The sequence below is a fragment of the Pseudomonas cannabina genome (assembly GCF_900100365.1).
In the GTDB taxonomy this organism is placed as follows: Bacteria; Pseudomonadota; Gammaproteobacteria; order Pseudomonadales; family Pseudomonadaceae; genus Aquipseudomonas; species Aquipseudomonas cannabina.
Genome location: NZ_FNKU01000001.1, coordinates 5,065,858 through 5,181,200 on the forward strand (window position 1 = coordinate 5,065,858; position 115,343 = coordinate 5,181,200).

General features: G+C 59.7%; 74 protein-coding genes, 3 pseudogenes and 1 riboswitch (2 of these 78 only partly in view). Of the genes and pseudogenes, 39 read left to right on the forward strand and 38 right to left on the reverse strand.

Annotation, left to right across the window (positions count from 1 at the left end; genetic code table 11):
• On the forward strand, nucleotides 1-631 hold the 3' portion of the coding sequence (locus tag BLT55_RS23945) for a type IV pilus twitching motility protein PilT (RefSeq protein WP_007252041.1). 404 nt of this gene lie to the left of the window's left edge; the window shows 631 of its 1,035 coding nt (coding positions 405-1,035); its start codon lies beyond the left edge, outside the window; the stop codon is at nucleotides 629-631.
• 79 nt (nucleotides 632-710) lie between these two features.
• On the opposite strand, the gene BLT55_RS23950 is transcribed toward BLT55_RS23945, so the two are convergent.
• The gene (locus tag BLT55_RS23950; protein ID WP_055000077.1) at nucleotides 711-1,385 is read right to left on the reverse strand and encodes a C40 family peptidase; all 675 of its coding nucleotides are present in this window, start codon (nucleotides 1,383-1,385) and stop codon (nucleotides 711-713) included.
• A gap of 250 nt (nucleotides 1,386-1,635) precedes the next feature.
• Between BLT55_RS23950 and BLT55_RS23955 the strand changes: the two genes are divergently transcribed.
• Nucleotides 1,636-2,040 (forward strand): NINE protein, encoded by a 405-nt coding sequence (locus BLT55_RS23955; protein ID WP_055000076.1) that lies wholly within the window; start codon nucleotides 1,636-1,638, stop codon nucleotides 2,038-2,040.
• 312 nt (nucleotides 2,041-2,352) lie between these two features.
• On the opposite strand, the gene BLT55_RS23960 is transcribed toward BLT55_RS23955, so the two are convergent.
• The 7 genes and pseudogenes from BLT55_RS23960 to gshB form a co-directional block, all read right to left on the reverse strand.
• On the reverse strand, nucleotides 2,353-3,624 hold the full coding sequence (locus BLT55_RS23960) for a dihydroorotase (protein WP_007252037.1): 1,272 nt from the start codon (nucleotides 3,622-3,624) through the stop codon (nucleotides 2,353-2,355).
• Nucleotides 3,621-4,625 carry an aspartate carbamoyltransferase catalytic subunit gene (locus tag BLT55_RS23965; RefSeq protein ID WP_055000075.1) on the reverse strand — a complete coding sequence of 335 codons (1,005 nt, stop codon included), beginning with the start codon at nucleotides 4,623-4,625 and terminating at the stop codon, nucleotides 3,621-3,623. The genes BLT55_RS23960 and BLT55_RS23965 overlap by 4 nt, the downstream gene beginning before the upstream one ends.
• 13 nt (nucleotides 4,626-4,638) lie before the next feature.
• The gene (gene pyrR / locus BLT55_RS23970; RefSeq protein WP_007252035.1) at nucleotides 4,639-5,151 is read right to left on the reverse strand and encodes a bifunctional pyr operon transcriptional regulator/uracil phosphoribosyltransferase PyrR; all 513 of its coding nucleotides are present in this window, start codon (nucleotides 5,149-5,151) and stop codon (nucleotides 4,639-4,641) included.
• A gap of 98 nt (nucleotides 5,152-5,249) precedes the next feature.
• Complete coding sequence (gene ruvX, locus BLT55_RS23975; RefSeq protein ID WP_007252034.1) at nucleotides 5,250-5,690, reverse strand: Holliday junction resolvase RuvX; 441 nt, start codon at nucleotides 5,688-5,690, stop codon at nucleotides 5,250-5,252.
• On the reverse strand, nucleotides 5,690-6,262 hold the full coding sequence (locus BLT55_RS23980) for a YqgE/AlgH family protein (protein ID WP_055000074.1): 573 nt from the start codon (nucleotides 6,260-6,262) through the stop codon (nucleotides 5,690-5,692). The genes ruvX and BLT55_RS23980 overlap by 1 nt, the downstream gene beginning before the upstream one ends.
• Before the next feature lie 75 nt (nucleotides 6,263-6,337).
• Nucleotides 6,338-7,239 (reverse strand): annotated as a pseudogene (locus BLT55_RS23985) (TonB family protein).
• 1,499 nt (nucleotides 7,240-8,738) lie between these two features.
• Entirely contained in the window at nucleotides 8,739-9,698 is a 960-nt protein-coding gene (gene gshB, locus BLT55_RS23990) for a glutathione synthase (RefSeq protein ID WP_055000174.1), read from the reverse strand.
• A 245-nt stretch (nucleotides 9,699-9,943) separates the two neighbouring features.
• Between gshB and pilG the strand changes: the two genes are divergently transcribed.
• The 6 genes from pilG to BLT55_RS24020 are packed head-to-tail and all read left to right on the forward strand — an operon-like array spanning nucleotide 9,944 to nucleotide 19,879.
• Entirely contained in the window at nucleotides 9,944-10,354 is a 411-nt protein-coding gene (gene pilG / locus BLT55_RS23995; protein WP_055000188.1) for a twitching motility response regulator PilG, read from the forward strand.
• Nucleotides 10,355-10,400: 46 nt separating this feature from the next.
• On the forward strand, nucleotides 10,401-10,766 hold the full coding sequence (gene pilH / locus BLT55_RS24000; protein WP_007252029.1) for a twitching motility response regulator PilH: 366 nt from the start codon (nucleotides 10,401-10,403) through the stop codon (nucleotides 10,764-10,766).
• 14 nt (nucleotides 10,767-10,780) lie between these two features.
• Nucleotides 10,781-11,320 (forward strand): chemotaxis protein CheW, encoded by a 540-nt coding sequence (locus BLT55_RS24005; protein WP_055000175.1) that lies wholly within the window; start codon nucleotides 10,781-10,783, stop codon nucleotides 11,318-11,320.
• A 45-nt stretch (nucleotides 11,321-11,365) separates the two neighbouring features.
• Nucleotides 11,366-13,408, forward strand: coding sequence for a methyl-accepting chemotaxis protein (locus BLT55_RS24010; protein WP_007252027.1), 2,043 nt, complete (start codon nucleotides 11,366-11,368; stop codon nucleotides 13,406-13,408).
• 47 nt (nucleotides 13,409-13,455) lie between these two features.
• Nucleotides 13,456-19,419, forward strand: a complete 5,964-nt coding sequence (locus tag BLT55_RS24015; RefSeq protein WP_055000176.1) for an Hpt domain-containing protein — start codon at nucleotides 13,456-13,458, stop codon at nucleotides 19,417-19,419.
• Nucleotides 19,412-19,879: a chemotaxis protein CheW gene (locus BLT55_RS24020; RefSeq protein ID WP_055000177.1), complete on the forward strand. Its 468-nt coding sequence runs from the start codon at nucleotides 19,412-19,414 to the stop codon at nucleotides 19,877-19,879. Before BLT55_RS24015 ends, BLT55_RS24020 begins: the two co-directional genes overlap by 8 nt.
• Nucleotides 19,880-20,097: 218 nt before the next feature.
• On the opposite strand, the gene selO is transcribed toward BLT55_RS24020, so the two are convergent.
• Together selO and BLT55_RS24030 are read right to left on the reverse strand one after the other, a co-directional pair.
• The gene (gene selO, locus BLT55_RS24025) at nucleotides 20,098-21,561 is read right to left on the reverse strand and encodes a protein adenylyltransferase SelO (RefSeq protein ID WP_055000178.1); all 1,464 of its coding nucleotides are present in this window, start codon (nucleotides 21,559-21,561) and stop codon (nucleotides 20,098-20,100) included.
• A 112-nt stretch (nucleotides 21,562-21,673) separates the two neighbouring features.
• Nucleotides 21,674-22,348 (reverse strand): GntR family transcriptional regulator, encoded by a 675-nt coding sequence (locus tag BLT55_RS24030; protein ID WP_074801006.1) that lies wholly within the window; start codon nucleotides 22,346-22,348, stop codon nucleotides 21,674-21,676.
• A gap of 200 nt (nucleotides 22,349-22,548) precedes the next feature.
• Between BLT55_RS24030 and BLT55_RS24035 the strand changes: the two are divergent.
• Nucleotides 22,549-24,036 (forward strand): annotated as a pseudogene (locus tag BLT55_RS24035) (5-oxoprolinase subunit B/C family protein); the annotation flags it as partial.
• Nucleotides 24,033-25,766 carry an ATP-binding protein gene (locus tag BLT55_RS24040; protein ID WP_055000181.1) on the forward strand — a complete coding sequence of 578 codons (1,734 nt, stop codon included), beginning with the start codon at nucleotides 24,033-24,035 and terminating at the stop codon, nucleotides 25,764-25,766. The pseudogene BLT55_RS24035 and the gene BLT55_RS24040, both read left to right, overlap by 4 nt.
• A gap of 69 nt (nucleotides 25,767-25,835) precedes the next feature.
• Here the strand turns inward: BLT55_RS24040 and mscK are convergent, their stop codons facing one another.
• Both mscK and BLT55_RS24050 read right to left on the reverse strand, forming a co-directional pair.
• Nucleotides 25,836-29,225 carry a mechanosensitive channel MscK gene (gene mscK, locus BLT55_RS24045; RefSeq protein WP_055000182.1) on the reverse strand — a complete coding sequence of 1,130 codons (3,390 nt, stop codon included), beginning with the start codon at nucleotides 29,223-29,225 and terminating at the stop codon, nucleotides 25,836-25,838.
• Between the two features lie 38 nt (nucleotides 29,226-29,263).
• Nucleotides 29,264-31,006, reverse strand: a complete 1,743-nt coding sequence (locus tag BLT55_RS24050; RefSeq protein WP_055000183.1) for a potassium/proton antiporter — start codon at nucleotides 31,004-31,006, stop codon at nucleotides 29,264-29,266.
• Between the two features lie 257 nt (nucleotides 31,007-31,263).
• Here BLT55_RS24050 and BLT55_RS24055 point away from each other — a divergent pair, with 257 nt between their 5' ends.
• Nucleotides 31,264-34,320: a dermonecrotic toxin domain-containing protein gene (locus tag BLT55_RS24055; RefSeq protein WP_055000184.1), complete on the forward strand. Its 3,057-nt coding sequence runs from the start codon at nucleotides 31,264-31,266 to the stop codon at nucleotides 34,318-34,320.
• A 144-nt stretch (nucleotides 34,321-34,464) separates the two neighbouring features.
• Complete coding sequence (locus BLT55_RS24060; protein WP_074801516.1) at nucleotides 34,465-37,113, forward strand: dermonecrotic toxin domain-containing protein; 2,649 nt, start codon at nucleotides 34,465-34,467, stop codon at nucleotides 37,111-37,113.
• 22 nt (nucleotides 37,114-37,135) lie between these two features.
• Here the strand turns inward: BLT55_RS24060 and BLT55_RS24065 are convergent, their stop codons facing one another.
• The 4 genes from BLT55_RS24065 to BLT55_RS34425 all read right to left on the reverse strand — a co-directional run bounded on the left by BLT55_RS24065 (nucleotide 37,136) and on the right by BLT55_RS34425 (nucleotide 45,026).
• A complete protein-coding gene (locus BLT55_RS24065) occupies nucleotides 37,136-38,938 on the reverse strand; it encodes an acyl-CoA dehydrogenase (protein ID WP_055000186.1) in 1,803 nt (600 codons plus the stop codon).
• Between the two features lie 241 nt (nucleotides 38,939-39,179).
• Entirely contained in the window at nucleotides 39,180-43,133 is a 3,954-nt protein-coding gene (gene putA, locus BLT55_RS24070; RefSeq protein ID WP_055000187.1) for a trifunctional transcriptional regulator/proline dehydrogenase/L-glutamate gamma-semialdehyde dehydrogenase, read from the reverse strand.
• A gap of 256 nt (nucleotides 43,134-43,389) precedes the next feature.
• Nucleotides 43,390-44,814, reverse strand: a complete 1,425-nt coding sequence (locus tag BLT55_RS24075) for an IS1182-like element ISPsy6 family transposase (RefSeq protein ID WP_055001182.1) — start codon at nucleotides 44,812-44,814, stop codon at nucleotides 43,390-43,392.
• An 80-nt stretch (nucleotides 44,815-44,894) separates the two neighbouring features.
• A complete protein-coding gene (locus BLT55_RS34425) occupies nucleotides 44,895-45,026 on the reverse strand; it encodes a hypothetical protein (protein ID WP_259638646.1) in 132 nt (43 codons plus the stop codon).
• A 146-nt stretch (nucleotides 45,027-45,172) separates the two neighbouring features.
• On the opposite strand from BLT55_RS34425, the gene putP reads away from it, so the two are divergent.
• The gene (gene putP, locus BLT55_RS24080; protein ID WP_054999189.1) at nucleotides 45,173-46,660 is read left to right on the forward strand and encodes a sodium/proline symporter PutP; all 1,488 of its coding nucleotides are present in this window, start codon (nucleotides 45,173-45,175) and stop codon (nucleotides 46,658-46,660) included.
• Between the two features lie 82 nt (nucleotides 46,661-46,742).
• Here putP and BLT55_RS24085 read toward each other — a convergent pair whose 3' ends face one another.
• Nucleotides 46,743-47,414 carry a polysaccharide lyase family 7 protein gene (locus BLT55_RS24085; RefSeq protein WP_054999188.1) on the reverse strand — a complete coding sequence of 224 codons (672 nt, stop codon included), beginning with the start codon at nucleotides 47,412-47,414 and terminating at the stop codon, nucleotides 46,743-46,745.
• A gap of 317 nt (nucleotides 47,415-47,731) precedes the next feature.
• On the opposite strand from BLT55_RS24085, the gene BLT55_RS24090 reads away from it, so the two are divergent.
• From BLT55_RS24090 to BLT55_RS24100, 3 genes and pseudogenes are all read left to right on the forward strand, one after another.
• Nucleotides 47,732-49,870: an EAL domain-containing protein gene (locus BLT55_RS24090; RefSeq protein ID WP_054999187.1), complete on the forward strand. Its 2,139-nt coding sequence runs from the start codon at nucleotides 47,732-47,734 to the stop codon at nucleotides 49,868-49,870.
• Between the two features lie 31 nt (nucleotides 49,871-49,901).
• A pseudogene (locus BLT55_RS24095) lies at nucleotides 49,902-50,416 on the forward strand (YgjP-like metallopeptidase domain-containing protein).
• Between the two features lie 56 nt (nucleotides 50,417-50,472).
• Nucleotides 50,473-50,769 carry a winged helix-turn-helix domain-containing protein gene (locus BLT55_RS24100; protein WP_054999186.1) on the forward strand — a complete coding sequence of 99 codons (297 nt, stop codon included), beginning with the start codon at nucleotides 50,473-50,475 and terminating at the stop codon, nucleotides 50,767-50,769.
• 48 nt (nucleotides 50,770-50,817) lie between these two features.
• On the opposite strand, the gene BLT55_RS24105 is transcribed toward BLT55_RS24100, so the two are convergent.
• Nucleotides 50,818-51,276 (reverse strand): GNAT family N-acetyltransferase, encoded by a 459-nt coding sequence (locus tag BLT55_RS24105; protein ID WP_007252006.1) that lies wholly within the window; start codon nucleotides 51,274-51,276, stop codon nucleotides 50,818-50,820.
• Between the two features lie 224 nt (nucleotides 51,277-51,500).
• On the opposite strand from BLT55_RS24105, the gene BLT55_RS24110 reads away from it, so the two are divergent.
• Complete coding sequence (locus BLT55_RS24110) at nucleotides 51,501-52,256, forward strand: substrate-binding periplasmic protein (RefSeq protein WP_054999185.1); 756 nt, start codon at nucleotides 51,501-51,503, stop codon at nucleotides 52,254-52,256.
• Here the strand turns inward: BLT55_RS24110 and yccS are convergent.
• From yccS to aceE, 5 genes are all read right to left on the reverse strand, one after another.
• On the reverse strand, nucleotides 52,219-54,417 hold the full coding sequence (gene yccS, locus BLT55_RS24115) for a YccS family putative transporter (RefSeq protein WP_054999184.1): 2,199 nt from the start codon (nucleotides 54,415-54,417) through the stop codon (nucleotides 52,219-52,221). The two genes, BLT55_RS24110 and yccS, sit on opposite strands and share 38 nt — an antisense overlap.
• Nucleotides 54,418-54,552: 135 nt before the next feature.
• The gene (locus BLT55_RS24120; protein ID WP_054999183.1) at nucleotides 54,553-55,731 is read right to left on the reverse strand and encodes a BaiN/RdsA family NAD(P)/FAD-dependent oxidoreductase; all 1,179 of its coding nucleotides are present in this window, start codon (nucleotides 55,729-55,731) and stop codon (nucleotides 54,553-54,555) included.
• Between the two features lie 250 nt (nucleotides 55,732-55,981).
• The gene (gene dbpA, locus BLT55_RS24125) at nucleotides 55,982-57,361 is read right to left on the reverse strand and encodes an ATP-dependent RNA helicase DbpA (protein WP_074801015.1); all 1,380 of its coding nucleotides are present in this window, start codon (nucleotides 57,359-57,361) and stop codon (nucleotides 55,982-55,984) included.
• 365 nt (nucleotides 57,362-57,726) lie between these two features.
• Nucleotides 57,727-59,376 carry a dihydrolipoyllysine-residue acetyltransferase gene (gene aceF / locus BLT55_RS24130; RefSeq protein ID WP_054999182.1) on the reverse strand — a complete coding sequence of 550 codons (1,650 nt, stop codon included), beginning with the start codon at nucleotides 59,374-59,376 and terminating at the stop codon, nucleotides 57,727-57,729.
• 142 nt (nucleotides 59,377-59,518) lie between these two features.
• Complete coding sequence (aceE, locus tag BLT55_RS24135) at nucleotides 59,519-62,164, reverse strand: pyruvate dehydrogenase (acetyl-transferring), homodimeric type (RefSeq protein WP_054999181.1); 2,646 nt, start codon at nucleotides 62,162-62,164, stop codon at nucleotides 59,519-59,521.
• A 384-nt stretch (nucleotides 62,165-62,548) separates the two neighbouring features.
• On the opposite strand from aceE, the gene glnE reads away from it, so the two are divergent.
• The 8 genes from glnE to BLT55_RS24175 all read left to right on the forward strand — a co-directional run bounded on the left by glnE (nucleotide 62,549) and on the right by BLT55_RS24175 (nucleotide 72,619).
• Nucleotides 62,549-65,506 (forward strand): bifunctional [glutamate--ammonia ligase]-adenylyl-L-tyrosine phosphorylase/[glutamate--ammonia-ligase] adenylyltransferase, encoded by a 2,958-nt coding sequence (gene glnE, locus BLT55_RS24140; RefSeq protein WP_054999180.1) that lies wholly within the window; start codon nucleotides 62,549-62,551, stop codon nucleotides 65,504-65,506.
• Nucleotides 65,507-65,635: 129 nt separating this feature from the next.
• Entirely contained in the window at nucleotides 65,636-66,670 is a 1,035-nt protein-coding gene (gene waaF / locus BLT55_RS24145; protein WP_054999179.1) for a lipopolysaccharide heptosyltransferase II, read from the forward strand.
• 2 nt (nucleotides 66,671-66,672) lie between these two features.
• The gene (gene waaC, locus BLT55_RS24150; protein WP_054999178.1) at nucleotides 66,673-67,737 is read left to right on the forward strand and encodes a lipopolysaccharide heptosyltransferase I; all 1,065 of its coding nucleotides are present in this window, start codon (nucleotides 66,673-66,675) and stop codon (nucleotides 67,735-67,737) included.
• Nucleotides 67,737-68,858: a glycosyltransferase family 4 protein gene (locus tag BLT55_RS24155; protein ID WP_054999177.1), complete on the forward strand. Its 1,122-nt coding sequence runs from the start codon at nucleotides 67,737-67,739 to the stop codon at nucleotides 68,856-68,858. Before waaC ends, BLT55_RS24155 begins: the two co-directional genes overlap by 1 nt.
• On the forward strand, nucleotides 68,858-69,664 hold the full coding sequence (gene rfaP, locus BLT55_RS24160) for a lipopolysaccharide core heptose(I) kinase RfaP (RefSeq protein ID WP_054999176.1): 807 nt from the start codon (nucleotides 68,858-68,860) through the stop codon (nucleotides 69,662-69,664). The genes BLT55_RS24155 and rfaP overlap by 1 nt, the downstream gene beginning before the upstream one ends.
• Complete coding sequence (locus BLT55_RS24165; protein WP_054999175.1) at nucleotides 69,664-70,398, forward strand: lipopolysaccharide kinase InaA family protein; 735 nt, start codon at nucleotides 69,664-69,666, stop codon at nucleotides 70,396-70,398. The genes rfaP and BLT55_RS24165 overlap by 1 nt, the downstream gene beginning before the upstream one ends.
• Nucleotides 70,395-71,174 (forward strand): lipopolysaccharide kinase InaA family protein, encoded by a 780-nt coding sequence (locus BLT55_RS24170; RefSeq protein ID WP_054999174.1) that lies wholly within the window; start codon nucleotides 70,395-70,397, stop codon nucleotides 71,172-71,174. Before BLT55_RS24165 ends, BLT55_RS24170 begins: the two co-directional genes overlap by 4 nt.
• The gene (locus tag BLT55_RS24175) at nucleotides 71,174-72,619 is read left to right on the forward strand and encodes a lipopolysaccharide kinase InaA family protein (protein WP_054999173.1); all 1,446 of its coding nucleotides are present in this window, start codon (nucleotides 71,174-71,176) and stop codon (nucleotides 72,617-72,619) included. Before BLT55_RS24170 ends, BLT55_RS24175 begins: the two co-directional genes overlap by 1 nt.
• Before the next feature lie 9 nt (nucleotides 72,620-72,628).
• Here BLT55_RS24175 and BLT55_RS24180 read toward each other — a convergent pair whose 3' ends face one another.
• Nucleotides 72,629-78,775, reverse strand: a complete 6,147-nt coding sequence (locus BLT55_RS24180) for a membrane-targeted effector domain-containing toxin (RefSeq protein ID WP_054999172.1) — start codon at nucleotides 78,773-78,775, stop codon at nucleotides 72,629-72,631.
• Nucleotides 78,776-79,076: 301 nt separating this feature from the next.
• Here BLT55_RS24180 and BLT55_RS24185 point away from each other — a divergent pair, with 301 nt between their 5' ends.
• The 3 genes from BLT55_RS24185 to BLT55_RS24195 are packed head-to-tail and all read left to right on the forward strand — an operon-like array spanning nucleotide 79,077 to nucleotide 83,044.
• Nucleotides 79,077-80,831 carry a carbamoyltransferase family protein gene (locus BLT55_RS24185; protein WP_054999171.1) on the forward strand — a complete coding sequence of 585 codons (1,755 nt, stop codon included), beginning with the start codon at nucleotides 79,077-79,079 and terminating at the stop codon, nucleotides 80,829-80,831.
• Nucleotides 80,824-81,729 carry a glycosyltransferase family 2 protein gene (locus tag BLT55_RS24190; protein WP_054999170.1) on the forward strand — a complete coding sequence of 302 codons (906 nt, stop codon included), beginning with the start codon at nucleotides 80,824-80,826 and terminating at the stop codon, nucleotides 81,727-81,729. Before BLT55_RS24185 ends, BLT55_RS24190 begins: the two co-directional genes overlap by 8 nt.
• A gap of 13 nt (nucleotides 81,730-81,742) precedes the next feature.
• Nucleotides 81,743-83,044: a glycosyltransferase family protein gene (locus BLT55_RS24195; protein ID WP_054999169.1), complete on the forward strand. Its 1,302-nt coding sequence runs from the start codon at nucleotides 81,743-81,745 to the stop codon at nucleotides 83,042-83,044.
• 17 nt (nucleotides 83,045-83,061) lie between these two features.
• Here the strand turns inward: BLT55_RS24195 and BLT55_RS24200 are convergent, their stop codons facing one another.
• The gene (locus BLT55_RS24200) at nucleotides 83,062-83,691 is read right to left on the reverse strand and encodes a BUD32 family EKC/KEOPS complex subunit (protein ID WP_054999168.1); all 630 of its coding nucleotides are present in this window, start codon (nucleotides 83,689-83,691) and stop codon (nucleotides 83,062-83,064) included.
• 307 nt (nucleotides 83,692-83,998) lie between these two features.
• On the opposite strand from BLT55_RS24200, the gene BLT55_RS24205 reads away from it, so the two are divergent.
• The 5 genes from BLT55_RS24205 (at nucleotide 83,999) to hldE (ending at nucleotide 90,940) form a co-directional block, all read left to right on the forward strand.
• Nucleotides 83,999-85,108 carry a capsular polysaccharide export protein, LipB/KpsS family gene (locus tag BLT55_RS24205; RefSeq protein ID WP_223862757.1) on the forward strand — a complete coding sequence of 370 codons (1,110 nt, stop codon included), beginning with the start codon at nucleotides 83,999-84,001 and terminating at the stop codon, nucleotides 85,106-85,108.
• Nucleotides 85,109-85,321: 213 nt separating this feature from the next.
• The gene (gene msbA / locus BLT55_RS24210) at nucleotides 85,322-87,118 is read left to right on the forward strand and encodes a lipid A export permease/ATP-binding protein MsbA (protein ID WP_054999166.1); all 1,797 of its coding nucleotides are present in this window, start codon (nucleotides 85,322-85,324) and stop codon (nucleotides 87,116-87,118) included.
• A complete protein-coding gene (locus tag BLT55_RS24215) occupies nucleotides 87,118-88,014 on the forward strand; it encodes a GNAT family N-acetyltransferase (protein ID WP_054999190.1) in 897 nt (298 codons plus the stop codon). Before msbA ends, BLT55_RS24215 begins: the two co-directional genes overlap by 1 nt.
• Before the next feature lie 16 nt (nucleotides 88,015-88,030).
• Nucleotides 88,031-89,443 (forward strand): PIG-L deacetylase family protein, encoded by a 1,413-nt coding sequence (locus tag BLT55_RS24220; RefSeq protein WP_054999165.1) that lies wholly within the window; start codon nucleotides 88,031-88,033, stop codon nucleotides 89,441-89,443.
• Nucleotides 89,444-89,518: 75 nt separating this feature from the next.
• A complete protein-coding gene (gene hldE, locus BLT55_RS24225; protein WP_074801020.1) occupies nucleotides 89,519-90,940 on the forward strand; it encodes a bifunctional D-glycero-beta-D-manno-heptose-7-phosphate kinase/D-glycero-beta-D-manno-heptose 1-phosphate adenylyltransferase HldE in 1,422 nt (473 codons plus the stop codon).
• A gap of 39 nt (nucleotides 90,941-90,979) precedes the next feature.
• Here the strand turns inward: hldE and BLT55_RS24230 are convergent, their stop codons facing one another.
• From BLT55_RS24230 to BLT55_RS24245, 4 genes are read right to left on the reverse strand one after another with little or no spacing between them, the layout of a single operon-like run.
• Entirely contained in the window at nucleotides 90,980-91,936 is a 957-nt protein-coding gene (locus BLT55_RS24230) for a metal ABC transporter ATPase (RefSeq protein ID WP_074801023.1), read from the reverse strand.
• A 36-nt stretch (nucleotides 91,937-91,972) separates the two neighbouring features.
• Nucleotides 91,973-92,788, reverse strand: coding sequence for an aldo/keto reductase (locus BLT55_RS24235; protein ID WP_055000350.1), 816 nt, complete (start codon nucleotides 92,786-92,788; stop codon nucleotides 91,973-91,975).
• Nucleotides 92,785-93,960 (reverse strand): NAD(P)/FAD-dependent oxidoreductase, encoded by a 1,176-nt coding sequence (locus BLT55_RS24240; RefSeq protein WP_055000351.1) that lies wholly within the window; start codon nucleotides 93,958-93,960, stop codon nucleotides 92,785-92,787. The genes BLT55_RS24235 and BLT55_RS24240 overlap by 4 nt, the downstream gene beginning before the upstream one ends.
• A gap of 48 nt (nucleotides 93,961-94,008) precedes the next feature.
• On the reverse strand, nucleotides 94,009-94,341 hold the full coding sequence (locus BLT55_RS24245; protein WP_007251975.1) for an SMR family transporter: 333 nt from the start codon (nucleotides 94,339-94,341) through the stop codon (nucleotides 94,009-94,011).
• A gap of 69 nt (nucleotides 94,342-94,410) precedes the next feature.
• Between BLT55_RS24245 and waaA the strand changes: the two genes are divergently transcribed.
• Nucleotides 94,411-95,691 carry a lipid IV(A) 3-deoxy-D-manno-octulosonic acid transferase gene (waaA, locus tag BLT55_RS24250; RefSeq protein ID WP_055000352.1) on the forward strand — a complete coding sequence of 427 codons (1,281 nt, stop codon included), beginning with the start codon at nucleotides 94,411-94,413 and terminating at the stop codon, nucleotides 95,689-95,691.
• Between the two features lie 323 nt (nucleotides 95,692-96,014).
• On the opposite strand, the gene BLT55_RS24255 is transcribed toward waaA, so the two are convergent.
• Nucleotides 96,015-97,454: a TolC family outer membrane protein gene (locus tag BLT55_RS24255; RefSeq protein WP_055000353.1), complete on the reverse strand. Its 1,440-nt coding sequence runs from the start codon at nucleotides 97,452-97,454 to the stop codon at nucleotides 96,015-96,017.
• Nucleotides 97,455-97,616: 162 nt separating this feature from the next.
• A riboswitch (TPP riboswitch) is annotated at nucleotides 97,617-97,721 on the forward strand.
• Between the two features lie 156 nt (nucleotides 97,722-97,877).
• Here BLT55_RS24255 and thiC point away from each other — a divergent pair.
• The gene (gene thiC, locus BLT55_RS24260) at nucleotides 97,878-99,767 is read left to right on the forward strand and encodes a phosphomethylpyrimidine synthase ThiC (RefSeq protein ID WP_055000354.1); all 1,890 of its coding nucleotides are present in this window, start codon (nucleotides 97,878-97,880) and stop codon (nucleotides 99,765-99,767) included.
• 497 nt (nucleotides 99,768-100,264) lie between these two features.
• Complete coding sequence (gene cytX, locus BLT55_RS24265) at nucleotides 100,265-101,554, forward strand: putative hydroxymethylpyrimidine transporter CytX (protein WP_055000355.1); 1,290 nt, start codon at nucleotides 100,265-100,267, stop codon at nucleotides 101,552-101,554.
• Here the strand turns inward: cytX and BLT55_RS24270 are convergent.
• Nucleotides 101,523-102,269: an RsiV family protein gene (locus tag BLT55_RS24270; RefSeq protein WP_055000356.1), complete on the reverse strand. Its 747-nt coding sequence runs from the start codon at nucleotides 102,267-102,269 to the stop codon at nucleotides 101,523-101,525. The genes cytX and BLT55_RS24270 overlap by 32 nt on opposite strands.
• A 208-nt stretch (nucleotides 102,270-102,477) precedes the next feature.
• Between BLT55_RS24270 and BLT55_RS24280 the strand changes: the two genes are divergently transcribed.
• Together BLT55_RS24280 and BLT55_RS24285 are read left to right on the forward strand one after the other, a co-directional pair.
• Nucleotides 102,478-103,095 carry an NUDIX domain-containing protein gene (locus BLT55_RS24280; protein ID WP_042913554.1) on the forward strand — a complete coding sequence of 206 codons (618 nt, stop codon included), beginning with the start codon at nucleotides 102,478-102,480 and terminating at the stop codon, nucleotides 103,093-103,095.
• Nucleotides 103,086-103,538 (forward strand): DUF1249 domain-containing protein, encoded by a 453-nt coding sequence (locus BLT55_RS24285; protein ID WP_002551796.1) that lies wholly within the window; start codon nucleotides 103,086-103,088, stop codon nucleotides 103,536-103,538. The genes BLT55_RS24280 and BLT55_RS24285 overlap by 10 nt, the downstream gene beginning before the upstream one ends.
• A 200-nt stretch (nucleotides 103,539-103,738) precedes the next feature.
• Here BLT55_RS24285 and BLT55_RS33755 read toward each other — a convergent pair whose 3' ends face one another.
• From BLT55_RS33755 to BLT55_RS31175, 7 genes are all read right to left on the reverse strand, one after another.
• Entirely contained in the window at nucleotides 103,739-104,338 is a 600-nt protein-coding gene (locus BLT55_RS33755) for a hypothetical protein (RefSeq protein WP_174518618.1), read from the reverse strand.
• A gap of 233 nt (nucleotides 104,339-104,571) precedes the next feature.
• The gene (locus BLT55_RS24295) at nucleotides 104,572-108,192 is read right to left on the reverse strand and encodes an RHS repeat domain-containing protein (RefSeq protein WP_055000358.1); all 3,621 of its coding nucleotides are present in this window, start codon (nucleotides 108,190-108,192) and stop codon (nucleotides 104,572-104,574) included.
• A gap of 460 nt (nucleotides 108,193-108,652) precedes the next feature.
• The gene (locus BLT55_RS31170; RefSeq protein ID WP_167359966.1) at nucleotides 108,653-110,197 is read right to left on the reverse strand and encodes a hypothetical protein; all 1,545 of its coding nucleotides are present in this window, start codon (nucleotides 110,195-110,197) and stop codon (nucleotides 108,653-108,655) included.
• A 243-nt stretch (nucleotides 110,198-110,440) separates the two neighbouring features.
• A complete protein-coding gene (locus BLT55_RS24315; protein WP_007247761.1) occupies nucleotides 110,441-111,418 on the reverse strand; it encodes an IS5 family transposase in 978 nt (325 codons plus the stop codon).
• A gap of 235 nt (nucleotides 111,419-111,653) precedes the next feature.
• Entirely contained in the window at nucleotides 111,654-112,631 is a 978-nt protein-coding gene (locus tag BLT55_RS24320) for an IS5 family transposase (protein WP_074799822.1), read from the reverse strand.
• Nucleotides 112,632-112,698: 67 nt separating this feature from the next.
• A complete protein-coding gene (locus BLT55_RS24325; RefSeq protein ID WP_074801029.1) occupies nucleotides 112,699-113,097 on the reverse strand; it encodes a hypothetical protein in 399 nt (132 codons plus the stop codon).
• Nucleotides 113,098-113,110: 13 nt separating this feature from the next.
• The gene (locus BLT55_RS31175; RefSeq protein WP_054998854.1) at nucleotides 113,111-114,445 is read right to left on the reverse strand and encodes a hypothetical protein; all 1,335 of its coding nucleotides are present in this window, start codon (nucleotides 114,443-114,445) and stop codon (nucleotides 113,111-113,113) included.
• A 445-nt stretch (nucleotides 114,446-114,890) separates the two neighbouring features.
• Here BLT55_RS31175 and cpdA point away from each other — a divergent pair, with 445 nt between their 5' ends.
• On the forward strand, nucleotides 114,891-115,343 hold the 5' portion of the coding sequence (cpdA, locus tag BLT55_RS24330; protein WP_074801032.1) for a 3',5'-cyclic-AMP phosphodiesterase. The gene runs 354 nt beyond the window's last position; only the first 453 of its 807 coding nucleotides appear in the window; the start codon lies at nucleotides 114,891-114,893; its stop codon lies beyond the right edge, outside the window.

A 115,343-nucleotide genomic window follows, 5' to 3' on the forward strand; every position in this document is an offset into this window, starting at 1 on the left:
CAAGTCGACGACCCTCGCGGCGATGATCGACTACCTCAATTGCAACAAGCATCACCATATCCTGACCATTGAAGACCCGATCGAATTCGTTCACGAGTCCAAGAAATGCCTGGTCAACCAGCGCGAGGTGCACCGCGACACACTGGGCTTCTCGGAAGCACTGCGCTCGGCTTTGCGCGAGGACCCGGACGTGATTCTGGTCGGCGAGATGCGCGATCTGGAAACCATTCGTCTGGCGCTGACTGCGGCGGAAACCGGTCACCTGGTGTTCGGCACGCTGCACACCACCTCGGCGGCGAAGACCATCGACCGGATCGTGGACGTCTTCCCGGCCCAGGAGAAATCGATGATTCGTTCAATGCTGTCTGAATCGCTGCACGCCGTGGTCTCCCAGGCGCTGCTCAAGAAGGTCGGCGGCGGGCGCGTGGCAGCGCATGAAATCATGATGGGCACCCCGGCGATTCGTAACCTGATTCGCGAGGACAAGGTGGCGCAGATGTATTCGTCAATCCAGACCGGCGGCTCGGTGGGCATGCAGACGCTGGACATGTGCCTGGCTGATCTGGTCAAGAAAGGCCTGATCACCCGCGAAAGCGCACGCGAGCGGGCCAAGGTGCCGGATAATTTCTGACTGAAGCCAGCCGCAATGAAAAAAGGGGCCCTGAACGAATTCAGGGCCCCCTTTTTTGGCTGTGAGCCCGATCAGGCAATCAGCGCTGGACGACGCGCATCTGCCCAGGCTGCTTTGGCAACACGCGCTTGGCGATCTTGTAGTGACTGTTCCAGTACGGTTTGTTCAGCGTATCGACAGTCACGGCCTTGCCATGGCGCGGCGCATGAACGAACTTGTTGTCGCCCAGGTAAATGGCGACATGGTTGATGTTGCGGCTTTTGATATTGAAGAACAGCAGATCACCCGGTATCAGGTCCTTGCGATCCACCGTCTGACCATGGCCTTGGGCCATCGCATTGGAGGTGCGCGGCAGATCGACTTCACGCACGTCCGTGTAGGCGTATTTGACCAGACCGCTGCAATCCAGCCCTTTGCCGGGTGTGGTGCCGCCCCAGCGATAAGGCGTCCCGACAGCCTGCAAGGCGCGTTTTACAACCGCATTGCCCTGTTTGGCCGGGACAGAGGCCTGCAAGGCAGCCTTGTTGGCGTTCTTGCGTGACAGCGGCTTCTGCAGGGGGCGCGTGCTGTCAGTCTGGATGCGGGTAGTGGTGGCTTCCTGAGGTGCGTTGCGAGTCGCGAATGCCGGTGAAGAATGACTTTTGGCGGTGTAGCCCGTGAAGCTCGCAGGAAGTTGTTGCTCACGATTGGTGGCGTGGGCGGCCAGTGGCATAAACAGGCAAATGGTTAGCCATGTCTTGAAAAAAGGACGCATTTGGCAAGGCTCATAGTGGTCAGCGCGCAACTTTATAACAGCTTTTTTGAAAAATCTGACCCCATTTGTCGAGTGCGTCACACTGGCATCGTTACGTTTTATGCGACAGACTCTTTCTTTTTTGCCGCTAATCTCTTTAGCGACAAGGGTTTGGCGGCGAAAAACTGCCTCGATTGCCATACGTCGGAATGGCGAAACCAAGTCACAAATTTGTTATGTATTTTTTTCTATCAGCGCAAAGAGGGTAAAAATGAACGGCTATCGATCTGACACACACAGCAAGGTGATGGGGTACCTGATGTGGATTTTCGGGTTTCTCGGGGCGCATCGTTTCTACTACGGCAAGCCGGTAACCGGGACTATCTGGTTCTTCACCTTTGGCCTGTTCGGCATAGGCTGGCTGATTGACCTGTTCCTGATCCCGTCGATGGACCGCGAGGCCGACCTGCGCTTCACACCGGGCGCCACCGATTACAGCGTGGCGTGGGTGCTGCTGACCTTCCTCGGCCTGTTCGGCGTCCACCGCATGTACCAGGGCAAGTGGATCACCGGCGTGATCTACCTGTTTACCGGCGGGTTGTTTCTGATGGGCATCCTGTATGACTTCTGGACAATGAACGACCAGATCTCGATGAAGAACGCCCAGCGCGGGTGAGGCTTGCTCAGGGGCGGATGTAGGAACAACTGTCTTTAAACCACCCCTGAAACCGATCACTCAGCTGTGTCTGGTGAACCGAGGCGGCCGGTTTTGCTGCCGGTTCCCGGCAGTTCGCGGACAAGTCCGCTCCTACAAAAGCCCCATCATTCGGGCCTCTGCCCGCAGGGCGTGGGAGCGAACTTGTTCGCGAAGGGGTCTTTATGATCGCCGAGAATGCATCGACTGAAACACCGTCTTCGCGAACAAGCAAAGCGTCGCCCGGTTCGCTCCTACACAAGCCTTGTCCACCGTAGGTCGGAGCGTGGTGCCTCAACGGCTATAGCTGATTCGTCCATCCACCAGCGTGTAGCGCACCGAGCCCGGCAGGCAGTGGCCGATGAAGGGGCAGTTCTCGCCTTTGGACAGCCAGGTTTCTCCGGCCAGGGTCGAGGCGGCAGGATCGAACAGCACGATGTCCGCTGGCGATCCGGCGCTCAGTTTGCCGGCTGGCAGGCGCAGGGCATCAGCTGGGCCGCTGCTCAGGCGGGCAAGCAGGGTCGGCAGGTCCAGCAAACCGTCTTCGACCAGCGTCATCGCCAGTGGCAGCAACAACTCCACACTGCTGATGCCCGGCTCGGTCGCGCCGAACGGGGCCAGCTTGGCGTCGCGTTCGTGCGGCTGGTGATGGCTCGATATCGCCTGAATGACTCCCGATTTCACCGCCTCACGCAGGCCCTCGCGGTCGGCGCGGGTGCGCAGCGGCGGCTGGACGTGATACAGGCTGGAGAAATCGATCAGTGCTTCATCGGTCAGAATCAACTGGTACAGCGCCACATCCGCCGTTACCGGCAGGCCACGCGCCTGTGCCTGGGCGATCAGCGCCGCGCCGCGTGCGCTGGTCAACTGGCTGAAATGCGCGCGCACGCCGCTTTGCTCGACCAGCAGCAGGTCGCGAGCCAGCGCCACGGTCTCGGCCGTTTCAGGAATGCCCGCCAAGCCCAGAAAGCTCGCGGTCGGGCCTTCATGCGCCAGGCCGCCTTCGGCCAGGTCGCGGTCCTGCGAATTGAAAATCACGGTCAGGTCGAACGTCGCCGCGTATTCCAGCGCCCGGCACAGTGTGCGGGTGTTACTGAAGCTGTTCAGGCCGTTGCCGAATGCCACGCAGCCCGCGTCGCGCAGGGCGATCAGTTCTGCCAGCTGTTCGCCTTCCAGGCCCTTGCTCAGCGCGCCGACCGGGAACACCTTGCTGAAACCGGCTTCGCGCGCACGGTCGAGGATCAGTTCGGCCACCGCCGAGGTGTCAAGCACCGGCTTGGTACGTGGCGGGCAGCACACGCTGGTCACGCCGCCTGCAGCAGCAGCGCGGGTTTCGCTGGCGATGCTGCCTTTACGGCTGTAACCCGGCTCGCGCAACGAAACGTTGAGGTCGACCAGCCCTGGGGCGGCCACCAGCCCGCTGGCATCGATAGTCTGAACCGGTTGAAAGCCGGTCGGTGCCGCGCCAATGGCGGCAAGTTTGCCTGCTTCGATGTGCAGGTCGGTAATCTGATCCAGCCCGCTAACCGGGTCGATGACGCGAGCGCCGAGGATGCTGAGCTTCACTGGGCGTTCTCCTGCTCGAATTGTCGTTGTGCGTTTTGCCCGCTCATGACCATGGACAGCACTGCCATGCGCACGGCGATGCCGTAGGTCACCTGATTGAGAATCACCGAATGCGCTCCGTCGGCCACCGCCGATTCAATTTCCACACCGCGGTTGATCGGGCCGGGGTGCATGACAATCGCGTCCGGCCTAGCCACCGCCAGCCGCGCGGTGGTCAGGCCGAACAGGCGATAGAATTCGCCCTCGCTGGGCAGCAGGCCGCCGGTCATGCGCTCGCGTTGCAGGCGCAGCATGATCACCACGTCGACGTCCTTCAAGCCTTCGTTGAGGTCGGTATAGACCTTGACGCCGTACTGCTCGACGCCGACCGGCAGCAAAGTTTTCGGCCCGATGACGCGGATGTCCGGGCAGCCCAGCGCCTTGAGCGCGAGCATATTGGAGCGCGCTACGCGGGAGTGCAGGATGTCGCCGACGATGGCCACCGACAGGTTTTCGAAGCCGCCCTTGTGGCGACGAATCGTCAGCATGTCGAGCATGCCCTGGGTCGGGTGCGCATGGCGGCCGTCACCGCCGTTGATGATCGCGACGTCCGGGCACACATGCTCGGCAATGAAATGCGCTGCGCCCGAATCGGCATGGCGCACGACAAACATGTCGGCAGCCATCGCTTCAAGGTTGCGCAGGGTGTCGAACAGCGTTTCGCCCTTGCTGGTGGACGAGGTCGAAACGTTCAGGGTGATCACATCGGCCGACAGCCGCTGGGCCGCCAGTTCGAAGGTGGTGCGGGTGCGTGTCGAGTTTTCGAAGAACACGTTGCACACCGTCTTGCCGCGCAACAGCGGGACCTTCTTCACCGCTCGGGCGCCGACCTCAAGAAACGAGTCAGCGGTGTCGAGGATTTCGGTGAGCAGCTCGCGGGGCAAGCCGTCCAGAGACAGAAAATGGCGCAGCTGGCCCAGGTGGTTGAGCTGCAGCGGGCGCTTGGCGTCGAGAGGCGTCATCGCAATGGACTCTTTAAAGGGCGGTGGAGAGGTCTTGAAGCTCGAGCGCCATTGGCTCGGGACCGGACAGCTTGATGCGTTCGTGCGGTGCCAGCGACAGCGTCGCCCCGACCACATTCGGGCGGATCGGCAGTTCTCCGGCGTCCAGGTCCAGCAGGCAGACCAGCGTGACGCTGGCCGGGCGGCCGTAATCGAACAGTTCGTTGAGCGCGGCGCGAATGGTCCGGCCGCTCATCAGCACGTCGTCGATCAGCACCAGATGCTGCCCTTCGATCTCGAACGGCAGTTCCGAAGGGCGCACTTGCGGGTGCAGGCCGTTCTGGCTGAAATCATCGCGATAGAACGAGACGTCCAGAGTGCCGAGCGGCGAAGGGTTGTCCAGCTCTTTGAGTAGCGCCTGAGCGACCCACACACCGCCTGTGCGGATGCCGATGAAACGAGGGTCGCTGATGCCGCGCTTGCTCAGATGAGCGTTCAGGTCAGTGGCCATCTGACGAATCAGTTCGGCGGGATTGGGCAGGCTCATGGTTGCTCCTTTGAGGCTCGGGCAGCGTCCGTCCATGGCGCGTTGCTCAAGCGATAACGTCTGATCCGGATATCTCGAAGCGACAGGGACTGTAAAAGTCACACATTCAACAATTCTGGGTGCTCGTCCAGCCAGCCTTGCAGCAGCAGCGCAGCGGCGATGGCGTCCACCGGATTGTCCCGGTAACTGCCTTTCTGGCCGCCGCGTGCCATGCGCTCGCCTTTGGCCTCGAAGGTCGTCAGGCGCTCGTCGTGGGTGTAGACCGTGACGCCGAAGCGTCCGTTGAGTCTGCGCGAAAACTTTTCCGCGCGGGCGCTCATCTCGCTGGGCGTGCCGTCCATGTTCAACGGCAGGCCGACCACGATGGCGTCAGGTTTCCATTCGGTAATCAGCGCCTGCACCTTGTCCCAGTCCGGCACGCCGTTCTGCGCCTTGAGGGTGCAGAGTTCGCGGGCCTGACCGGTGATCGCCTGGCCGACGGCAACGCCGATCTGTTTGGTGCCGTAATCAATCCCCAGCAGCAAGCGCAAAGCGGCCATCAGGCGTGACCTGCCTGAGTCGAGATCAGGCTGAGATTGACGCCGAGGCGTCTGGCGGCGGCATCGAGACGTCGTTCGCTGTCGACGTCGAACAGAATCGCCGGGTCGAACGAGCAGGTCAGCCAGGCATTGTCAGCCATTTCGGCATCCAGCTGGCCTGCGTCCCACCCGGCATAGCCCAGGGTGATCACATTTTGATCAGGTCCGTAGCCGTCAGCGATGGAAAACAGCACGTCCTGTGAGGTGGACAGCGAGATTCCGCCCGGCAGCGCGACCGTGGCCTGAAACAGCTGGCCGCTTGGATGCAGGACGAAGCCGCGATCAGTCTGCACCGGGCCGCCGGAATGAATGACGATTTCCTGGCAGCGTTTCGGCGCTGGCAGCTCCGGTCGCAACTGTTCGAGTACATCCGCCAGGGTCAGGCTTTGCGGGCGGTTGATTACCAGCCCCATTGCGCCATTGGCGTTGTGCTCGACAACGTACGTCAAGGTCTGAGCAAAGTTCTCGTCGTGCATGTGAGGCATGGCGATCAGGAACTGGTGCTTGAGATAGCTCGGGGAGACTTTTTTCATGAGTCCTAGTGTGGCGTTGTGTTACGGGCCTGACAACTGACACTTATATGTGTCGGGTGTCCGTTGGCAAAAATGTCAGTTGCTCGACAGTTTATCGCCGCGTGCAAATTTCCAGGTGCGAATGATCTCGAGCCGGTCGATGTCTGCCAGATCACCGGTGAACGGCGCAAAAGGCGCAGCCAGACGCACGATTCGCTGTGCGGCCTGATCCAGCAGCGGTTGCCCGGAGGATTCCAGCACCAACACTTCGTACAGCGAGCCGTCGCGATTGATCGACACAAGAAGTCGCAAATTGCCGTAGATCTGCTGGCGACGTGCTTCCTCAGGATAGTTCAGGTTGCCGACTCGTTCGACCTTCTTGCGCCAATCGTCCTTGTACCAGGCACCTTTATCGCGCATGGTCGAGGCCGCATTGAGGCGGTGGATCTTCGGCCGCTTGGCGTAAGCCTGCTGCTCGTTCGAGAGTTCGGCTTCAAGGCTGGCGATTTCGTTGCTCAGCTCCGAGCTGTCAAACGTTGGCGCAGCCTTGGTGGCTGGATCGGGCTTGACCTCTTCGCGCTTGGCGACGGTTTTCTGCGGGCTCTGCGCGTTGGTGGAAACCGCAGTCTTCGGCGCTTCCTGCTTGACCACCGGCTTGCTGGCCGGGGGGGGGTGACCTTGTTTACCTTGGTGTCCTGATAAGGCGCCAGCTCGGTGGTCTTGAGTGTTTCGGCCTTGTCCAGCGTGCCGCTGCCCTGCTGATCGTCTTGCGCCAGATAATCCGCCTGTTTGGGCTTTTCGTCGCTTTTGAACGTGGCGAGGGTGATTTCCAGCGTCTGCGAGATCTGCTCCGGCTTGACGTAGGTAAAGCCCACGCCAAGGATGATCACCAAGTGGATCAGCGCCGCGATCAGCAGGGTAAAACCCAGGCGATCAGCGGGGCGCACACCGACGTTGGAGAGTTCGAGGGGAAGGTCGTTTCGGGCCATGGAGGTCATCGGCGGTTCAGTATCTCGTCAGCCTGCATGTCAAAATCCGTGTCGTGTCACAGGTGGCGCATGATAACGCAATGTGCGGTTTGGCTTCAGAGTGGATCTGACGAAGGGGCGCGTCTGCACGCCGCTTATCGTTATACACAAATATCGAGACACCCGGAAAGCCGGGCTTCTTGGGCGCGGACCGGGTGACGCTTCGCTTGTCCGGGAAACGGTAGTCCAAACGATGTATTTCGGAGCATAGGCCTATCTTCGCGGACAAGTCCGCTCCCACGGCCTTTGGCCAGAATCAAAAGCGCCGGGCTTTTTGGGGGCGGACCGGGTGACGCTTTGCTTGTCCGGGAAAAGGTAGTCCAAACGATGTATTTCGGAGAATAGGCCTATCTTCGCGGACAAGGCCGCTCCCACGGCCTTTGGCCAGAATCAAAAGCGTCGGGCTTTTGGGGGGCGGACCGGGTGACGCTTTGCTTGTCCGGGAAACGGTAGTCCAAACGATGTATTTCGGAGAATAGGCCTATCTTCGCGGACAAGGCCGCTCCCACGGCCTTTGGCCAGAATCAAAAGCGTCGGGCTTCTTGGGGGCGGACCGGGTGACGCTTCGCTTGTCCGGGAAACGGTAGTCCAAACGATGTATTTCGGAGATAGACCTACCTTTCGCGGACAAGTCCGCTCCCACGGCCTTTGGCCAGAATCAAAAGCGTCGGGCTTTTTGGGGGCGGACCGGGTGACGCTTTGCTTGTCCGGGAAACGGTAGTCCAAACGATGCGTTCGGAGAATAGACCTATCTTCGCGGACAAGTCCGCTCCCACGGCCTTTGGCCAGAATCAAAAGCGTCGGGCTTTTTGGGGGCGGACCGGGTGACGCTTTGCTTGTCCGGGAAACGGTAGTCCAAACGATGCGTTCGGAGAATAGACCTATCTTCGCGGACAAGTCCGCTCCCACGGCCTCTGGCCAGAATCAAAAGCGCCGGGCTTTTTGGGAGCCTACCGGGTGACGCTTTGCTTGTCCGGGAAACGGTAGTCCAAACGATGCGTTCGGAGAATAGACCTATCTTCGCGGACAAGTCCGCTCCCACGGCCTTTGGCCAGAATCAAAAGCGTCGGGCTTCTTGGGGGCGGACCGGGTGACGCTTTGCTTGTCCGGGAAAAGGTAGTCCAAACGATGCGTTCGGAGAATAGACCTATCTTCGCGGACAAGTCCGCTCCCACGGCCTCTGGCCAGAATCAAAAGCGCCGGGCTTTTTGGGAACCTACCGGGTGACGCTTTGCTTGTCCGGGAAACGGTAGTCCAAACGATGTATTTCGGAGAATAGGACTATCTTCGCGGACAAGTCCGCTCCCACGGCCTTTGGCCAGAATCAAAAGCGTCGGGCTTTTGTGGGAGCGGACTTGTCCGCGAAGCGGTGGTTCAAACGACGCATTGCGTGGAATAGACCTACCCTTTCGCAGACAGGCGAAGCGTCGCCTGGTCCGCTCCCACAAAGAGCTCCATATCCGGGTGTCTTAGCCCTTGCGCGCTTGCAGCTTGTTGCCGATCGCATCCATCAGCAGGCCGCCGATGTTGGTGCCGAAGGCGTTATCGATTTCGCGAATGCAGGTCGGGCTGGTGACGTTGATCTCGGTCAGGTGTTCGCCGATTACGTCAAGGCCGACGAACAGCAGGCCTTTTTCACGCAGGGTCGGGCCGATCTGTTCGGCGATCCAGCGGTCCTTGTCGGTCAACGGGCGGGCTTCGCCACGGCCGCCAGCGGCAAGGTTGCCACGCGTCTCGCCAGCAGCGGGGATGCGCGCCAGGCAGTACGGCACCGGCTCGCCATCGACCATCAGAATGCGTTTGTCGCCGTCCTTGATGGCTGGCAGGTAGCCCTGCGCCATGATCTGCTGGGTGCCGTGGGCTGTCAGGGTTTCGAGGATCACCGACAGGTTCGGGTCGCCTGCGCGATGGCGGAAGATCGACGCGCCGCCCATGCCGTCCAGCGGCTTGAGGATCACATCACCCTGTTGCTCGGCGAATTCGCGAATGATGTCGGCGCGGCGGCTGACCAGCGTTGGCGGGGTGCACTGCGGAAACAGCGTGGCAAACAGCTTCTCGTTGCAGTCACGCAGGCTCTGCGGCTTGTTGACCACCAGCACGCCAGCGCGTTCGGCCTGCTCCAGCAGGTAAGTGGTGTAGACGAATTCCATGTCGAATGGCGGGTCCTTGCGCATCAGGATCACGTCGAGGTCGTCGAGGCCTGCGTCGATTTCAGCTTCGAATTCGAACCATTTGGCCGGATCGGCAAATACCTTGAGCGGCTTCATGCGCCCGCGGGCCTGGCCGGCATTCTGGTAAAGGTCTTTCTGTTCCATATAAAACAGTGACCAGCCGCGTTCCTGTGCGGCAAGGAGCATGGCCAGCGAGCTGTCCTTTTTATAGGAGATGCGCTCAATGGGGTCCATGACAATCCCTAGGCGAACGCTCATGGGCAATATCCTCTGATCGGTAAGGGCGCGATGGCCGTAAAAATTGGCATCAGGGTGGCGCTCCGATTGCTCCCGGTCAAGAGGCAGGCCTGCCACGGTGCGCTTTATGGATTGCGTCTGGAGAGTGTGCTAAAAAGGCTCGGCATCCGGTCTTCGGTCCCTGTGGATCAATGAAGCGATACCGTCAGGCTCTCAGTGCCTCGCAGAATGCGCAAAAATTCGCTGCGGCGATGGAAGAGCAGCTTATGGAACAACACGCCTCCGCCTTGAAAGTCATGGTCATCGATGACTCGAAGACCATCCGCCGCACCGCCGAAACGCTGCTCAGAAACGCAGGCTGCGAAGTCATTACTGCGATAGACGGTTTCGACGCGCTGGCCAAGATTGCCGATAACCACCCGCGAATCATATTCGTCGATATCATGATGCCGCGTCTGGACGGCTATCAGACCTGCGCGCTGATCAAGAACAACCGGGCATTCAAGTCGACGCCGGTCATCATGCTGTCGTCAAAGGAAGGGCTGTTCGACAAGGCCAAGGGTCGGATTGTCGGTTCCGATCAGTTTTTGACCAAGCGTTTCAACAAGGAAGAACTGCTCAGCGCCATCAAGGCTCATGTGCCGGGTTTCGTTGCAGCAGAACAACATCTATCGTGACGCCCGCGCCTGATGTCGCGCGCTCGTAATCTGACGGGGAACACCCATGGCTCGAATATTGATCGTCGATGATTCGCCGACTGAAATGTACAAACTCACCGGCATGCTGGAAAAGCACGGTCACGAAGTGCTGAAAGCCGAGAACGGTGCTGACGGCGTGGCCCTGGCCCGTCAGGAAAAGCCCGACGCCGTATTGATGGACATCGTCATGCCGGGTCTCAACGGCTTTCAGGCCACGCGCCAACTGACCAAAGACGCCGACACCAGCAGTATTCCGGTGATCATGATCACCACCAAGGATCAGGAAACTGACAAGGTCTGGGGCAAGCGCCAGGGTGCGCGGGATTACCTGACCAAGCCGGTGGATGAAGAAACCCTGATGAAAACCCTGAACGCGGTGCTGGCCGGCTGATTGCCGGGATTACCATGGCTGATCCTCGTACCGCTTTTGAACTGCTGCTGGACATGGATCGGCGTTGCCGTTCGCTGGCGGCCGGGCTGCCGTTGCAGGAAGCCCACCAGCAGGACTGGATCGGCATTGGTTTTCGCATGGGCGAGCAGCGTTTTGTGGCGCCTATCGGCGAAATCGCCGAAATTCTCCATGAACCCCGTTATGCCGCCATGCCTGGCGTGAAACCCTGGGTGGTAGGCGTCGCCAACCTGCGTGGCCGGCTGCTGCCGATCATGGACTTGTGCGGGTTCTTCGGTCATGAGCTGGTGCCGGTCCGCAGGCAGCGGCGGGTATTGGTGGTCGAACACAGCGATGTGTTCACCGGCTTGCTGGTGGATGAGGTGTTCGGTATGCAACGCTTCAGTCAGCCGAGCCTCATCCCTCAGATACCGCAAGACGTGGAGCAGCGCATGGTGCCGTTTCTGCGCGGGCAATTCATTCGCGAGCAGGCCTGGCAGGTGTTCAGCCCGTGGGCGGTGGTGCAGTCCGAGGATTTCATGGACCTGGCGTCCTAGAATGGGGGCTGGTTTGTTTCACTGATAGAGGCGGGGGCCTGATTGATGGGTAATACAGGCAGGTCACTGGAAGGCGCACGAAGCCGGACGCAGATTATTCTGCTGTTCGTCGCGCTGATTGTTTTCATCATGTTGCTGTTCGCCAATTTTGCTTACCTCAATACCCAGTCGAACTACGACAAGCAATACATCGGGCATGCCGGCGAACTGCGCGTTCTGTCCCAGCGCATCGCCAAAAACGCCACCGAAGCGGCTGCGGGCAAAACCCCGGCGTTCAAATTGCTGGCCGACGCCCGCAACGATTTCGACGTGCGCTGGGGCTACCTGAGAAAAGGCGACCCCGCCACCGGGCTGCCCGCCGCACCGGATCTGATCCGCGACGAGCTGCGCACCGTGCAGAAAGACTGGGAAGGGCTGCGCAAGAGCACCGACGTGATTCTGGCCAGCGAACAGACGGTACTGTCGCTGCACCAGGTGGCGGCAACCCTGGCGGAAACCATCCCGCAGTTGCAGGCCGAATACGAGAAAGTCGTCGAGATTCTCCTGCAAAGCCGTGCGCCCGCCGCACAAGTGGTGGTCGCCCAGCGTCAGGCGCTGCTGGCCGAACGGATTCTCGGTTCGGTGAATACCGTGCTGGCCGGTGATGAAACCGCCGTTCAGGCTGCCGATGCGTTTGGCCGCGATGCCAGCCAGTTCGGCCGCGTGCTGAACGGTATGCTGGAAGGCAACGCGACGCTACGCATCTCACAGGTTGAAGACCGCGACGCCCGCGCGCGACTGGCGGAGATCGCCGAGCTGTTCGAGTTCGTGTCCGGTTCGGTGGACGAGATTCTCGAAACGTCGCCCGAGCTGTACCAGGTGCGTGAAGCGTCCGGCAACATCTTCAACACCTCGCAAACCCTGCTCGATGAAACGTCGATGCTCGCCAACAGCCTGGAAAACCTCGCCAAACGCCGCACCATGAACACCGTCGGCGGCTACGTGCTGGGTTTGCTGGCGCTGATGTCGATCATCCTGATCGGCCTGGTGATGGTCCGCGAGACCAATCGACAACTGCGTGAAACCGCACAGAAGAGCGAGCGCAACCAGAACGCGATCATGCGCCTGCTCGATGAGATCGAAAGCCTGGCGGACGGCGACCTGACCGTGACGGCCTCGGTGACCGAGGATTTCACCGGCGCGATTGCCGACTCCATCAATTACTCCATCGACCGGCTGCGCGAACTGGTGGTGACCATCAACCTGACGGCTGAACAGGTCGCTTCTGCAGTTACCGAAACCCAGGCCACGGCCATGCAGCTGTCGGCGGCGTCCGAGCATCAGGCGTTGCAGATCAGCGCGGCGTCGACTGCCGTCAACGACATGGCGGCGTCCATCGATCAGGTGTCGGCCAACGCGTCGGAGTCCTCGGCGGTGGCAGAGCGTTCGGTGGCGATTGCCAACAAGGGCAACGAAGTGGTGCACAACACCATTCACGGCATGGACAACATCCGCGAACAGATTCAGGACACCTCCAAGCGCATCAAGCGGCTGGGCGAGTCTTCCCAGGAAATTGGCGATATTGTCAGCCTGATTGACGATATTGCCGACCAGACCAACATCCTCGCTCTCAACGCGGCGATTCAGGCCTCCATGGCCGGTGATGCCGGGCGAGGCTTTGCGGTGGTTGCCGACGAAGTGCAACGGCTGGCCGAGCGCTCGTCGTCCGCCACCAAGCAGATCGAAACCCTGGTGCGCGCCATTCAGAACGACACTAACGAAGCGGTCATCTCCATGGAGCAGACCACCAGTGAAGTGGTGCGCGGCGCACGGCTGGCGCAGGATGCTGGCGTGGCGCTCGGTGAAATCGAAGGGGTTTCCAGAGTGCTGGCCGAACTGATCGAAAGTATTACCGACGCCGCCCATCAACAGGCCGAGTCCGCCGGGCAGATTTCCCAGACCATGACTGTGATTCAGCAGACCACCTCGCAGACGACCTCGGGCACCGCCGCGACGGCCGAGAGCATTGGCAACCTGGCGAAAATGGCCAGCGAAATGCGCCGCTCGGTGTCGGGCTTCACCCTGCCGCCCTCGAAGAAGATCGGATGATGTTCAAAAAATGAACGCTCTTCATGGGATAACAGGCGGAAATCGTCATGGCTGATCGTCACGATTACGTGGCCCTGGAATGGCTCAAGGGCGAGATTGCCGAGACGCTGCGTCAGGCTCGCCAGGCGCTCGACGCGTTTATCGAAGACCCGGCCGACAGTGCGGCGATGGCCCGCTGTCTGGACCTGGTGCATCAGGTTCACGGCAGCCTGCAAATGATCGAGTTCTACGGCGCCGCGCTGCTGGCCGAGGAAATCGAGCAACTGGCGCTGGCCGTGCAGCAGAACCGCGTCAGCCATCCGGTGGAATCCGAGCAACTGCTGATTCAGGCCATGAGCCAGCTGCCGATTTATCTGGACCGCATACATTCGGCCCGTCGCGACCTGCCTTTGGTGGTGTTGCCGCTGCTCAACGACCTGCGCAGTGCGCGAGGCGAAAGCCTGCTGTCGGAAACCAGCCTGTTTGCCCCGCAACTGGTCAGCGTCCCGCCACTCGACGATGAAGAACTGGCGCAGCGCAACACGCCTGAACTGCCCAACCTGTTGCGCAAACTGCGCCAGACGTTACAGGCCGCACTGGCCGGCCTGATGCGCGAGCAGGGCGTGCAGACCCAGCTCGGTTACATGGCCAAGGTGTTCGCCCGACTGGAGCAGTTGTGCGAAGACGCGCCGCTGGGGCCACTCTGGCGAATCGCCACGGCACTGGTCGAAACCATGCTCAACGGCAATTTCACCAATAGCCCGGCGCTGCGCAGCCTGCTGAAGAATGCCGACAAGGAACTCAAACGTCTGACCGAACAGGGCGTGGCGGGGATCAATCAGCCCGCGCCTGAAGAATTGCTGAAGAGCCTGCTGTTCTACATTGCCAAGTCCGACAGCCTGGCGCCGAAGATGCTCGATCTCAAGGATCAGTACGCGCTGGCGGATGCCTTGCCCGGCGACGACGTGGTCGACGAAGAGCGCGCTCGGATGGCCGGGCCTGACCGCGATGCCATGCGCTCGGTGATCGTGGCCTTGTGCGAAGGGCTGGTGCGGGTCAAGGAACGGCTCGACGTATTCGTGCGCGGCGACCGTCAGCACGTCAGCGAACTCAATGCGTTGCTACCGCCGCTGCGGCAGATTGCCGATACCCTGGCGGTGCTGGGTTTTGGCCAGCCGCGCAAGGTGATCATCGATCAGTTGAGCGTGGTGCAAGGGCTGGCGCATGGGCAGCGCGAACCCAGCGATGCCGCGCTGATGGATGTAGCGGGGGCCTTGCTGTATGTCGAATCGACCCTCGCCGGCATGGCAGGCAGCAATGAGCCGTCCAGCCGTGAAGAAAGCCGCCTGCCGACCACCGATCTGACCCAGATCCACCAACTGGTGATTCGCGAAGCGCGCATCGTGTTGCAGCAGGCCAAGGACGTGATCGTCGATTACATCGACGGCGAGTGGGACCGCCAGCGGCTTGACCCGCTGTGTGCCCTGCTGGTGCAGGTGCGCGGTGCGCTGGCGATGATTCCGCTGGCCCGCGCGGCGAGCCTGCTCGCGGCCTGTAACGAATACATTCAGGAACACCTGCTGGTCGACGACACCCGGCCGAGCTGGGTGCAGCTCGATTGCCTGGCCGACACGATCAGCGGGATCGAGTACTACCTGGAGCGCCTGCTCGAAGACCACGAGGCGCCGGGCGATCAGATTCTCGACATGGCTCAGCAGAGCCTGGCGCGGCTGGGCTATTCACCCGCAGCGGACACCCTTGAAGTGCCACTGCTCGACGAAATCATCACCCAGGACGAACTGCTCGAACTGGATGACCGCAAGGCACTGGTCAGCCCGACCCAGACGATCGCTCAGGTGCTCGCCAGCCCGGTGTCTGCGGTCAATCCGCCCGCTCGCAACGTCCCGACCAGCCTGCTGCCGCCTGCCGCTGACGAGGAGGCGGTCGACGACGAGTTGCGCGATGTGTTTCTCGAAGAGGCCGATGAAGTACTCGATGCACTGCGTGAATACCTGCCGCGCTGGTTTGCCTCGCTGAGCAGTGGCGGCCATTGGGACAGCTCGGCGCTGACCGAAGTGCGCCGGGCGTTCCACACGCTCAAGGGCAGCGGGCGGATGGTGCGCGCGCTGATCCTCAGCGAACTGGCCTGGGCGGTCGAAAACCTGCTCAATCGCGTGCTGGAAGGCAACGTGCTGCCGGGCCTTGAGGTGCAACAGCTGATGCACGAGGTGCTGGCGCTGCTGCCGTCGGTGATCCGCGACTTTGCCGATGATGCGCAGCGCCAGCGCAATGATGTCGACCTGCTGGCGGCCCGTGCCCACGCGCTGGCCAACGGTGTTGAGCCGGCGTCGCTGGCCGCGTCTGCTGATTCTGCCTCTGGCGAACCACTCGATCCGCAACTGCTGGAGATTTTCCGTCAGGAAGCGCAGGGCCATCTGGGCACCTTGAGCCGCTTCCTCGAGACCGCCGAGCAAGCGAGTTCGCCGTCGATCAGCGACAGTGTGCTGCGCGCCCTGCATACGCTCAAAGGCAGCGCACACATGGCCGGCGTTCTGCCGATTGCCGAACTGGCGAGCCCGCTCGATCAACTGGTTCGCGAGTACAAGGCCAACCTGATCGACATCGGCGCGCCTGAGCTGAACCTGTTGCGCAGTGCCGAACCGTTGTTGCGCCTCGGTCTGGAGCAGCTGGACACCACACCGCTGGGCGAAATACCGGGTGCGGCCGGGTTGATCGAGGCGGCCAGCACGCTGCTCAACGACCGGCTTACCGCGGTGCTGCGCGAGTCGGACAACGGGCTGCGCATCAAGCGTAATCCTCAGTTGATTGCCAGCTTTCTGGCCGAAGGCATGGACATCGTTCTCGACGCTGAAAACCTGCTGCGGCGCTGGCGTCAGCATCCCGGAGACCGGCAGGAGTTGAGCGCACTGCTGGATGAACTGACCACCCTGGGGCATGGCGCGCATCTGGCCGATCTGCCCCAGGTGGATGAGTTGTGCGAGGCCTTGCTCGACCTGTATGGCGCTGTCGAAGAAAGCAGTCTGGCGGTCAGCGAACGATTTTTCGATGAGGCGGAGCACGCCCATGAAGCATTGATCAACATGCTCGATCAGGTGGCTGCCGGGCAGGATGTCGAGCCTCGTCCGGAGTGCGTGCGCGCTTTGCACGCACTGCTGGCCCAGGCGCTGGACCCGTCGGCGACCGGTCTGATCAAGAGCGATGGCCAGCACACTTTGAGTGTGACAGAGCTCAACACGGCGACCGAGCAACTGGCCCGTGAGGCCGAGCAGCCCGATGTTTCCAGCCCGGACGACGAGATCGTCGAGATATTTCTGGAAGAAGCCGTCGACATCCTCGACAGCGCCGGGCAGGCCCTGCAACGCTGGCTGGCAGACCCGGAAAACCCGGCGCCGTTGAGCTCCTTGCAACGCGACCTGCACACCCTCAAGGGGGGCGCACGGATGGCCGAAGTGGCCGAGGTCGGCGACCTGGCCCATGAACTGGAAAACCTGTACGAAGGCCTGATCGACCGGCGCATCAGCTTCTCTGCGGCGCTGGCCGATCTGCTGCACAAGAGCCATGACCATCTGGCAGTCCTGCTGGAGCAACTGTATCGGCATGAAGCACTCAGCGACCCTTCGGCGCTGATCGCGGCGCTGGGTAGCTGGCGGCACATCGACACTGCAAAACCTGACGCGTCGGCGCTCGCTCAGGCGAGCGAAGAGCCGCCCGAGCATGACACCGAGCTGCGTGAAATCTTCCTCGAAGAAGGTTTCGACATCATCGAGAGCTCCGGCGCAGCGCTGGTTCGCTGGCAGGCCGATCCGCACAACATGCTGGAAGTCGAGAACCTGCTGCGCGATCTGCATACCCTCAAGGGCGGCGCGCGCATGGTCGAGATCGCGCCGATCGGCGATCTCGCGCATGAGCTGGAAACCCTTTACGAAGGGCTGTCCACCGGCAGCATGCAGCCTGATTCACTGATGATCGGCCTGCTGCAGAGCGGTCATGACGTGCTGGCCGACATGCTGGATGCGGTGCGCACTGACAAGCCGATGCCCGACGCCACCTTGTTGATCGACAAAATCCGTGCCCTGGCCAGTCTGGAGCCGGGTGCCAGAGTGGCGGTTGCGTCCACGCTGGAGAGCGCTCCGGAACCTGTCGTGGCGGTTGCGCCGGTTGCCGAGTCCGACGCCGAACGTGGCGGTCCGGAAATGGTCAAGGTGCCCGCCGAACAGCTGGAAAACCTGGTCAACCTGGCGGGCGAGACGTCGATTTTTCGCGGGCGAATCGAACAGCAGATGCTCGACGCGCAGGTTGCGCTGGTGGAAATGGAAACCACCATCGAACGGATGCGCGATCAACTGCGTCGCCTCGATATGGAGACGCAAGGCCGGATTCTCAGCCGTGAACAGGTTCAGGCCGAACGTTTGGGCTATGAAGAATTCGATCCGCTGGAAATGGACCGCCATTCCCAGTTGCAACAATTGTCGCGTGCGCTGTTCGAGTCTGCGTCCGACCTGATGGACCTCAAGGAAACCCTCGGCGCTCGCACCCGTGACGCGGAAACCTTGTTGTCGCAACAGGCGCGGGTCAACACTCAGTTGCAGGAAGGCCTGATGCGCACGCGCATGGTGCCGTTCGAGCGACTGGTGCCGCGCTTGCGTCGCGTGGTGCGACAGGTAGCGTCGGAGCTGCACAAGAAAGTGCATTTCGAGGTCGGCAATGCCGAGGGGGAAATGGACCGCAACGTGCTGGAACGCATGGTCGCGCCGCTGGAGCACATGCTGCGCAATGCCGTCGATCATGGCCTGGAAAGCACTGAGAAGCGCATTGCCGCTGGCAAGCCGGAACAGGGCCGGATCAGTCTGGAGCTGATGTACGAGGGCGGCGATATCGTCATCGAACTGAGTGATGACGGCTCGGGCGTCGATCTGGAGGCAGTGCGGCGCAAGGCCATCAAACGCGGCATGATTGACCCGGACGCCGACCTGTCCGATCACGAGGTGCTGCCGTTCATCCTTCAGGCCGGATTTTCCACCAGCGAGATCATCACCCAGATTTCCGGGCGTGGTGTCGGCATGGACGTGGTGCACGCCGAGGTCAAACAGCTGGGTGGCTCGATGGTCATCGACTCGGTGCCCGGCAAAGGCACGCGCTTCCGTATCCGGCTGCCAATTTCGGTGTCGGTCAACCGCGCGCTGATGGTGACCTGTGGTGAAGAGCAGTATGCGGTGCCGCTCAATACCGTCGACGGCATCGTGCGCGTGATGGCCAACGAACTGGATGCGTATTACCAGACCGTCCCGCCGCGTTATCAATACGGCGGGCGCAGCTATGAGTTGCGCTACCTGGGCGAACTGCTGGGCAACAGTCCGCCGAGGCTGGTCGGCCAGTTGCAGCCGCTGCCGGTGTTGCTGGTGCATTTGCAGGATCAGTGGGTGGCGGTGCAGGTCGATGCGCTAGCCGGTTCCCGGGAAATCGTGGTCAAGAGTCTTGGGGCGCAGTTTTCCGGCGTGCAGGGCATTTCCGGCGCGACTATTCTGGGCGATGGCCGGGTGGTGCTGATTCTGGACCTGATGGCGCAGATCCGTACCTTGCAGGGCCTGCCGTTCAGGGGGCTGACGCCAGTCTCGTACAGCGAGGTCGAGCACGCCAGACCGTTGCTGGTGATGGTCGTGGACGACTCGGTGACGGTGCGCAAAGTGACCAGCCGCCTGCTCGAACGGCACGGCATGCACGTGCTGACGGCCAAGGACGGGATAGACGCCATGAGCCTGTTGCAGGAACACACCCCTGACATCATGCTGCTGGACATCGAAATGCCGCGTATGGACGGTTTTGAAGTCGCCAGTCAGATCAGGCAGGACGAAGAACTCAAGGGTCTGCCGATCATCATGATTACCTCCCGCTCTGGTCAGAAACACCGCGACAGGGCCATGGCCTTGGGTGTCAACGAGTACCTGAGCAAGCCTTATCAGGAAACCGTGTTGCTGGAGAGCATCGCTTACTGGAGTCAGGTTCATGTCTGAAGGTACGTTCCAGACCAGTCGCCTGACCAGCCTGACCGGTCTGTTGTTGCCGCTGAGCGACCGCCACCTGCTGGTGCCGAACGTTGCGGTGGCCGAGTTGATCGACTATCAGGATTGCAGTGCCGGGCCGGACGCGCCTGAATGGTACCTAGGGCCGATCAGCTGGCGCGAACTGACGTTGCCGCTGCTCAGCTTCGAAGCCGCCTGCGGAGGACGCACACGGGTCGGAGGTCGCGCCCGAATCGTGGTGCTCAATGCGCTGGGCGCCCGTAACGATGTGCGCTTCATCGCCCTGCTGACCCAAGGCATCCCGCGCTCCTGCAAGGTCGACAGCCAACTGAGCTACGTCGACGTCCCGCTGGCCGAACTGGAACTTGCCGCCGTGCAGATCGGCGAAACCGTCGCCCGCATCCCCGACCTGGAAGGGCTGGAGCAGTTGTGGGTGGAGGCGAAGGCTTAATGCGCGGGAGCGGACTTGCCGGCGAAAGGCCCGGTACATTCTCCGAAGATGCATCGTCTGAAGTACCGTCTTCGCGGACAAGTCCCCTCCCACAGAAGCTCGTCTTCGCGGACAAACGGAGCGTCGCACGATAGTTGTCTGGTCTACCGTACACCTGTCGTTCTCCACAGGCCTTTGTATGTTGCGGAAAACGGAAAGCGGGCACGAGGATCAAAAGCTCACGACGAACAGCTGATCTCCAGGTGCTTGCCCCAGTCCGGTGGACGTTGGGCGTAGCCTTCCCTGTCGGGTTGTTCGGTGAAAGGATTGCAGAGCACCTGGTGCAGGCGACGGACTTCTGTGTAGTCGCCTTGTTCAGCTGCTTCGATGGCGTTTTGCGCCAGGTAGTTGCGCAAAATGTACAGCGGGTTTACCGCGTGCATGCGGGTCTGGCGATCTTGCTCTGTGCCATTGTCTTCGCGACCGATACGCGCCAGATACGCTTCTGCCCAGCCATCGAAGCCCTTGATATCGACAAAGTCGTCGCGCAAGGTGCGCAGCGCGTCTGCGGCCGGTTGATCACCCAGGCGGCGGAAGAACAGAGTGTAATCCACTGCGCTGTTCTGCATCAGTTGCAGTAGCTGGCTGACCAGCTTGTCGTCCTGATCCTGCGCAACCGTCAGCCCCAGGCGACGGCGCATCAGGTCCAGGCAGTGCGCCTGATACAGAGGCAGAAACAGGCCAATCGCCTCGCGCAATGCTTCCACACTGACGAACGGCGTCAATGCCTGCCCCAGCGCGCTGAGGTTCCATTGCGCAATGGGCACCTGATTGCTGAAGGAGTAACGGCCTTCATGATCGGAGTGATTGCAGATGAAGTGCTCGTCGAAATCATCCAGAAACGCAAACGGCCCGAAGTCGAAGGTAATGCCCAGAATCGACATGTTGTCGGTGTTCATCACCCCATGGCAGAACCCATAAGCCTGCCACTTGGCGATCAGTTCAGCGTTACGCTCGACGATCTCGCGAAACATCGCCAGATACGGCTCCGGCTGCTCCTGACAGTGCGGGTAATGCATTGTCAGCACGTGCTCGGCCAGCGTCTTCAACTGTTCCGGCTGTTTGCTGTAGAACAGGTATTCAAGGCTGCCGAAACGCACATGGCTCCGCGCCAGACGCAGCACCATGGCGGCATATTCCTGGGTTTCGCGCCACACTGGTGTGTTGGAGCTGATCACGCAGCCAGCGCGGCTGCTCGGAATGCCCAGCGCGTGCAGCGCTTCGGAAGCCAGGAACTCGCGAATCGAAGACCTCAGCACCGCTCGCCCATCGCCCATTCGCGAATACGGCGTGCGGCCGGCGCCTTTGAGGTGCAGGTCCCAATGCTCGCCCGCGTCGTTGTAGACCTCGCCCAGCAACAGGCCACGGCCATCGCCCAGACGCGGGTTATAGGAACCAAACTGATGGCCCGAATAAACCATCGCCCGTGGCTCTGCCTCGGCCCACAGTTTGTGACCGCTGAAAATCTCCGCGAACAGCGGCAGATCGGCCTGTTCAGGGTCCAGGTCCAGCAACGCCAAGGCAGATTCGCTGGCGACCACCAAGCGTGGCGCATCAATAGGTTCGGGCAAGACGTGGGTAGAAAACGCATCGCCCAGGCGGGCAAAGCGGTTGTCGAAAACGAGTTCGTCGAGGGCTTTCACAGCGTTTCGCCTCCAGAGGGGGAGTGTCAGGCATGTCATGGAACGGCGGGCGGGTGCCATCGGTCAGAACCCGTAGACCCGGGCCATCAGCGGGAGTTCTGGCAATCAGGTGTCAGGTCTGACTGCCGGTCCGGCTGCGCTGGAAGGCGGCCAGCACCGTGCGTTCCGATTGCACCAGATAGTCTTCCAGCATGCGCGTCGCTTCGTCGGTCTGGCCAGCGTCAAGAAGGCCCAGAACAGCGGCGTTCATATCGAGATAAGGCGAATGAAGCAGTTCGAGATTGTTCAGCAGCCCGAACGCCAGGCGCAACTCCGCTGAAATCTGCCCGTAAAACGTGACCAGTCGCGGGCTGTCCGCCAGTTCGACGATCGCCTTGTGGAACATCATGTTGGCAGTGCCGACCGCCACCCAGTCGCGGGCTTCACGGGCCTTGATACCGGCGTCGACCGCTTCGCGCATGTGCTGCACGCCCGGATGCTGCGGGTAGCCCTGGGCAATGGCCGTGCACTCGATGAAACGCCGCACGCGATAGATGTCGATGATCGACGCCATATCCGGCTCGGCCACCGTCACGCCACGGTTGGGCTCGTGCTTGAGCAAGCCCTCGCGGGTCAATACCCGGAACGCCTCTCTCAGGGTGTTGCGGGAAACTTGCAGGCTGTCCGCCAGTGCCGCCTCCGACAAGCGTTGCCCGGGGACCAGCTCGCCCTCTACCAGCATTTTGCGCAGTTCCTGGGTGAGGGATTCTCCACGCGTTCGGGGCACGGAGAGCGGGACGTCGTTCATAAAGGATCCAGTCAGAGAAAAGCAACTTTGATATTCCACGAGAGCTTGGTGGCTGGCAAGGAAGATGGGTGAAATGTGCTTCATCAAGTAGCACCCATGAGGGGAAGCGTAACAACGTGGTGCATTTGAAGGGAGTATAGAGCTTGGATTGTTCAACAATAAATTCTTTATACATCTACAACTTGGCGCTGCTGAGCGACCTTCCGGCCGCGCGGACACTGTTGGTGCATTTTCGCCCGTCCGCCATCAGTTTCGACGCATTGGCGGCGCAGATTGCCGCGCGTGACATTCGCGGTACCGCTCGCGAGCCCGGCAAACTGATCGAAATTCCGGTTCACTACAACGGTGAAGACCTCGCCGATGTGGCCCGCGAGCTGGATATCAGCGTCGAAGAAGTCATCAAGCGCCACACCGGCAGCGACTACAACGTTGCGTTCTGCGGCTTTGCGCCCGGTTTTGCCTACCTCAGCGGCGGTGCCGGTTTTGTGGTGCCCCGGCGCAGCACGCCACGTACGCGAATCCCGGCAGGCGCGGTGGCCCTGGCCGGTGGTTTCAGCGGCATTTATCCACAGGCCAGCCCCGGCGGCTGGCAGATCATCGGCGTCACCGAAACCAGAATGTGGGATTTACAGCGCGACGAGCCCGCGTTGCTTCAGCCGGGTTATCGCGTGCGCTTTCAAGACGCCGGCCCGCTGCCTTTGACCCGCGTGTCGGTGCCTGCCCCCGCTCGTCAGCAGGCGTCGACGCTCACCGAGGACTGTCTGCAGATCGTGACACCGGGCCTGCAAACCCTGTTTCAGGACCTGGGCCGTCCCGGTCAGGCCGGGCAGGGCGTTTCGGCTTCCGGCGCGCTGGACCGTGGCGCATTGCGTGCAGCCAATCGCGCAGTCGGCAACGATCCGGGCACTGCCTGCCTGGAGATTCTCATGGGCGGCCTGACGTTTACCTGTCAGGGCCAAACCGTCGTCGCGATGACCGGCGCTCAGGTGCCGGTCGAGGTCATGACCGCTGACGGTCAACGGCTCCGGCCGCCGCTTTATGCGCCGTTTTCGTTGCAGACCGGCGATCAGGTCAGCGTCGGTTCGCCGACTGCCGGGCTGCGCAGCTATCTGGCGGTTCGCGGTGGTTTCGTGCAGGCGCCCGTGCTCGGCAGCCTGTCGACGGACACGCTGGCCCAGGTCGGCCCGCCAGCGCTAGCGGCCGGTGACCGGCTCGGCTTCAAGCACAGAACCGGCGGCCCTGCGGTGTCGACTGCCGAGCAACCGGCGTTCGACATGCCGCGTGCCGATCAGGTCATCACGCTGGATGTGGTCATGGGCCCGCGCAGCGACTGGTTCACCGCCGAGGCGCAGCAACTGCTGGCACAACAGACCTGGCTTGTGACGCCGCAGTCGAACCGGATCGGTATTCGCCTGGCGGGTGAGCAGTCACTGACCCGCGCCGTCACTGGCGAACTGCCCAGCGAAGGCACCACGGTCGGCGCCATTCAGGTGCCGCCAAGTGGTCAACCGGTGCTGTTCCTGTCCGATCACCCATTGACCGGCGGCTACCCGGTCATCGGCGCCGTCGCCACTTACCATCTGGACAAGGCCGGGCAGATTCCGGTCAATGCCCGCATTCGCTTCAACCCGCTGGGTGCCTTCGAGCCAGTGTGCCCCGCCACTTCAGACGAGACCCATAACAAATGAAGAAGGTTCTGATTGCCAACCGTGGCGAAATTGCCGTTCGTATTGCCCGTGCCTGCCGTGACTACGGGGTCGCGTCGGTGGCGGTGTATGCCGATGCCGACATCAATGCGCTGCACGTGCGCCAGGCCGATGAAGCGTATGGCTTGCAGGGCGAGCGCCCGACCGACACCTACCTGAACATCGAGAAACTGCTGGCGGTGGCTGCGCGTGCAGGTGCCGACGCGGTTCACCCCGGCTACGGCTTCCTCTCGGAACGCGCCGAATTTGCCCGTGCGGTGATTGACGCCGGTCTGACCTGGATCGGTCCTGATCCTGCGACCATCGACGCCTTGGGTGACAAGGTTCAGGCCCGGCGTATCGCCCTCAAAGTTGGCGCGCCGCTGGTGGCGGGCACTGAAAACCCGGTGAGCGATGCGTCTGAAGTGGTCGCCTTCGCCGAGCAGCACGGCCTGCCGATTGCCATCAAAGCAGCGTTCGGCGGCGGCGGTCGCGGCTTGAAAGTTGCCTGGAAACTCGATGAAGTCGCCGAGCTTTATGAGTCCGCAGTGCGCGAAGCGGTGTCGGCGTTTGGCCGTGGCGAATGCTTCGTCGAGCGCTTTCTTGACCGGCCACGCCATATCGAAGCGCAGATCATCGCTGACCGTCACGGTCGGGTCGTAGTTGTCGGCACCCGCGATTGCTCGCTGCAACGCCGCAACCAGAAGTTGATCGAAGAAGCGCCAGCGCCTTACCTGAACGATGAGTTGCGCCAGCGTATCCACGAATCGGCCCGTGCGGTGTGTGCCGAAGCCGGTTATGTCGGTGCCGGGACGGTGGAATTTTTGCTCAGCGGCGATGGCACACTTTCGTTTCTGGAGGTCAACACCCGCTTGCAGGTGGAGCACCCGGTCACCGAAGAAACCAGCGGTATCGATCTGGTCATCGAGCAATTGCGCGTCGCGGATGGCTTGCCGTTGTCGTTCGACGGCACGCCTGTACCGCGCGGCCACAGCTTCGAATTCCGCATCAACGCCGAAGATGCAGGCAACGGCTTTTTGCCGACGCCGGGCAGCATCGACGTGTTCCAGCCACCGTCCGGGCCGGGTGTGCGACTGGACACCGGGGTAACCGAAGGCTCGCGGGTATCACCGAACTTCGATTCGATGATCGCCAAGTTGATCGTTACCGGTGCAACCCGCGAACAGGCCATCAGCCGCGCCCGTCGCGCCCTGGCCGAGTTCATGGTGGAAGGCGTCGCCACCGTGCTGCCGTTCCATCGGGCCGTCATGGATCACGCTGACTTCACCGCTGCCGATACCTTCGCAGTGCACACCCGCTGGATCGAAACCGACTTCGCCGAACAGGTCACTATCGCGCCACGCACCAGCGCGCCGGTTGATCCCGGCGTGCTGCGCACCTTCGTCGAAATCGACGGCAAACGCCACGAACTGGGCCTGCCCATGGCACTGTTGAACGGCATGAGTCTGACCTCGGCAGCGCCGGCTGACACCCACCTGCCAGCCGCTGACGCCCCGGACCCACACGCAGTGCTGACGCCCGTTGCTGGCAATCTGCATGCATGGGCCGTCGAGGACGGTGCGACGGTAGAGAAAGGTCAGGTGATCGCGATCATGGAGGCCATGAAGATGGAGACTTCAATTCTGGCGCCGTGTGCCGGGCAGTTGAAGATTGGCAAGGAGCCTGGCGGTTATTTCGACGCCAAATCGGTGATCGGGCGGATCGAGGCCTGATCTGGTCATGATCATGCATCAACCGGGTGAGTACCCGGTTGGCGCATGTATTCGCGGGACAGAATTGATTCAATCCAGCCGCAATTCAGGCGGCTCTGGCGCGTCTTTGGTTGCCGGGGCCACTTTGGTGTCTACCGGTTGCAGCGTTGTCTGCCCGGTCGGCGCACCGTTCTTGTCGCTCGGCTCGGCGGGCACCAGTTTGTACTCCAGGCCCTGAGTGTTTTTGAGGTAGATCTCCATCTGCCGGAACGAGATGTTGATGTGCTGCTTCTTGAACTCGCGGTTGATGAAGCGGTTGATCTCGTCCAGCACCGGGTTGCGGTCGCCCAGATCACGCACGTGCATGCGCAGTTCGTGGTCGAGGGTGCTTTCGCCGAAGTTCAGGAAGTAGACGATGGGCTCCGGGTCTTTGAGCACGCGAGGGTTTTCCCGCGCGGCTTGTAGCAGCAACGAGCGCACCAGATCGAGATCGGAACCGTAATCCACGCCCAGCTTGAGTGTTACGCGGGTCACGGTGTCGGTCAGCGACCAGTTGATCAACTGGCCGGTGATGAACGTCTTGTTCGGGACAATGATGTCCTTGCGGTCGAAGTCGGTGATGGTCGTGGCGCGAATGCGGATCTTGCTGACCGTACCCGATAGAGCACCGATGGTGACGGTGTCGCCGATCCGTACCGGACGTTCGAAGAGGATCATGATCCCGGAGATGAAGTTGGCGAAGATCTCCTGCATGCCAAAGCCCAGACCGACCGACAGCGCGGCGACCAGCCATTGCAACTTGTCCCAGCTCACGCCCAGCGTCGACAGCGTGGTCACGAAACCGATGCCGGCGATGGTGTAGGACAGCAGCGTGGTCGTGGCGTAGGCGCTGCCCTGCGCGAGGTTCATGCGTGACAGCACCAGCACTTCGAGCAGGCCGGGCAGGTTACCCGCCAGCACGAAGGTTATGACGATGATCACCCCGGCGCCAAGGAAATCACTCAGGCTGATCGGCACCATGCTCATGTTGGCGCCGGTGCCGCTGGTGTATTCGTAAAGAATGATGTTGTCGAGGTAGGCGAACACGGTGATCAGTTCGGCCCAGACCAGATACAGCGCGCCGACGAAACCGGCCAGCAAGGCCAGCCGAATCAGGCGCAGCGACTGCTGGTTGACCTGTTCGATGTCCAGTTTCGGTTCTTCGACCGGAATATCGCTGTCGCCGCTTTCTCTCGCCGCCGGACGTTTGGCCAGTGCGCGCTGATAGGCCAGGCGTCGTGCCGCAACGCCCAGGCCACGGACGAACGTCGCTTCGACCATCAGCCAGATCATCATCAGGTACAGCGTATCGATCAACCGGTCGCTGAGCTTGAGCGCGGTGTAGTAATAACCGAAGCACACCGCCAGAAACAGCGCCACAGGCAATGCCGTGAATGCCACACCGATGGCCTTGCGGAACAGCGAAGCGTTGTGGTGCGTGGGGCTTGAGATCAGCAGGCGGCCGAGCAGCCAGGTCATCAGCGCGTAACAGGTCAATACGACGCCGATCCCTAGCACATCGTCGGCCAGTGCCGCAGGCTGATGTTCGGCAACCGCGACCACCGCCACCAGCGCCAGTACCACCAGGCCCAAGCGACGAATCCAGCCACGCAGGAAGGCGACCTGCGCCGTCTCCCAGCGGAAGTGCAGTTGCGCGACGCCCTGCGGCGCCAGCACACGATAGGCGGTATAGAACACCAGCCAGGCCAGGGCGATTTGCAGCAAGGCCTCGCCCAGATTGGCGTTCTGCCCGCGTGCGTCGATTTGCAGGGCATAGCCGCACAGCGCCAGCCCCAGCGCGACCGGCATCGCCAGCAACACGTTGATCAGCAGGGCCAGTGGTGTTTTCCACTGGCTGTCACGCTTGAAGTGGCCGATGTCGGCATGCAGCCGGTTGAGCTTCTGGTACAGCGCCTTGCGCCGCCAGGTCAGCACGCCGATCAGCAGTAACAGCGGCAGAAACAGCAGCGGGCGCTGGGTCAGGCCGTCCGACAGCTCGCTGAGGCTCGACGTCCAGGGCAGGGTGGCGACCTGTTTTTCCAGGCGCGGCCAGATGTTCTGGAACCACTCCAGGTCCAGCGGCTTGTTGCTGGGAATCCAGAACATCTGCTCGTCCAGCGTGGCACGCAAGCCCTGCGCGGTGCTGGTCAATTGTTTCTGGTTCAGTTGCAGGGTGATGGATTCGTTGAGCAGCGCGCTCAGTTCGCGGTTCAGGCGCTCCAGCAGGTCGCTGCGGGTAATTGCCAGATCCAGCAGGGTCTTGCGCAGTTGCGGTGTGATGTTCTCGGGCGGTTGCGTGGCGAGCAGGCGTTCGACGTAAGCGTTCGGCGTGCTCATCTGTTCGCGCTTCTGATTGATATCGAACTGATACAGGCGGATGTTGGCGATTTCGTCGGCCAGGCCTTTATCCAGTTCCAGATGCGGCAGGGACTGCTTCTGTTTGTAGAGAATCTTCGACAGCAGCAGGCTGCCGCTCAGGACGTTGATCTGCTCGCTCAAGGCCTGATCGGTCTGGGTCAGGTTGTCGAGCTGCTGTTTGGTCTTGAGGTTTTGCTGGGTCAGTTCGTTGAGACGATCGGTGCCGCGCAGCAGGTAGTCGGAGAGTTTGAGGTTTTCAGCGCTTTCGGTGGCCAGCAGGCTGCTGCCGCCGGACTTCTGCGCTTCAAGCGACAGCTCGGCTACGGTTTTCTGCGACTGGGCGCGGCGCTTGTCGTTGATCAGGGTTTGCAGGTCCTGAATTTCCTGTTCCTGACGGGTGATTTTTTCCGTCAGCAGGTCATGCTGGCTCCCGCCTAGGTCCTGCAACTGGCTGTTGCCGGCCAGCTCCTGGCGACGCAGCAGGTTCAACGCGTTGATCGACGCCAGTTCAGCATTAAGCAGGTTGCGCTGGTCGGCGTTAAGGGTCTTACCGTTATCCTTGCCGTTCTTGAGGATATTGTTGATCTGCTGGATACGCGTCTGGTTGGCGCTGATTTCAGCCTGCGCCCGCTCCGGCCGGGTCTGGGCGGTGATCGTCAGGCTGTTGGCGTCGTTGAGCTCTTTCTGCAGGTCGCTTTGCTGGGTGCTGCGCTGGCTGAGCAGTTGCTCCAGCTGCGGCACGTCGAGGCCGCCGTAACGTTGCGCGACAGGCACGACCTTGCTTTCCTTCAGACGGGCCAGCTCGCGCTGGTTCTCGGCGGTCTGTTTGGGCGCTTCGTTGAGCTGTTGCTTGAGTGCCTTGAGCTTTTGCTCGCTGTCTTCCTTGCTGGTCAGGAATCCGAGCGTTTGCTCGAGCACCTGCTGCAAGGCCTTCTGATCGGCATCCGACAGCTTGCGGTCGGCAATCTTGTCGAGGCTTTGCTGTACCGACTGAGCGGTGGGCGGGTCGGCGGCCAGCGCCGGGAACGTAGACAGACAGAGCGCAAACAGTGCGGCAGCACAAATGGAACGCAGGGAAAACATAGACACCGGTCGCATGATGGTACGTGTGGATTGGCAGTTTAAAGGAACAGTCCGGGAGTCGGGCGGGTTCCTTCGGGGAATTTGACGCCGACTTTCTGGATCTTGTTCCCGTCCATCACCGCAACGGTCCAAATAGTTCCATTCCATTCAATCTGGTCGCCCACCACCGGCTCGCCACGGTTTTTCTGCACGATGAACTGACTGAGTGGCATATTCGGGTCAATGCCGTCGAGTTTCAGGCCATACAGCGCCGCGACTTCACCCAGTCGGGCGTCGCCTTCGAGGACGAAATCGCCGAAGAACCGCAGGTCCAGGCCACGTTGCGGGGCCTGGCTGAACAGTTTGCCCAGCGCCGGAAGGTCGTGTTCATGGCCGATCACACACAGCAGGTCGCCGACTTCCAGGGTTGTGCTGCCGGACGGGTGGAGCAGTTGCTGGCCGCGGAACAACGCCGCGATACGCGTGCCCTCGGGCATTTTCAACTCGCGCAGGGCCGCGCCGATGCACCATTTTTCAGCGCCCAGGCGGTAGACGAACAGCTCCCACTCGCTGGTGACATGCACTTCCAGTGCGGCCCGGGAAATGGGCGCCGGATCAGGCGGAACCGTGACCTTGAGCAGCTTGGCCATCCACGGCAGGCTGGTGCCTTGCAGCAACAGCGAGACCAGCACGATAAAGAACGCCAGGTTGAAATACAGCTGCGGATTGGGCAGCCCGGCCATCAGTGGGAACACCGCGAGGATGATCGGCACCGCGCCACGTAGGCCGACCCAGGCGATGAAAGCCTTCTCGCGGCCATGGAATGCCTTGAACGGCAGCAGCCCGACCATCACCGACAACGGCCGTGCGACGAGGATCATCCACAGCGCCAGGATCAGAGCCGGTATCGCGATCGGTAGCAGGTCGTGGGGCGTGACCAGCAGGCCCAGCACCAGAAACATGCCGATCTGCGCCAGCCATGCCATGCCATCGAGCATGTGCAGAATGCCGTGGCGGCTGCGGATCGGCCGGTTGCCGAGCACCAGACCGCACAGGTAAACAGCGAGGAAGCCACTGCCGTGGATGGCATTGGTCAGCGCGAAAATCACCAGGCCACCGGCAATCACCAGAATCGGGTACAGGCCAGCGGCCAGATTGATACGGTTGACCAGTTGCAACAGAACCCAGCCGCCGCCCAGGCCGATGAAACTGCCGATGCCGAATTCCTGAACGAGATGCCCCAGCAGCCCCCAATGCAAGCCGGTCTGGCCGCTGGCAATCATGGCGATCAGGGTCACGGTGAGGAACACCGCCATGGGGTCGTTGCTGCCCGATTCGATTTCAAGGCTGGCGGTCACCCGCTCATTCAGTCCTTTGCCGCCGAGCAGGGAGAACACCGCGGCGGCGTCTGTCGAACCGACGATCGCGCCGATCAGCATCCCCTGAATAATGCTCAGATTGAACAACCAGGCGGCCATCATGCCGGTCAGCACGGTGGTGATGAGTACGCCGACCGTTGCCAGCGACAAGGCTGGCCACAATGCCACCCGAAAACTGGACACCCGCGTGCGCAGGCCGCCGTCGAGCAGAATCACTGCCAGTGCCAGGTTGCCGACCAGATAGGCAGCGGCGTAGTTGTCGAAGATGATCCCGCCGCCATCGACGCCTGCCACCATGCCCACGGCGAGGATGATGACCAGGATCGGGATGCCGAGGCGCGACGAAAGAGAACTGACCAGGATGCTCGCGGCTACCAGCAACGCTCCGATCAGGAACAGGCTGTTGATAGTGGTAGCGTCCAAGGGCGGTACTCCATAGAAACGAAACAAAAGCGGGAAGAGCGAAAACTGACCATGCAGTCCGCGTGCCAAGGGATTTAACCTGTTGAATTGCTTGGCTGTCAAAGTGCAATTTCGACTGAGAGAGGGCGCTGGGTGTGTATCGAGCGTTCTGGCGCACTCAGCGCCCATGTGTTCTTCGATCCCTCACTACATATGTAACGCACCTGAGGCTGTCCGGAGCGCTATCTTCCGATTTTACCTGTCTGAGTGTTCTCATCATGGACGATGAAGTTGGCAATGACCTTACGGTCAGTGAATATTTTCGATTGAACCCGATCAATTTGCATTCACCTGCGGCGCTTGCCGCCGAGGACGTAGCCCAGGTTTGCCTGCTTAAATGGGGCGTTGAACTCGACCCGGACCAGACTCTGATCGCTACCCTGTACCTGGAAGATCCCGGCGTTTACCCGACACCGCAGCGTGCCAATGTCGCGCATACGATGACGTTGACCCAGGCGTTGCTGCGCAACTGGCAACAGAGTGGCAGCGGAGACTGGTTCGAGCACCTTGGTCATTTACAGGCGCATCGCAACGGCGGCTTCAGTTGCCGGGTCGTGGAAGAAAAGCTGCTGTCTGCCGATTGCGTGGCCTATGAGGCCATCTACCTGAAGTCCGATCCCCAGCAATACGACTCGAGCACGCAGCTTGATATCACCGCCGAGGCATTCAAGCGATACGTCTGGGATCACAACCTGCAATCAGGTTACCTGGCCTACCTCCAGCAGTTTTGGCAGGCACACGCCAAAGACTACAACCTGATGCTCAAGGCCGGGTTGTTCCGGGCTGCCTGTTTGCAGGCCGACGAAAAAACCCTGAAAGCCGAGCACAAGGCGATGGTTCTGGAGGCTTTGGGTCTGCCCGGTGACAAAGGCTGGGACGAACTGAGCTTCGATGATTTCGTGGCCGCACCGGTCTCCACGCGCGTGACTGTTTCGGAACTGCTGGTGCATGGCTACAGCGCTGTCGACATCATGGTCATCCGCAGTGTGGATTCGCCCACTGTTCTGCTCTATATCCCCGGCAACTCTTCACCCATTCATGCATTCAAGAACGCTGATCACCTTAAGGACCGGGTCGCCTGGATATGCAAAGACCCGGGCAGGCGTCGTGCCTTCGAATCGCATTTCAGCGCTGCAGATGATGTCGATGGCTTTTTCTACAGCGGTGTCGCCACGGCCTTGCGAGGCTTTGCGGTCTATCCGAAGCTGCTGGATTCGGCGACCGGTGCCTGGAACCCGCGCAAGCTGGTGCAGTTCGGCGAACCGCTGCATCCGTGGCCGTTCTCGCACTTCAAGGACCGGATCAAGGCGAAATCCGAAGCCGATGCGCTGCAGAAGATCCATGGCCATGGCGACTATTGGAAAGAAGAAGTCAGCAGTGGTCTGAGTGAATGCGTGTCGGTCCTGGGCGGCGTCGCCATGGTCTTTCCGGAACTGATGCCGGTCATTGCGAGCTTGTCCGCCGTATTGGCGGGGCTGGGTGTCGACAAGGCCGTGAATGGTCGCACGCTGGAAGAGCGTCAGGCCGGGCTGGGCCGTATCGCATTCGGCGTATTGAACGCGCTGCCGTTCATCGCCGAGGGCGCAGTGCCGGTCGATGCCGGGATTGAGGCGGGAGTGGTTGAAGAAGCAGAGGGTGGTTATGAGGTTCCCGGTTCTTCGACCGACACCGGCCCGCCGGACGAATTTGTGCCGGTCCCGGTATTCAGGCCCGAGCCGCCGGCCTTGCGGTCGCTCAACCCGAAAATGAAACGCCTGTTACGGGCGCTGGAAGCACCGACCGAACTGCCGGGTCTGTCGGCAGGCGAAGTGGCGGGCGTGTACCCGTTGCAGGGCAAGCAATACATCGAACTGCATGACCAGGTTTTCCGGGTGGAGTGGGTGTCGCAGGAAAAGCAGTACCGCATTCGCTCGGTCTCCGAGCCTCGTGCCTGGGGGCCCTATGTGAAGACAATTGATTCGGGTTACTGGGATCTGGACCTCAAGCTCGGGCTGCGCGGCGGTGAAAGTTTTGACGGCTCACAGTTGCCTCCCCTCAGTGACGCGGAAAGCGCGGCGGTGTCTGTTTTAGCCGACGAGCCGAAAATCGACGTGCAGCGCTGGGGCCCCAAGGTGCAGGTCGAGTTGCCGCTGGACGGCGTTCTTGTCGAGGAGGTCCTGAATCCGAAACGAGGCACGATCACCGAGAAGTATTTCATTCAACTCAACGGGAAAAAGACCAACGTTTACTACAACGCTGATCTTATGTGCTGGCGAACGGATACGTCAGAGCATGGTGTCGTCTGGCTGGATCGGAACGGAAGCTGGAATCGCGGCTCGAAAACGGCATTCAAAAAAATAGAGGCCAGCCTCCCGCAAAGCCGACGCTTCGAGATATTTATCTTCCCGCGTGTGCCCCGGCTGCCGTTAGATGCACAGCCCGTCAGTCGCGTGGTTCATCACATCTGGATGGGGGACAGGATACCGGGCGAAAACCTGCTGGAAAAAATGCTCGCCAATATGCGCATCAGTCCGGATTTGCGGTTCAAATTGCACATCGATATCAGCGACCCGATGGCTTATGAGCAGCTCTTTGATTACTTCTTCGAATATCCGCAAATGCAGATATCTCACCTCAAGGATGAGGCGTTCTATCCGGAGTTCTTGAGCGGCGAAAACGGAGAAGCCTTCAACTATTTCATGCATTCGGACAACCGTAACTATGCAGCTGCCTCGGATATTCTGCGTTATCGGCTGATTAACGAGTACGGCGGCATTTATCTCGATTGCGACGACACGATTGACGTCTCATTCGCAGGTATTCCATTGAAAGCAGGCCCGAATGATCTGCTGCTGGGGCGGCGTCTGGAGGCCAGACAGCTTAGCTACAAGGGGCCGGGCAATAGCCACTTTGCCAGCCATCCGGATAATCCGGTTCTGAAAAGAATGCTGAAGGAAATCAAGAAACGCTTCGACAGCGAAAAGCAGACCAATCAGGCGTTCTTCAGTACTCGCAGGCCTTACATCGACCGCAGCAGCGAAGCTTTGCGCGTCGAATCACGAGACAGAATGACACCGTATATGACACGCATCTCGGACCTGACCGGGCCCAAGCTCATGTCCGATGTTTTGAGAGCAGCGCGCCCTGACTACTTCGATCTGTTGGAACGCTCCTATCTGCCTGTTGATGAAGTCATTTCCGTGTTGTACATCGACCACCTCACCGACGCTGTGAACTTTTATTTCCCGTTCAAGGGCCAGGCGAAAATTTCTCCAGGCGATGAAAACGGCTGGTAACGGCCACTGTTGGCAGCGGCCCGACTTCACCGCAGGGCGGGCCGCTGGCCGGATCATGCACTGCGCATCAAAACGTTCGTGTCGCTATACATAGGTCGCTATACATAGATAGTGCCATGAGCACGCTGATGAATGATTACGTACATGACTTCTCTGATAAAGGAAGACGTCATGACATCCGCACTAACGAACACACACAAGACCGATCAGCAACAGCTCCGTGAACGCGCGCGACAGTTTGTTCTCGATTATCCCGACCTGCACGATCTGGCGTTTTCCGCCGCCAGCAAGATTATTCTTCAACATGCTCACCGACCCTTCAACCCCGAGCATGTGTATTGGCATCGATTCGGTAAAGCCAGCAGCAGCCCGCGCACCTTTACCGGTTGGCAGCATTCCGGAAAACCGCTGCAGTCCATGACATTGATCGAGCTGCTGATGCGGCACTTCAGTGTTCACGACCAGGAAGCCAGCGACGAACTTTCTCTCTATGGCGGGTTTTATACCGACGGCCCGGAGCACGAGTTTTTCGACGAACGCAATGAGGTGCCGATGCTCCCTCAGGATGTACTCAGGGACATGTGGACGCTCGACTTCAGCGCGCTCTACACCCGCCGCATGGAGCATTTCTGGAAGACTCACAGTGAGAACTTCTGCATGCTGGCCAAAGCGCAATATCTGGTTGCAGCCACCCACTGCCTGCGCAAGGGGCAGCTGTCGCCGGCGGATTTCGGACTTGTCACCCGCATCGCCACTGCTGATCCATCGCAGCCGCTGACTCTGAAAGCGCTGCAAGACCCGCTTCCGGTCGCTGCCGGGCTTTCGGTGCATACGCTGGACATAAATGGCATCAAGGCCCACGACATACTGCGTATTGTCATTGCGGACGGACGGGAAGTGATTTATCGGCCTGACGCCGAGCAGCCTTTTCTGGCGTTCGACAGCGAACGCGCTGTGTACACCTGGCTTAAGGGGCAGTTCGCGGGCGGGCGTGCCGATGAAGCGATAACGCGTCACTTCTTGCGTGGCGAAGCCTCCCGGGCAGAAGACAGCGCCCGCTTCTATCGCGGCGTGAGCGATATGCTTGCACACGATTGGCGTGCCGATGTTCGCATCATCAATCAGTCTGCAGCGCATGTTACGGGTGACCCTTTTGTTTATTTGCGTGACGTCGCCCGGCAAGTAATGAGCGCCGACGCCCACCAGTTGCTGACGTCCAACGCCGATCTGCGCAAGCAAATGTGGATCGGTTACCTGAGTGCGTTTATTCAGGCATTCGGCGGGCTCGCTCCGCTGGGCTGGCCAGTCGCGTTGACGCTGGTTGGAGCGAGCCTTGCCAATACCGGTTTGAATATCGATCAGGCCGTCAATGGCAAAACTGCCGCGCAGCGCAAGGCCGGTGTATTGGGCGCCATCATCAACACGGTTTATCTGCTCTTCAATCTGCCTTTTTTGATGGCGGTACGCGTCACGCCAGAGTCTTCGCTGGTAACGCCGCTGGACGGTATGGCGATCCCCGGTGATGTTGCGGTGAGCGGCAGCGTGCCTGTCGACCCTCTGGAGAACATGGAAGGCAATCTGCTGCTGGACGGCCTCACGCCTTCAGCCGGAGAAGGTCGACTGCGTGGCATTTACACGCTGGGTAACGGTGAAACCTGGATCAAACTTGCGGAACTGCCTTATCGCGTGATGTTCAATGAGCAACAGCAGTGCTGGCTGATCGTCAATCCGGATAACCCGTTTGCGTTCGTGGGTGGCAAACCCGTTCGCTTGAATGCCGAAGGGAACTGGACATTGATGAAGATGCCCGGCTTGCAGGGCGGCTCGCCGATGGATGGACAGGCCCCGTCGAGCAGCACATCGGCTACGGTTGGCAAACCTTACGTGACGGTGCGCTCCACGTTTTGGGACCGGTATCTGCAAGCGGACATGTACAACGAGCAGGATTACGCAGAAACAGCCTTGGCTCGGCAGAAGCAGGCAATGGCAATCTGGGAACCCACTCCGGACGATGTTTTAGAGTCTGACTCGTCGCCTGATGGCGACCAGGTGTACCGGGACCCTTGGCACGGCAAACACCGCGTGTTCAAGTTGGGCGAGGACGACTATTACGCCGCCAATATCATGCTTTACACCCAGGAAGATGATGAGTTCAATCAGTTCCTGCGCACCGGCGAGCACAAGGGCCGAAACCAGATCAGCGCCATCGAGCGGCTGGCCGATGATGTCAACGTGGTGGGCTATAACAATGACGTCGAGCTGTACCGTGGCGGCAGCGGCGAGCGGGGCACCTCGGGAGCAGTATTTCGTAGGGGGCGGATCAAGGTGGGCGATGTGCTGGTCAATACCGATGTCACCTCGTTCAGCGAAAACCCTTACGTGGTGGGTACTTTCGCCAGCAGTCGGGCCGGCGCGCCCACCACTGCAATCGCCGCGCCGGTGACCTTCGATGACACCTCGGTGGTCTTCGTTCTGCCCAAGGGGCAGTATCTGAGGGCCACGCCGATTGCGCCCTTCTCGGCGTCACCCGAGGAAGCCGAGTCGATCTTTCTGCCGGGCTGCTATTTCCAGATCGACAGTATCGAGGAAGTGGTCGGTGAGTTTTATCGCATCATGAAAATCCAGCTGCAGGAGGTCGATCGCCCACTCATGGGGCGGGCACTTTACGATCTGCGTACCGGCGAGCCGTTCAGTCGAGAGCAGTACGCGCTCAAGCTGGGCGCAGATGCAAGCGTACTGGTCGACCGGTTTTTCCCGCAGGATTCACTGACTGACCTGTTCAGTCCTCACTGATCAAGCGCCTCTCAGGTTTTCATCAGAACCAGTCATCGCGCATGGCCAGGCATGTGTCATCGCGGTTTTCCAGAATCGCCAGTTCGTGATGGCAGCCCGGTATTTCCCATGTCAGGAAATACCGGGCGGCTTGCAATTTGCCGTGGTAAAAATCGCTGTCGGCCGGATTGCCCTTGCTCAGACCCTGTTCGGCACGCAGCGCCTGCTCCAGCCAGCGCCAGCCGATGATCGTGTGCCCGAATACCTTGAGGTACAGCGCCGAGTTGGCGAGCGTGCTGCTGATTCTGCCTTGCGCCAGATCCGTCAACAGCCCAAGGGTGACCGCCTGCAAACGCGCCACCAGATGCTCCAGCGGTTGGCGCAGTTCATTCAGGGACTCGTGCGCGTGCGCTTGCTCGCAGGTGCCGGAGATCAGGCGCAGCAGTTGCTTCAGGCCTGTGCCGCCGTTTTGCGCCAGTTTGCGTCCCAGCAGGTCCAGTGACTGAATACCCTGCGTGCCCTCATGAATCGGGTTGAGGCGATTGTCGCGGTAATACTGCTCGACGGGGTACTCGCGGGTGTAGCCGTGACCGCCGAGCACCTGAATCGCCAGCTCGTTGGCCTTCAGGCAAAACTCCGAGGGCCAGGATTTGACCACCGGGGTCAGCAGGTCGAGCAATTCGTGAGCCTGTTTGCGCACGTCGTCGGTTTCGCCGGTCTCGGTATCGTCAAACAGCCGCGAGGCATACAGGCACAGGTCGAACGCGCCTTCCACGTAGGCTTTCTGAGTCAGCAGCATGCGCCGCACATCCGCGTGCTGAATGATCGGCACGGGCTTGCTGTCCGGGCTTTTGCTGTCTGGCAAACGTCCTTGTGGCCGGTCGCGGGCGTACTCCAGCGAATAAAGGTAGCCCGAGTAGCCGAGCATCGTAGCGCCAAGGCCCACGCCGATGCGTGCTTCGTTCATCATCTGGAACATGTAACTCAGGCCGTGGTGCGGCTTGCCCACCAGATAGCCGACACACTCGCCGTTATCGCCGAAGTTGAGCGCGGTGGACGTGGTGCCTTTCCAGCCCATCTTGTGGAACAGCCCGGCCAGCAACACATCGTTGCGTTTACCCAGACTGCCGTCTTCATTGACGAGGAACTTGGGCACGATAAACAGCGAGATGCCTTTGACCCCGCCAGGCGCATCCGGCAGTTTTGCCAGGACCATGTGCACGATGTTTTCCGACAGCGCATGATCGCCCCCGGAAATGAATATCTTGTTGCCGCGCAGCCGGTAGGTGCCGTCGGTTGCCGGTTCGGCACGCGTGCGAATGTCCGAGAGGGACGAGCCCGCATGCGGCTCGGTCAGCGCCATGGTGCCGAAAAAACGACCCTCGATCATCGGTTGCAGAAACCGCTGCTTTTGCTCGTCGTTGCCGAAGCTCTCGATCAGGTTGGCGGCACCCATCGTCAGGAACGGGTACGACGTGGTCCCGACGTTGGCCGCCTGAAAGTGTGCAAAACAGGCTTGCGACAGCAGGGTTGGCAGCTGCATGCCGCCTGCTTCGAAATCACGCGACGCATTGAGAAAGCCCGCCGCGATAAACGCATCGACCGCAGGCTTGACCTCCGGAATCAGAATCGCCTCGCCATTCTCGTAGCGCGGTTCGTTCTCGTCGGCCTTGCGGTTATGCGGCGCGAAATACTTTTCCGCGAGGGCCCGCGCTGTGCCCAGCGCTGCATCAAAGGTTTCCCGCGAATGCTCGGTAAACCGCTCACGCCGGATCAGCCCCTCGGCGTCCAGCACTTCATACAGCTCGAAAGCCAGATTTCGGGAACTGAGCAGCGACTCGGACATGATGACGTACCTGTTTTTGGAATAGGCTCAGTCTAGGTTGCGTCGCGGGAAGAGGGTAGCAAGATTGATTCGCGTGTTAGGCAGGCGTGGCGACGCGGTATTGTGTGGTTTGTGCGAAACAGCGGACGCAGAGCGTCCACAACAGCATGCGACGCGGAGCGTCGCACGATAGTTGAGATCGTTCCTCACGCTCCAGCGTAGGAATGCCTTGGGTGACGCTCCGCGTCATAGAGCGCGACGGTTACCCGATTGTCATCAAGCTCGCATTGCCCCCCGCAGCCGCAGTGTTGACGCTCAGTGCCCGTTCGATCACCAGGCGCTCCAGCGGGACGTTGGTTTCGCCGTGGGACAGGCCGTTGACGCCGACGATTGCACCGCTGCGTCGGGCGATCTGCTGGCAGATAGCGCGCAACTGGTCGGAGTCGCCGTGGTGCAGGACGGCGTCGATGGCGACTTCGTCTTTGTTCCAGTCAGGCACCAGGGTGATGCGTGCCTGCACGTCTTTCGGCAAGCGGGCGCGTAGCGGTTTACTCACGTCGCTTTCCGGCCAGATGGCCGCGCCGCCGACCGCCAGCACCGCAGCCAGCTGAATCAGCAGGTCGTTCTCGTCATCAGCCAGACACAGCACGTGTTCGCGCGGCAGGATGACGTAGCTGTTGCGCTCGCCGGTCGGGCCGGCCAGTTGGCGGGTGATGCCGCTTTGCGATTGCTCGGCGTACTGGCTGCACAATGCCTCCAGCTCTGCGTGCTGACCGCTGGCGGCCCAGGTTTTCAGCGCTTGCAGTGGTTTGCCGAGCACGTCACGCAGGCGAGTGTCCGGCGCAGACAGCGCGTCGCTGCGCACGAAAGACTTCTCGATGGCGTCCTGCGGACGCGTCGACAGCAGGCGGTACAGGTACAGCGGGCCACCGGCTTTAGGACCGGTGCCGGACAGCCCTTCGCCGCCAAACGGCTGGACACCGACCACTGCACCGACAATGTTGCGGTTCACGTAGACATTACCGGCGTTGACGGTATCGACGACCTTGGCGATGGTCTCGTCGATGCGAGTGTGCACGCCAAGGGTCAGGCCGTAGCCGGATGCGTTGATCTGCGCCAGCAACTGGTCCAGCTCCTTGCGCTTGTAACGCACCACATGCAGCACCGGGCCGAAGATTTCGCGTTGCAGTTCATCGAAGCTTTCCAGCTCGATCAGCGTCGGCATCACATAAGTGCCGCGCTTGAGTTCGGCGCTGTCGGCAATTGCAACCTGATAGACCGTGCGGCCCTTGTCGCGCATGGCCTGGATATGTTTTTCGATACCGGCCTTGGCTTCGGCGTCGATCACCGGTCCGATGTCCACCGACAGACGCTCCGGGTTGCCAAGACGGTTTTCCGCCATCGCGCCCTTGAGCATTTCGATGACGCGATCCGCAGAGTCCTCTTGCAGGCACAGTACGCGCAGTGCCGAGCAGCGTTGACCGGCGCTGTCGAAGGCCGAGGACACCACGTCGATGACCACTTGTTCGGTCAGTGCCGAAGAGTCGACGATCATTGCGTTCTGACCACCGGTTTCAGCGATCAGCGGAATCGGGCGGCCCTGCGAGTCAAGGCGACCGGCCACATTGCGTTGCAGCAGACGGGCGACTTCGGTGGAACCGGTAAACATGACGCCTTTGACGCGTTCATCGCCCACCAGACCGGCACCGACGGTTTCGCCACGGCCCGGCAGCAGTTGCAGCACGCCTTCCGGAATCCCGGCTTCCAGCAGCAGGCGCACGGCCTGGGCCGCGATCAGCGGCGTCTGCTCGGCAGGCTTGGCCAGCACCGGGTTACCGGCGGCCAGTGCGGCAGCGACCTGACCACTGAAGATCGCCAGCGGGAAGTTCCACGGGCTGATGCACACCACCGGGCCCAATGGACGGTGGCCGTCGTTGGTAAAGTCGTTGCGTGCCTGCACCGCGTAGTAACGCAGAAAGTCCACGGCTTCACGCACTTCGGCGATGGCGTTGGCAAACGTCTTGCCCGCTTCACGCACCAGCAGGCCCATCAGCGGTTGAATCTCGGCTTCCATCAGGTCGGCCGCGCGCTCCAGAATCGCCGCGCGCTCGGCAGGCGGTGTGGCTTGCCAGATCGGGCCAGCGCTCAGGGCGCACTGAATGGCGTTATCGACATCTTGCAGCGAGGCTTCCTGTACATGGCCCACTACGTCACGCGAGTCCGACGGGTTCAACGCCGCTGTCAGGCTGCCTGCGCCGGCCGGGCAGCCAAGCATCGGTGCCGCTTTCCAGTCATTGTGCGCGGTCGCCAGCAGCGCCGAAGACAGCGAGCCCAGACGGTGCTCGTTGGCCATGTCGATACCGCTGGAGTTGGCGCGCTCTGCACCATACAGGTCGCGCGGCAGCGGAATGCGCGGGTGTGGCAGGCCGAAACCGCCTTCCTGAGTCGCCATGCGTTCGATCTGGCTGACCGGATCGGCGACCAGTTCCTGAATGGAGATCGAGTGGTCGGCAATGCGGTTGACGAACGAAGTGTTGGCGCCGTTTTCCAGCAGACGACGCACCAGATAGGCCAGCAGGGTTTCGTGCGTGCCGACCGGTGCGTACACGCGGCACGGACGATTCAGCTTACCTTCTGCGACTTTGCCTACCACTTGCTCATAGAGCGGTTCGCCCATGCCGTGCAGGCACTGGAATTCGTACTGGCCGGGGTAATAGTTCTGCCCGGCGATCTGGTAGATGGCCGCCAGGGTGTGAGCGTTGTGTGTGGCGAACTGCGGGTAGATGACTTCCGGCGCCGCCAGCAGCTTACGGGCGCAAGCGATGTAGGAAACGTCGGTGTACACCTTGCGGGTGTAGACCGGATAGCCTTCCAGCCCTTCGACCTGAGCGCGCTTGATCTCGCTGTCCCAGTACGCACCTTTTACCAGGCGGATCATCAGGCGATGGCGACTGCGACGAGCGAGGTCGATGACGTAATCGATCACATACGGGCAGCGCTTCTGGTAAGCCTGGATCACGAAACCGATACCGTTCCAGCCTGTCAATTGCGGCTCGAAGCACAGGCGCTCAAGCAGATCCAGCGACAGCTCCAGCCGGTCGGCTTCTTCGGCGTCGATGTTCAGGCCGATGTCGTACTGTTTGGCCAGCAGGGTCAGCGACAGCAGGCGCGGGTAGAGTTCTTCCATCACGCGCTCGTACTGAGCGCGGCTGTAGCGCGGATGCAGTGCCGACAGCTTGATGGAAATACCCGGGCCTTCGTAGATGCCGCGGCCGTGGGAGGCTTTGCCGATTGAATGAATGGCTTGCTCGTAGGACGCCAGATATTTCTGCGCGTCGTGTTCGGTCAGCGCGGCCTCACCGAGCATGTCATAGGAGTAGCGGAAGCCTTTGGCCTCGAAACGACTGGCGTTGGCCAGCGCTTCGCCGATGGTTTCGCCAGTGACGAACTGCTCGCCCATCAGGCGCATGGCCATGTCGACGCCCTTGCGGATCATCGGCTCGCCGCTTCTGCCGATGATGCGGCTCAGCGACGAGGTCAGGCCTGCTTCATTGTGCGTAGCGACCAGCTTACCGGTCAGCAGCAGGCCCCAGGTTGCCGCGTTGACGAACAGCGACGGGCTGTTGCCCAGGTGCGGCTGCCAGTTACCGTTGCTGATCTTGTCGCGAATCAGTGCATCACGCGTGCCCTTGTCGGGAATACGCAGCAGCGCTTCGGCCAGACACATCAGGGCGACGCCTTCCTGAGATGACAGCGAAAACTCTTGCAACAGACCCTGGACGATACCGGCGCGGCCGCCAGCACTTTTCTGGTTACGCAGCTTTTCGGCAATCGACGCAGCCATCTTGTTGGTGGCTTCCGCCACCGGCGCAGTCAGGCGTGCCTGCTCCAGCAGCATTGGCACCACTTCCTGCTCCGGGCGACGGTAGGCGGACGTGATCGCTGCGCGCAACACCGATTGAGGCTGAATGCTCTCGGCAAAATCCAGGAAGCATTGCAGCCCGGCGTCTTCTGCCAGCTCGCCGCGGTCTTCGTTGTCCCGAGCGGCCGAACCGTCGAGTTCCAACAAGGTTGCACCACTCTCCAGCTTTTCCAGGTAATTGAAAATCGCCTGCTTGATCAACCAGTGCGGCGTACGGTCGATGGATTGGGCGGCGGCTTTCAATCGCTCGCGGGTCGGGTCGTCGAGCTTGACGCCCAGCGTGGTGGTGGCCATGTCTTGTCCTCGTTATAGCCACTCTCGGGTGGCATCGGCTTTGACGCAGATTAGCCGTGCAACGGGGTAAGGTGCAACCGAGTGCAACCCTGATTGCAGAATATTTTGTGACATGAGCGCCGAATGGCCGGATAATACCGGACTATGCTCAACCTTAGCAGACTGTGTGAAAACACACTGATGAAGGCCCAAGCAAACGCCCCGACTTGTTCGGGGCGTTTTTTTTGTATTGGCAGCAGACGAAAAAAATGTCCGCTCAGCCCATCAAAGCCATCAGATGGCGCACACCGAGCACTTTAATCGCTCGTTTCAGGTTATAGGCATTCACCGCCAAGGCCATTTCAGCTTTTGTACCCTCCAGTTGTCGCAGCAAGAAACGGCCATTACCAAATAGCCATTGCTTGAGGTTGCCGAAGGGGTGCTCAACGATGGATCTTCGGTTGGCCATCATCTCAGGATGCGCCTGCATTCTTTGCTCCATCCGCTCGAAAGCCTCTTCATGGGCATGTCGTGAGACATAACGGCGCCGGGCTCGAGTGCATTGCGTTTTCAGCGCGCAGTTGGCGCAGTCATCGACCTCAGCCTGATAGATCCGATCACCTTTGTTGTGCTGTTTTAGCGTTAACCATTTGCCTGCCGGACACTGGAAACGATCGTGTCCGGTCTCATAGATAAAGTCTTTTCGCTCAAAGAGCTGCTCTTCCTGACTGCCAGGGTTTTTCGAACGATTGGGCGGTACATAGGCCGTAATCGAAGCATCCTCGCAGGCCTGAAACTGCTTGCCATTGGAGTAGCCGGCATCGGCAGTGACCGTCAGATCATCTTGCTGTAACTCTGCTTTGGCGGCCTTGGCCATCGGCTCCAGTTGCTTTCGGTCATCGCCATCTTGGGTGACCTCATGATGCAAAATCAGGCAATGCTCGGCGTCCACGACGGTTTGCACGTTGTAGGCCACACGTGGCCCTTTGGCCGTGCGCATCATTCGGGCATCGCTTTCATGGGTGTTGAACTGCTCGATGCCCATCGAACGCATCAGTGCCTGGCAACTCTGATTATCCTGTTGTCGAGCCTCAAGCTGTGCCAGGGCTACCTTGATTGCGCTGCGATCAATTGAATCTGTGGTTTCAGCCTTGTCGGCCTCATCCAGCTCGGCCAGATACTGAGCGATGCGCTTATCCAGTTTTTCTTCCTGGCGCTTGAGCTGCTTCAAATTCACATGACGCCGTGAGGATGCGACCGCCTGAAACTTGCTGCCGTCGATGGCCACCAACTCACCGGCGATCAAGCCTGCCGTGCGACAAAACCGAACGAAAGCACGGCAGGTCGCGATGAAGGCGGGTTTATTGTTCTTGCGAAAATCGGCGATGGTCTTGAAGTCGGGCTTGAGCCGGTTGATCAGCCACATCACTTCGATGTTGCGCTGACACTCGGCTTCAAGACGTCGCGATGAGCGAATCCGCTGAAAATAGCCGTAGAGGTAGAGTTTTAGCTGATCGGCGGGATCATAAGCAGGGCGCCCCGTGCTTTTTGGAATCGCTTTATCGAAGCCCAGTTGCACCAGATCGAGCCTGGCAACGTACAGGTCAATGACACGAACGAGGTGATCCTCGGGGATCAACTCTTCCAGCGAGACCGGGAATAGGCTGGTCTGGCTGCGGGACTCACCTTGGATGTAGGCCATAACGAAAAATGCTCTGTATCTTTCGATACGGAGCATTTTCTTTGAGCGCTGCGCAGATTGCTAGGTTTTCACACAGTCTGTTAGTGCGCCTTTTTTTGCGAATCAGGCCAGGCGCGCCCTAAAATAGGGCGAAAACGCGCGGGCATCAGGTTTTTTGTAACAGGTGCAACTTGTGCGATGAAATGGGTTGCACCTTGTTCGGTTTGTTTCATAGGATTCGTCCCTTCGGTGCAACCGTGACTGTCATTCGCTCGCGAATCAGTCAGCGCGGTGTCGGGTGCAGAGCGGTGGACGTACTGAATTCAGTGCGTCCTTGCGCATCAGGTGCCAACATAAAAACAATGCCAAGGCAGAAATCATGAGTGTCAGCAACCCTACCTTGATCACGTTCGTGATCTATATCGCAGCAATGGTCCTGATCGGCCTCATAGCTTATCGCTCGACCAATAACCTTTCGGATTACATTCTCGGCGGGCGCAGTCTGGGCAGTGTGGTCACTGCACTGTCGGCCGGTGCTTCGGACATGAGCGGCTGGCTGTTGATGGGTTTGCCGGGGGCGATTTACATGTCCGGCCTGTCGGAAAGCTGGATCGCCATCGGGCTGATCATCGGGGCTTATCTGAACTGGCTGTTCGTGGCTGGCCGTCTGCGCGTGCAGACCGAGCACAACGGCGACGCGTTGACGCTGCCAGACTATTTCAGCAGCCGCTTCGAAGACAGCAGTGGTGTGCTGCGCATCATTTCGGCCCTTGTGATTCTGGTGTTCTTCACCATTTACTGCGCTTCGGGCATCGTTGCAGGGGCGCGTCTGTTCGAAAGCACCTTCGGCATGTCGTATGAAACCGCCCTGTGGGCCGGTGCTGCGGCGACCATTGCCTACACGTTCGTTGGTGGCTTTCTGGCAGTCAGCTGGACAGACACCGTGCAGGCTACGCTGATGATTTTTGCCCTGATCCTGACGCCGATCATCGTGCTGCTGGCGACGGGCGGTGTCGATGCCACGTTCCTGGCGATCGAAGCGAAAGACCCGACCAGCTTCGACATGTTCAAGAACACCACCTTCATCGGCATCATCTCTCTGCTCGGCTGGGGGTTGGGCTACTTCGGCCAGCCACACATTCTGGCGCGCTTCATGGCGGCGGATTCGGTCAAGTCGATTGCCAATGCCCGTCGCATTTCCATGGCCTGGATGATCCTGTGCCTGGGCGGCACGGTGGCGGTAGGCTTCTTCGGCATCGCCTATTTCTCGGCGCACCCGGAGGTTGCCGGGCCAGTGACTGAAAACCCGGAGCGGGTGTTTATCGAACTGGCCAAGTTGTTGTTCAACCCGTGGGTTGCCGGCGTGCTGCTCTCGGCGATTCTGGCTGCGGTCATGAGTACGTTGAGCTGTCAGTTGCTGGTGTGTTCCAGCGCGCTGACCGAAGACTTCTATAAAGCCTACCTGCGCAAGGGCGCTTCGCAGGTCGAGCTGGTCTGGGTCGGTCGTGCCATGGTGCTGCTGATCGCCATCATCGCCATTCTGCTGGCAGCCAATCCTGAAAACCGCGTGTTGGGTCTGGTGAGCTACGCCTGGGCCGGCTTCGGCGCTGCGTTCGGCCCGGTGGTACTGATTTCGGTGCTGTGGAAAGGCATGACGCGCAACGGTGCGTTGGCGGGGGTGATTGTCGGTGCTGCCACCGTGGTGCTGTGGAAACAATTCAGCACTATCGGCCTCTATGAAATCATCCCCGGTTTCATTCTGGCCAGTATCGCCATCGTCGCGTTCAGTCTGATCGGCAGGCCGGCATCGGCGTCGATGCAGGCTCGCTTCCTCGCGGCCGAGCAGGACTTCAAGGCTAATCGCTGATAGAGCTCTGCTGGTATTAAAACGGCCCGCCTTCCAGTGAAGAGCGGGCCGTTTTCGTTCCAGCCTGAGTGTCGGACGTCACTCAGCTTTTATTGTGGTCGATGTCCAGGTTGTAGAACGTCGCCTTGCCGCCTTCCGAGCTGTAACCGGTATTGTCCTGGGTATAGACGCCAGCCTTGAAATACAGCGGCTTGTCGCTCCAGGTCTTGCTAACGCGCTTGCTCCAGTCGATATCGTTGATGCTGACAGTCAATTTGCCACCCTTGCTCAAGTGGATGGCGTAATTGAAAGTCTCATTCAGCTTCACGTCTTTGGCAATTGTGTACACCTTGCTGTCGTCGTCATCGTAACGATTGCGAACTTTGGCAACGATCTCGCCTGCCTTGGTGTCTTCACTGTATTGATATTCGACTTTCAGGAGCGGCTTGGTGCTTTCGTAGGCGTGAATCTGCCCGATCACGATATTGCCTGTCGACGGCACCTGATCGACTTTCAGCTTGGCGTTCAGGAAGTTGTCCGCATCGGTGTAAAGCCAGTTGCGCACTGATCCGTCCGGCCAGCTTTCTCGTAGTTCTGTGCGCGAGTATTTGGCGTTTTCCGTCTTGGTTCCGGTGACCGGAGACCAGAACACAATGGCCTTGGACGTAGAGGTGAAATATTTCCCGTCATAACCCTTGACCAGTTGAGAAGTTTCGATGGTCTTGGGGGGAGAGCCCACCGGTATGCTCAGAATCCAATATCCAAGATCAATCATTTGCGGTCCTTCTATACATATTTTGTCAGCGGGGGAGATCGCTGATGTGTTGCGAGAGTTTTCGCTGCTTTTATACGGCGTGTAGGACAATTTGTTAACGAAAAATTGTCGAACGAATGACGTCAAAGTGCTGTCACTTTTTCTGCAGGGCAGGGAATTAAAGGCCTGTAGAGAATGACCGTTAGTCGGTTAGATCGAACTTTTGCGGTGGGGAAGAGGGGCCTTGCTTCTGCTTTTGGCGAGACGGGGCTAGAGTTGTAACCAAAGTATGACGGTCGTCCTGAGACTCAGGCGTCATGCCCACACAGAGAAGCAGCATGGAACGCGTGCCACCCCAGCCAGACGATGGCTCTTCAGTTTTATTGGTTGTAGATGATTATCCGGAAAATCTGGTAACGATGTGCGCTGTTCTGCAGAGAACGGACTGGCGCATCGTGACCGCCAGCTCAGGTATCGAGGCACTGACGGTGCTTCTTGAGCAGGAAGTGGATCTGGTCCTGCTGGATGTGCAGATGCCGGGCATGGACGGCTTCGAAGTTGCGCGTCTGATGCGCGGCAGCCAGCGCACCCGGCTGACGCCGATTATCTTTCTGACCGCCAACGAGCAGACTCAGGACGCCGTTCAGAAAGGCTATGCGAACGGCGCAACGGATTATCTGTTCAAACCCTTCGACCCCAATGTTCTCAAGCCCAAGGTGCAGACGCTGCTGGAGCAGCAGCGTAATCGCCGTGCGCTGCAACAGCTCTCGCACGAGCTGGAATCGGCGCGCACGTTCAATGCCTCGGTGCTGGCCAACGTGGCCGAAGGCATTCTGGTGGTTGATGAGTCTGGCCTGATCAGCTTTGCCAACCCCGCAATCTGCCAGTTGCTCAACGCGTCGGTCGATCAACTGCGCGGCACCCATGTGCTGGACTACGTCATCGAACCGTATGTCGGCGACTGGCTGGAATCGGGTTTTTACAAGCACTACCGAAACGCCGACACCTATCGCGTGCATGATGCCGTTCTGCGCACCGTGCAGGGCTCGCAATTACCGGTTGCGCTGTCCTGTGCCGCGTTGCCTCCCGAGCAGAAGGCCATGGTTCTGACGGTGCTCGATATGTCGGTGGTCCGCGACCTTTATCAGCAACTGGAAAAACAGGCCGTCACCGATGCGCTGACCGGCCTGCTCAATCGCCGTGGGTTGTACCAGGCAGTTGAAGGCATGCTGCTGCGCAATGAGAAGGCGGACAAATACCTGGTCGTGCTGTTCATGGATCTCGATGGCTTCAAGCAAATCAATGACTCGCTTGGCCACGATGCCGGTGATCAGGTGTTGCTATGGGTCGCCGAGCAGTTCAAGGAGTGCATGCGGCCTTATGATGTGCTGGCGCGTGTCGGGGGCGATGAATTCACCGTGGTCATCGATGGCCTGGACTACCCCGAGCAGGCCGCAAAAATTGCCGAAAAGCTTATCGAGCGAGTGTCCAGCAAGCGTCAGGTCGACGGTGTCGACATCGCGCTGGGTGCCAGCGTGGGGATTGCCACCTACCCGGACTGCGGCACGAATCTGGACGGTTTGCTGCGTGCCGCAGACATCGCCATGTACGAGGCCAAGCGGGCTGGTCGCAAGCAATACCGCTTCTACGACCAGAACATGAATGGACGCGCGCGCTCGCGGCTGATGCTGGAAGAGAGCGTGCGCACGGCCATCGACGGCAAGGATTTTTCGGTGGTCTACCAGCCGCAGATTCATGTCGCTGACGGGCGGCTGCGCGGTTTCGAGGCGTTGTTGCGCTGGCAGCACCCTGCGGTCGGCGAAGTGCCTCCGGCACTGTTCATCCCTTTGCTTGAAGAGACGCGGCTGATCAACCGGCTGGGCAGCTGGATTTTCGATCAGGGCGCCGAACAACGGCAGGCCTGGAGTCGGGTGTTTGCTTCCGATGTCGTGGTCAGCGTCTGTGTCAGCCCCACGCAGTTCTGCATGCCCAACCTGGCCTCGGAGCTCAAACGGGCGATGGATCGTTTCGAGCTGGAGCCGGGCCAGCTGGAAGTGGAAATCACTGAGAGCTCGTTGGTCAATAACCTCTCGCACAGCCATAAGCAACTGGCGCTGCTGCATGATGTGGGTGTGCGCATCGCGCTGGACGATTTTGGCACCGGCGATTGCTCGCTGTCGCACCTGCGTAATCTGCACCTGGACACGCTCAAACTCGACCGGCGTTTTGTCGCCAATATCGTCGGCTCCAGACGTGAGTCTGCACTGGCCAGCAGCATCATCGATCTGTGTCGTAACCTCGACATGCTGGTGATTGCCGAGGGGGTCGAGACCCGTGAGCAATACCAGTGGCTGGCCGATAACGGCTGCCAGGTCATGCAGGGGTTTTTGATCGCTCATCCGATGGTTGCCGAGGACGCGCTGGGTTTTCCGGGGCACGTGGAGGTGTCGGCCTTGAAACACACTGGATTGCTGTAGAATGGCGTCTTTCTGAACAGTGTCAGGCCCTATGACCGCATCCAGCCGTGCCCCGCTCAAATACCTGCAAGCCTACCCGCAGGCCTTGCAGGATCAGGTGCAGCAGTTGATCGATCAGGGGCGACTGGCGGCGTATCTCGAGCAGCGCTATCCCGCGCGGCATCAGATCCAGAGCGACAAGGCGCTGTATGCCTACGCTCTGGCCCTGAAGCAGGACCATCTGCGCAACGCCCCGGCCATCAGGAAGGTCTTGTTCGATGACCGCCTGGACCTGACCCACCGCGCGCTCGGGCTGCACACCAAGATATCCAGAGTGCAGGGCGGCAAGCTCAAGGCCAGTAACGAAATTCGCGTCGCGGCCCTGTTCAAGGACGCGCCACCGGAGTTTCTGAAAATGATCGTCGTGCATGAACTGGCGAGTCCGATCACAACAAAGCGTTCTACCAATTGTGTGAACACATGCTGCCCGGCTATCACCAGCTGGAATTCGACCTGCGCGTGTATTTGACTTACAACGAGTTGCAAGCTTCAAGCGGTAAGTTTTGAGCTGCAAGCTACAAGCTTAGAGCCGGACGTTGAATGCATTGAAAAAGGATTCATCGATGGAGATCAGTAAGACCAAAAGCAGTTTCTATCGGCGCTTGTATGTGGCGTACCTGATTGACTCAAGACTCGCCACAAGCGTCCCCGAACTGACCGCAGTAACCGGCATGCCCCGCCGCACCGCGCAGGACACCATCAGCGCGCTCTCCGACCTGAACATTGAGTGTGAATTCGAACAACAGGAAGGTGCCCGCAATCACGCAGGCGCTTACCGCATTCGCGACTGGGGCGCCATCGACAAGACCTGGATCGCCCGCAACCTGACCGGCATCAAAGACGTGCTCGGGTATCCCTGAGAAGCAGCTGTGAGCTTGCAGCTTGCCGCTGAAAGCTTGCAGCTGCCCTCAGTCCAGATCGCGACGCATGCCGATGTGGGGTATGTCGTCTTCCAGGTAGATCTCGCCGATCGGGTCAAAGCCGTAACGGCTGTAATAGCCTTGCAAATGAGCCTGCGCCGAGAGGTAGATCGGCTGATCCGGCCACTTGCGTTCGGCGTTTTCCAGCGCCTGAACCATCAGTTCATGGCCAATGCCGCGGCTGCGAATCGACGGTGCGGTCACGACACGGCCGATGGTCACATCGCCGCCTTGCTGGATCGGGTCCAGCAGGCGCAGGTAGGCGACCAGCTTGTCTGCCTGCCACGCCATCAGGTGGCAGGTATCACCTGTCAGGTCCTGTCCATCTACGTCCAGGTATACACATTTTTGCTCGACCACAAACACCTCGGCACGCAACTGCAATATCGCGTATAGCTGTTGAATGCTCAGTTCGGTGTGGTGCTTGCAGATCCATTCGATAGACATGTTGCAGACTCGCAGGGAAACCAGAAGCGAAGTCTAAACGTATCCTGCGCCATTCCCAATAAACACTGCGAAAGTCTGCCGGCGGCTGACAGAACGCGTGCCCTGTGCATGTTGTCTATTGAGTGCATCAGACCTTCAATAAAAGTTTCCATGCACGCTAATGAGTGGCGGTTTTGCTGCCGATAGGTTGGAATCGGGCATGCCGCCCTGTCAGGAACCTGAGCATGACGCAGTGGCTTCGAGCGGTTGGCTTGCTGGTTTTTTTGCTGATGGCTTCTGCCAGCGCAGCGGAGAGGCTGCGGCTTGTCGCTGATCCCTGGCCTCCGTTCACCGATGCGCTGCTGCTCAATGGTGGCCTGGCGACCGATATCGTCAACACTGCTTTGCGCCGCGCCGGCTATGCCACGCTGTATGAACAGGTGCCGTGGGCGCGGGCCGTGCTAGGGCTGAGTGAATGTCGGCACGATGTGCTGATCAATGCGTGGTTCAGCGAAGAACGCACCAGGATCGGCCAGTTTTCTGCGGAGTACCTGCTCAATCGGATTCGCTTCATCAAGCGCAAGGATTCGACCATCAGCAGCTTGTCCCACGAGCAGTTGCATCAATATATGATCGCCGTGGTACGTGGTTACGCTTATTCGCCGGCGTTCGACAGCGACAAATTACTGAAGAAAGTCCCCGTACAGAATTTCTCCACAGCGGTGCGCATGCTGGCTGCCGCACGGGTCGACCTCACGCTGGAAGACGAATACGTCGCCCGTTACAACCTCGCGCTGGAAACTGACGAGGTTCGCAACCGGGTCGAATTCGTTCCCGGCTCGCTGAGCGAGAACAGCCTGCACATTCTGGTCAGCCTGAAAAACCCGCTTCACGAAAAAATCGTCGCCGATTTCGACCGTGAAATTGCTGCCATGAAAGCCGATGGCAGCTATGAAGAGTTACTCAGGCTGCACGGTCTGCAACAGTCTCCGGAGCTTTGATCAGGTGCGCGGCGAGGGTCCGCAGCGGCGCCAGTTGACGACAGATCAGCGCCAGCTGCGCCTGTACCAGACGCTGGCTCTCATCCATTTCTTCCGGCAATTGCTCCAACTCGGCGGCCAGGGCTTCTTCCGCATCACTGTGCACGGCAACCGGCTGTTTCTCTGCCAGGCTCTGAGCAATCTCGTCGATACTGGCCGCCAGTGTCGCACCTGCACCATCGATCAGGTGCTCATGGACGTCACTCGGCAACTGCGTGTCGCGGTGTGCGCCCAGGCCTGACAGATAACTCAACAGCGTGTGCGACAACACCAGAAAGCGAAAACCGACGTCGGCTTCCTTACGAAAGTGGCCGGGCTCCATGAGCATGTTGGCCAGCGTGGTCGACAGCGCGGCATCGGCGTTGTGTGCATTGCGTCGTGCCAGGCGATAAGCCAGATCATCACTCTTGCCCTTGGCGTATTGCTGCATGATCTGGCGCAGATAGATGCTGTTGCAGGTCAGTGTGTTGGCCAGCACTTTATTCAGGCGCCGTCCCTGCCAGTCCGGCAGGAACAGGAACACCGCGAGGCCCGCGATCAGGCTGCCCAGCAGGGTGTCGAACAGGCGCGGCAGAAACAGGCCGTAACCGTCGCCGATCTGATTGAAGCAAAACAGCACCATCACCGTGATAGCGGCGGTCGACAGGGTGTAGCGCGTGGTGCGGTTGACGAAGAACACCACCCCGGCGAGCACCGCGCACATCGATTGCAGAATCGGGCTGGTGACCAGATCGAACAGCACCCAGCCGACCGTCAGGCCGATCGCCGTACCGATGATCCGCTGTCCGAGCTTGCGCCGGGTCGCGCCGTAGCTGGGCTGACAGACGAATACCGTGGTCAGGATGATCCAGTAGCCTTGCGACGGATGAATCAGGTGCACCATCGCGTAACCGATGCTCAGCGCCAGCGGCAAACGCAAAGCGTGACGGAACAGCAGCGAGGTCGGGGTCATTTGCAGGCGCAGGCGCGTCCAGACGTCCTTGAGGTTACGCGGCGAGCGGTCCAGCAGGCTGCTGTCGGTGGCGTCGGCGACGGCGTCCGGGTTGCTGGCGTCGCTGATCAACCGGTCCAGCGTGCCGAGGTTAGTCGCCAGGGCGCGCAATGAGCGCAACAAGCCACGCCACGCAGGGTTGCTCTGAATGCGCAGGTGCTCCAGCGAAGCCTGCAGGTCTTCCATGGCTTCTGCGAAGCTTGGGTCATAGGCGAACGGCTGACGCAGCTGGATGGACTCTGAGAGCGCCTGACAGGTCACACCTTGCTGACGCAGCAGGCGCTGGCAACGGAACAGCACATCGCTGTGGAAAAATGCCTCGGCCAGCGAGTTGTAAGGGTAGTGCGACGAGCTGGCGCGCTCGTGAATGTCCTGAGCGATGAAATACAGCTTCAGGTAGCGGCTGACCTTCGAGCCGGGGCGGCCGCTGCCGACGCGGTGCAGGATGATTTCCTTGGTGGCGTTCAGCGCCGCGACCACTCGCCCGTTCTGTTGCGCCAGCTTCAGGCGCCTGGCTTCCACGTCGAGGTTGCGAACCGGCTCGAAGAGTGTCGATTTGAGCTTCAGGTACTGTCCCAGCTCACGAAACAGCCGCGCCAGCGCCTGCTGCACCGGCTGGTTGGAAAACAGCATCTGCCACAGCACCGACAGCAGGCCGTACCACGCGGCCCCGGCGACCAGCAGCATTGGCTCGTGCCAGAAGTCGGTAACCTCACCACCGCGCTGATCGACACCGATCATGGTGTACACCGACAGAATCAGCGTGCCATAGGCAATCGCGCCGTAGCGTTCGCCCAGCGCGCCGAGCATGGTCAGGCAAAAGCTGGCCAGCGCCAGTGAGCAGACGAACAGCCAAGGGTAGGGGAATAACAGCTCGACGGCGAGGGCGGCTATGCTGAAACACACCAGCGTTACGGCCAGCGCGTTGAGTCGGCCCTGCCAGCTGTCATCGGTTTCTGCCAGAGCGCAGGCGATGATCCCCAGAAACAGCGGGATCAGCAGGGCCATCTCGTTTTGATACCAACACAGCAGCATGCTGCCGGTCAGTGCGATGAAGACCCGAACGCTATAGCTGAATTTATCCAGCGCCCACAATCGACGGAATGTATGACGGAGAGATTTCGATGCCATGGATAAGCTGTCGGCCCTGTTCGCAATTGATCGATCGTGCAGGAGGATATGTACAGCCCAAATGGCTGGCTGTACATCGGCCTTGCAACATTTTCTAAGGTTCGCTGTGTCGCGATGTTATTTCAAACGGTTACGTCAGACGTATTGCGCGGCTGCGTAAGCCGATGCCCAGGCCCACTGAAAATTGAAACCGCCCAGATGACCGCTGACGTCCAGCACTTCGCCCACGAAGTAGAGGCCGGGTGATTTCAGCGACTCCATGGTCTTGGAGGACACTTCACGGGTATCGATGCCGCCCAGTGTCACCTCGGCCGTACGATAGCCTTCGGTGCCTGCCGGAACCACCTGCCAGCTGGCCAGTTTTTCAGCGATCTCGGCGAGTTCGGCGTGGGTGTACTGCTTCATGGGTTTCGACGCAAACCAGTGTTCGGCGATCAGGTTGGCCATTTTCCTGGTGAAAATCTCGCCCAGCAGGGTTTTCAGCTCACTGTTGGGGCGCTCGGCTTGTTGCTGAGCGAGCCAGGCGTGCACGTCGTGATCGGGTAGCAAGTTGATTTCGACGGTGTCGCCGGGCTGCCAGAACGAGGAAATCTGCAAAATGGCCGGGCCACTGAGACCGCGATGGGTGAACAGGATGTTTTCCCGGAAGCTGGTGTCGTTGCACGCGACCAGACAATCCACCGAGGTGCCCGAAAGTTCGGTGCACAGGTCCTTGAGCTGATCGGTGATGGTGAATGGCACCAGCCCGGCGCGGGTCGGCAGCAACGTGTGGCCGAACTGCTTGCCGACCTGATAACCAAAGCCGGTTGCGCCCAGCGTTGGAATCGACAGTCCGCCGGTGGCAATGACCAGCGATTGGCAGTTCAACGGGCCCAGCGTAGTGTGCAGGCTGTAGCCGGTGTCGGTTTTTTCGATCTGCTGCACCAAGGTGTCCATGTGCAGGCTGACACCGGCCTGCCGGCATTCTTCCAGGAGCATTTCCAGAATGTCGCTGGACTTGTTGTCGCAGAACAACTGGCCGAGTTTTTTCTCGTGATACGGCACGCCATGTTTGGCGACCATCGCGATGAAATCCCACTGGGTGTAACGAGCCAGCGCCGATTTGCAGAAGTGCGGGTTCTGCGACAGGAAATTGGCCGGTTCGGTGTACATGTTGGTGAAGTTGCAGCGCCCGCCACCGGACATGAGAATCTTCTTGCCGGGTTTATTGGCGTGATCAATCAACATCACCTTGCGCCCGCGAGCGGCTGCGGTAAATGCACACATCAAACCTGCGGCGCCAGCGCCAATGATTACAACGTCAGTAACGGGCACAGCGTGTTTCCTCGGTTAAGCAAATCGATCTGTGATGATCATCCCTGTGCGGAGTGCTGAAGGCTTCTGCCCGTAGGGCGTGGGAGCGAACTTGTTCGCGAAAGGGCCGGTATGTTCTCCGAAAATTTATCGTCTGAACTACCGTCTTCGCGAACAAGTTCGCTCCCACGGCCTTCGGCCAGAATCAAAAACAGCCTTGTGGCAATGGCACTGGCACTGAGCGTGGGAACGATCGGATTCTGGAGGCGTTTTACAAAATCCGCACGCGCAGCGACTTGCCTTTGATCTTGCCGTTGTTCAAGCGCTCAAGCGCCTGTTTGGCCATGCTGCGTTCGACGGCGACATAGGCCTGGAAGTCGAAGATCGCAATCTTGCCGACCTGGGTGCCCGGGAGGCCGGCTTCACCGGTCAATGCGCCCAGAATGTCGCCTGGACGCAGTTTGTCCTTGCGGCCCGAACCGATGCACAGCGTCGTCATGGCCGGCAGCAGCTTGCCGCCTTCCTTGATGCTCAGGTTGTCGTACTGCTGCCAGTTCAACGGGGCTTTCTGCAATTCTTCGATGGCGCGGGCGCGCTGGCTTTCCGACGGTGCCACCAGGCTGACCGCGATGCCTTTCTCGCCTGCACGACCGGTACGGCCGACGCGGTGAATGTGGATTTCCGAATCACGCGCCAGCTCGACGTTGATCACCATGTCCAGCGCATCGATGTCCAGACCGCGCGCGGCCACATCGGTGGCGACCAGCACTGAGGTGCTGCGGTTGGCGAACATTGCCAGCACCTGATCACGATCACGCTGTTCCAGATCGCCATGCAGGCCGACCGCAGACATGCCCTTGGCGGTCAGGTGATCGACCACTTCCTGAACCTGCTGCTTGGTGAAGCAGAACGCCACGCAAGACGTCGGGCGGAAATGGCCAAGCACCTTGACCACCGCTTCAAGACGCTGCTCCGGAGAGATTTCGTAGAAAATCTGTTCGATCTGGCTGTCGGCGTGCAGCGCTTCGACTTTTACGGTTTGCGGGTCACGCATGAACTTCGACGACAGCTGCTTGATGCCGACCGGGTAGGTGGCCGAGAACAGCAGGGTCTGGCGACGTTGCGGAGTCTGCTCGATGATGTCGGCGATGGAATCGTAGAAACCCATGTCCAGCATGCGGTCGGCTTCATCGAGAATCAGCGTGTTCAGGCCGTCCAGCACCAGCGAGCCTTTGCGCAAATGCTGCTGAATACGGCCGGGCGTGCCAACGATGATGTGCGCGCCGTGCTCCAGCGAGCCGATCTGCGGGCCGAAAGACACGCCGCCACAGAGGGTCAGCACTTTGATGTTGTCTTCCGAGCGCGCCAGCCGACGGATTTCCTTGGCCACCTGATCCGCCAGCTCGCGGGTCGGGCACATGACCAGTGCCTGGCAGCCGAAGAAACGCGGGTTGATGGGGTTGAGCAGACCGATGCCGAAGGCAGCGGTCTTGCCGCTGCCGGTCTTGGCTTGCGCGATCAGGTCCATGCCCTTGAGGATCACCGGCAGGCTCTGCGCCTGAATCGGCGTCATCTCAGCATAACCAAGCGACTCCAGGTTAGCCAGCATGGCAGCGGACAGGGGCAGAGAATTGAAAGCGGTGTTAGTCACGACGGTGGACCTGCAAAACAAAAATGTCGCGTAGTGTATCACCCGCCAGCCAGACCTGGCACCGACCGCTCGGAATCGTACGCAGAGTGGCCTGAACGGCGAGGCTTTTGGGGGAGCGGACCGGGCGCCGCTTCGCTTGTCCGCGAAGACGGTGGTTCAGACTGCATTTTCGGTGAATATACCGCCCCTTTCGCGGACAAGTCCGCTCCCACAGATAGTAAGTTTCAACTTTAGGTCGAGCGAATCTGTGTATGACGCAGGATAGCCAGACAAAAAAATCCCCGCTGGTGGGCGGGGTTGAGGTTCGAGCGTGGCAGCTCGCAAAGGGGGATGGCCAGGCCCGCTGTGTGGCGGGCCTGGCTGGCTTACAGCAGGATTGTGCGGATGTCCGCGAGCAATTCGCTCAAGCGCTTGGTGAAGCGGGCAGCGGCGGCGCCGTTGATCACGCGGTGATCGTAGGACAGCGACAGCGGCAGCATCAGTTTCGGCTGGAAGGCTTTGCCGTCCCAGACGGGCTGGATGGTTGCCTTGGAAACACCGAGGATCGCCACTTCCGGCGCGTTGACGATCGGCGTGAAGCCGGTGCCGCCAATGTGGCCGAGGCTGGAGATGGTGAAGCACGCGCCCTGCATGTCGTTCGCGGTCAGCTTTTTGTTACGTGCTTTTTCAGCCAGTGCAGCGGCTTCGGCTGCCAGTTGCAGCAGGCTCTTCTGATCGACGTCGCGGATGACCGGGACCAGCAGGCCGTCCGGGGTGTCCACGGCAAAACCGATGTGCACGTACTTCTTGCGGATCACGGCCTTGCCGCTGGGTGCCAGCGACGCATTGAAGTCTGGCAGTTCCTTGAGCAGATGTGCGCAGGATTTGAGCAGCAGCGGCAGCACGGTCAGCTTGACGCCAGCTTTTTCGGCAGCGCCTTTCTGCGCGACACGGAAAGCTTCCAGGTCGGTGATATCGGCCTGGTCGAATTGCGTGACGTGCGGAATGTTCAGCCAGCTGCGGTGCAGGCCCGACGCGCCCAGTTGCATCAGGCGAGTCATCGGCACTTCTTCGATTTCGCCGAAACGGCTGAAATCGACTTCCGGGATCGGCGGGATGCCCGAGCCGCCGCTTGCGCCGCCAGCTGGAGCTTCCTTGGCCTTCTGCATCATGGCCTTGACGTAAACCTGAACGTCTTCTTTCAGCACTCGACCGTGCGGGCCGGTGGCGCTGACCGCGCTCAGCTCGACGCCGAATTCGCGGGCCAGCTGACGAACCGCCGGGCCTGCATGAACCTTGGCACCGTCTTTGGCCGGTGCGGCTGGAGCCGGAGCAGCGTCGGCTTTCGGCGCAGGAGCAGCGGCCGGAGCAGCCGCTTCAGCCTTGGCCGGTGCGGCAGTCGGTGCGCTGGCGGCCGGAGCCGGGGCAGCAGCAGGCGCAGCGCCTTCGACTTTCAGCTTCAGAATCAGGTCGCCGGTACCGACTTCCTGATCCAGTTTGACTTCGATGCTTTCCACGACGCCTGCGGCCGGAGAGGGAATCTCCATGCTGGCCTTGTCGGATTCCAGCGTGATCAGTGACTGATCAGCCTGAATGGAATCGCCAACCTTGACCATCAGTTCGATGATTTTGGCCTTGCCCGACGAACCGATGTCCGGAACATGAATGTCCTGAACGGTCGCGGCAGCCGCCGGAGCGGGCTCGGCTGCAGGGGCCGGTGCGGCTTCGGCAGGCTTTTCAGCAGCGGCCGGAGCCGCTGCTGCGGCCGGTTCGGCAGCAGGAGCAGGCGCGGCAGAAGCTTCGCCTTCCACTTCCAGCTCGAACAGCTCGTCGCCTTCTTTCAGGCGGTCGCCCAGCTTGACCTTCATGGCCTTGATGATGCCAGCCTTGGGAGCCGGGATTTCCATGCTCGCCTTGTCCGACTCTAGGGTCAGGACACTCTGGTCGGCTTCGATACGATCGCCAACCTTGACCATCAATTCAATGACTTCACCTTCACCGTTGCCGATGTCGGGTACGCGAATTAACTCACTCACTATGTCTCTCCTTAGGAGAACCTGTTCACTCACGAATACGCTGGTTCAGTTACAACGAAACAGCGTTGGATGCTCATTTACGCTGAGTAAATTCCGCATCCTCGGCTGTCTACGCTCTGATCAGCGCTCTTGAAGCAGACTCTTAGCAGTCCAGTGGATTGCGTTTTTCAGGATCGATGCCGAACTTGACGATGGCTTCCGCCACGACTTTAGGTTCGATATCGCCACGATCAGCCAAGGCTTCCAGGGCGGCCAGCACCACGAAGTGACGATCGACTTCAAAGAAGTGACGCAGCTTCTTGCGGCTGTCGCTACGGCCGAAGCCGTCGGTGCCCAGGACTTTGTATTCCTTGGTTGGAACCCACTGACGAATCTGGTCAGCGAACAGTTTCATGTAGTCCGTCGACGCGATGACCGGGCCTTTGCGACCGTTGAGGCACTGCTCGACGTAGCTCAGCTCCGGCTTCTGGCCAGGGTGCAGGCGATTGTTGCGCTCTACCGCCAGACCGTCGCGGCGCAGTTCGTTGAAGCTGGTCACGCTCCACACGTCAGCGCCGATGTTGAACTCGTCACGGAGAATCTTCGCCGCTTCGCGAACTTCACGCAGGATGGTGCCCGAGCCCAGCAACTGGACGTGGTGCGCCGCTTCCCTGGTGTCTTCTTCGAGCAGGTACATGCCCTTGACGATGCCTTCTTCCACACCGGCCGGCATGGCGGGCTGGGCGTAGGATTCGTTCATCACGGTCAGGTAGTAGAAAACGTCCTGCTGTTCTTCGAACATCCGGCGCATGCCGTCCTGGATGATCACTGCCAGTTCGTAACCGTACGTCGGGTCGAAGGTGCGGCAGTTCGGGATGGTCGACGCCAGGATGTGGCTGTGACCATCTTCGTGCTGCAGGCCTTCGCCGTTCAGTGTGGTACGGCCGGCGGTGCCGCCGATCAGGAAGCCACGGGTGCGGCTGTCGCCAGCGGCCCAGGCCAGGTCACCGATACGCTGGAAACCGAACATCGAGTAGAAGATGTAGAACGGAATCATCGGCTGGTTGTGGCTGGAGTACGACGTACCGGCAGCGATGAAAGAGGACATGGCGCCCGCTTCGTTGATGCCTTCTTCGAGAATCTGGCCTTTCTTGTCTTCGCGATAGAACATCACTTGTTCTTTATCGACTGGCTCGTAAAGCTGGCCGACCGACGAGTAGATGCCCAACTGGCGGAACATGCCTTCCATGCCGAAGGTACGGGCTTCGTCCGGAATGATCGGTACGATGCGCTGACCGATTTCCTTGTCCTTGACCAGTTGCGTCAGGATGCGCACGAACGCCATGGTGGTGGAGATTTCGCGGTCGCCCGAGCCATCGAGGATGGCCTTGAGGGTGTCGAGCGGCGGAGTCGGCAGGCTGAAGCTCTGCGCGCGACGCTGTGGCACAAAGCCACCCAGCGCAGCACGACGCTCGCTCAGGTAACGGGCCTCGGCGCTGCCTTCTTCCGGCTTGTAGAACGGCAGGGATTCGAGCTCGGCGTCCTTGACCGGGATGTCGAAACGGTCACGGAAGTGACGCAGGCTGTCGACATCGACCTTCTTGGTGTTGTGCGCAGTGTTTTTCGCTTCGCCAGCACCGGTGCCATAACCTTTGATGGTCTTGGCCAGAACCACGGTCGGTTGACCCTTGTGGTTGACGGCTTCGTGGTACGCCGCGTAGACCTTGTACGGGTCGTGGCCGCCACGGTTGAGCTTCCAGATCTCGTCGTCCGACAGGTCGGCAACCATCGCCTTGAGTTCAGGCGAATTGAAGAAGTGCTCGCGGACGAACGCGCCGTCCTTGGCCTTGTAGTTCTGGTATTCGCCGTCGATGACTTCGTCCATGCGACGTTGCAGGATACCGTCGACGTCTTTGGCCAGCAGTGGGTCCCAGAAACGGCCCCAGATAACTTTGGTGACGTTCCATTGTGCGCCGCGGAACACGCCTTCCAGTTCCTGGATGATCTTGGCGTTGCCGCGAACCGGACCGTCAAGACGTTGCAGGTTGCAGTTGACGACGAAGATCAGGTTGTCGAGCTTCTCGCGACCGGCCAGGGCGATGGCGCCCAGGGATTCCGGCTCGTCAGTCTCGCCGTCGCCCAGGAAACACCAGACTTTCTGCTTGCCTTCCGGGATGTAACCGCGGTGCTCCAGGTATTTCATGAAGCGTGCCTGGTAGATCGCCTGGATCGGGCCGAGACCCATCGAAACCGTCGGGAACTGCCAGAAATCCTTCATCAACCACGGGTGCGGGTAAGAAGACAGGCCGTTACCGTCGACTTCCTGACGGAAGTTGTTCATCTGGTCTTCAGTGATGCGGCCTTCGAGGAACGCACGGGCGTAGACGCCTGGCGATGCGTGACCCTGGAAGTAGATCAGGTCGCCGCCGTGTTCGTCGGTCGGGGCCTGGAAGAAATAGTTGAAGCCGATGTCGTACAGGGTGGCGCTGGAGGCGAAGCTGGAGATGTGGCCGCCCAGATCCGGATCGTTCAGGTTGGTTTTCACGACCATGGCCAATGCGTTCCAGCGCACCAGCGAGCGAATGCGGCGTTCCATGAACAGGTCGCCAGGCATGCGTGCTTCGTGGGTGACAGGAATCGTGTTGCGGTATGGCGTGGTGATGGCGTACGGCAGCTGCGAACCACTACGGGTGGCCAGCTCGCCCAGACGGGTCATCAGGTAGTGAGCGCGGTCTTCGCCTTCTTTGTCGAGAACCGATTCCAGGGCGTCCAGCCATTCCTGGGTTTCGACGGGATCGAGGTCTTGCATGGCTTGCTCCAGGGCGGAAAGGCTTCCAGAATCGGTTGCCTGAGTTTGCGACTGGCCTTGTGGGCAGACGACATAAATTCTTGGATTACCGGTAAGTGGGATCCGGCGGCGTGTAGTTTTACTACAAATCGACGACGATTTCAGCCCTCCGGATAACTGACCCAGTAGTAAAACTACAGAGAAGCGTCTTAAACGCTCCTGTTGTGTTGTAACTTAAAACGTTACTGTTAACCGCTATTGAATATCTTGCAGGTAAAAAGCGGATTTTTATGCTTCTAATTTGATTTTTCCAGCAATTTATAACCTTTGTTCGACAAGCGGTGCTGGCAGACGCGTCTCGCATTCACGACGAGCGGCCGTTTGCACGCCGATCAAGGATAGACCATGAGCCTACCTTCACTGGCCGAATTTCCGGCCATTCTGCTGCCATTGATCACCCGCGCCCGGCAATCCTTCCGGACTGCACTGGCCGACGTGTCGGACGAAGCGCTGGCATCGTTCGAGGCCTGGCCCGAAGCGCGGCGCAAAGCATTCGACCGGGTCTGCGCCGCCAGCGATTTTGTCACCGAACAGGTCTGCCGTGACCCGCAGATGCTGCTGCAACTGGCCGAAGCGGGCGAGCTGGAGCGTAGCTTCTCTGTCGGTGAGCTGCGTGGGCAACTGGCCGAAGCGTTGCACGACACGGCCAGCGACGACGAGTTGGGGCGTAATCTACGTCGACAGCGCGCACGCCAGCAAGTCCGGATTATATGGCGCGACCTGACGCGTCAGGCCGACCTGATCGAAACCTGCCGTGATCTCTCGGAAATGGCCGATGCGTCGATCGATCTCGCCTATCAGTGGCTTTATCTGCTCCATTGCCAGCAGTTAGGCACGCCGACCGGGCGTCATTCCGGGGCGCCGCAGCACATGGTTATCCTCGGCATGGGCAAGCTCGGCGCGGTCGAGCTGAACCTGTCGTCGGACATCGACCTGATCTTCGCCTACCCGGAGGGCGGCGAGACGCAAGGCACCAAGCGTGCGCTGGATAATCAGGAGTTTTTCATTCGTCTGGGGCAGCGGCTGATCAAGGCGCTGGACCCGGTGACCGTCGACGGCTTTGTGTTCCGCGTCGACATGCGCCTGCGGCCGTACGGTTCATCCGGGGCGCTGGTGCTCAGCTTCAATGCGCTGGAGCAGTATTACCAGGATCAGGGCCGCGACTGGGAACGCTACGCGATGATCAAGGCGCGGGTGGTCGGTGGCGATCAGGCGGCGGGTGCCGAATTGCTGGAGATGCTGCGCCCGTTCGTCTACCGCCGTTATCTGGACTTCTCGGCCATCGAAGCGCTGCGCACCATGAAGCAGCTGATACAGCAGGAAGTGAAGCGCAAGGGCATGGCGGAAAACATCAAGCTGGGTGCCGGTGGCATCCGCGAAGTGGAATTTATCGCCCAAGCGTTTCAACTGATCCACGGCGGCCGTGACCTGAGCCTGCAACAGCGTCCTCTGTTCAAGGTGCTCAAGACGCTTGAAGGGCAGGGCTATCTGCCCACGGCGGTGACCGAGGAGCTGCGTGAAGGCTATGAATTCCTGCGTTACACCGAGCATGCGATCCAGGCCATCGCCGACCGTCAGACCCAAATGCTGCCCGACAATGAGCAGGATCAGGCGCGTATCGCGTTGATCATGGGGTTTGCCGACTGGGCCAGCTTCCACGAAAGGCTGATGTATTGGCGCGGCCGGGTGTCCTGGCATTTCCGTCAGGTCATTGCCGACCCTGACTCGGATCCTGACGACGAGCAAGAGGACGACAGCGAAGTGGTGGTCGGCGGTGAGTGGTTGCCGCTGTGGGAAGAGTCGCAGAACGAACAGGCCGCTGGCCGTCAGTTGCAGCAGGCCGGTTTCGTCAACGCCGACAAGGCGCTCAAGGGTCTGGCCAGTCTGCGCAGCAGCCCGAGTCTGCGCTCGATGCAGCGCCTCAGTCGTGAACGTCTGGACGCGTTTATCCCAAGGTTGCTGGCGCAGGCGGTAGAGCATGAAAAGCTCGATCTGGTCCTCGAGCGCGTGCTGCCTCTGGTCGAAGCAGTCGCGCGGCGCTCGGCGTATCTGGTGCTGCTGACCGAAAACCCCGATGCATTGCGGCAATTGCTGACCCTGTGCGCGGCGAGCCCGTGGATCGCGGAGCAGATCGCGCGCTTCCCGCTGTTGCTCGATGAGCTGCTCAATGAAGGTCGTCTGTTCAATCCGCCCTTGGCACCGGAACTGGCCGCCGAGCTGCGTGAACGGCTGATCCGCATTCCCGAGGACGATCTCGAGCAGCAGATGGAAGCCCTGCGGCATTTCAAACTGGCTCACAGCCTGCGGGTGGCGGCTTCGGAAATTTCCGGTAGCCTGCCGTTAATGAAAGTCAGTGATTACCTGACCTGGCTGGCCGAAGCGATTCTGGATCAGGTGCTGGCGCTGGCCTGGCGCTACAGCGTGGCGCGTCATGGCACGCCGTTGCGCCCGGACGGCACACTGTGTGATCCGGGTTTCGTGATTGTCGGTTACGGCAAGGTCGGCGGCATCGAACTAGGGCATGGTTCCGATCTGGACCTGGTGTTCATTCATGACGGCGATCTGCAGGCCGAAACCGACGGTGCCAAGCCCATCGACAGTGCGCAGTTTTTCACCCGGCTCGGGCAGCGAGTGATTCACTTACTGACCACCCAGACCAACTCCGGTCAGTTGTATGACGTCGACATGCGCCTGCGACCGTCCGGCGCTTCCGGGCTGCTGGTCAGCTCGCTCGGCGCGTTTGCGCGCTATCAGGCCAACGAAGCCTGGACCTGGGAACATCAGGCGCTGGTGCGCGCCCGGGTACTGACCGGCAGCCCGGATGTCGGCCGTGAATTCGAGAAAGTCCGCGCTGCGGTATTGGGCCGCGAGCGCGATCTGGACACATTACGTGCCGAAGTCAGCGAGATGCGCGCCAAGATGCGCGATAACCTTGGCACCCGGGCGACAGCGGCGGGCAGGGCAGTCAATGCCTTCGAGGCGTCGATGCCGTTCGACCTCAAGCAGGATGCCGGAGGTATCGTCGATATCGAATTTATGGTGCAATACGCCGCCTTGGCGTGGTCGAGAGAGCATCCCGCGCTGCTGCAATACACCGACAACATCCGGATTCTCGAAGGGCTGGAAGGTGCGGGGCTGTTGCCCGATGCGGATGCCAGCCTGTTGCGCGAGGCCTACAAGGCCTATCGTTCGGCGGCGAACCGTCAGGCTCTGCAAAAGCAGGCCGGAGTGGTCAGCGGCGATCAGTTTCACGCCCAGCGGCGTGAAGTGATGCGGATCTGGACGCAGATGGGGTTGAGCTGAGCCTCGAGGCAACGCTCTGTGTCAGTGCAACATTCTATAAAGCTATGACAGGGAGGCGACAGATTGTGTGGGAATGTCACGCAGTCTGATCGGCCTCCCTGATCGTTTCTGGTCGTTTTTGGATGGAACATGAAAATTCTGATCGTTGGGCCTAGCTGGGTCGGTGACATGGTGATGGCGCAAACGCTGTTCCAGTGCCTGAAGCAGCGTCATCCCGAGTGCGAAATCGACGTGCTGGCCCCTGAATGGAGTCGTCCGATCCTGGAGCGCATGCCCGAGGTGCGCGCCGCGCTCAGCTTTCCGCTCGGCCATGGCGCCCTCGAACTGGCGACCCGCCGCCGGATCGGCAAGTCGCTGGCCGGCCAGTACGATCAGGCCATCCTGCTGCCCAACTCGCTGAAATCGGCGCTGGTGCCGTTTTTTGCCGGTATCCCGAAACGCACCGGCTGGCGCGGCGAATTCCGTTATGGCTTGCTCAACGACGTGCGCACCCTCGACAAGCAGCGCTACCCGCTGATGATCGAGCGCTTCATGGCACTGGCCTTCGACAAGGGCGCTGAATTGCCGCGCCCCTATCCCAAACCCGACCTGCGCATTGACCCCGCGACACGCGACGCCGCCTTGAGCAAGTTCGGCCTGACCCTCGACCGCCCGGTGCTGGCGCTGTGCCCCGGTGCCGAGTTTGGCGAGTCCAAGCGCTGGCCGGCCGAGCATTACGCGCAAGTGGCTGAAGCCCGCATTCGCGAAGGCTGGCAGGTCTGGCTGTTCGGTTCGAAGAAGGATCATCCGGTTGGCGAAAGCATTCGTCAGGAATTGATTCCCGGCCTGCGCGAAGAGTCCGTCAACCTCAGTGGCGAAACCTCGCTCGCCGAAGCCATTGACCTGCTGTCCTGTGCTGACGCGGTGGTGTCCAACGATTCCGGCCTGATGCACGTCGCGGCGGCGCTCAATCGGCCACTGGTGGCGTTATATGGCTCGACCTCGCCGGGCTTCACGCCGCCACTGGCCGATGACGTCGAAGTGGTCCGCCTCGGGCTTGAATGCAGCCCGTGCTTTGAGCGCACCTGCCGTTTCGGCCATTACAACTGCATGCGTCTGCTTGAGCCGGACGCCGTGATTCAGGCGCTGACCCGCTTGAACATCACCCCGGTGGAGGTTGCCTGATTTTGCGGGTACTGCTGATCAAGACTTCTTCGCTGGGCGATGTGATCCACGCCTTGCCCGCGCTGACCGATGCGGCACGGGCGCTGCCCGGTATCCGCTTCGACTGGGTGGTGGAAGAAGGTTTTGCCGAAATTCCCGCCTGGCACCCGGCGGTCGACAGGGTGATCCCGGTAGCGATCCGCCGCTGGCGCAAGCACCTCTGGCAGACGTTTCGCTCGGGGGAATGGCGGCGCTTCAAGGATCAACTGCGCGAACAGCGCTACGATCTGGTAATCGATGCTCAAGGGCTGTTCAAGAGTGCCTGGCTGACGCGCTACATCGACGCGCCGGTGGCCGGTCTGGACCGCGATTCGGCGCGCGAGCCGGTGGCCAGCCGTTTTTATGACCGCGCCTTGCCGGTAGCACGCGGGCAGCACGCCGTCGAGCGGCTGCGCCAGTTGTTCGCGCAGGCGCTGGGTTATCCGTTGCCGTCCGGCCTGGGCGATTACGGTCTCAAGCCACTCGCTGCGCTTGATGATACGCCGCAAGCACCTTTTGTGCTGTTTTTGCACGGCACGACCTGGGACACCAAACACTGGCCCGAGACGTATTGGCGACAACTGGCTGAATTGATGGCTGCGCGCGGTTTTCAGGTACGGCTGCCGTGGGGAAATGCGGCAGAGAAAGCCCGCGCCGAGCGCATTGCCGACGGTCTCGACAGCGCGCATGTGCTGCCGAAGCTGAACTTGGCGGGGGTGGCGCGTGTATTGGCCAGCGCGCAGGCCTGTGTTGCGGTCGACACCGGCATCGGGCACTTGGCTGCGGCGCTGGATGTACCGACCATTTCCCTGTTCGGCCCGACCAATCCAGGGCTGACCGGAGCTTACGGCAAGTCTCAGGTGCATCTGGCCAGCGACTATCCGGGGTGTGCGCCCTGCCTGCAAAAGAAATGCACGTACCAACCGACCGCCGATGATCAGCGCCGGTTCGACCTGAAACGCGAGTGGCCACTGTGCTTCACTCGTTTGAATCCCGAGCGAGTAGCGAGCCAACTGGGCGCGCTGTTGCTGGCAAAGGAACCTGGCTGATGCAACTGGCTTTCGTACTGTACAAATATTTCCCGTTTGGCGGCCTGCAACGCGATTTCATGCGTATAGCGCTGGAATGCCAGCAGCGCGGCCATCAGATTCGCGTCTACACGCTGATCTGGGAAGGCGACGTGCCGCCCGGCTTCGAAGTGCTGGTCGCGCCGGTCAAGGCGTTCTTCAACCATCGGCGCAACGAAAAGCTCACCGCCTGGATGGAAGCGGACCTGGCGCAGCGCCCGGTCGACCGTCTGATCGGCTTCAACAAGATGCCGGGGCTGGATGTGTATTACGCCGCCGACGGTTGCTTCGAAGACAAGGCGCAGAATTTGCGCAGCCCGCTGTATCGCAAGTGGGGGCGTTATCGCCATTTTGCCGATTACGAGCGCGCGGTGTTCGCCAGGGAATCGAACACCCAGGTGCTGATGATTTCCGAAGTGCAGCAGCCGTTGTTCATCAAACACTACGACACGCCGCTGTCACGCTTCCACCTGCTGCCACCGGGCATTTCTCAGGATCGTCGCGCGCCGCCGGACGCGGCGCAGATTCGTGCCGACTTTCGCAAGGAATTCGGTCTGGACGACGATAAGCTGCTATTGGTGCAGATCGGCTCCGGTTTCAAGACGAAGGGCGTCGATCGTAGCCTTAAAGCGCTGGCGTCGTTGCCTGCCGAGTTGAAGAAGCGCACCCGCCTGTTTGTAATCGGTCAGGACGACCCCAAAGTATTCCAGTTGCAGAGCGCCACGCTTGGTCTGGGCGATCAGGTGACCTTCATGAAAGGGCGCAGCGACATTCCGCGTTTTCTGCTCGGTGCCGACCTGCTGATTCACCCGGCCTATAACGAAAACACCGGCACCGTGCTGCTCGAAGCGCTGGTGGCCGGGCTGCCGGTGCTGGTCAGCGCGGTCTGCGGTTATGCCCACTACATTGCCGAAGCCGATTGCGGCCGGGTCCTGGACGAGCCGTTCGATCAGGCTCAGCTCAATCGCGATCTGGCCAGCATGCTGTCGGACGACACCGCGCGCAGCGCCTGGCGTCGCAACGGCCTGGCCTTCGCTGACACGGCAGACCTTTACAGCATGCCGCAACACGCTGCGGATGTGATTTTGGCGGAGCACTATTGATGAAGCTGTTCCTTGCTGAACCGTTCAAGAGCCTGTGGGCCGGGCGCGATGCGTTCGCCGAGGTCGAGGGCCTGAGCGGTGAGGTGTACCGCGAGCTGGAGGGGCGTCGTACGTTGCGCACTGAAGTCGACGGGCGCGGTTACTTCGTCAAGATCCACCGCGGCATCGGCTGGGGCGAGATCGCCAAGAACCTGGCAACGGCCAAGCTGCCGGTGCTGGGCGCGGGCAAGGAGTGGGACGCCATCGAGCGCCTGCACGAGGTCGGCGTGCCGACCATGACCGCCGTGGCTTACGGCGAGCGCGGCAGCAATCCTGCCGCGCAGCATTCTTTCATCGTCACCGAAGAACTGGCGCCGACCACCAGCCTTGAGGACGTCAGCCTCAATTGGCGCAGCGAGCCGCCCGAGCCGCGCCTGAAAAGGGCGTTCATTGCCGAAGTAGCGCGACTGGTCGGGATGATGCACCGGGCAGGTGTCAATCACCGCGACTGTTACATCTGCCATTTCCTGTTGCACACTGACAAACCGGTGACGGCTGACGATTTCAGGCTGTCTGTCATCGACCTGCACCGCGCCCAGACCCGGCGGGCGATCACGCCGCGCTGGCGTAACAAGGATCTGGCCGCGCTGTATTTCTCGGCGCTGGACATCGGCCTGACCCGGCGTGACAAGCTGCGCTTTCTCAAGGACTACTTTCAGAAGCCGTTGCGGGAAATACTGCTCAAGGAAGCGTCGTTGCTGACCTGGCTGGATAAAAAAGCCGACAAGTTGTATCAACGTAAAGTGCGATATGGAGATGCGCTCTGATGGCAGGCTGGAAGCTTGAACCCGAATACGCGTTCCTTGATCGCGACTTCGGCAGCCTGGACGCGGTATTCGCCCTGGAAGGCCAGCGCCTGACCCGCGACCCACTGTCCGAAGTCATCCGCGTCGAGCGCGCCGGGGTTAATTATTACGTCAAGCGTTACGCCAGCGCCGGCAAGGGCCTGCGTCGCTACATGGGCAGGCCACGGGTCAAATCCGAGTGGCAGAACCTCAAGCGTTTCGCCAAGTGGGGCATTCCCACGGCCGAGGTGGTGGCCTGGGGGCTGGAGCGCAACGGGGGGGCTTATGACCGCGGTGCGCTGATCACCCGTGAACTGCCGAACACCGTGGATTTGTCGGTGCTGGCCAAGCGCAAGGACCCGCTGCTGGCCGACCGGCTTTGGGTCGACGGTGTCAGCCGCCAGCTGGCGGCCTACACGCGCATCATGCACGACAGGCATTTCACGCATAACGACCTTAAGTGGCGCAACCTGTTGGTCGATAACTTGGGCAAGCTGTTTTTCATCGATTGCCCCAACGGTGCATTCTGGTGGAGCTTCCTGCTGCGCTACCGGATCACCAAAGATCTGGCGTGTCTGGACAAGGTTGCCAAGTATCATCTGTCGGCCACCCAGCGCCTGCGCTTTTACTTGCAGTACCGCCAGCGGGCGCGTTTGAACGCCTCCGACAAAAAACGTATTCTACACATCGTCAGCTTTTTCGAGGGCCGTGAATGAGCGTATTTATTGCCAGTGCCGATCGGCCCTTACTGGAGCGCCTCGGTCTGGTTGATTTTGAATCGCTATGGAATCTTCAGCTTGACGCGGTCGACGAACCCAATACCGGGCGCGGCGGCTGGAGCAGCGTGTTCCGTCTGGATCTGGATGACAGAAGCTTTTACCTCAAGCGGCAGAGCAATTATCTGACTCACACGCTGCACTACCCGCTGGGCGAACCCTCGTTCTGCCGGGAGTTTCGTAATATCCGCCGCTATCAGAAGCTGGGTATTCCGGCCTTGCAGGCAGCTTTTTATGGTGAGCGCCGCTTCAATGGCGAGCGCCAGGCGATCCTGATGACCCGGGCCCTGGATGGCTGGACGGAGCTGTACACGCTGCTACTGGAATGGTCCGGGCTGCCTGCCGCCGAGCGCAGCGCAATCCTTTACGCCTGCGGCCGACTGGCGCGCACCTTGCACAAGGCCGGGCAGATGCACGGCTGCTTCTATCCCAAGCACATCTTTCTGCAGGCTCAAGGTGATGTGTATCAAGCGCAGTTGATCGATCTGGAAAAGACTCGTCCGGTGCTGTTCGGCAAGCGCGACCTGATCAAGGATCTGGAACCGTTGCTGCGTCGCTGCCATGTCTGGAGTGACGACGAGCAGCGTGAGTTTCTGGCTGCCTACCTGAAGGCTGCGGTCGACAGTCCCCAGGTTGAGACCTGGAGCGTGTTGCTGGGCAGACGCGGCCTGCACAAACGTTTCGTCCAACACCGTGACCAGAATGAGATCCACTGATGCGCTTGTCTGAACTCAAGAATGCCGGGCGTACTCCCGAGTTACCGATGAGCCTTTCTCTGGCGGATGCCGCGGGCACGGCCGAACTGCAATTATTGACTCTGCTGCGGGTACTGCCGGGCCAGCGCTACGTCGGCGCGGGCGTATGGCGTGGTCGCTCGGTATTGGCCAAACTGCTGGTCGGCGACAAGGCCGCACGGCACTTTCAGCGTGAACTGGCGGGCGTGCGGTTGCTGGCCGGGCAGGGCCTGAAAACCCCGTTGCTGCTGGCCGACGGCTTGCAGGAAGGCGAGGGCGGCTGGCTGCTGTTCGAATTTCTGCAGCCAGCCCCCAGTCTGGGGGATGCCTGGGCCGACGTGCAGGACCTGCCGCCGCTGGCCGACGAACAGCAAGCGGTCCTCGGCGAAGCACTGACGGCCATCGCGCTGCAACATGCCAAGGGCTTGTGGCAGGAAGACCTGCACCTGGACAACCTGTTGCGCCATAACGGGCAGCTGTACCTGATCGACGGCGCGGGCATTCGCGCCGAACAGGCCGGAAAGCCCTTGTCTCGGCAGAAAGTGCTGGAAAACCTCGGCGTGTTCTTTGCGCAGTTGCCCAGAGCGTTCGAGCCGTTCACCGAAGAGCTGCTGGTGCATTATCTGTTGAGCAACGCCGAGCATGGCTTGCCCATGGAAGCGCTGCAAAAGCAGATCGACAAGGTTCGTGGCTGGCGACTCAGGGATTTCATGAGCAAGACGGTGCGCGATTGCAGCCTGTTCAGCGTCAAGGACACGGCTTCGGTGTTTCGTGCGATGCGCCGTGACGAAGAGGCCGCCATGCTGCCGGTGCTGGAGCAGGCGGATGCGTTGCTCGACAAGAGCCACCTGTACAAGACCGGTGGCGCTGCGAGTGTGGGCCGGGTGGACGTTAATGGCCGTACGCTGGTCATCAAACGCTACAACATCAAGAATTTCAGCCACTGGCTCAAGCGTTTCTGGCGCCCCAGTCGTGCGTGGCATTCCTGGCGTGAAAGCAACCGGCTGAGGTTTCTGGGCATCGCTACGCCAAAACCGCTGGCGGTGCAGGAGCAGCGTTTTCTGGGTTTGCGCAGCAAGGCCTGGCTGGTGACCGAATTTCTCGACGGGCCGGACATCATCGAACGCTTCGCGCCTCATGTGCAAAGCGGTGATGCGCCAGAGGACGAGTTGCTGGCGCTGGATACGCTGTTCGGCCAGCTCATCCGCGAGCGCATCAGTCATGGCGATCTGAAGGGGCATAACCTGTTCTGGCACCAGGATCGCTGGGCGCTGATCGATCTGGACGCCATGCAGCAGCACAATTCGCAAGCGTCGTTCGCGTCTGCCTATGCCCGTGACCGGGCGCGCTTCATGCGCAACTGGCCGCCAGGCAGTGCGCTGCACCAGTTGCTGGAGCAGCGCCTGCCAAGGATCACGCCAGCCTGAGCCTGCGCGTCAGCCGATCCGGGTCAGATTCATCTGCTCCAGCGCTTTCACCAACGCGTCCATGTCATCGAACGGGATGAGATGGATGCGTGGCCACCTTACGCGCTCCAGATACAGTTTGCCCTCGGCATTGACCAGCACCGGGGTACGGTGAATCCAGGTGTCGCGAGCGCGATGGACAATGGTTTGCAGATTGTCTTTGCCCTGCTCCACGAGAAACATTCCCGGTCTGGCCAGCCGTTGCTCGAGGGTAAGCGGTTGAGGCGGCCGAATGGCGACTCTTACGCGCAACACCTCCATTTCGACCCGGTAATCGCCTTTGATATGGACCTGGAAGGTCCCGATGTCGCCCGAAACAAGCTCTCCCGGATCCAGCGTGATACCCCTCGAGTGCCCCGGTGCCACATCGATGACCCGCAGACCGATGCCGCCCTCCAGCTCGGCAATGCCCGGCACGACGCCCTGATAGACATTGGAATGACTGTTGCCAACCAGCGCGATCCATTTGTGCGAGCCCATGACCTCCTGATGCTTGCGCATCGTGCGCGACGCAAAATAATTCATCATTTGCTGGCGGGTGAGGGAATCTTCGCTGGCGATGTCATCGAGGTGGTAACTGGCTGCGCAGTCGATGGCCCTGACTTCAATACCCTTCTGTCGCGCCTTGATAACCAGTTGCTCGAAAGTGTAGACCTTGTCCGGGTCGGTGCGATGCCCACGGTCAAGCACCTTCAGGTCGTGAAGCAGGTTTTTGCTCATCTGGCCGGTTTCGAAGAAACGGTCCAGATCTGCCTGATGCAGGTCGGTCAGCAAGTGCTCCATGTACAGCGTTTTCACGTTTTGCTGCGCCAGCAGCGGCAGGTTATCGATGATCATTTTCTTGCTGGCGACGGAAAAGTGCGACTCGCCGACCACGATGCCGTTGGTGTGGCTATAAAGCGTTTCAAACAGCTCAGGCAGACTCGTCTGAGGTTTGACGGCAGGCAAGGTTGGGCGCGGCGGCCGTTGAGCGGCGCTGATTGCGGCGGCGTCGGTTTGCAGCTTCGTGCGGCGCGAGGCGAAGGTTTGACGCACGGCGTCCAGTTCAGGGTCGTCGAAAAGATAATTCATATCGAGCCCTTTCTTTTCGAAGTTCGCCAGCCTGTGCAGGTTCGTCCGGGTCTCCAGTGGCATTTCATAGGCCGCGTCGGCCAGCGATTGCTGGATCGCGGTCACTGGATTCTCGACGCTCCAGTCTTCGGGCGCGACACGCGCCCAGGCGCCTGTTTCTTCCTGGACGAAACCGTACTGACCTGCCCAGCGCTCGCCATCCGGGCTGGCGGATGAGCCTTTCAGTTCTCGCCGCAACACGTCGTCCAGATGTGTGGGCGACGGCAGCGGGGCGGTGGGCACAATCAGCGTCGGATCGGAAAACGCGATGGTGAAGTCACTGCGGGCCGGCATGCGCTGACCGGGTAATCCGCTGCTACCTTGGGTAATCCGCGTCGGGCGACCGGCAGGGATGTCCTGGACGTGCACGCTGACCACGCCCTGCAGGTCGGCAATGCCGGGAACCTCATCGGTTGCAGTGGCCAGTTTCTGATTGAGCAGGGCGACCCAGCGCCGCGACGGGGCTGATGCGATGTCGCTGTTGATGAGCGTATGGCCGAAGAAATTACTCATTTTTTGCGCAGCGGCAGAGTCGTTGATTGCGCCCGCCACAGGATGGCCGTCGAACGGATAGCTGATCGACGAGCTGAAGGGCCGCACTTCGATGCCATGGCGATGGGCGGCCTTGATCACATGGTAGTAATCGTAATCCGTGCTCGCATTGTTCAGTGCGCCGCGGTTGAGATCGTGCAGGTAATGTTTGATTTCGTGAGAGCCGGAGCGACTTTTTTTGCCCAGATGACGATACCTGGCCAGTTTTGTCAGATGCTTGTCGGTCAGCAGGTGTTCAATGTAAAGAACCTCGACGCGTTGCTCGGCCAGCAGCGGCATATTGAGGAGCAGCAATCGTTTGCTGGCGACCGATTTTGGCGCCTCACTGAAGACCAGGCCGTTGCCGTGCGCAAAGACGTGCTCGATCAGGTTGTCGACAGCCACGGGTTGCGGCAGTGGAGGTAATTGCGGCCTGGGTGACGCAGTAAATTCGGCGAGAAACGTCCGTGCGTCCTGATAGAGTTTTTCCCTACGGGCCACGAAGCTCTGCCGCAGCTCGGCGAAATAGCTTTCGAAATAGGCTTCCATGCCGATCCCGGTCGGGTCGTAAGGCTTGTTGCTCAGCACCACATTGAGGCCCGCCTGCATGGCGTGCGGCATTTCGTAATCGCTCGGTATCGAGCCGGTGCTGGAACCCGGTGATTCATCAGGCAGGGTGGCGTAGTTCGAGTCGCCGATGCCGCCGCCACGCAGGCGCTGACGTTCGACAAGCTGCCATTGTCCCTGTTGATCGAGGCGAATCGGCTGATTGCCGAAAAAGGCGAACGGGTTCTGCGGATCGATGATCTGCCAGCCGCGCAGCTGTGTGTTGTACTGCACCTGAAACGTGCTGCCGGACAGCTCGACATAATGTCTGCCGTTGACCACGCACACGCCTCTTGCATGGCCGGCAGTGATGCGCGGTACGTCGTGTAGCGACAGGTCGACCGCCAGCTCGGTGCGCAGGCCTGATGGCGCTCGGGGCCCGGCTTCAGGCAAGGACAGCAGCGGCTGCCAGGCACCGTCGGCGCGTCGCACGGCAAACTGACCGGCTGCCCTTGGAGGGGCAGACGAGACAGTGGGGGCGTGGAACACCGCAGCATGTCCGTTGGCGTTGGGTTTGCCGAGCAGAAATACCTGCTCTTGCAGTTCTGCCGGGTACAGGTATTCGTAACGCGGCAGGGAAGACTGGCGCTGAAACGAGCGCAGCAACGGCGCTGATTCACGGCCTTGTTCAAGGTTATACAGCACCCCGCCAAAGCCTTTCAGCCCGGTCAGCAGATCACCGCCTGTGCCCAGTCCGTTGAACAGTGCCGACACGATGTAAGCCGCAGCGCTGCCATGTTCGCCTTCAGTCAAGGCAGCAAGTGCCCGGCCGCTGTCGTGCAACGTCAGCAGGCTGCCGACCGCAAAGCTGGCCAGAGGAAAAGGCAGGGTCAGCGCCGTGGCGATGATCTCGACACTGGTCCAGATCAGTCGGGATAACATGTCGTTGCGGCCGGTGGTGGTCTCTTCCACGTCACGCAATCTGCGCTCGAGAGGGCGGTTGTAACAGGTGTCGGCAATGTCGGAAATGAACGCCTTGGGAATCACGGGCGGCTTGTTGGCATTGCCTTGCTGCATGTCGCGCAGGAAAAACGACAGAGTCCGGCGCGCCTTGATGCGGCAGCGATCCTTGTAGTAATCGATCATGCCGTCGGTGCTCAGTGAGCGCACAAAGTCGCCGAACAGACGGAACTCGATGCCGTCGGGTGCCTGCGGCGTATAGAGCAATGCCGCGTGGCGAATCTGCGTCGGCAGGACCACCAGGCATCCCTGCACGGTTTCAATGTGGGTGAGCTGCGCGGTCGGGATGACCAGTTGATCGATGTCGCTCAGCCCGGAGGCGATCAGCGGTTTGTCGATATGGATCTGCAGCGGATAGAGCGGATACTGCTCGCGAGAGACCGGATCGTTCAGGTGCGCAGCGTCCAGCGATTGTTTCAGCCAGGTGTATTGTGTTGCCTCGATGTGGCCTTTCAGAACACTGCGCAGTGCGGCGGCCTTCATCTGCAATCGAGTGATCAGCACGCTGGCCTGACGACGCTCGGCATAACCGGCATGTTCAGTGTTCAGCAGGGTATTCCTGACCAGTGCAATGTAGCCGTCCGCCAGCCATTGGCCGCGTACCGAGCCCGCCACCGCCGCAGGCGACAGCGCGCTGAGGTCGACGCCTTGCGGGCCGCTGAAGGTGGCCTGTGTGTCGGCGGAGCTGCGAAATGGATCGATGCTGTCGTTGTAGCCGTTGAGCAGCATGTCGGTGTACGTCAGGGTTTCGCGCTCGCTGGTGATTACCACCAGGTCCGGGTTCACCGCGCCAGCCGGGACATTCAGCAGCCTTGCGATTTGTTCGCTGGCGCGCTGATGAACGTAGTCCATGAATGGCTGAACTCGAGCGTGAGGCAGTGCCTGGTAGTTGCCGAGGGCGCCGTCAATGGTTTCCTCAAGGGCCAGCAACTCACGGCGCTGCTCAACACTGGCGCGCAGATACCAGTCCGGGGTATGGCTGGCCTGCTCGGAAAGCATCACTTGAGTCTGTTCGTCGGTAAAGCTGCGCAGGGCCGCGTCGCTGTCCGGGTGATCGACGAACTGCAGGAAATCATTTGCGGGTTGCGGTTTCTGCTTGAGGGCTTCCAGCTGTTGTGCCAGTTCAGGGCGGTCAGCGACGTGCACCTGATCGAGCAGCCAGGCAGTCATCGTGGGCGAGGCCGTCCAGCCAACCACTTCATGGAGCAGTTGGGTTTCACTGTCGAACGCTTTGAACGGCTGGCCCGGAGCGTCTAGCGCGGCCATGATCAGTCGTTCTGTCCGGCCTTGCGCGTCCTGCTTGCGAAACACCAGCAGTCGGGCCATCACGTTACGCCCGTTCAGGCGCACCTGTTGCACATGCAGTGCCGGGTCTAGTGCGTCCTGGGTCGACGCTGCAACGATGACGAAGTCCTCGGGACGAATATGCCCCTGCATCTTTGCCGCCCAGGCCTGCGTACTCAGTCGAGTGCGCGCCAGCATGCGCAGCAGCGGTTGGTTGTGTTCCAGCTGATAGGTCGTTCGCTGAAACTCGCCAAAGGTCGCGCGCAGCTCCAGCTCGATGATCAGGCTCGCCAGATACGCCGGTGTGATCGTCGAGTACGTCTCAGGCAGCGGCGCGTCATTCAGGCGGATGACGGTGTGCTCGAGGAAGTCCGAACCGGCGATCTCGTCATTGGGGTGCAGGCCGTAGAGCGCCAGTTGAACCAGCGAGCGGCTTACGCGGTAAGTTTCGTGGGTCAAAGGCAGCGTGCGAAGCGTGTCGAAGGCCAGGGCGTGCGGGTCAATATCGTGGCCCAGATCGTCCGCCAGGCGCCTGCGCAGGTGCGCTTCGGCAAATTGTTCAGGTGACGCCGCGCTGCCCATCACGCTGAGCATGGCTGCATGTGCATCGTCATAGCGGCGCAGGTACCCGGCGTAGGTCTTGAGGTCGGCCTCGCTGGCGATCTTCATCCAGTCCGGCAGGTTTCGCAGGTACTGACGCTGCCGGTTGGCGAGCTCTCGCAGCTCGAGCAGGGCGGCGGGGCCCAGCAGGCCTTGAAGGTTGATGGCTTGCTGAATCAAGGACTGACGCTGCTGCAGGTCTGTGATGTCAGCTCGCTCGCAGGCGTAGCGAATGTCTTTGCGCTGCTTGTTCAGCAGGCGATCCAGCGCATGCCCGAACGGGTCAGTAGTCAGGCGCTGTAACTGCACGTCGGCAGCAGCGAAAGGCTCCAGATACAGGTCGGCGTCCTGAGTGATCTCGTTCAGGCCTTCCTGCTGCTGCCGTTCGACCGTGTTTAAAAGCCCGCCTTGCAGCGTCGGCGTGTTGAGCCAGCGTGCCAGCGTGTGCCTCATCAGGGCCTGGCTGGCGAAACCCATGATGCCGAGCCCTGGCAGGAACAGCACCGTGCGCTCCTGCCCTTGCGATATTGCCAGCGCGCCGGCCAGCTCCAGTTGCTCGTCATCATGCAGTTGTATCGTCAGCGAGTGATAGCTGAGCGGCTGCTCTTGCGACTCGTCGGACGCCGCAGGCAGGCAGGCGAGGTAGCCACTTTCCAGGTCTCGTTCGTGAACCCTGACGCTCGCTTCATCACGGTGGGCGCGCTGCAAGGCAGGCACCAGCCGGTCGCGACGGCGCTCGCCGGTTTCACCGGATGCGCTCCAGTAATCATCGATCTGTTGCAGCAGGCTGGCAATCTCCTGCTCTCGTTGATGCAGGTCAGCTGCGTTGATGGCCGTCAGCAAACCTTCGCCGGGAATGGGCAGCGCTTGCAGTTCGCTGGCCAGCAAGATGCGCAGCTCGTCGAGTCTGCCCAGGGCCGCCGATGCGGCGGGCCAGGTATCGGCAGGTGTCAGGGGGACCGGGGTGAGCGCAATAGGGGTGAGAACAGCAGGGTTGAGAACAACAGGGGGCAGTGCTTGTGTCATGAAAACTTTCCATTGCGCCTTCAGGCGCTGAGGTTTGAACTGCAGGCAAAGGGCTGGCAGTTGATGGGCCTCAATTAATCAGAAGCAGCGGGCAACACGTCGTAGATAGTTATCGAGCACTGTGAAAGAGACGTTTCCGACGCCATTTGACGAGTGCCCTGCGGGACATTTCAGGCCGTCGAGCCAATCCTCGGTCATTACGTTATAATCCCGCCCTTTAGCTGCCCTCAGCCCGCTGTGCGGGGGCACACCTTTTCTCGGGCGCGATGCGCCTGTGTGCAGACAAAGAGGCTAGACCCTAGTGGCATTGACGATCCTTGGCCTGTCCGGCTCCCTTAGCCATGATCCTTCCGCAGCGCTGTACATCGACGGCAAGCTGATCGCAGCGGCCGAGGAAGAGCGCTTCGTTCGCGACAAGCACGCAAAGAACCGCATGCCCTACGAGTCGGCGAAGTTCTGTCTGGAGCAGGCAGGCATCAAGCCATCGGACGTCGATGTGGTCGCCATTCCGTTCGCCCCGATCAGCCTGTTCGGCAAGGCGCGCTGGCACTATGCCAAGCGCTACTGGTACGCGCCGGATCGTGCACTCGACGCGCTGCTGATGGGCAACCGCCGTTACAAGCGCTACCGCAACAAGATTGTCTGGTGCCTCGAGCAACTGGGCTTCGATCCGAAAAAAATCAGGATCGAGCCGGTCGAGCATCACCTGGCCCACGCTTCCAGCGCTTACCACTGCTCCGGTTTCACCGAGAAAACCGCGATCATGGGCATCGACGGCAAGGGCGAGTACGCGACCACCTTTTTCGGCTACGGCGAAAACGGCAAGATCCACAAGATCAAGGAATTCTTCGATCCGGACTCGCTGGGCGGCCTGTACGGCGCGATCACCGAATTCCTCGGTTTCGAAATGCTCGATGGCGAGTTCAAGGTCATGGGCATGGCGCCATATGGCGATGCCAGCAAGTACGATTTTTCGCGTCTGGCGACCTTCGAGAATGGCGAGCTGATCATCAATACCGAACTGGCCAACGTCATCGGCCTGCGTCGCTATAAAGAGAACGGCAAGGGCTTCTACTTCTCGCCGAAGCTGATCGAATGGCTCGGCCCGAAGCGTGTCGGCGATGTCGCCGACGAGCCCTATATCCATTACGCGGCCAGCATGCAGGCGCTGTTCGAAAAACTCGCCTTGCAGATGATGGATCACTACCTGGGCGACATTCTCAAGGAAACCGGCAAGATTGCCTTCGCCGGTGGTTGTGCGCTGAACGTCAAGCTCAACCAGCGCATCATCGCCCGCCCGGAGGTGAAGGAACTGTTCGTCCAGCCTGCGTCCGGTGATGCCGGCACGGCGGTGGGCGCTGCTGCTTATGTGTCGCACGCCCGTGGTGTGCCGGTCGAGAAGATGGAACACGTTTACCTCGGCCCCGCGTACAGCAACGAAGATGTGATCGCGGCCTGTGCGCGTCACCCGAGCAAACCGGTCTGGCGCCAGATCGACAACACACCGCAGCGCATCGCCGAAATCATGGTCAAGGGCAACCCGGTTGCCTGGTTCCAGGGGCGCATGGAGTTCGGGCCGCGCGCGCTGGGCGGTCGTTCCATCATCGGTTGCCCGAGCGTGACCGGGGTGGCCGACCGCATCAACCACCAGATCAAGTTCCGCGAGCGCTGGAGGCCTTTCTGCCCGTCGATGCTCGACACCGTCGCGCCGCAGATGATCAAGATCGATCATCCTGCGCCGTTCATGACCTTCACCTTCGAAGTCGCCGAAGAATGGAAGACCCGCGTGCCGGAAGTCGTCCATGAAGACGGCACTTCGCGTGCCCAGGTGCTCAAGCGCGAGTACAACCCGCGTTACTACGACATGATGAAAGCGCTGGAAGATCTGACCGGTAACGGCGTATCGCTGAACACCTCGCTGAACCGTCGTGGCGAACCGATGATCTGCTCGCCGACCGATGCCTTGAATATGTTCTTCGGCTCGGACCTGGAGTACCTGATCATGGAAGACATCCTCGTCGTCAAAGAGGGTGTGGAAGGGCTGAGCCTTGACTGAGGTGCTGATCAGCGTCGTCATTCCGGCGTACAACTACGCCAGCACCTTGCCCCGCGCAGTCAATTCGGTGCTGGCACAGCTGGATCAGACCAATGCCGAGCTATGGGTGATCGATGACGGCTCGACCGACGCCACGCCACAGGTGCTGGAGCAGTTGCAGGCCGATAATCCGGGGCGTTTCAAGGTATTGCGCAAGCCCAATGGCGGACTGTCGTCGGTGCGCAATCGCGGCATACAAGAGGCACAGGGCCAGTTTCTGGTGTTCCTGGACGCCGATGACGAAATGGCCCCGGATGCGTTGCAGGCGTTGCTGCAACATATTGCCAGCCACCCTGACAGTCGGCTGATTATTGGCGGGCACTGGTCGGCGTTCGACGATGGCCGCCGCTCCCTGCATACTCCCAAACCGCTGCCGGTCGATGCGGAGCAGCGCGTGCGTGGCTATCTGCTGGACAAGACCGTGTCACTGTCCAACGGGGCCTGCGCGATGCATCGTGAGGTGTTCAAGCCGGGGCTGTACCCGGAGCAGTTGCGCAACGCCGAAGACATTCCGGTGTTTGCCCAGGTGCTGGCGTGCTTCCCGTGCAGCGTCGTGGAAGCGCCGCTGGCGATCATCCACAAGCATGCCGACAGCATGCGGCACGACCTCAAGCAGAGTCTGGCTTCCGGGCTGAAAGTGGTCGACGAGGCCTTCTCGCCTGAGCGCATGCCTGCCAAGTTGCAACACCTGCGTCAGCCTTTTCTTGCTCAGCGCTGCCTGTCCCTGTTCCGCGACTGCTACAGCGCGGGTGATTACGCCAATGCCAAGCTGTTTTATATCAGAGCGCTGCGTGCCGACTGGCGCTCGCTCGCACGCTGGTCGTATACCCGCAAGGCCGCGCGGTTGCTGTTCAAGTGAGGGGCGTGGTCCGTTGAGCAAATCGTCCGCCCCGCAACAAGCGAGTCCGGCTGAAGCCAGTTGGGCGCATCGGGCTCGTCAACTGGATCGCTATCGCTGGAAGATGCTGCGCGAGCGTCACGGTCTGTCGGGCAGTTTTCTGCGCATGGCGCGCGACGCGCTGGTGGATTTCGCGGTCGGTGTAAGGGCGCGGATCTGTCTCGGTTTTTCCGGCAGCGGCGTGCTGGCCGATACACTGCCCTGCGACACGCTGTTGTTGCACTCAGCGCCTAAATCCATGGCCTTGCAGCGCAAGAACATCCTGATCGATGCCGTGCGCGCGCGTGGCTGGCATCTGCAGGAGGCTGCGCTGCTGTCACCGTCTCTCGCTTGCGCCAAAGGTCAACTGCTGGCCCCTGCGCAAGCCGTGCCCTTGCGCTATCTGGCTTATGCCGCCCACGTGCAGTGGCTGGTGGCCCGCTATACCCCGCGCGTGTTGATCAACGAGCGCAACGGCAGTTATCACACCCCGTTTCTGCGTCTGGCGCTGGCCGCGCGCGATGCCCGGCTGTTGCACCTGGCGCACGCGACCACGCTTGAATCGTCGCGGCGTCTGGGCATGAACGATTACGACTATTACGGCGTTTTCGGGCACAGCTCGCTGGTGGCGTTACAGGAGCGACCATTGCGTTTCGGCACGTCGACCGTGGTGCTGCTTGGTTCTTATCTGGCTGACGAAACCTACGACTTGCCGGTCGCTGACCCCGCGATCAAAACCCTGCTGGTGCTGGGCGTCGGGCCTGATCGGGAAAAGGAACCGGGCTACCTGCGCACCTACGAATTGCTACGCGACTGGGCGCAACGGCACCCCGAGTACCGCATGCTGTTCAAACGCCATCCGCGCAGTCGCGCCCGCTTCTGGAGCGATGCGGCTGAGCGGCTGAACAATGTCGGGTTGCTGGACACTGGCTGCACGCTGGCCGAGGCTTTTGCGCAAGCCAGCGTGGTGATTAACATCATGTCCAATGCGGGCATCGAGTCCGGTCTGGCGGGGCGTCCGGTGATTCACGTCAATGCCGGTAACGACGTGGATATCTTTTCCCACGCGCAGTTTTTCGGCCCGCAGGTGCGCGACGGCGAAGAGCTTTCGCGGCAGTTGCAGGCGCTTGAACAGGATTACTGCAAACACGTCGAGCAGGCACGGCGCTTTGCCAATTATCACCTGGTGTATGGCTCGCAGGGCCTGGCCAAAACCACGCAGCTGATCGACGATCTGTTGCGCGGTCATGATCCTGAACGTGACTTCGAGACCTGCGAACTGCCCGCCGCAGGCTGAATGCTATCGCGGCAGGTTCACGCCTTCAGCGCCAGCGCCATGTCCGCTTCATTGCAGGCACGCTGATGGCTCAGGTACTGCTCCAGAAACTGGCGATCCTGCAACAACCATTCACGGTCTGCGCGATAACGCAGCATGTGACTGAAGTTGCGCAGTCGCAGACCTTTGCGAAGCGGCCCTGAATAGAGACGCAAGTCAGCGATGTCGATCAGGCCCAGTGTGCCTTTCGGGGTCAGCACTACATTGCCCAGATGGGCGGAGCGAAAGTAGATGCCTTTCTCGTGCAGCAGGGCGATGAATTCGCCCAGTGCTGCGCGTAAATCATCCCGAGGCTCGGCCAGTAATTGTCGCAAAGTGTGACCGGGGAGCGGGTCGTAATGGACGGCGTCGCGCTCGATACCGGGAATGCGATAGACCTGACGGACTTGCGGGCAGTCGATGCCGCGCGCGCGCAGCGCCTGGCAGTTGTCGGCGAAGCGCTGGGCGTAAGGAGCCCAGATGGCGGAGCTCAGCAGGCGTTTGCGGCGGAACAGCTTGAGCATCGTGCCGTCGGACAGGCGCAGAACCTTGTCTCCCTTACGGTCGGATTCAAGCACCTCGGCACCTTCACGCATGTCGAGGTAGGCAGTATGGTCGAGCTTTTGCATCAAGGTTCCAGTGCAGGGCTGACGAGTGTGCGAGCGGCATGTTACCGCAGTGCGGGCGCCGCAAAAAATCGTTGTGCTACAATCGCGCCAAATTTTTTAGATGCGCACCGCCGCTTTGCGACCGGGCCGTCCCCCGCTGGTCAGATTTTCATACTGTTTTCACCGAGCCGCGCCGCACTGTTTTTCATGTTGAACCTGTTCTTCCGGTCACGAAGCAACGCAGTGTAAGGCCCTCGGATCTACAGGGCTGTTACGTGTATTCACGTGCACCCCGGCGGGTGGCTGCATCCTTTTCGGACTCACCACGATGACAATGCTGTTCCTGTCGATGGCCCGACATCAGGGTCTCTATTTCAACCGTTTGCTCAACGAAACCGAACTGAGTGGGCGCGTGGTCACGTCGCTCAATATGTCGTGGCCGCGTGCATCGCGTATGGCCGCCACGCTGTCCCGCATCGACTTCGACGCGCTGGTCGACGAGAAGTGTGAAGAGCGACGGATCAAGAACAAGAGCGCTGGCTACCTGTATCGCCGGTTACTGCGCCTTGAACTGACCTGGGCTGCCTTGCGTATTCAGGCTTTGCTCGATCGCGAGCGTCCGGATGCGGTCGGCGTATGGAACGGTGCTCATCGCTACTGCCGTTTGCTCATCGCGCTGGCCCCTCCGGAATGCAAGACCTTCTTCTTCGAGAACGGTCTGTTGCCCAACACGACGACCGTAGACCCGAAAGGTGTGAATTACCTCAATTCCATGCCCCGCGACCCCGCTTTCTACCTCGATTACCCTTATCCCGTCGTCGAGCGCGCGCCCGCTGCGGTGCTGGTTCCGCGCAAGCCGCGCAGTCGCGGTCCGGCACCGATCAAGCTGCCCGAACGGTTCATCTTCATTCCGTTTCAGGATGATCGAGACACGCAGGTGCGCCTGTTCTCGCCGTGGGTCGGCAACATGCGCGAGATGTTCGCCGTCGGCGAGCGTCTGGCGGCGGAAACCGGCATGACGGTTGTGTTCAAAGAGCATCCCTCGAGTCGCGAGAGCTACCCTGATCTCCACAAGCGCGCGTCGAAAAACGTGCTGTTTGCCAACGGCAACGCCACGCAACAATTGATCGAAGCCAGCCAGTTCGTCGTCACGCTGAATTCGACGGTAGGCCTGGAAAGCTTGCTGCTGGGCAAGCCGGTAATGACACTGGGCAAAGCCTTTTACAATATCGACGGGCTGGTGCGGCACGCCGAAAATGTTGACCAGGCCGTCGCGCATGCTCGCGCGTTCCCGGACTGGTCGCTCGATGAGCGGTTGCGGCGCAATTTTCTGCACTACCTGTCCGAGCACTACTGCATCAAGGGCGACTGGAAGACGGCCGACAGGTCGCAACTGCGCCGCGTCGCCAACCGCTTGCTGGGCAAGTCCGGATGCTGAGCGCGGTGTCGGGAGTGATTCGGGTGTTTTTTCCTCATTATCTTCAAGCCATGTTCAAGGTGCCCGAGTGTATGCTCCCCGGCAATCTGATGGCGGCAAGTGCCGCTGTCCCGTAATGCAGGGCCACCGGTGGCGCGCCGTCGTTTGTGCGCTGCCAGTCTTGTAACGGGTTCACTGGTACAATCACTGTTTTATACGCACGAGGCGCGCCGAATGGCCAATTCCAACCAGCAATCGAGCATGAAGATCTATCTGAGGTTGCTGAAATACGTACTCCCGTACTGGGGCGCTTTCGCGGTCAGTATCGTGGGTTTCGTGTTGTTCGCCTCCAGCCAGCCGATGCTGGCCGATATGCTCAAGCACTTTCTGGATGCCCTGCAAAAGCCCGATGACACCAAGTTTCTCGGCTTTTCACTGGTGTTCGGCGTGCCGCTGCTGGTTGTGCTGATTGCCGTTTATCAAGGCATCGGCTCGTTCCTTGGCAACTACTACCTCGCCAAGGTCGCACGCGGTGTGGTTCATGACCTGCGCTGCGCGTTGTTCGATAACCTGCTGACGCTGCCTAACCGCTATTTCGACAACCACAACTCCGGTCATCTGATCTCGCGCATCACCTACAACGTGACGATGGTCACCGGTGCTGCCACCGACGCGATCAAAGTGGTTATCCGTGAGGGGCTTACGGTTGTTTTCCTGTTCTGCTATCTGCTGTACAGCAACTGGAAAATGACTCTGGTATTGCTGGCGATTCTGCCGTTCATTGCTGTGCTGGTCAGCAGCGCAAGCAAGAAATTTCGCAAGCAGAGCAAGAAGATTCAGGTGGCGATGGGCGACGTGACTCACGTTGCCTCGGAAACCATTCAGGGCTACCGCGTGGTGCGCAGCTTTGGCGGCGAGACCTACGAAACCGAGCGTTTTCACAAGGCCAGCGCCGATAACATGAACCGCAGTCTGGGCATGACGCGTACCCAGTCCATCTACACGCCGGTCCTGCAACTGGTGATCTACATCGGCATGGCGGTGCTGATGTATCTGGTTCTGTACCTTCGTGGTGATGCATCGGCGGGCGAACTGATTGCCTACATCACTGCTGCGGGTCTGCTGCCCAAGCCTATCCGTCAATTGTCCGAAGTCAGCGCCACCATCCAGAAAGGCCTGGCGGGTGCGGAAAGCATCTTCGAACAGCTTGATGAAGCACCGGAAATCGACACGGGTACGCAAACCCGTGAACGCGTCAGCGGGCGCCTTGAAGTGCGTAATCTGAGCTTCCAGTATCCCGGCACCGAGAAGCTGGTGCTTGACGACATTTCCTTTACCGCCGAGTCGGGCCAGATGGTCGCGCTGGTCGGCCGCTCAGGCAGCGGCAAGTCGACCCTGGCGAACCTGATCCCGCGCTTCTATCACCACGACAAGGGTCAGATACTGCTCGACGGCATCGACGTCGAAGACTACAAGCTGGTCAATCTGCGCCGCCACATTGCGCTGGTGACCCAGCAGGTCACGCTGTTCAACGACACGGTGACCAATAACATCGCCTATGGCGATCTGGCCGGTGCGCCGATAGAAGATGTGCGCAAGGCGTCCGAAGATGCCTACGCCGCCGAGTTCGTCGAGCAGATGCCGCAGGGCTACGACACGCTGGTCGGCGAAAACGGCGTGCTGCTTTCCGGCGGTCAGCGTCAGCGTCTGGCGATTGCCCGTGCGCTGCTCAAGAACGCACCGCTGCTGATTCTCGACGAAGCCACGTCGGCACTGGATACCGAGTCCGAGCGCCATATCCAGGCGGCTCTTGATCAAGTCATGAAAGGCCGCACCACGCTGGTGATCGCGCATCGCCTGTCGACCATCGAGAAAGCCGACCTGATTCTGTTGATGGACAAGGGGCGCATTGTCGAGCGCGGCACTCACGACGAATTGCTGGCCCTCAATGGCCTGTATGCACGTTTGCACGAGAAAGACTTCATCGAGGTAACAGGGCAGGTCGCGACAGCGGCGGAGTCCGACGTTTGATTCTGAGTCACTGGCGATCCTGGCGTGAGCGAGGCTGGACCCCGATTGATGCAGGCACCTATGCCGACGCCTGGCACAGGTTGGGCGGAAGCCTTGCCACCCACCCGGATGTGGTCGGGCGGCTGTCGGAACTGGCGGCGATTCCGGTGCAATACCTGGGCTGGTTCGCCGACGGCCGGTTGTCGGCGGCAATGCCTGTCTGGGGGCGCTATCTGGCGCTCTCCAAAGACGTGCTCAAGCGAGAAGGCAAGCGTGGCCTGTTCGATCTGGGTAACGCCGAAATCATCCTGCCTGTTGCCGAAGAGGCAAAAATCAGCCTGCGCCACAAGGTGCGGTATGTGTCCGAACTCAATGTCGGCAGTATTGCCGGTCTGCGCGAGCAGTCCGAAGGGCTGGCCATGGCCCGCGAGCCGGAGGCGTACAGCAAGAAGTTTCGTTACAACCAGCGCCGCGAGCAGCGCCTGCTGGAAGAGGCGGGCGGCAGCATCCGGGCCATGTCTGAGCTGAGTGCCAGCGAGCAGGCGACGATCTATGCCGACCTGTTCCAGCGCCGCTGGAACTTCGAGGTGCCGGGCAAGGCGCATCTGGCCGAGGTGTTCAGCCTGCTGCGCGAGTTCATGACCGGCGCGCTAATCTACCTGAACGACGAGCCTGTTGCCATCCAGATTCTCTATCGGGTAGAAGCCCCCAAGTGGGTCAGCCTGGAGTACGTCAACGGCGGGGTCGACCCGCAGAACCGCGAATTCAGCCCGGGCAGCGTACTCAGTTTCGTCAATACCCAGACGGCCTGGGAGCAGGCGCGTGCCATGGGCAAACCGCTGCGCTACTCGTTCGGCCGCGCCGACCGGGAATACAAGGATCGCTGGTGCCACCGGGTCCCGGTCTACCAGATTTGAGCGAGATCACGCCGTCATGAGTGGACGCAAGCAACAGTTGCTTAAACGTCACCGCCAGCGCAAGCGGGTGATACTGATCGGCGCGGCGCTGACGGCCGTGCTGTTCGGGGTATGGGTTGCCTGGTGGCCGCTGCCGGTGTTCCTGCTGCTCGGCTGGCTCGCCCACGAGGCGTGGTTCGCCGATCACCTGTTTTATGCGCCTTCCGACGATTACCGTTATGACTTTCCCGAGGGCACGGCTCACTGTCCTGTCACTCTGCAAAACGGCAGGCTGACCGTTGCGGGTGACATCGTCGCGACTCAGACGCTGGTGCTCAAGGTGCACGTCAAAAGCCACTGGCTGGGGCGTTTTCTCGATCCGCAGGTGTGGATTGGCGACGACCGTCAGGACATGGAGCGTGGTGTCGATGGCGAACGTTTTCTCAATCTCTCCGGGCAAGGTCCGGCGCTGGTGGACGGAAGCCTGACGCTGCGCGGGCGCTTTTGCAGTCTCGCTTCGCAGGCCACTGTGTACGCACTGGATAATCCCGATTTTGCCGCGCAGCGCCTGCTGATCGTCGCGCCGCATGCCGACGACGCCGAACTGGCGGCCTTTGGTCTTTACAGCCGTGCGCCCGAAGTCTCGATCGTGACCCTCACTCAGGGTGAAATCGAAGCCGACAACTACCGTGATATGGGCCTGGACGCTGCCGAGGCCGCGCGGCTCAAAGGCCGCCTGCGCAGTTGGGACAGCCTCTCCGTACCGCTGTGGGGCGGAGTCGCGCAACAGCACTGCTTCCAGCTGGGGTATTTTTGCCTGAGGCTGGGCGAGATGGCCCGCAGCCCGCAGCAGGCTTTCGGTTCTCGTGAGTCTGGAGAAACCGATATCCGTGCGGTGCGTCGGCATAACAGCCTGAGCCTGCCGGGTGATGCCGACGGCCAGCCGCACTGGAACAATCTGGTGGCCGATCTGGCCCGGCTGCTGGAGCATCAGCGCCCCGACGTGGTGCTGACACCGCATCCGGAACTCGATCCGCACGACGACCATGTCGCAAGTACCCGCGCGCTGATGGAAGCCATCGAGCTCAGCGCGTGGCGGCCTCGGACATTGCTGCTGTATGCCAACCATCTTCACGACAACGATCGCTGGCCCATGGGGCCTGCGGAGTACGGCATTGCCTTGCCGCCCACGGTCGAGCCGCTGCCGGCCGACGGGCTGTGGAGCCCGTCACTGGAGGCCGCCGCGCGCATGGACAAGGCAATGGCCTTGGCCATGCAACACGATTTGCAGGGCCGTCCACCGCTGAAACGCCGCATCCGCCGAGTGATCCAGCGCCTGCTGGCCGGTCGACGCTGGCCACGTACGGGCGAGGATGAGTTCTTCCGCAAGGCCGTGCGCCGCCACGAGATTTTCTGGGTGCGGCCATTGCCACCCGATGACGCCCGCTGAGCCAGCCCGCGCATCGCTGATGCGTGCTTTCTCTATGTTATTATTTTCGTCGCTTTTATCGCTCCCGGAGTTTTCATGAAGCTATCCATGCCGCGCTTTGATCAGGCCCCTGTCCTGGTGGTCGGTGATGTCATGCTCGACAGATACTGGCATGGTGGTACCTCGCGTATTTCCCCTGAAGCGCCGGTGCCTGTGGTCAAGGTCGATCAGATCGAGGACCGTCCGGGTGGTGCTGCCAACGTTGCCCTGAACATCGCGGCGCTCGGCGCTCCTGCATCGCTGGTCGGCGTGACCGGCGACGACGAGGCGGCAGACAGCCTGTCCAACAGCCTGAAAGCGGCGGGTGTACGGGCGCGCTTTCAGCGGATTGCCGACCAGCCGACCATCGTTAAATTGCGCGTCATGAGTCGCCATCAGCAGCTGCTGCGTATCGACTTCGAAGAACCATTCAATACCGATCCGCTGGCACTGAGCGCAGAAGTCTACAGTTTGCTGGATGGCATCAAAGTGCTGGTCCTGTCCGACTACGGCAAAGGCGCGCTGAAAAACCATCAGGCGCTGATCCAGGCCGCCCGCAAGCGTGGCATTCCGGTGCTCGCCGACCCCAAGGGCAAGGACTTCGCGATCTATCGCGGCGCCAGCCTGATTACTCCGAACCTCAGCGAATTCGAAGCCATCGTCGGGCATTGTGAAGACGAGGCGCAACTGGTCACCAAAGGTGCGCAGTTGATGCAAGAGCTGGATCTGGGCGCGTTGCTGGTCACTCGAGGCGAACACGGTATGACCCTGTTGCGTCCTGATCAACAGGCACTGCACTTGCCAGCCCGTGCTCGCGAAGTGTTCGATGTGACCGGTGCGGGCGATACAGTCATTTCCACCCTGGCGGCGGCGATTGCGGCGGGCGAGGAGCTGCCACATGCCGTTGCCCTGGCCAATCTGGCGGCAGGCATCGTGGTCGGCAAGCTGGGTACGGCGGCGATCAGCGCCCCGGAACTGCGTCGCGCCATCCAGCGTGAAGAAGGTTCCGAGCGCGGCGTGCTGGGGCTGGAGCAATTGCTGCTGGCCGTCGATGATGCGCGCGCGCACAAGGAAAAAATCGTGTTCACCAACGGCTGCTTCGACATCCTGCATGCCGGTCACGTGACCTATCTGGAACAGGCACGCGCGCTGGGTGATCGCCTTATCGTGGCGGTCAACGACGACGCTTCGGTCAGCCGCCTGAAAGGGCCGGGCCGTCCGATCAACAGCGTCGACCGGCGCATGGCGGTGCTGGCCGGGCTGGGCGCGGTGGACTGGGTGATCAGCTTCCCTGAAGGCACCCCGGAAAACCTGCTGACCCACGTTAAACCGGACGTGCTGGTCAAAGGCGGTGACTACGGTATCGATCAAGTGGTCGGTGCCGACATCGTCCAGGCCTACGGCGGCGAAGTGCGCGTGTTAGGGCTGGTGGAAAACAGCTCGACTACAGCGATTGTCGACAAGATTCGGAATCAATAGCTGCAAGCTGCAAGCTAGAGCAAATCAAAAGCTTGCAGCTCAAAGCTTCCCACTGATCGCGTGCAGCAGTTCCCGGGCCTTGCCGGTCAGGCGTTTGAGGCCGGTCTTTTTCGGCGGCGGGGTCATGCCCTGCTGACGCAACCAGTCCTTCCAGCGAATGCGTTCTTCGCGCACCACCCAGCCATCCTGCGCGGCAAAGCTTTCCGCCAGATACAGGCCTCGGGTCGGGGCCGGGATCAGCTTGTCGCGCTTGAGCGTGTACAGCTCGGGCAGCGGCGATCCGTTCTCCAGTGGCATCAGGTACAGGTCCGGCTTGCTGCGATTGAGGCGAGCGACCAATTGATCGTTTTCCAGCGCCTCATCGACGTGAAACAGGCTGACCGGCCGTGCTTCCTTGGGGATTTCTAGGCGCATGTCATAGATCAATTGCAGTGACGCTGTCGGCAAATGCACATAGGCCCGCGGCCGCTCCAGAAGTGTCAGGTTGCCACTGCGTACTGGTCGCGCTGCGCCGGACAGCGGGCTCAGGCGAAAGGGCATGGCTTCGCGATAATGCAACGCGGCGGCGTAGGGCGCAGGCAGCCAGGTGTCCTTGAAACGCCCGCTGAGCCAGCCTTGGGGCGTTTCGATCAGGCACTCTTCGGCCACTTCCTGAATCGCCGTGTGCAGCGGCAGGCTCAGCTCATGGGCCGGCACATAGCCGGAGATCAGCTTGAGCACCACGTCGCCACGGTCTTGACGCCGCTGGTGGACCAACACCCAGTAATCGCGGTTCTGCCAACTGACGGTCAGGCGCACGGACACGCCCAGATTGGCCAGTTCGGTGGCGAACCGCTCGGTGTCCGGCACCTCGATCTTGCGCCGCCGCTGCAAGGTCTGAGCGAAGTTCATCGGCATGCCGACGCTCTGATAGGTCAGGTTTTCCGGGGTGGCTTCGACGAACAGCGGCAGGGTCTTGAAGTTGCTGGGGTTCTTTCGGATCAGTGTTCGCGGCATAACGGCTCCTTCTTGCGTTGGGGTCGGCCGCCTCAGTCAGGCTTGACGACAAATCACGGCAGCGGCAGTTGCAACGTTGTGTGCCAAGTGCATGGGGTTGATGGTCCCGACAATAGCACTGGCAACCCCCGGGTGTTGAAACAGTAGCTGGAAGCTGGCCTGCACCGGGTCTGTGCCCGGCGTCAGGCAGACATGACCACTGGCCAGCGCTTTCTTGACCAGGATGCCTTTGCCGTGCGCGGCAGCGTAGTCGAGAACCGGTTTTTCAGCCTGCTCGTCGAGGTTGTAGGTGACCATCGCGCAGTCCCCTTCGCGCAGTGCCAGCAGGCCGCCTTCGACCGTCTTGCCGGAAAAACCGAAGCCGCGGATCTTGCCTTCGCGCTTGAGGTCAGCGAGCGTCTGGTACACCTCGGCGTCGTTGAGAATGGCCAGGTCGTTGCCGTCCGAGTGCACTAAAACCAGATCGAGAAAGTCAGTTTCAAGACGTTTCAGGCTGCGTTCCACCGAGCGACGCGTGTGCCCGGCGCTGAAGTCATGGCTCGACTGACCGTTGTCGAATTCTTCGCCGACCTTGCTGACGATCACCCAATCCTGACGCTGCCCGCGCAACAGCGGGCCAAGGCGTTCTTCACTGGTGCCGTAGGCCGGTGCGGTGTCGATCAGGTTGATACCAATGTCGCGGGCCATGCGCAGCAGCATTTGCGCCTGCTGATCGTCGGGGATCTTGAAGCCGCTGGGGTACTTGACGCCCACGTCGCGGCCCAGTTTGACGGTGCCCAGCCCCAGCGGTGAAACGCTCAGGCCGGTGCAACCCAGCGGGCGGTGCAGGTCGTGCAGGGTTTTCAGGCTCATGGCAGCAGTTCATCCCAGACAGGTACGGCCATTGGTGGCCTTGGTACATCCACCAGCGGTGCTTGCGGTGTCGGATGGATACCGTCTCTCGACAATTGCGACAGGACCCGGTCAGCGAAGTCCGGTGCCAGTGCCAGCTTGGTCGGCCAGCCGATCATCAGGCGGTGCTGGCTGTCGAGAAAGGCGTTGTCCGGGCGCACCAGCCCCGATTGGGCTGGCTCGGCGCGATCCACGCGCAGGGTCGCCCACTGCGCCTGGCTCAGGTCGACCCACGGCAGCAGGGCTTCGAGCTCCTTGCGGGCGACGGCAATCTGCGCATCCGGCTCGCGCGCCACGCCATCGGCTTCGGCCAGGTCGCCACCCAAGTACCACACCCACTGGCCATCAGCGGCTGGATGCGTGGTCACCGTGATGCGCGGCTTCGGCCCGCCGCCCAGGCAGTGGGCGAACAATGGTTTCAGGGTCGGTCCTTTGACCAATACCATGTGCAGCGGGCGGCGCTGCATCTGCGGTTGTGAAACGCCAAGCGCGTTCAGCAGGTCGGCATTGCCGCCGCCCGCGCTGAGCACGATACGCTGGGCATGGATATCGCGGCCGTCGACGCGTAGACCGATCAGCTCATTCGCTTCGTAAAGCGGCTCGATTTCCTGCCCGGCCAGCAGGCTGTCGCCGGCCAGTTCTGCGAGGCGCTCGATCAGGCTTGGCACGTCGACCACCAGTTCAGCCAATCGATAGACCTTGCCTTTGAATTTCGGGTTTTGCAGGGCGGGTGGCAGCTGCTCGCCCTTGACCTGATCCACGCGACCGCGCACCGCCTTGCTGGCGAAAAAACTGGTCAGATTCCCGGCGATAGTGCCCGGCGACCACAGGTAATGGGCTTCGGACAGCAGGTGCACGCCGGACAGGTCCAGCTCGCCCTTGCCGTCGAGTGCCTCACGCCAGCGACGCGGCATGTCGGCGATGGCCTCGGAGGCACCGGACAGCGCGCCATGCAGCGCGTACTTGGCGCCGCCGTGGATGATCCCCTGCGACTTGAGGCTCTGCCCGCCACCCAGGCTGGCGCGCTCTACCAGCACTGTTGAGAACCCTTGACGACGCAACCGGGCATTGAGCCAGAGACCGGCGACGCCAGCCCCGACAATCAGCACGTCAGTGGAAATAACCGATGGCATGAGCACCTCAGTGAGCAAAAAGTACCAGCATTATAAGGGATCAGGTTTTCAATGCCCGGCGGTTTTCGAGAACAGCTGAATGACCGCCACACCGGCCACAATCATCCCCATGCCCAGCAGCGCAGGCAGGTCGAGTTTCTGGCCGTAGATAAAGAACGCCGCGATGCTCACCATGACGATGCCCATGCCTGACCAGATGGCGTAGGTGATGCCGACCGGAATCGTGCGCATCACCAGGATCAGCATCCAGAACGCAATCGCGTAGCCGGTGATCAGCAGTATCAGGGGCAGGGGTGTGCTGAATCCCTTGACGGCTTTCATGGACGTGGTAGCAATGACTTCCGCGCAAACGGCGATGGCCAGTAGATAGTAAGCGTTCATGGTGCATTCCTTTTCGTCAGGCTGCGCATTCTAGCGACTTGTGATGGCGGGCTGATAAACTCCGCGCCCATGAATAGAACTCTTTATACCGTGCTGTTTCATCTCGGCCTGCCACTGGTCGCACTGCGTCTGTGGCTGCGGGCGCGCAAGGCTCCGGCGTACCGTCAGCGCATCGGCGAGCGCTTCGCCAGCGGCCTGCCCGCCATGCAGCGCGGCGGGATCTGGGTGCATGCGGTGTCGGTCGGCGAGAGCATTGCCGCCGCACCGATGATTCGTGCCCTGCTGGCGCAGTATCCGCAGTTGCCGATCACTGTGACTTGCATGACGCCCACAGGTTCGGAGCGAATCAAGGCGATGTTCGCCAGCGAGCCGCGCATTCAGCACTGTTACCTGCCGTATGACCTGCCTTGGGCGGCAGGGCGTTTTCTTGATCATGTGCAGCCGCGGCTGGGCGTCATTATGGAAACCGAGTTGTGGCCCAATCACATTCATCAATGTGCGAAACGCGGAATCCCCGTAGTGCTGGCCAATGCGCGGCTGTCGGAACGTTCTGCACGAGGCTATGCACGTTTCGCGAAGCTGACGCGGCCGATGCTGGCGGAAATGGCCTGGTTCGCGGTGCAGACCGAAGCCGAAGCGCAGCGCTTCCGCGAGCTGGGTGCGCGTCCCGAGTGCGTTGCGGTGACCGGCTCGATCAAGTTCGACCTGAGCGTCGACCCGCACCTGCTGGAGCGCGCTGCGCAACTGCGCGAGCAATGGCAGGCGACGCAGCGCCCGGTGTGGATCGCTGCGAGTACCCACGCAGGCGAAGACGAAATCGTACTGGCTGCGCATCGCACTCTGCTGGCAGCCCGTCCCGACGCGCTGTTGATTCTGGTGCCGCGTCATCCTGAACGTTTCGACAGCGTGCATGCACTGTGTCAGCAGCAGGGCTTTGCAACGGTTCGCCGTTCCGCTGCCCAGCCCGTCACACCGGAGGTTTCGGTGCTGCTGGGCGATACCATGGGCGAGTTGCTGTTCCTCTATGCACTGGTCGACATCGCCTTCGTCGGCGGCAGCCTGGTGCCCAATGGCGGGCACAACCTGCTGGAGCCCGCGGCGCTGGCCAAACCTGTATTGAGCGGCCCGCACCTGTTCAACTTCCTCGAGATCGCTGCAATGCTGCGCAATGCTGGCGCATTGCAGGAAATCAGCGATGCCACTGCACTAGCCGCCGCCGTCCAGCGCCTGATCGACCAGCCACAGCAGGCCCGCAGCATGGCCGATGCCGGGCTGGCAGTGATGAAGGCCAATCAGGGAGCTTTGCAGCGCTTGCTGGACGGGATCGGGCAGTTGATGGGCAAGCGCTGAATCGCAGAGCACTCAGCGTTACACACAAGCCTTGCTCGCGATGAGGCCGGCATATAGACGCGGCGCTAAACATTGTGGGAGCGGACTTGTCCGCGAAGGGGCCAGTACATTCACAGAAGATTTATCGCTCACGGTATAGTTTTCGCGGACAAGTCCGCTCCCACAAAAGTTGTGTGGAAATCTCGAATCGGTTTTTGATTCTGCCCTCCGGGTAGAAGCCTGTTTTTCGAGCTCATTGAGGTTTATGCAGGGCGCTGAGTACTCCTGCGGGGGAGGGACTGCCCTTCGTGATGCTCTGCATTACAAGTCTCTAGTCAACAACCTCAGCGCTGCGCCGGCCGCTCGAAATTCTTCTGCGCTGCCGTCGCCAAATCCGGTGGCAGGAAGTCCTTGTCCGGGTTGTAGTCCGGTTTGAGGTAGCGGGACAGGTCTTGCAGGTCGCCCGGGTTCAAGGTGCCGGCGGCCTGCTTGAGGCGCAGGTTGTCGAGGATGTAGTCGTAGCGCGTGTTGTTGTAGTCACGCACCGAGGCATACAGCTGGCGTTGCGCATCGAGCACGTCGACGATGTTGCGGGTGCCGACCTGATAGCCGATTTCCGTGGCTTCCAGCGCACTCTGGTTGGAGATGATCGACTGCTTGCGCGCCTGCACCTGCTCCACATCGGTGTTCACCGCGCGGTGCAGGTTGCGGGTGTTTTCCACCACCTGACGGCGCAGGCTTTCGCGGCGCTGCTCGCTCTGGCTCAGCCGCGAATAAGCTTCGCGCACCTGCGAGCTGGTCAGCCCGCCGCTATAGATCGGGATGTTCAGCTGCACGCCAATGCTGCGCTGCTCGACGTCACCGCTGTAATTGCGACCGGTGTAATTGGGGTTGCTGAACCCCAGCGCATCGTTGTCGCCACGCTGGTAAGTCGCCACGGCATCGAGGGTCGGCGCATGCCCTGCCTTGCGCTGGCGCAGGGTTTCTTCGGCAGCGCTGACCGCATAGTTGCTGGCCAGCAAGTTGAGGTTCTGTTGCGCAGCGGTGTCGACCCAGGCCTTGGCGTCATTTGGTGTCGGTGCGAGCACCGGCAAGGTGTGCACGATGCCTTCGATGGAGTTGTATTCGCGATTGGTCAGCGTCACCAGTGCCTGAAAGGCATCGTCCACCTGACGCTGGGCGAGCAGTCGGCTGGCACGCGAGGTGTCATAGCTGGCCTGGGCCTGCAGCACATCGGTCTTGTCCGACAGGCCGACATCGAAACGCTCTCTGGCCTGATCCAGCTGGCGTTTGAAGGCCGCTTCCTCGGCCTTGGTCGACGCCAGGTTGTCCTGCGCACGCAATACGCTGAAATAGCTTTGTGCCGATTGCAGAATCAGATTCTGTTCGGTGGCCGACAGCTCCAGCGCCGCCTGTTCGTTGACCGCCTCGGCGGCCTGCAACTGGAACCAGCGATCGGCACGAAAGATCGGCTGGCTCAAGGTTGCCTGGTACACCGTGCCGCTGCGGCTCGCCACGGCTCGGGGCTGATCAATGCTGGTGCGGGTGTCGGTGTTCTGGACGCTGCCGGAAATATTCGGCAGCAGGCCGGCACGCGCCTGCGGCACAACTTCCTTGCGGGCATCGTAATCGGCGCGCGAGGCGGCAAGGTCGGCGTTGTTGTCCACCGCCTGCTGGTAGACATTCAGCAGGCCGGTCTTGATCGGCATTGGCAAGTCGGCTGCCCAGGTCAGCCCGCTGGACGCAAACGAAACAGCCACGACCCACGAAAGTTTGCGCAACATGAGGCATTCCCTGTTCATGAAGAAAGTAATCACGGTTTGCAGATAAACCGGGCTAGCGAGTGTAGAGCCAGACGCTTTTGGCAACAATCGTCGATTTGTGCCATTTATCGAGGTCTGTGCAAATAGGCTGGCGCTGCGGTGGCACCCCGTCATAGACTGATCGCGTTCTTGTCGGGGTGCCTTGCTATGAGGCTGAGATCGGTTAAACCGGATCCCGTTGAACCTGATCAGGTTAGCGCCTGCGTAGGGAACAAGATTTCTCGTCTCCCGGCGAGTCCTCTTGAGTGTCGTCCGGGGTCGGTTGTTCAAATAATGAACAGTTTCGCCTTCTTTCGATGCTCAGCACCAGCACTGGTGCACCCGTCCGTCATGATCAGGTTACTCCGACAATCAATCCGCAACCGGATGTCTGGAGAGCCCGTGATGAGTACAACACTAAAAAACACAGCCCATTTGAGCGAGTCGGCGCAGGTCGATTCCGGATCGGTGCAGCCGTTTACCCGTTCGCAGAAAATCTACGTTCAGGGCTCGCGCCCGGACATCCGTGTGCCGATGCGCGAAATCACTCTGGATGTCACACCGACGGATTTTGGCGGTGAAATCAACGCGCCGGTTACCGTCTATGACACCTCCGGCCCATACACCGACCCCAACGTGATCATCGATGTGCGCAAAGGTCTGGCCGATATTCGCTCGCCGTGGATCGACTCGCGCAATGACACCGAACGCCTGCCTGGCTTGAGTTCCAACTTCGGCCAGCAACGCCTGAGCGACGCCGAACTGACCGCGTTGCGCTTTGCCCATGTGCGCAACCCGCGCCGCGCCAAGGCCGGTGCCAATGTCAGCCAGATGCACTATGCGCGTCAGGGCATCATCACGGCCGAGATGGAATACGTCGCCATCCGCGAAAACATGAAGCTGCAGGAGGCCCGCGCCGCCGGCCTGCTGACCCAACAGCACGCCGGGCACAGCTTCGGTGCCAGCATCCCGAAGGAAATCACCGCCGAGTTCGTGCGTGAAGAGATCGCCCGTGGCCGCGCGATCATCCCGGCCAACATTAACCATGTCGAACTGGAGCCAATGATCATCGGCCGTAACTTCCTGGTGAAGATCAACGGCAACATCGGCAACAGCGCGTTGGGTTCTTCCATTGAAGAAGAAGTCGCCAAGCTGACCTGGGGTATCCGCTGGGGCTCGGACACGGTCATGGACCTGTCCACCGGCAAGCACATTCATGAAACCCGTGAGTGGATCATCCGCAATTCGCCAGTGCCGATCGGTACGGTGCCGACCTATCAGGCGCTGGAAAAAGTGGGGGGTGCAGCCGAGGACCTGACCTGGGAGCTGTTCCGCGACACGCTGATCGAGCAGGCCGAGCAGGGCGTCGATTACTTCACCATCCACGCCGGGGTGTTGCTGCGTTACGTGCCGCTGACCGCCAAGCGTGTGACCGGTATCGTCAGCCGTGGCGGTTCGATCATGGCCAAATGGTGCCTGGCGCACCACAAGGAAAACTTCCTTTACACGCATTTCGAAGACATCTGCGAAATCATGAAGGCCTACGACGTCAGCTTCTCGCTGGGCGATGGCCTGCGTCCTGGCTCGATTGCCGATGCCAACGATGCGGCGCAGTTCGGTGAGCTGGAAACGCTGGGCGAACTGACCAAGATTGCCTGGAAGCATGATGTGCAGACCATGATCGAAGGCCCCGGTCATGTGCCTATGCAGTTGATCAAGGAGAACATGGACAAGCAACTGGAGTGCTGCGACGAAGCGCCGTTCTACACCCTGGGCCCGCTGACCACCGACATCGCGCCGGGTTACGACCACATCACATCGGGTATCGGGGCGGCCATGATCGGCTGGTTCGGCTGCGCGATGCTGTGCTACGTCACGCCCAAGGAGCATCTGGGGTTGCCGAACAAGGATGATGTGAAGACCGGCATCATCACCTACAAGATCGCGGCCCACGCGGCGGACCTGGCCAAAGGGCATCCGGGCGCGCAGATCCGTGACAACGCGCTGAGCAAGGCGCGTTTCGAGTTCCGCTGGGAAGACCAGTTCAATCTCGGCCTGGACCCGGACACCGCGCGCTCGTACCACGACGAAACCCTGCCCAAGGACTCCGCCAAGGTCGCACACTTCTGCTCCATGTGCGGACCGAAATTCTGCTCGATGAAAATCACCCAGGAAGTGCGCGAGTACGCAGCCAATCAGCGCATTGAAGCGGTAGACGTCGACGTCGCCAAAGGCCTGGCCGAACAGGCCGAGCGCTTCAAGCAGGAAGGCAGCCAGTTGTACAAGAAGGTGTAGAGAGCAACAGCCCACTCTGGGTTCAGAGTTGCACACAAGTCTGCTTTGATTCTGCCCGAAGGGCGTGGGAGCTTGCTCGCGAAGACGGACACACATCAGCATAAATCTTCGGCGGTCCTACGGGCCTCTTCGTGAGCAAGCTCACTCCCACATGGACACCGAATTACCTGGCTTTCGTGGCGAACTTGTTCGCGAAAGGGCCGTTACATCCGCTGAAGATGTATTGCCCGGAATATAGCTTTCGCGGACAAATCCGCTCCCACGCCCTGCGGGCAGAAGCACGGTTCAACTATCGCATAATCCCTTGTGGGAGTGAGTCGGGCGACGCTTCGCTTGCTCACGAATACGATAGTCCAGACGCCCTGTTTTTGGGTGCTGTACTGGCCTGTTCGCGAACAAGTTCGCACGCCTTGCGGGCAGAAGCTTGCTCTGTGTCCGATTCTGAGCAGGCAGCGCTGCTGTAATCAGTTCATTAACGTTCCACACGAGACCTATACGTGAACACACCCGGCACCTACTCCCCCGACATCCCTATCCCCGCCAGCCAGCGGGTGTTCGGCGGGCGGGATCTGTTTTCCCTGTGGTTTTCCCTCGGCATCGGCCTGATGGTGCTGCAAACCGGGGCCTTGCTGGCGCCGGGGTTGGGCATGTCTGGCGCGATGCTGGCGATTTTTCTGGGCACACTAGTGGGCGTTTTGCTGCTCGCCAGCGTGGCGGTGATCGGCAGCGATACCGGCCTGTCGTCCATGGCCGCGCTCAAGCTCAGTCTGGGCAGTAAAGGCGCTTCGTTGCCTGCGGTGTTGAACCTGCTGCAACTGATCGGCTGGGGCTCGTTCGAGATTATTGTCATGCGCGATGCCGCCAGCCTGTTGGGCGCGCGGGCCTTTGCAGGCGGAAGTCTGTGGGCCAGTCCGCTGCTCTGGACATTGTTTTTCGGCGCACTTGCAACCTTGCTGGCAGTCAGCGGACCCTTGACCTTCGTGCGCCGCTTCTTGCGCAAATGGGGTGTATGGATTCTGCTGGCGGCCTGCTTATGGCTGACCTGGAACCTGCTCGCCAAGGCTGATCTGACCACGCTGTGGGCAACATCCGGCGACGGTTCGATGCCGTTTGCCTCGGGTTTCGACATTGCCATCGCCATGCCGCTGTCCTGGCTACCATTGATCGCCGATTACTCGCGCTTCGGTCAGCGGGCAAAGAGTGTCTTCGGTGGCACTGCCGTCGGCTTTTTCATCGGTAACGTCTGGCTGATGAGCCTTGGCGTTGCCTACACCCTGGCGTTCGTGCCGAGCGGCGAGGTCAATGCTTTGCTGTTGGCGCTGGCTGGCGCAGGACTGGGGATTCCGCTGCTGCTGATTCTGCTGGATGAAACCGAAAACGCGTTTGCGGATATTCACTCGGCGGCGGTTTCCAGCGCACTGCTGACCCGCATCAAAGTCGAGCATCTGGCCTTGATCATTGGCGTCATCTGCACCCTGATCGCCTGTTTCGCGCCATTGGCGCAGTATCAGAACTTCCTGCTGCTGATCGGCTCGGTGTTTGCGCCGCTGTTCGGCGTGGTGCTGGTCGACCATTTCCTACTGCGCGGGCGCAGTGGTCAGGTCGCGGAGGGGGGCTTGCGCTGGATGAGCCTGCTGGCATGGCTGGGCGGCATCAGCACTTATCACCTGCTGGCCAACTTTTATCCGGAAGTGGGCGCAACACTGCCAGCGCTCATCGTCGCTGGCGTGTTGCAGCTGTCGATCGGCAGAGCGATCAACCGCGGCCGGGGAACAGTTCCGACTTGATGATGCCGTTGAGCTGCGGATAAGGAATCTTCAGCTCAATGTGGCCCATCGCGTAAGGCGCGATGGTTTCCACCGGGTACTTGAGAATCACTGCGCCGTACGTCAGGGCGATATGCGGCGTGCGCTTGAAAGGCCAGGTTTTGATGAACTCGCTGTTCTCATTCATCTTGGTCGAGGCCAGCCAGCTCTGGTGAGCCAGTTGCGCCTTTTGCCAGAACTCGCTTTCCTTGCCCGGAATGATCATGTCAGCCAGGGTCAGGACTTTCTGTTGCTGACGTGAGTAGTTGATGAAGGCGCGGCCGGGATTACCTTGCGCGCCGCCGTTGTCCAAGTAACTGGACAGCTCGACAACCACGATACCGTCATGCTGTTCGCGTACTTTTGCTTGCAGGTAACTGGCGTTGCGACCCTGCGCCTGGCTCAGGAACTGCTCCTGATAGGCTTTCACGGACGGCGGTGCCGACGCGCTGGTTTCACCAACGGTCAATTGCAGCAGAGTCTTCTGGACGATGGCGTCCAGACGTGGCTCGTCGGGAAAATGCACGGTATCGACGTTCACCAGCGGGCAGTCGACGGTGGTGCAGCCCGGCTTGATCAGCTCGGAAGCATCGCGCTGGACTTGCAGCGGTGTGCGCATGTTGGGCGTGAAGAGGCTTTGGCAGGCGCCGAGCAACAGGGCCAGGCAAGCCAGTGAAGTGATCCTCAATAACGACATGTTGATCCTTGGCAGTGTCAAAAAAGGCGGTTGCGTTGTGCGTGTGCAGGCCAGTTGGACTGTCGACAACGACTTCGGTTCGATAGATGGCAGATTAGAATTGTTTTAAGTCCCGGCCGTCTACCCTGCATGTTCAAGGGGGCTGCATCCGACCGTCGATGCGCGTTAGGATGGCCCGATGTTCAAATTGGCGGCAAGCGAGAATTCCATGACCCAGAACACACGAACTGCACCCACAGCGTTTGAAACAATCAGCCGTGAAAACTGCTTCAAGGGCTTCTATAAGCTGGACAAGCTGCATGTGCGCCACGAGCTGTTCGCCGGGGGCATGAGCAAGGAAATCAGTCGCGAATTGTTCGTTCGTCACGATGCCGTCTGCGTACTGCCTTACGACGCCAAGCGTGATGAGGTGGTGCTGATCGAGCAGTTCCGCGTCGGTGCCATGAAAAAAACCGACAACCCGTGGTTGATCGAACTGGTTGCCGGCCTCATTGACAAGGATGAACAGCCGGAAGAAGTTGCTCATCGCGAGGCAGAAGAGGAAGCTGGGCTTGTGTTCGATGCGCTGTGGCCGATCACCAAATACTTCCCTTCGCCGGGCGGCAGTGATGAGTTCGTTCACCTGTACATGGGGCGTTGCAGTAGTGAAGGGGCGGGTGGTTTGCATGGCCTTGAAGCGGAAGGCGAAGACATCCGTGTGACGGTCTGGTCGTTCGATGATGCGATGGATGCAGTCAAGGACGGGAGAATCAAAAACGCTTCAACGATTATCGCCTTGCAATGGCTGGCGTTGAACCGCGCTGAAATAAGGGGGTTATGGTCGTGAATCTATTGCGCGAGCGCTACCGTGTCGATCTTGCCGGGCTGCAGGCTGCGTGTGAAGCCAACTACGCGCGCCTGATGCGCCTGCTGCCCGATATGCGTAACGAACAGCGTTCGCGCCGCGTCGCCGTGACCCAGGGCGACCAGATGCTGGGCGTGCTGGCCGTCGAAGTTCTGCTCGACTGCCCGTACACCACCACCCTGCAAGTCCGCCAGGAACACAGCCTGCCGTGGCTGCCGGTGCCGGTGCTTGAAGTACAGGTCTACCACGACGCACGCATGGCCGAAGTCATCGGTGCCGAACACGCGCGGCGCTTTCGCGGCATCTATCCCTACCCCAATGCCGATATGCACCAACCGGATGAAAAAGCCCAACTCAATCTGTTTCTGGGCGAGTGGCTGAGTCATTGTCTGGCGTGTGGGCATGAGTTTGAAGCAGTGCGGTAGCACGCGTGCTAACCGCACTCTCTTCTTTCTGACGCCTCGTAAACGCTTATTTCAGGTCAAATTCATCGTCCGATCCAAATAGATCATCGGATTGACGTTTGGCCGAACTTGTGCCCGCACTTGCTCCGTGGGCGAATTCATCCTCAGCTACAGATGCACCTGTCCGTGTTTTGGTTACACTGACTCCGTTGAAGAATCGTCTAGGGAGGCGCTGATTTATTCGATTTTTCGTCCCTGCAACGCTCTGGAGGCCTTGATTTATCTGGGGGCAACAGCTGGGTTTTAGAATAAATCAGCGTCTCCCTAGGTGGTCTTAATTTTAGTTGCTCTTGAGCTGCCTTAATTTGGTCTGGGTTTCTTGCCCCCTGGAAAGCGTCCTTTGCATAGTCTATGCCCCAAAGCGCGTCAACCGGCCCCTCATAGCCCTTTACCGGTTTATTTATTAGCTTTGAAAATGTGGCGGCGAATGATTTTTCCTCCCCGTCTGCTGAGTGGCACATGATCAGCCGTACTTTTTCATATTTATTTAAGTCTACTTTTTTTGATTTCAGGAAATCAAAAAACGAATAGGCTGAAAATGATTTTCCACTGTAAGGCCCGCTTCCGCTGTATTCCTCAACCGCCATCATTGCAGGTTCCCCTACGTCGTCAGGCTTCACGCCGTGAGCCATAAACGTAACGCGTTTTCCTTCCTTGTCTACTGTCATAAAGAGCCCATGTTCCAGTTTTCCAGCCTCATCAACCGGAGACACCTTGCGTGGTGCCCAGCGGGTAACGTTGCTCGCTCCATAAGACGACATCCCTAGCTTAAGGAGGCGCTGATTTATTCGATTTTTCGTCCCTGCAACGCTCTGGAGGCCTTGATTTATCTGGGGGCAACAGCTGGGTTTTAGAATAAATCAGCGTCTCCTTAAGTACCTTTATCGTCCCGGTAAGGAACTTTAGGGAGGCGCTGATTTATTCGATTTTTCGTCCCTGCAACGCTCTGGAGGCCTTGATTTATCTGGGGGCAACAGCTGGGTTTTAGAATAAATCAGCGTCTCCTTAGCTGTGGTCCCTTTCTAAATAGGGGCTCAAGCCTGGAGATAAGTCTGCCGGCCCTGCTTGACGTCCAACGTAGCAGTCGACCGCCCAATCTCAATCCCGTTCTAAAGGGGGCATTCGATATGAAACCCAGAGCGGTAGAGGCAATTCCCAGTTTTCGGGCCAGCTCGGGGTTGACGTCCTCCAGTACGTAACTGGCAATATCAAGACCTGCGGAAGCAATAGCCAATGTTGTCACGAGGACGCCCGCAGTAATTGCCAAAGAAGACCCTCCTGTGAAAGGGGTCATCAGAACGCCCGCGACGGCGACACTGGCGTTGACCGCAAGGCCTCTCCAGAAATGGCCCACAGGCTGATGCCTTTCTTCCTGTAATACCTTCACCAAGTCCCTGATTATATTACTGGCGCCCCAGCGGCTGATCATCACATGCCCGCTGGGGTCGAACAGGTTGACCGGGTCGCCTGCGCAGTAGGCGGTATTGTTGATGCCGCCGGCTCCCAAGGGGCTCCAGGTGTCGGGTTGCAACCAATGTCGCTGTGCCGGACTATACGTCCTGTAGCCGTTACCCAAGTGGTAACAGCCCAATACCGGGTCGATGCGCTCGCTATTGAAGCCCAGCCGACATCCGCTATCGAGGTTGGAGCTCTCGCCATAAGGGGTATAGCCAAGTGGGGACAGTTTTACTGCACCAGTTCCATCATGCGCGCTAAATCCAGCAACACCGCTGCTGGGGTCGGTGAGGACGAAGTCTGACCGCACGGTTTCGCCAATACAGGTTTGCTGTACCATATCCTCGCTGAACAGGATACGTTTGAATTCCTTGTTCGCGTCGTCGAACCATGCTTCTCCCGTCAGTTGCGTGCCGTCATACAGCAGTTCACAGGTGTGCTTTGTGGCGCCGACGTATTGAGATATAAGACGGCCAAATGCATCATAGCTATAGCGAGTCAACAGTTTGCCGTCGTTGTCTTTAACGCTCGCCAATTGACCCAGTGGCGTATAGGCCAGCGTGCGTCCCGATTCGTCAGTGGTTTGATTGCCGTTGGCGTCGTAAGCGAGCGTAGCCGTCTGTGTCGATGTTGTTTTGGCTTTGGCGCTTGACCTCAATTCGGTTGTTACAGACAGTCTTCGAGTCGGGTTTTTAATGGTGTCATACGTGTATGTTTGAATACAGGTGCTGCCATCGGCGTAGGTCGAAGAGCATTCGCTCAGGTTGTATAATTCGTCATAACCATAGCTCTGCTTCGAAAGGCTCTTTCCAGCCTGATCCTGAGGCCAGCCTGCAACGTCAGTCTTGCATTCGTAGCTTTTCAGTCGATCCCGGGCATCGTAGGAGAAGCCTTCCGTGCGTTGGAGCACTCCTTCACGCGTCAGGGTTTTACTGCTCACTTGGCCATTGGCCAGGTAACTGTTCGTCAAGGCCAATAACGGTTTGTTGTTGAGTGTATATTCGCGTGCTATCTCTTGGCCGAACGCGTCCCACGTAAAGCGAACGTCAAGGCGTTCACCACTTGCCTGATTGACCACCGTGCGTTGTAGCGGCTCACCAAACGCGGACCAGAGATAGTGATAGTGCAATTCACCATGAATCACACGAACTACACGGTCCAGGTAGTCGCGAAATACCCGCATCTGGCGACCATCTACTGCCGTGCTCGTCAAGAGCCTGCCCTTCAGTGATCGGGTCATTTCGGCCTGCCGACTTCCTCGGGGCGATGTTTGGGTAATACTCGTTAACCCCAGACTTTGCGGTGAGCTTGTAAGGCTGGACCACGCCTCGGCGCTGGTCACCGATACAGGGTTCACAGTGACAGTCAGTACGTTGGGTTGAGAGATTACCCGTTGTGTATGAACTTTCCTGTTGATCGAGAGAGTTGCTGTGCGTCCATCTGCTGAGACGGCTGATTCGAGCAGGGTCTTATCCGGCCTGACGACTGTGCTGGCGGATCCGCCCGGGAATTCATACGTCAACTCTCCTACGGTGGTTTGCCTGGCGGTGGCGGTCGTTTTTTGCGTGCCAAGCACAGTGGATCCGACGTTGAGTTGTGTGATGTAGTCGCTGAGTTTGTGGTACTTACGTTCTGTGCGAGTGCCGTCGGGAGCGATGATAGCTACTGCACGCTCCAACTCGTCATATTCGATGCGATGTTCACTGGTGTTGTTGGTACGGATTTTTATCAATCGCCTTTCATCGTCGAATGTGCGCTCGATAGTCCGGTCGGTTGATGCGTCCTTGGCAGTAGAAGGCCGGAGCGTTTCGAGTAGCGCGGTGTTGCCCTTATCTAAACTCCGCCCGGAAAGCTGCCTTATGAGTTGGGCGCCGCTGTCAGACCCAATAATTTGCTCATTTATAAGGATCCCTGCATCTTCCCGGGTGCAATCGGCCATCCAGGCCATTTTTGAGGCGTCCATAGCCGCCTCGGGTCTGGCATCTTTAGTGCGGCGTAACCCGCCTGGCAAGTAATCGTATAGTGTCTGATTGGTGGCATCGAGGCCGTCATATTCGATGCGCGAGATCACGCAGAACGCTGAATCAGGCAAGATCGTCTGCTTTACGGCCACCCTGACAGGGCGCTGCAAACCGTCATACAGCGTGCGTACCTGTTGCTCGGCCTCGGTGACAGTGACTTGTAATCCCTCGGCGGTAATACTGTAGTCAGTCGTTTCGACAGCTTCTGCTTTCCATGCATTCGCTTCGGTGGCACCCCGTTCCTGCCTCACCAATCGCCCCAAACTATCGCTAACATAGCGAAATTCGAGGCCGTCTATGGTTTCTGACAGCGGTCGCCCGCTCAATCGGGAGAACGTTCGACTGGATATAATCTGTCCCTGCGCCTCGGCGCGAACAGTGCGCCCAACAGAAGGGTTGTCGTCATAGAGCATGCTTGTGGTCAGCGTATTCTGTTGCGTACCCAGCCAGGTGTTCTGTACGACGGATTCTTTCCAGGTAGTTGTGTTATCGATCGCGACGTCGGGACCTGAGCGGCTGATAACCCGCTGCTCAATCAATGCGTTTCTGCGCATCAATGAGGGGTACATGGTTGTAGCATCGAACCTAACTCCGGTCAAAACGACGACTGTTGAGGGCACGAGCAGAGATCGCTGAGTGACCGGATTTTCCCTTGTCTGGTAAGCATAGGCTGTGATTTGCTGACTTTTCGGATAGGCGGGATCATGGACGTATTCTAATTTCACCGGAGGCAGATAGCCTTCGGGTACTTTCGGGCAGGTCAGGGTCGCCAAGTCTTTCGATAGCGGTTTTTCGGCGATCAGCGATAGGTCCAGTCCTTGCCCGCCAGTGTCGGGGTAATACAACCATTCAGTGACGACCCCGTCGACGGCGATACTCTTGGTGAGTTGGCCGATGTTATTGTAGGTGAGTGTCTGGACGGTAGTGGTTTTTTCTGTTTTCGGGTGACTGAGGTCGGCGTAGTCGGTCGTAATTTTAGTGGGCAACCCGAATCCCTTCTCACCCGGACTTGCATCAGTGAACTCCCATTTGGTGATCTTTTCGGCCTGAAACTGGACTTGGAGTTCTTCTCTGGTTTGAAGATGATTCTTATTGAACGAGTGCCAGGTAGCGGTAATATGGTCCGGGTTCTGACGCATAATCTGAACATAATAGCCTGCATTGCCGCCTAACCTGGCAAATTCTATAGCTTCATCATGTGGGCTTATCGGGGCGTCGCTATTAAGGAGGCGCTGATTTATTCGATTTTTCGTCCCTGCAACGCTCTGGAGGCCTTGATTTATCTGGGGGCAACAGCTGGGTTTTAGAATAAATCAGCGTCTCCTTAAGTCCGCTAAAGCCTAAGTAGTTGTTGCCTGAATAAAAATAGTGGTCAGTAATATTGCTTTGGCAAGCGCCTAGAAGTAAGCTGTGCGACATTACGCACGGGAGAGATGGCTGTCGATAGCCTGGAAATGGCATGCCCCCTTTACGGTATGTGACAAGCTCAATCGAGCCATCCTCCTCTTCGATTCTATTGAGCACCCGGTCCAGCGTGGGGTCTGCACAGTAACCGTATTTTAGTTTTTGTGAGACCGCTTGGTTTTTGTCTATGCGTGTCTAATCTGTTAGCGCGTAAGAGGAAAGTTCAAGCCTGACCGTATAAGCCTCATTCGTTTTTGGCCACACGCTTATCTCAACTGTACTCATGCCTGATGAGGGCGCGCTGTAGGTTGAAGAGAGGATGACGTTACCGTCGCTCGATATTTTTTTTAGAAGGAATTGGCCTTGGTTACGGCTCCATTCAATGGACAGGGTGCCTCCTTGCGGTGATGTCACCTCCGACGGAAGCAACTGACCAAACGGTCTTTCCCAATAAGAAATTTTTTTCAAGAGACCTGCTTTGTCTTTCTTCCACTCAGTAACGGATGCATTCCAGTCGACAATACCGGCTACTTTGTAAAGCTCAGGTAGAAGCCCGGCGAGAATGGTTTCGCCGGTATTGGCATCCTGATACAGTTTGAGCAGGTTGGCGTCAGGCGCGGTTCCTGCGTGGGCAGCTTTTAAAAGGATGATCAGTTTTTTACGGAAGGTATCGTTCGGCTCCATCTCATCGCCTTGCGGGGCAGTCAGGACTTCTCGCTTGCCGTTAAGATGGTCCAGTGTGAACGTGCTGTAATCGGCATTGCTGCTGAGCCAATAGCCAGGTTTGGACAGGGTTTTACCTTTCGACAGACCTGCCCATTCCTGGTCAGTCAGCTCACACGTCTGGCCTGTTGCCAGTGTCAGGCGTCGATCTCGGATTTCCAGGCTGGAAAAGCGAAAGGCCCAGCCGTCCCCCAGGCCCGCTTCGTTTCCACGTAGTGCGGAATAGTGCAAGGTGAGATCAATTTCCGGGCCTTGACCGTTCAATCCAGACAGATTTGCGATGGGGTAATGAGCATGAAACAATCCGGTGCGAGGGTCAACCTCGCCGCTCACATCAAACACTTCCGAGCGAAAAGTCGAACCATAATCTTCACACAATGGAGTTGTTGGCGCTGAGCTGATTTTAATTTCTTTTGCAGGTAGGTGTACCGCCTTCGAGTCAATGGTATTGCCCTTTTGATCCAGTCTCAGTACATGAGCAACTGTCAGGTTTTCAATGCTTTGAGGTATGTCCAGATACAAAAAACAAGCTGCTTGATTGCCTGCAAGCGCCTCATGTCTGTTTGTTTTTCTGGTGATAAGCCTGTCTGTATGCCAATCGCTTGATCGGTCATTGAAGTAACAGCAGTCGATAATGCTGATTCCATTTCTCTTGGCTTCGTCAGTCAGTTTTATTAATTGAGTTGAGCTCGTTTTGTCAGCATGGATTGCCAGACAATTATTGGGGTAAAGGGAGAGGCTGCTGAGTGCAGAATATTCGGGTTGGTCATTGGGTCTATTAAGGTATTTCGTGGTTCTCGCGTCTACAAGGAGCGGACCATGGAAAAAGTAGGAGAGATTTTGGTAGTCGCTTCGGTGAAACAACGAATCTTCATATCCACTTGAAAAGGAAAGGAGTTTTTCATCATCGAGTAGGCTGCTTAGCGTGGAGTTTTCGTTGTTTTTGCAGGCTTCGAATAATGCCTCAGGAAATCTCATTACTTGGGTATAGGCTGATCCGTCATTATGGTCTAACAAGCTGAATGCCCATTCTGTGGGTTTGAGTTTTTGTTCTATGTATTTTATGGTATCCAGGTCAATGCGAATCCGAGTGGCAGTGGAGGTGAGGTCTCTAAGGAGACGCTGAACAATTAACCCGTTCGCACCGTCCCCATTTCCAAGCCGGTTTTTTTCAACCTGCCGACCTTATTTTACGTTTCTCGAGCAGATTTCTGCCCTCATTTTGCTGAAAGGCGGGCCAGTCCCGCCTTTCAGACGGATTTATCCTGCCGTCTGTTGTAAATACCGCTTGGCCAGCATCAGATTGGCCAACCCAAACAAACTGAACAACTGCGCTGTATTCTTTTCCAGCCCACGGTAGCGAACCTTGCGATGATTGAAGCGCACCTTGATTACCTGGAAGGGGTGCTCGACCTTGGCACGCAGTTGCGCCTTGGCATATTCAATTTTGCGCTTGACCCGATACAGCACGCTGCCTTCGCCGTGCTGCTTGTAACTGCTTGGCCGTTCTGCAATCGACCAGATAACGTCCCGTTCAGCATGCTCCGGTCGCTTGGCCGCACCGGTGTATCCAGCGTCACCCGAAACATAGGTTTCGTCACCGTGAAGCAACTGGCCAACCTGGGTGACATCCGCCACGTTAGCGGCCGTCCCTACTACGCTGTGCACCAGCCCCGACGTGGCGTCTACACCAATGTGGGCCTTCATCCCAAAGTGCCATTGATTGCCTTTCCTGGCCTGATGCATCTCAGGATCACGCTTGCCTTCTCGGTTCTTGACCGAGGGCGGCGCGGCGATCAGAGTAGCGTCGACGATAGTGCCTTCCTTGAGCAGCAGCCCCCGGCTGGCCAGATGCTGGTTAATCGTTTCAAACAGCAGCCGGGTTAGCTGATGGACTTCCAGCAAGCGGCGAAAACGCAGCAAGGTGGTGGCATCCGGTGCAGACTCGCGACCCAGGTCGATACCCATAAAACCGCGGATGGCCTGGCTGTCGTAGACGGCATCTTCGCAACCTTCATCGGAGAAACCGAAACACTGCTGCACGACGTACATGCGCAACATGCGCGACACCCCTATCGCAGGGCGTCCGCGCTTGCCTGCGGTGTTGCTATAAAACGGCGCCACTTGCGCCTCCAGCAGGGCCCAGGGCACCAACTGTTCAAGGTCAGCCAGGAAGCGATCTCGGCGAGTCTGCTTTTTCTTGCCGGTATATTCGAGTTCGGAGAAGGTCTTCTGCACGCGCGTAACGCTCACGGAGAGGGAGGCTGTTGAAGGAACTTAGTGTGCCAAGGGTGGGGACAGTTGGCTATTTTTGCAGCGCCTCCCTAAGGAGGCGCTGAACAATTAACCCGTTCGCACCGTCCCCATTTCCAAGCCGGTTTTTTTCAACCTGCCGGCCTTATTTTACGTTTCTCGAGCAGATTTCTGCCCTCATTTTGCTGAAAGGCGGGCCAGTCCCGCCTTTCAGACGGATTTATCCTGCCGTCTGTTGTAAATACCGCTTGGCCAGCATCAGATTGGCCAACCCAAACAAACTGAACAACTGCGCTGTATTCTTTTCCAGCCCACGGTAGCGAACCTTGCGATGATTGAAGCGCACCTTGATTACCTGGAAGGGGTGCTCGACCTTGGCACGCAGTTGCGCCTTGGCATATTCAATTTTGCGCTTGACCCGATACAGCACGCTGCCTTCGCCGTGCTGCTTGTAACTGCTTGGCCGTTCTGCAATCGACCAGATAACGTCCCGTTCAGCATGCTCCGGTCGCTTGGCCGCACCGGTGTATCCAGCGTCACCCGAAACATAGGTTTCGTCACCGTGAAGCAACTGGCCAACCTGGGTGACATCCGCCACGTTAGCGGCCGTCCCTACTACGCTGTGCACCAGCCCCGACGTGGCGTCTACACCAATGTGGGCCTTCATCCCAAAGTGCCATTGATTGCCTTTCCTGGCCTGATGCATCTCAGGATCACGCTTGCCTTCTCGGTTCTTGACCGAGGGCGGCGCGGCGATCAGAGTAGCGTCGACGATAGTGCCTTCCTTGAGCAGCAGCCCCCGGCTGGCCAGATGCTGGTTAATCGTTTCAAACAGCAGCCGGGTTAGCTGATGGACTTCCAGCAAGCGGCGAAAACGCAGCAAGGTGGTGGCATCCGGTGCAGACTCGCGACCCAGGTCGATACTCATAAAACCGCGGATGGCCTGGCTGTCGTAGACGGCATCTTCGCAACCTTCATCGGAGAAACCGAAACACTGCTGCACGACGTACATGCGCAACATGCGCGACACCCCTATCGCAGGGCGTCCGCGCTTGCCTGCGGTGTTGCTATAAAACGGCGCCACTTGCGCCTCCAGCAGGGCCCAGGGCACCAACTGTTCAAGGTCAGCCAGGAAGCGATCTCGGCGAGTCTGCTTTTTCTTGCCGGTATATTCGAGTTCGGAGAAGGTCTTCTGCACGCGCGTAACGCTCACGGAGAGGGAGGCTGTTGAAGGAACTTAGTGTGCCAAGGGTGGGGACAGTTGGCTATTTTTGCAGCGCCTCCCTAATGGTGTCGAGAAGCGTGTATGCTACTGAAAGTCTTGATTTATATTTTTCGATTAAAAGTATTGAAAGCTCATTTTTGCTGGTTGCTGATTTCTCATCTTCATCCAATGAGGTTGCCATGGCTGCAGGTGCCGAAACACAAACCAGCCCCGTAAAGCCGGGTGCTGACATCCTGACCTGCAATGTCCCCTCCACTTGCCAGACGACTCCGTACGTTGCGGCGGGGTCTGACAAGGTCGATGCCTTGACCTTTGCTTCCCCAATCCGTACATAAATATTCAGTGGTGAAGCTTTAAGCGAAGATGCCCATGTCATCAGCCATTGTGCCTTCTTGCGCTCTTTTTCATCAGTAGGTTTGTAGATGTGCTCAGCGATCAAGGGAGACGCTGATTTATTCTAAAACCCAGCTGTTGCCCCCAGATAAATCAAGGCCTCCAGAGCGTTGCAGGGACGAAAAATCGAATAAATCAGCGCCTCCCAAGGTATTGGAATACTCATCCCAGACTTGGGTGCGTAACTCCTCATCGTCGTTCAGATCGCGTGAAGGTGTTACTTGAAGGCGGGTGGTCCAGGTGGTTGGCGTCAGTGTGACCGCAATTTCCGATACCTGCGGTATCCACAGTGCATTGCCCGATGCCGCGGCGGCGATTTTACCGTCGGCATTCTGTATACCTGTTTTAGTAAAGCGGCACTCACGATCGAATTGGCTCATCAAGTCCATCTGCCAGTCAACCGTGTTCAACCGCTTGGGATCAGGCGTAAAGATGAAGTGTTCGTGCAGAGCCTGAGTACTGATGTCTCTGACCTCTAACCTTAGCTGGGTGTCTGCCTGAAGGGGGTGGTCAGGCAGTGCGAGCCCTTCGACCCAATTGTTTTTCACGGCGGCCGTGGTGAATGCACGGTAAGCGTTACTGTAATGCCAAAGTCGCGGTTGGCCATCGGACGTTGAAAAAACTCCGGAGGTGTCCATATGACCGGCCTTCAGTTTACTGCCTTTCTTGTTGATCTCATTTGCAAACGCAATGGGCCATGCCGCCTTTCCTTTGTTTGCAGCGGTCGCTGTAAACTCGATGGTCTCCACCAATGAGCCGTCTACAAGGCGAACCAGCCAGGCGAAAAGTTTTTCGCCGATATCAAGATCACGATCTGCGCGTATTACGCTGGGGCTTGTCCAGCCGTGAGCAGCCGTTCCAACGTTATCTTGTTCGAAGCCTGTCATATCCGGCAGCGTGTCGTTGGGCTGGTTCGTGAGTGCGTAGACTAGCTTGGGCGGGCTGGTAAAAGGCTGTGCATCAGTGCCTGTTTTTGGAGGAGCGTCGATTGGCGGAGGCGCTTTGGTTTCCTGATCAATGCCGGTTTTCGGATCAAAGACACTCGCTGTCAGTTTGCTGTAATCGGCTTTTAATGCGCGCCTGGAGAACTCCCGACCGTCGATTGCGTAGACGTTGATCATCGAAACCGAGACTTCGGTGTTGCCGGGCTTCTCGATGATAATCAGTTCATCAGTCTTGAAATCAATTCGTTTGACGACACCGGACACATAGTTATTCTTGCCATATTGGAGCTGTAAATTCAGCGAGGATGCCCGAGTCTTTGCGTTAAGTTCGTATGTCTCGAAATAGGCAGCGTATTCGGCATCAATATATTGGATTGCCACTTCACGCTGAGCATTGATGTCAGCGATAAGTAATTGGATGTCTTCGGTTTCTTTTTTTGAAATATCCATAGTAGCGTCACCTGCCCGTTATTCATGCGAAATTTATAAGAAGGTTCGTAGGCATGGTCAGCGCCACTGCACGAACACCAACTCAGTCAAGCTACTCTCAGACACGGCACCTGTGACCTGTCATTTTTGTCAGGTGCTGATTCCCCTGAAGCGGAGTACGCTGAAGTTTTTTAAAGTCACTTCGTAATGGATCGCTGAATGTCCGCCTGCCATTGCCGTAAGTTGACTCAGCCTCGACACTTGTGCTCGCAGAGCATCTCTGCCCCCAATGCCATATGGGCACATTTCAGGTTATGTCCTGATTGCCGGGCTTATTGTTTTCAGGGTGCTCAAGCGTCGAGCGAATCAGCAAATGTGACCAAATGCTCACCCGCACCCACATTCCCGGTTTACCCGCTCGCTGGCGCATCACATAATCGCGCTGAATCCTCCCTGGGAGACGGCCTTGCCAAGCGCAGCCCCTTCATCGTCAGTTTTGCTGGTCCAGCTATCCGACAGCCACCTGTTCGCCGAGGCGGAGGGGGCATTGCTGGGCATGAGTACCCGCGACAGTCTGGAACGAGTCGTCGAGCGGGTGCTGGCCGAGCAGCCGCAGATTGATCTGGTCGTGGCCAGTGGGGATATTTCTCAGGATGGCAGCGTCGAGTCTTATGAGGCGTTTCGCCGGATAAGCGCGCAGATCGCTGCGCCTGCGCGCTGGTTTGCCGGTAATCATGATGAATTGCCGCAGATGGAGCATGTCGCGCAGGGTGAGGGGCTGCTTGATCCGGTTGTGGATATCGGCCAGTGGCGGGTGACGTTGCTGGATTCGGCGGTGCCTGGCTCGGTGCCGGGTTTTCTGGCGAATGAGCAATTGCAGTTGCTGGAGCGGTCGTTGAGTGAGGCGCCTGACCGGCAT

What these genes read in the sequence shown, in the direction of transcription:
- BLT55_RS23950 (WP_055000077.1), bottom strand. Translation starts at nt 1,385, where the DNA reads ATGCGTCCTTTTTTCAAGACATGGCTAACCATTTGCCTGTTTATGCCA.
- BLT55_RS23955 (WP_055000076.1), top strand. Translation starts at nt 1,636, where the DNA reads ATGAACGGCTATCGATCTGACACACACAGCAAGGTGATGGGGTACCTG.
- BLT55_RS23965 (WP_055000075.1), bottom strand. Translation starts at nt 4,625, where the DNA reads ATGACGCCTCTCGACGCCAAGCGCCCGCTGCAGCTCAACCACCTGGGC.
- pyrR (WP_007252035.1), bottom strand. Translation starts at nt 5,151, where the DNA reads ATGAGCCTGCCCAATCCCGCCGAACTGATTCGTCAGATGGCCACTGAC.
- ruvX (WP_007252034.1), bottom strand. Translation starts at nt 5,690, where the DNA reads ATGGCCGCTTTGCGCTTGCTGCTGGGGATTGATTACGGCACCAAACAG.
- BLT55_RS23980 (WP_055000074.1), bottom strand. Translation starts at nt 6,262, where the DNA reads ATGAAAAAAGTCTCCCCGAGCTATCTCAAGCACCAGTTCCTGATCGCC.
- gshB (WP_055000174.1), bottom strand. Translation starts at nt 9,698, where the DNA reads ATGAGCGTTCGCCTAGGGATTGTCATGGACCCCATTGAGCGCATCTCC.
- pilG (WP_055000188.1), top strand. Translation starts at nt 9,944, where the DNA reads ATGGAACAACACGCCTCCGCCTTGAAAGTCATGGTCATCGATGACTCG.
- pilH (WP_007252029.1), top strand. Translation starts at nt 10,401, where the DNA reads ATGGCTCGAATATTGATCGTCGATGATTCGCCGACTGAAATGTACAAA.
- BLT55_RS24005 (WP_055000175.1), top strand. Translation starts at nt 10,781, where the DNA reads ATGGCTGATCCTCGTACCGCTTTTGAACTGCTGCTGGACATGGATCGG.
- BLT55_RS24010 (WP_007252027.1), top strand. Translation starts at nt 11,366, where the DNA reads ATGGGTAATACAGGCAGGTCACTGGAAGGCGCACGAAGCCGGACGCAG.
- BLT55_RS24015 (WP_055000176.1), top strand. Translation starts at nt 13,456, where the DNA reads ATGGCTGATCGTCACGATTACGTGGCCCTGGAATGGCTCAAGGGCGAG.
- BLT55_RS24020 (WP_055000177.1), top strand. Translation starts at nt 19,412, where the DNA reads ATGTCTGAAGGTACGTTCCAGACCAGTCGCCTGACCAGCCTGACCGGT.
- BLT55_RS24030 (WP_074801006.1), bottom strand. Translation starts at nt 22,348, where the DNA reads ATGAACGACGTCCCGCTCTCCGTGCCCCGAACGCGTGGAGAATCCCTC.
- BLT55_RS24040 (WP_055000181.1), top strand. Translation starts at nt 24,033, where the DNA reads ATGAAGAAGGTTCTGATTGCCAACCGTGGCGAAATTGCCGTTCGTATT.
- mscK (WP_055000182.1), bottom strand. Translation starts at nt 29,225, where the DNA reads ATGTTTTCCCTGCGTTCCATTTGTGCTGCCGCACTGTTTGCGCTCTGT.
- BLT55_RS24055 (WP_055000184.1), top strand. Translation starts at nt 31,264, where the DNA reads ATGGACGATGAAGTTGGCAATGACCTTACGGTCAGTGAATATTTTCGA.
- BLT55_RS24060 (WP_074801516.1), top strand. Translation starts at nt 34,465, where the DNA reads ATGACTTCTCTGATAAAGGAAGACGTCATGACATCCGCACTAACGAAC.
- BLT55_RS24065 (WP_055000186.1), bottom strand. Translation starts at nt 38,938, where the DNA reads ATGTCCGAGTCGCTGCTCAGTTCCCGAAATCTGGCTTTCGAGCTGTAT.
- putA (WP_055000187.1), bottom strand. Translation starts at nt 43,133, where the DNA reads ATGGCCACCACCACGCTGGGCGTCAAGCTCGACGACCCGACCCGCGAG.
- BLT55_RS24075 (WP_055001182.1), bottom strand. Translation starts at nt 44,814, where the DNA reads ATGGCCTACATCCAAGGTGAGTCCCGCAGCCAGACCAGCCTATTCCCG.
- BLT55_RS34425 (WP_259638646.1), bottom strand. Translation starts at nt 45,026, where the DNA reads ATGAAACAAACCGAACAAGGTGCAACCCATTTCATCGCACAAGTTGCA.
- putP (WP_054999189.1), top strand. Translation starts at nt 45,173, where the DNA reads ATGAGTGTCAGCAACCCTACCTTGATCACGTTCGTGATCTATATCGCA.
- BLT55_RS24085 (WP_054999188.1), bottom strand. Translation starts at nt 47,414, where the DNA reads ATGATTGATCTTGGATATTGGATTCTGAGCATACCGGTGGGCTCTCCC.
- BLT55_RS24090 (WP_054999187.1), top strand. Translation starts at nt 47,732, where the DNA reads ATGGAACGCGTGCCACCCCAGCCAGACGATGGCTCTTCAGTTTTATTG.
- BLT55_RS24100 (WP_054999186.1), top strand. Translation starts at nt 50,473, where the DNA reads ATGGAGATCAGTAAGACCAAAAGCAGTTTCTATCGGCGCTTGTATGTG.
- BLT55_RS24105 (WP_007252006.1), bottom strand. Translation starts at nt 51,276, where the DNA reads ATGTCTATCGAATGGATCTGCAAGCACCACACCGAACTGAGCATTCAA.
- BLT55_RS24110 (WP_054999185.1), top strand. Translation starts at nt 51,501, where the DNA reads ATGACGCAGTGGCTTCGAGCGGTTGGCTTGCTGGTTTTTTTGCTGATG.
- yccS (WP_054999184.1), bottom strand. Translation starts at nt 54,417, where the DNA reads ATGGCATCGAAATCTCTCCGTCATACATTCCGTCGATTGTGGGCGCTG.
- aceE (WP_054999181.1), bottom strand. Translation starts at nt 62,164, where the DNA reads ATGCAAGACCTCGATCCCGTCGAAACCCAGGAATGGCTGGACGCCCTG.
- glnE (WP_054999180.1), top strand. Translation starts at nt 62,549, where the DNA reads ATGAGCCTACCTTCACTGGCCGAATTTCCGGCCATTCTGCTGCCATTG.
- waaF (WP_054999179.1), top strand. Translation starts at nt 65,636, where the DNA reads ATGAAAATTCTGATCGTTGGGCCTAGCTGGGTCGGTGACATGGTGATG.
- BLT55_RS24155 (WP_054999177.1), top strand. Translation starts at nt 67,737, where the DNA reads ATGCAACTGGCTTTCGTACTGTACAAATATTTCCCGTTTGGCGGCCTG.
- rfaP (WP_054999176.1), top strand. Translation starts at nt 68,858, where the DNA reads ATGAAGCTGTTCCTTGCTGAACCGTTCAAGAGCCTGTGGGCCGGGCGC.
- BLT55_RS24165 (WP_054999175.1), top strand. Translation starts at nt 69,664, where the DNA reads ATGGCAGGCTGGAAGCTTGAACCCGAATACGCGTTCCTTGATCGCGAC.
- BLT55_RS24170 (WP_054999174.1), top strand. Translation starts at nt 70,395, where the DNA reads ATGAGCGTATTTATTGCCAGTGCCGATCGGCCCTTACTGGAGCGCCTC.
- BLT55_RS24175 (WP_054999173.1), top strand. Translation starts at nt 71,174, where the DNA reads ATGCGCTTGTCTGAACTCAAGAATGCCGGGCGTACTCCCGAGTTACCG.
- BLT55_RS24180 (WP_054999172.1), bottom strand. Translation starts at nt 78,775, where the DNA reads ATGACACAAGCACTGCCCCCTGTTGTTCTCAACCCTGCTGTTCTCACC.
- BLT55_RS24200 (WP_054999168.1), bottom strand. Translation starts at nt 83,691, where the DNA reads ATGCAAAAGCTCGACCATACTGCCTACCTCGACATGCGTGAAGGTGCC.
- BLT55_RS24205 (WP_223862757.1), top strand. Translation starts at nt 83,999, where the DNA reads ATGACAATGCTGTTCCTGTCGATGGCCCGACATCAGGGTCTCTATTTC.
- msbA (WP_054999166.1), top strand. Translation starts at nt 85,322, where the DNA reads ATGGCCAATTCCAACCAGCAATCGAGCATGAAGATCTATCTGAGGTTG.
- BLT55_RS24220 (WP_054999165.1), top strand. Translation starts at nt 88,031, where the DNA reads ATGAGTGGACGCAAGCAACAGTTGCTTAAACGTCACCGCCAGCGCAAG.
- hldE (WP_074801020.1), top strand. Translation starts at nt 89,519, where the DNA reads ATGAAGCTATCCATGCCGCGCTTTGATCAGGCCCCTGTCCTGGTGGTC.
- BLT55_RS24230 (WP_074801023.1), bottom strand. Translation starts at nt 91,936, where the DNA reads ATGCCGCGAACACTGATCCGAAAGAACCCCAGCAACTTCAAGACCCTG.
- BLT55_RS24235 (WP_055000350.1), bottom strand. Translation starts at nt 92,788, where the DNA reads ATGAGCCTGAAAACCCTGCACGACCTGCACCGCCCGCTGGGTTGCACC.
- BLT55_RS24240 (WP_055000351.1), bottom strand. Translation starts at nt 93,960, where the DNA reads ATGCCATCGGTTATTTCCACTGACGTGCTGATTGTCGGGGCTGGCGTC.
- BLT55_RS24245 (WP_007251975.1), bottom strand. Translation starts at nt 94,341, where the DNA reads ATGAACGCTTACTATCTACTGGCCATCGCCGTTTGCGCGGAAGTCATT.
- waaA (WP_055000352.1), top strand. Translation starts at nt 94,411, where the DNA reads ATGAATAGAACTCTTTATACCGTGCTGTTTCATCTCGGCCTGCCACTG.
- BLT55_RS24255 (WP_055000353.1), bottom strand. Translation starts at nt 97,454, where the DNA reads ATGTTGCGCAAACTTTCGTGGGTCGTGGCTGTTTCGTTTGCGTCCAGC.
- thiC (WP_055000354.1), top strand. Translation starts at nt 97,878, where the DNA reads ATGAGTACAACACTAAAAAACACAGCCCATTTGAGCGAGTCGGCGCAG.
- BLT55_RS24270 (WP_055000356.1), bottom strand. Translation starts at nt 102,269, where the DNA reads ATGTCGTTATTGAGGATCACTTCACTGGCTTGCCTGGCCCTGTTGCTC.
- BLT55_RS24280 (WP_042913554.1), top strand. Translation starts at nt 102,478, where the DNA reads ATGACCCAGAACACACGAACTGCACCCACAGCGTTTGAAACAATCAGC.
- BLT55_RS24285 (WP_002551796.1), top strand. Translation starts at nt 103,086, where the DNA reads ATGGTCGTGAATCTATTGCGCGAGCGCTACCGTGTCGATCTTGCCGGG.
- BLT55_RS33755 (WP_174518618.1), bottom strand. Translation starts at nt 104,338, where the DNA reads ATGTCGTCTTATGGAGCGAGCAACGTTACCCGCTGGGCACCACGCAAG.
- BLT55_RS24295 (WP_055000358.1), bottom strand. Translation starts at nt 108,192, where the DNA reads ATGCGTCAGAACCCGGACCATATTACCGCTACCTGGCACTCGTTCAAT.
- BLT55_RS31175 (WP_054998854.1), bottom strand. Translation starts at nt 114,445, where the DNA reads ATGGATATTTCAAAAAAAGAAACCGAAGACATCCAATTACTTATCGCT.